Origin of the sequence: Cupriavidus sp. H18C2 (genome assembly GCF_049393795.1) — a bacterium.
Lineage (GTDB): Bacteria > Pseudomonadota > Gammaproteobacteria > Burkholderiales > Burkholderiaceae > Cupriavidus > Cupriavidus pauculus_C.
In genome coordinates this window covers 3,580,283-3,668,832 of sequence record NZ_CP186010.1, presented here as the reverse complement: position 1 = coordinate 3,668,832, position 88,550 = coordinate 3,580,283, and the positions used below count along the sequence as shown (strand labels likewise).

Sequence of the window (88,550 nt, the reverse complement as noted above, 5' to 3'; positions counted from 1 at the left end):
GTGTTCTTCTAAGTGACCGGACCATCGCTTCGATGGCCCGTCACGGGTGACGCAACGCGCGCGCCACGGGTCTGCTGCTGCCTCGCCATCCGCCCCAAGCGGAAGCAAAAGGCAAAACGCCGTCCCGAAGCCGGGCTACGAACGGCGGTCGATGCGAGTTCATCGCGGTATACATCTCGGTATACCAGGGCAGGCAGTCCCGGGTTGTGTGTGCGCCACGCGGCCCGTGTAGTGTTTGGACCGGGATTGTACCCCCCGCCCCAAGTTATCCACAAAGGATAACCCTGTGGACAAGTTGTGAAAAAACAGTGGATTTGTGTGCACAACCGGTGCGGGCCCCGGGCGGCGGGAGGGGCCTTTCCGACCGATAATCCATCGGAAACAAGCACTTGCCCTGCCCGGGTACCCTCTATAGGTGACCGGGAATACCCACAAAGTTACCCACCGCCCTTTGTGGACAATGGCGCACCAATGTTTACAGCGGCGCGCGGCGCACTTTGCAGCGCGACGCCGATATCGCCCGTCCGGCGCCTTGACAGCGGCGCGGAAAATCGGTTAAATGCCGGGTTCTGCGATGCGGCAGGGGATCACGTATGCGCATCGCCGGGTCTGGCCAGGACCGTATACGCACACAAGGCGTCTGCGGCATCGGGCAAGCGGCCTGATCCCCGCCAGTGCCTTCGTCCCCGACGGACAGGGCCAGCGGCGGCCGGCAGCAAGACAGAACCAGAATCGTCGGCATGGCCGCAGCAACCTCGCCTGAATACCAAGCGTCTGCATTGCGGCAGCCCCATGCGAACCATACGCGGCGGCCAAGGCACCCCGGCATCGGCCGGCGCCCGGAAAGCCCGGATCAACCAGAGAGTGCAACATGAAACGTACCTACCAACCTTCCGTTACCCGCCGCAAGCGTACCCATGGTTTCCGCGTGCGCATGAAGACCCGCGGCGGCCGTGCCGTGATCAACGCACGTCGCGCCAAGGGCCGCAAGCGCCTGGCGATCTGAGTGCCGGGCGGCCGGCCCGGATGGAGCGCAGCGTGACGGCCCGCCGTCTCGCCTGCCGCCGTCCGGCCCAGCGCCTCGCACCCAGGATGGCCAGCAGCGTTGCAGCCGAAGCCCGGCTTTCCCGCCAGCTTTGACCAGCGTGTCGGACCATGCCTTCCCCAAAGCCGCGAGGCTCACAAAGACGGATGAGTTTTCATCCGTTTTTGCTTTGCGGCCCCGCCGCCGCAGCACGCATTTCGTGCTGTACGTGCGGGCCAACGGCCAGCCGCAGGCCCGGCTGGGCATCGTGGTCGGCAAGAAGTTCGCACCGCGCGCCGCCGAGCGCAACCTCGTGAAGCGCATGGTGCGGGAACTGTTCCGGAGCCGGCAGGCCCAATTCGCGGGCCGGGACATCCTGCTGCGGCTGCAGGCGAAGTTTCCGCGTGCGGAATTCGCCAGCCGGGCGGCCATCCGGCGTGCCTGCCAGGCCGAACTCGTCGGCCTGCTCGACGTTGCCGCCAGGCCCCTGCCGCCCGCCCCGGCCGTGCCGCCCCCCGGCAGCCCGGCCGCGCCCGCCGCGCCAGCCTGACCATCACCATGAAGCGAATCCTGCTAGCCCTGCTGCGTATCTACAAGATCGCCCTGAGTCCCTACCTGGGCTCGCAGTGCCGCTTCCTGCCGACCTGTTCCGACTACGCCCGCGACGCCATCGTCAGTCATGGCCCGGCGCGCGGCACGTGGATGGCCGCGTGCAGACTCTGCCGTTGCCATCCTTTCGCAAAGGGCGGGTATGATCCCGTGCCCGAGCCCGCAGCAAGCGGAACGGCCGCCGCACCCGTGCCCGGCCGCCCGTCCGTCACGGTCCGGCTCCCCAGACCCTGATTCCCCAGACCATAGCGAGACATGGATATCAAACGCACCATCCTGTGGGTCATCTTCTCGATGTCCCTCGTGCTGCTCTACGACAACTGGCAGCGCGCCAACGGCCACGCGTCGATGTTCTTCCCGAGCGCCAACACGCAACAGCAGGCCGCTCCGGCCGGTGGTGCCAGCGGCGCGGCCGCCCAGGGTGACGTGCCCAAGGCCAGCGGGACGAGCGCCCCGGCGCCTGGCGCCGTGCCGGCGGCCCCGGCCACGGCGGCCCAGCCCGCGGGCGAGAAGGTCGTGGTCACCACTGACGAAGTGCGTGCCGAGATCGACACCGCCGGCGGCATCCTGTCGCGCCTGGAACTGCTCAACGAGCACGAGAAGGACGGCAAGCCCGTGGTGCTGTTCGAGCGCGATGCGCAGCGCACCTACCTGGCCCGCTCGGGCCTGATCGGCGGCGACCTGCCCAACCACACTACGGTCTTCACGGCTGCTCCGGGCCCGCGCGCGCTGGCCGCCGGCCAGGACAAGATCGACGTGGTGCTGACCGCCGAGAAGAACGGCGTGAAGCTGGTAAAGACCTACACGTTCCGCAAGGGCAGCTACGTGGTGGACGCCCGCTTCGACGTGACCAACGCGGGCACCGCTCCGGTCTCGCCCACGCTGTACCTGGAACTGGCGCGCGACGGCAGCAAGGTCGAGCAGTCGCAGTTCTACAGCACGTTCACGGGCCCGGCCATCTACACGAACGCCGACAAGTACCACAAGCTCAGCTTCGAGGACATCTCGAAGGGCAAGGCCACCGTGCCGGCCGCCACCGACAACGGCTGGGTGGCGATGGTGCAGCACTACTTCGCGTCGGCCTGGATTCCGCAGAACGGCAAGCAGCACAGCTTCTACGCCGAGCAGATCGACCCGAACCTGTACCGCGTGGGTGTCCAGCAGCCGCTGGGCCAGATCGCGCCGGGCGCCACGGTCAGCACCGACGCGCGCCTGTTTGCCGGCCCGCAGGAAGAGCACATGCTCGAACAGGTGACGCCGGGCCTGGAGCTGGTCAAGGACTATGGCTGGCTGACCATCCTGGCCAAGCCGCTGTTCTGGCTGCTGGAAAAGCTGCACGGCTTCCTGGGCAACTGGGGCTGGTCGATCATCGCCCTGACGGTGCTGATCAAGCTGGTGTTCTTCCCGCTGTCGGCCGCCAGCTACAAGTCGATGGGCAAGATGAAGGACCTGCAGCCGCGCATGACGGCCATCCGCGAGCGCTACAAGGGCGACCCGCAGAAGATGAACCAGGAGATGATGGCGCTGTACCGCACCGAGAAGGTCAACCCGCTCGGCGGCTGCCTGCCCATCGTGATCCAGATCCCGGTGTTCATCGCGCTGTACTGGGTGCTGCTGTCGTCGGTGGAAATGCGCGGCGCGCCGTGGCTGGGCTGGATCCATGACCTCTCGGTGCCGGACCCCTTCTACATCCTGCCGGTCGTGATGGCCGTGTCGATGTTCGTGCAGACCAAGCTGAACCCGACCCCGCCGGACCCCGTGCAGGCCAAGGTCATGATGATCATGCCGCTGGTGTTCTCGTTCATGTTCTTCTTCTTCCCGGCCGGCCTGGTGCTGTACTGGGTGGTGAACAACATCCTGTCTATCGCCCAGCAGTGGCAGATCAACCGCATGCTCAGCAAGGGCAAGGCGACCGCGGTGGCCAAGGGCTGACCGTCCCCCCGCCGCAGTACCGAGAAACCCGGCCCCGTGCCGGGTTTTTTGTTTCCGGCGTATGCTTCGAAGCCTGGGTCTTATATAAGACCTGCGCCGCACCGAAGCGCGCAAGATCGCACATTCGCCATATCGCCGGATCAAAGGGGAGACAGACCATGACGTGGTCGGCCAGCCAGTACGTGCAGTTCGAGGACGAACGCACCCGCCCCGTGCGGGACCTCGTCGCCGCCATTCCCACCGTCAGCGCCCGCCGCGTGGTGGACGTGGGCTGCGGCCCCGGCAATTCCACCGAGGTCCTGGCGGCGCGCTATGCGCAGGCGGAAGTCACCGGCCTGGACAGCGACGCCGACATGATCGCCGCCGCACGCAAGCGGCTGCCCGGCCTGCGCTTCGACATCGCCGAGGTTTCCCAGTGGACCGATGCCGGCCCCTGGGACGTCATCCTGGCCAACGCCGTCTTCCAGTGGGTGCCCGACCACGCGCGGCTGTTCCCGTCGCTGGTGGGCAAGCTGGCGCCCGGCGGCAGCCTGGCCGTGCAGATGCCCGACAACCTCAACGAACCGCCGCACCTGCTGATGCGCGAGACCGCGCTGCAGGGCCCGTGGGCGCCCAAGCTGGCGGCCGCGGCCGATGCCCGCACCGCGCTGGCGTCCGAGCGCTGGTACTACGAACTGCTGAAGCCGCACTGCGCGCGCGTGGATATCTGGCGCACGATCTACCAGCACCCGCTCAAGGGCGGCCCGGCAGCGGTGGTGGAATGGTTCAAGGGCAGCGGGCTGCGGCCGTTCCTGGCGCCGCTCGACGCCGCCGAGCAGGCCGACTACCTGGCACGCTACGAGGCGGCGCTGGCCAAGGTCTTCCCGCCGATGGCGGACGGCACCGTGCTGCTGCCGTTCCCGCGCGTGTTCATCGTCGCCACGCGATAGCCGGCCGACGCAGGGCGGCGGCAGCCTCGTGCGCCGTCGCCTACACTAGACGGACGCTGCGCAGTCACTCTCTTTGCCAACAGAGACACCGCCATGAGCCGTCCGCCCGAGCTGCACCGGAAGATGCGCCCCGCCGCCGCGTTCGTCGCGCTGGCCGATGCGGGCCTGCAGGCCGTGCACCATCACCTTGATGCCCTGCAACATCGCGACGAGGTCGAGGACGTGCACGACCTGCGCGTGGCCGTGCGCCACTTGCGGGCGGTGACATGGGCCTTTGGCCCGGTCCTGCCGGACAGCGTCAAGGCACGCTGGAAGCAGGCGCTGCACGACGTGGCCGACGCCGCCGGCGACGTACGCGACTGGGACGTCTTCATCGCCGAGACCCTGGCCCCGGCACTGGCGCAGCAGCCCGCCAACCCCGTGCTGGCGGCACTGATCGACACCGCGCAGGCCCGCCGAACCACCGCGCACGCGTCGATGATGACAAGATTGTCACGTTACCGGCAGGCGCCGCTGCCTACGCTGAAGCGTGACCTGGCGCATCTGGCGGCGCGCCCGTCGCGGGGCCGGATGCGGACGTTCGGCCCGCGCCGGATCCGCAAGGCACGCGCCGACGTGCGCGAGCGCTCCCGCATCGCGCGCGACGGCCGCACCGAACACGTCCATCAGCTGCGCATCGGCAACAAGCGGCTGCGCTACGCGATCGAGGCGCTGTCCGACGTGCTGCCGGGCCGCTACCGCAACAAGCTGCGCAAGAAACTGGTGGCGCGGCAGACCGAACTGGGCGCCGTGATCGACGGCGCCGTGGCGCGCCGGCTGATGTGCGAATGCCTGGGCGTCGACGACCCGCAAGCCTGAATGCCGCGGCCATCCCGGCCAAGGATCGATCTGCGACAATACCGCCCATGACTGCTACCCAGCTTCCCATTGCCGCCATCGCCACCGCACCGGGCCGCGGCGGCATCGGCGTCGTGCGTGTGTCGGGCCCCGACGTCGGCAGCGTCATGCGCGCCGTCTGCGGCCGCGCGCTGCAACCGCGCCACGCCACGTACCTGCCGTTCCTGGACGCGCACGGCAAGGTCATCGACCACGGCCTGGCGCTGTACTTCCCGGCGCCCAATTCCTACACCGGCGAGGAAGTGCTCGAACTCCAGGGCCATGGCGGCCCCGTGGTCATGCAGATGCTGCTGTCGCGCTGCCTGCAGGCCGGCCGCGACATCGGCCTGCGCGTGGCCGAGCCCGGCGAATTCACCCGGCGCGCGTTCCTGAACGACAAGCTGGACCTGGCCCAGGCCGAGGCCGTGGCGGACCTGATCGAAGCCAGCACCGAGGCCGCCGCCCGCTCCGCCGCGCGCTCGATGGAGGGCGAATTCTCGCGCGCCATCCACGCGCTGGTCGAAAAGGTCATCCACCTGCGCATGCTGGTGGAGGCGACGCTGGACTTTCCGGAGGAGGAGATCGACTTCCTGGAAGCCTCCGACGCGCGCGGCCAGCTTGCGCGCATCCGCACGGACCTGGCCGGCGTGCTGAAGCAGGCCCGGCAGGGATCGCTGCTGCGCGAGGGGCTGTCGGTGGTGCTGGCGGGCCAGCCGAACGTGGGCAAGTCGTCGCTGCTCAACGCGCTGGCCGGCGCCGAACTGGCCATCGTCACGCCCATCGCCGGCACCACGCGCGACCGCGTGCGCGAGACGATCCAGATCGACGGCATCCCCATCCACATCATCGACACGGCCGGCCTGCGCGACGACGCGGCCGACGAGGTGGAGCGCATCGGCATCGAACGCACCTGGGACGCCATCCGCCGCGCCGACATCGTGCTGCACCTGGTGGACGCGGCCGACTACCTGGAACACGGCATCTCCGAGGTCGACGACCATATCGACGACCGCCTCAGCGGCCAGCTCCCGCCCGGATCGCCCATCGTGCGCGTGGTCAACAAGATCGACCTGGCACCGGCGGCGGGCCAGATGGGCTTTGGCGGCAACCGCCCGCACGTGGTGGCCGCCAACGGCCCGAACCCGACCGAGATCTGGATCTCCGCGCGCACCGGCGCCGGCATCGACCTGATGCGCCGCGAACTGCTGCGCCTGATCGGCTGGCAATCGGGCAACGAAGGCACGTTCCTGGCCCGCGAACGCCACCTGACGGCGCTGCGCAGCGCCCAGTCCCACCTGGACTGCGCCGTCGAACGCGCCGAGCAGAACGCCCAGGCGCTGGACCTGTTCGCCGAGGAACTGCGCCTGGCGCAGGAGCACCTGAACAGCATCACCGGCGAGTTCACGAGCGACGACCTGCTCGGCACGATCTTCACGCGGTTTTGTATTGGGAAGTGAGGAACACTGTCCGGCGGGGTCTCTGCATTGACAGCCATATCGTGAGCCAGCCCCCCACCGCCCGCCTCCTCTCCCCCGGCGAACGCGCGCTCGCCCGGTCGATCTTTGCCGATACCATCGATTACACGCGCGTGCGTGTGCACCATCGCAACTACGTGTTCTGGCAGGGCGGGCACTACATCATCACGCCGAATGGCCAGATCTACCTTGGCCGCCGGCTGCGGGGGCTGACCGACTTCAGTGTGGCCAGCCTGGCGCTGCAGGGGCTGTTCATCCACGAGATGGCCCATGTCTGGCAGTACCAGCATGGGGTCAACGTGCTGCTGCGCGGGGCGGTCGAGCAGGTCAAGCACTTCCTGGGGTTCGACCAGTACCGCTACCGGCTCGACGCTGGCAAGCCGCTGGGCGCCTACAAGCTGGAGCAGCAGGGCGATATCCTGCGCGACTACTTTCTGGCGCGGCAGGGCCAGCGGGCGCCGTACGGGGCGGACGAGTACCTGGCCGCGCTCGGCGGGCCGGGCGCACACGACGGGCCGGGCGGGCACGACGGGCCGGGCGGCACGCTCGTGTGATGCGCGCATGGCGCGCGCCGGCGAGGGTTTCCTCCAAGGTGCCGCGTTGACTTGCGGGGCGATGTGGCGGACCATCGGCCACAACGCAAACCGGAGTTCAACATGCCCCGCGTATCGAAAGCGGAAGCGGAAAAGAACCGCGCCATCATCGAACAGGTGTCGTCACGGCTGTTCCGCGAGCAGGGCTTTCATGGCATCAGCGTGGCCGATCTGATGGGCGCCGCCGGGCTCACGCACGGCGGGTTCTATGGCCACTTCGAATCGAAGGACGCGCTCGCAGCCATCGCCTGCGCGCGGGCGTTCGAGGAGTCCGAAGCCCGCTGGCGCAAGCGCGTGGGCGAGGCGCCGGACCGGGCCGCCGCGCGGTCGGCACTGGTCGATGGCTACCTGTCCGCACGCAATCGCAACAATGCCGGCGCCGGGTGCCCGGTGGCCGCGCTGGCCAACGACGTGGCGCGCGAGTCCGACGACAAGCCCGTGCGCGGCGCCTTCCACGCGGGCGTGGAGCAGTTGCTGGACATCCTCGCCAGCGTCCAGCCCGGCGACGACGCCGCCGCGAACCGGCAGGCCGCGCTGGCGCAGATGGCGATGCTGGCCGGCGCGCTGACGCTGTCGCGCGCCACGCAGGGCACGCCGCTGTCGAACGAAATCCTGGCCGCCGCGCGCGCGGCGCTGCTGCCGGAAGGCTGAAAACCTGACGCCCGCGCCGGGCGCGCTACACTTGCGGACTTCGTCGTCCTGTCCGCCCGCCCCCGATGTTGAGCCGTACCAGACAAACCCTCGTCGCCGTCGTCGCCGTCTTCATCCTCTGCCTGCTCTGGTTCGTCGGCAACGAGAAGAACGATCCGGTGCCCGCCGACCCCGCGGCCGATACCGTGGCCGCCGCCTCCGACGCGCCCGCCAGCGTGCCGCGCGGCATCCCGCGCAACGGCACGCTCGACCCCATCAGCATCGACCCGAACCGCCCGGCCAACCTGCTGCCGCAGTATCCGGCCGACGCGCTGGCCGCCGACTACCGCAACGACGCCACCGCCGCGGACGAGCGCTATCGCGGCCAGTACTTCATCGTCGAAGGCGTGGCCAGCGGCATCCGGCGCGAGCAGGACAACGTCTTCCTGGAAATCCGCACCGACAACGCCAGCCAGGTCGTGCGCGCCGCGCTGCTGCGCCAGCAGATCTGCGGCCCGGCCGGGCGCACCTGCGAGGTGGAAGCGCGCGCCACGATGGTCCGGCGCGGCCAAAAGGTGGCCGTGGAATGTACCGGCGCGGGGCAGGGCGACGGCAACACGCCGCTGCTGGCCGACTGCCTGCTGCGGGGCGGCGCGAACTAGCCCGCACCAAGCGACGCGCGAATCACTTCGACGATTTGCGGCCCGGCTCCCCCGCTGTTCTTCGCTTTGACGCGCCGCCGGCACGCCTACATTACGCAGGCATGCTGCCGGCAATGCGTCCCTGAACCGCCCTTCGCGCGGCATCCGGGCGGCCGGCTTCCTAGCCGACGCGCTATCAGGATCCGAAATGAAGAGAGCAACGATTGCGGCCGCGCTGGCCTTGCTGGCCACGGGCTGTTCCACTTACCAGAGCGTGACGCCGGTCGACCGCACCGAGATCATCGACCCGATCGCCGGGTTCCAGAATGGCGCCTTCGGCGGCCCGGCCCAGTTCCGCGTCGACGGCAACCGCATGGTCGGCGCCGATGGCGCGCTGTTCTGCGTCATCACCAACCAGGTCAACGGCAACGCCTACGTCGACAGCTTCGCCAGTGCGCTGCGCGCGCGCAACTTCGAGGTCAAGATGCTGCCGCCGTATTCGTCGGTGGCGTCCTGCCCGATGACGGCCATGTACGTGGCCCAGCGGCAGACCTACCTCACGCCGTTCCTGGTGTCGGCCGACATCACGGTCTTCCGCAACGGCGAGCGCGTGGGCAAGGCCGTGTTCAACGCCAACCGCAGCGCGGGCGGCATCAACCTGAGCCATCTGATCCAGCCCGACACCAAGATCGAGGAACTGGTCGACCGGCTGTTCCCGGGCCTGAAACCGCAGCCCGTGCCGGCCCAGGCCGCGCCGGCCCCGGCTCCGGCACCCGAGCAGGCGCCGGCCGCCGTCCCGGCCGCCTGACAGTCACGCCGCCGCGCCCGATCCGGCCGGACCGGGCGGGGCAGGGTCGTCAGGCCATCAGGCCAGGCGGAACACTTCCACCGCCTGACGCAGTTCCTGCGCCTGGTGGTGCAGGCTTTCGGCGGCCGCGGCGGCCTCCTCGACCAGCGCCGCGTTCTGCTGCGTGACGCTGTCCATCTCGGCCACGGCACCGCTGACCTGCGCCAGCCCCTGCGACTGCTCGCGCGACGCCACGCTGATGTCGCCCATCAGCGCCGCAATGGCTTCCACGCGCCGCACCATGTCGTCGATGGCCGTTCCGGCCTGCTGCACGGCCTCGTTGCCGCTCTTGAGGTCCGTCACGGTCCGTTCGATCAACTGCTTGATCTCGCCGGCCGCGTTGGCGCTGCGCTGCGCCAGGCTGCGCACCTCGCCTGCCACCACGGCAAACCCGCGCCCGTGCTCGCCCGCGCGCGCCGCTTCCACGGCGGCGTTCAGCGCCAGGATGTTGGTCTGGAACGCGATGCCGTCGATCATGCCGATGATGTCCACCACCTGCTGCGCGTTGCGATGGATATCGGCCATCGTGTCGACCACGCGGCCCACCGTCGTGCCGCCCGCGCGGGCGGCCTCGGCGGCGCTGGCCACGGCCTGGTTGGCGTCGTGCGCGTTGTCGGCGTTCTGCTTCACCGTCGCGGACAGTTCCTCGATGCTGGCCACCGTGCGCTCCAGGCTGCCGGCCTGCGCGGCCGTGCGCGACGACAGGTCGGCATTGCCGCTGGCGATCTGGCTCGTGCTGCCCGCGATGGCGCCCACGCTGCCGCGCACCTTGTCGACGATGCCGGACAGGCCCTGGCCCACGCCGTCGATGGCGCGCATCAACTGGCCGATCTCGTCGTTGCGCGGCGTGTCCAGCCGTGCGGTCAGGTCGCCCGACGCCAGGCGCGCCGCGGCATCGGCGGCGGCGGCCAGCGGCTGGCTGACCATCCGGCGCAGCAGCCACCAGAACGCGGCCGACACCGCCAGCGCCGCCAGCAGGCCCCCGGCCAGGAAGCGGTTGCGGCTGGCTTCCAGTTCATCGCGCAGCGACGCCGTCGGCACGGAGCCGGCAATCGTCCACTGCCATTCCGGGTAGGTCACGAACGCGGTCAGCCGCTCGCGCGCCGCGTCGTTGCCGATGGCCACGGTGTTGGTCACGGCGCCCTCCCTGGCCGCGATCATGTCGCGGATCCACGGCTTGCCGGCGGCGTCCCTGGCGTCGATCTGCACCGTGCCCTCGGAGCCCGAGCGGTCGACGATGATCTTGCCCTGGTCGGCCCCGCCCTTGGCGTCGATGACGATGAACTGGCCGTCGTCGCCAATCTTCTTGCGTCGGATGCGGTTCTTCAGCGCCGCCAGCTCGGCCTCGACGTTCACGCCCACGTACAGCGCGCCGACGATCTTGCCGCCGGCGTCGCGCACGGGCTCGTACTTGCTCATGTAGGGCTTGCCGAACAGCCACGCCAGCGAGCGGTACGACTTGCCCGACGACACGGCCGCGTAGGCCGGGCTGGCGCGGTCCAGCAGCGTGCCGATGGCGCGCTGGCCGTCCTGCTTCTTGAGCGACGTGGTCACGCGGATGTAGTCGTCGCCGGTGCGGGCGAACACCGTGGCCACCACGCCGCCGGTGTTGGCAAAGAACTTGTCCGGCACCTCGAAGCTGTTGTTCAGCACCAGATCGCCGCTGCGGAAGGTCGGCGTGGCCTTGCCGGCCACCTCGACGGTCTGCGAGGGGTCCACCGTGTACGGGCCGGGCAGCACGGCGGCAAAGCTCAGCAGGAAGCGGTCGGCCTCCTGCAGCATGGTGTCGTCAAGCTGGGCCACCAGCTCGCGCAGCGTCTGGCTCTCGGCACTGATGGCGTCGCGGGCCTGCGCTTCGAGCTGGGTCATGCTGCTATGGGACAGGGCCAGCGAGAAGGCACCGAACGCAACAAGCTGGACGGCCAGCACGACCAGCGCAATGCGCGTGCCGATGCTCCAGCTGCCGGCAGCCGCGCGCACGCGGCCCGCCGCCGCCTGCTGCGGCAGGGTAAGGGAATAGGTAGAAGACAAGGGGCGCTCCGTGTAGATCGCCGTGCGCCGTCATGACGCACGGGCGACGTCCGCTCTGACGGCGGATCGTCACAACGGAGTTATCGGATGTGCAGACAATGCTCTTGAATTCAGGGAATGCTTAATCTAACCGTGGGGTGGATGTGTCACGGTGTGATGGGATGAAACCCGTTGCATACGCGGGGTGGACTCCCCTCTCCCGCGCGCGGGAGAGGGGTCGGGGAGAGGGCCAGCCGCGCTATTTGCGAGACGGTTGGCAAGCAGATCCTCGACGCCCTCTCCCCCAGCCCCTCTCCCGCAGGCGGGAGAGGGGAGCGCGGCCGAAGGCATCGCCAACGTCCTCAAACCTCCAGCCGCCCCAGCCTGACCACCGTCACCCCCGGCCGCAGTTGCCGCAGCGACGGCATCACGAGCACGCAGTTCGGGTACGGGGTGACCACCGGCTCGCCGTCGCGCCAGCCGATCACGGTGCCGGCGTCGTCGAACGTTTCCAGGCCGGTGTAGGGGCCCGCGAACCGGAAGTCCATGCTGCTGGCCACCACGGGCTCGGTCACGCGGACCACGCGCTGCGTGGCGGGCCGCGGTTGCAGCCAGCCGGCCGGCAGGTCGGCCTCGTCGACCACGCCCGCGTGGAGCAGGAAGCGGGCAGTGCTGTCGCGCGCCACGTCGACGGCCGAGGTTTCCCAGTGCTGGCCGCATTCGATCAGCAGCGCGTTGCGCGGGCTGGCCGGATCGCCAAACCCGGCGTAGTCGCGCATACGGCGGCCTTCGGGGTGGCCTTCGTCGACGATGATGTCGGCCGGCGCGCCCACGGCGCGCGACAGCGCGATGCCCTTGTCGAGCGGCCCGGAGACAATCAGCGGCCGGCTTTTCTCGTGCATCGAGTGCAGGTCCAGCAGCAGGTCGACCGTGTCGATCACCGGACGCATGGCGCGCGCGCGGCGCAGTTCGGACGAATCGCGCGACAGGTCGTCCAGCACCGCCGCGGTCCACACGCGGTTGAAATCCTGGTCGACGAAGCGCGAGGCATCGGGCCGGGCCGCGTCGAACGTGGCGTAGGCATCCACGTTGGCAAACGCCAGCGTCAGCCGGCCCCGGCGCGGCCGCAGGCCGTGGTCCAGCAGGCCGGCCACCGTGATCGCGCCGCAGACCTCGTTGCCGTGCGTCAGTGCGTTGATCATCACATGCGGGCCTGGCGCGCCACTGTCGAACGTGTGGACGTAGGCGATGCCCGTGTTGCCGTCGGCATAGGGGCGGATGTCCGGGAAGGCGACCTCGACCGGATAAGCGTCGAGCGGGGGCGTGGTTGGCGTCATCGGGCGGTCCTTACTGGCGGATGTCGGCGGTCTGGACGATCGTGCGGTACTTGGCCGTCTCGCGCTTCACGAACGCGGCGAACTGGGCGGGATTGGCCGGTGCCACCTCCACGCCGGCTTCGGCCAGCTTCTTGCGGACGTCCGGCATCGCCAGCACGGCCTGCATCTCGGTATTCAGCCTATCGATAATGGTGCGCGGCGTAGCACTAGGCGCCATCAATCCAAACCATACTCCCATGTCGACTCCCTTGAGCGCCGGGGTCTCGGCCAGTGCGGGCACGTTCGGCGCCACGCTGGCGCGCTTGTTCTCGGTCACGCCGTAGGCACGCACGCGGCCGGCCTGGATATGCGGCAGCGCCGACGACAGCACCATCACCGCCAGGTCGATCTGGCCGCCGAGCAGATCGGTCGCCATCGCCGACGCGCCCTTGTACGGCACGTGCGTGATGTTGACCTTGCCCTGCTGCTTGATCAGCTCGCCGGCCAGATTCAGCGGCGTGCCCACGCCCGACGACGCATACGACAGCGCGCCCGGCTTGGCCGCGGCCAGCGCGATCAGCTCGCCGGCATCCTTGGCGGGCAACTGAAGCTTGCCCACCAGCACCATCGGCTGCGTGCCGACGAAGGTAATCGGCGCCAGGTCCTTCTCGCCGTCGTAGCGCACCGCCGGATTGGTCAGCCGCGCGATCGACACCTCGCTGCCCGAACCCATCAGCAGCGTGTAGCCATCGGCCTCCGCCTTGACCACCTTCTGTGCGCCAATGGTGCCGCCCGCGCCGCCCAGGTTCTCGATCACCACGCTCTGGCCCAGCCGCTTGCCCAGCTCGGGCGCCACGGTGCGCGCCACCAGATCGACGCTGCCGCCGGCGGTGTAGCCCACCACCAGCGTGATCGGCTTGGTCGGATAGCCACCGGCCGCAGAGGCGCTGGCGGTGGCAAATGCACAACTGGCAACGGAAGCGGCGGCAAGCACGCGCAGCAGGGTCTTCATGATTTCTCCGGCAGGTCTGTAGATGTTGTCCGGCGATGGTAGAGAGCGCGCAACGGCGCAGGATGCGGCTTTGGCAACGGGGGTTGCCGTTTCGGCAATGGGCGGAAATGGTGCAGGACGGTGTTCCTGCTCACCCGCCTGCGGGAGGGCGTTGAGCATCTGCTTGCCGACTGGTCGCAATTTGCACTGGCCCTCTCCCCGGCTTCGCTCCCTCAACGCGGGAGAGGGGAGCAAACCAGGGGCTGCAAACAGACTAGCCCATCACCCCGCCGTGGCCGCCATCCAGAACGCTTCCGCCAGCGGGCGCATCGCCGAGCGGGGCCGGTACAGGCGGATGTCGAGCGCCAGGTCGGCCGTGTCGCCGCCGGGCAGGTCGGCGCGGACCAGACGGCCGGTGCGCAGGTCGTCGGCGATCAGGCGGGCGGGTAGCCAGGCCAGGCCCATTTTCTGGCGCACCATTTCGTGGACCGATTCCGCGAAGTCGCTGACGGCGATGACGTCGAGCCAGCTTGCGAGCTTGCGGCGGGCGATCTCCTGGTTGACCATGCGGCCCATCGTCAGCGTCTCGGCGTAGGCGATCATCGGCACGGGCGCGGGCCGGGCGCCTGCCTTGGGCGTCTGCAGCCGGAACTCGGGCCCGCCGCGCGCGTTGGCGGCCGACACGCAGACCAGCCGCTCCACGCCCACGGCGTGGAACTGGTAGCGCGCGTCGTCGAGCATCACGGGCAGGTCGTGCGGGCTGTAGCAGAGCAGGAAATCGGCGTCGCCCTCGGTAAAGCGTTCGAGCGCGTCGTGCGTGGAATGGGTGGACAGCCGCGTGCGAAAGCCGGCGCCGGCCGGGTCGTCGCGCATGGCATGGCGCAGGCCGGCCAGCCACGCGGGCACCATCGATCGGGCCAGCGTCTTGCCGGTGGCGATGGTGAGCGTGCGGGCATCGGCGCGATGGGCGGCGCGCAGCGCCATGCGGGTTTCGTCCAGCGTGCGCAGCGCGGTCTGCGCGGCTTCCAGGAACTGGCGGCCTTCGCGGGTCAGCCGCACCGGGTACGCGCTGCGGTCGATCAGCGGCGCCCCGGCCCAGACTTCCAGCGCCTGCATGCGGCGCCCGAACGCCGGCGGCGTGACGTTGCGCAGCTCGGCGGCACGCGCGAGGCTGCCGGCCTGCGCCAGGCACACGAAGTCTTCGAGCCAACGGATATGCATGGGGACGCCAGGAAGAGTTGGCGCATTGTAACGTCGCCGGCTCGGTTAGAATTTTCGCCATGCCCTCCCAACCGCGCGGCGCCCGGCCGTCCGCATCCGCCCCCGCCTTGCCCGATGCCAGCGCACCGGCGCGCACCCCATCCCCGGAATACACGATCGACGAACTCGCGCGTGCCGCCGGCACCACGGTGCGCAATATCCGCTCGTACCAGGACCGCGGCCTGATCGACCCGCCCGAGCGGCGCGGCCGCGTGGGCATCTACACGCAGACCCATCTGGGCCGGCTGCGGCTGATCCACCATCTGCTGGCGCGCGGCTACACGCTGGCCAACATCATGGAGCTGCTCAAGGCCATCGTGGAAGGGCACGACCTGCGTTCGATCCTGGGCCTGGAGACGGCCATCAGCAGCCCCTGGAACAGCGAGGCCCCGCGCCACTATTCGTACCTGGCGCTGGCGCGGCTGTTCGGGCGGGCGATCTCTCGCCCGGCGCTGGCCCGCGCGATCTCGCTGGGGCTGCTGGAGCCGGACGGCCTGGGCTACCTGGCGCGCAGTCCGCGCGCGCTGGCCGCCGGTGCCGAAATGGCGCGCGCCGGCTTTGCGCTGGAAGACGTGCTGGACATCATCGGCCATGCGCGCGAGCACTTCCAGGCCGTCTCGGACCGCATCGTCGCGATGGTGGTGCGGGAACTGGACAAGTTCGGCGAAGGCCAGCTCCCGCCGCCGGCAGAGGTGCCGCGCATTGTCGACGTGCTGTGGCGCATCCGCCCGCTCGCGCTGGTGGCGCTGGAGACCGAGATGATGCGGGCGCTGGAGCTGTCGGCCAACAAGTACCTGGGCGACCGCGTGGCCGCCATCCTTGAACATCTGCACGACGCGCCGGGGACGCCGCCCAGGGGCTGACCCAGCGCCCCGGCTACGCCGCGCCGCGGATCGGTGGCGCCTTGGTGCTGGCGCCGGCCCGCAGCGCCGTATCCTCGATCTCGGCGATCAGCGGCTGGATGCGATGCAGCGCCGCGCGGTTGTCGGCGTCCCACGGATGGAAGCCGGGCCGGAAGTAGTCGAACCATTCCGGAATCATCTTGCGCAGCACGCCGGGGGACCCCCACAGAAAGTTCACCACGCTGCCAAAGCCGGTGAGCTTGTTGCGGCAGGTGCGGTCCGCCATCACCAGCCGCACGTGGAACACGAACACCAGCGCCCAGAACGTCACCGTCGTGGTCAGCATCGTGAACGCCCGCAGCAGGTAGCGGTACGGGCCCGGCTTCATCACCAGGTTCCAGACGTCGTAGGCCACCGCCTTGTGCTCGGTTTCTTCCAGCGCGTGCCACGTCCACACCTGCCGGTAGCCGGGCTCGGAATTACCCATGTGGCGCGGATCAGCCAGCATCCCGCCGGCCAGCATCGCCGTGTAGTGTTCCAGCGCGATGGTGTGCGCCAGTTGCCACGACTTCGGCAGCACCTTGCGCAGCAGGTTCAGCAGCTTTGCCACGGCGTTGTCGAGCTTTGACGCGGGCAGGCCGGCATCGTCGAGCAGCCGGTTGTAGAGGATGTGCTCGCGCGTGTGCATGGCCTCCTGGCCGATGAAGCCGGCCACGGCCTGCTTGAGCTCGGGGTCGCTCACGCGGTCGCGGTAGTTGCGCACGCTGTCCATGAAAAAGCGCTCGCCGGCCGGAAAGAAGATCGACAGCGCGTTGATGAAATGGGTCACGTGCGGCCCGCGCTCGTGCCAGTCGCAGATGCGCGCCGGCGGAAGGTGGGGATGCACGTCACGGCGGACTGGCATCATGATGTGGACTCCTGTGCAAGGGCTGGCGCCGCGGGGGCGCGGTTCAGGAAACGCAGCAGGTCGGCCGCCACGCGCTGCGGGTCTTCCTCCATCGGCACGTGCCCCAGCCCCGCGTAGCGGCGCAGCGTCACGTCGGGCAGGCGGGCCGCGAAGGCGTCGGCATGCGCGGGCGGAATCCAGCGGTCGCGGTCGCCCCAGAGCACCAGCGTGGGCTGGCGCACGCCGCGCAGGCGTTCGGTGTCGATCTGGTCGAAATCGAGCTTCGGCACCATGCGGCCCACGGCCTCGCGGCTGCCGGCCGCGTAGAAGAAGTCGACGTAGCGGCGGAACGTGGCCTCCGGCACGCGCGTGGCGTCGCCGTAGACGTCGCGCGTGGCTGCGCGGATGATCCATTCGGGCAGCAGCCACGGCGCCGACCAGCGCACCGCGGCATGGCGGAACAGGTCGATATAGATCGGCAGCTTCATCGGAAAGCCGGCCGCGTCGATCAGCACCAGCCGGTTCACCATCGACGGCCGCCGCGCCGCCAGGTCCCACGCCACCAGCCCGCCCAGGGAATTGCCGACGAACGTGGCGCGCTGCAGCCCGATGGCGGCCAGGAAGGCGTCGATGAATGCGCGGTAGGCGTCGATATCCATCGTCACGATGCGTCCGCGTGCATCGCGCAGCGGGCCGGTCAGCCCGAACGGCGCCAGGTCCAGCCGGATCACGCGATGGTGCTGGCGCAGCGCCGGCAGCACGCCTTCCCAGGTATGGAGCGACGCGCCAAAGCCGTGGATCAGCACCAGCGGCTCGCCCTCGGGCGCGCCTTCGTCGGTGTAGTGGACCAGCGCGCCCATCACCTGCACCCAGCGCGACGCCGGCAGCGCGTAGCGGCGCGCCAGCGTATCGCGCGACAGGCTGCAGAGGCCCACGCGCCCCTGGCCGAACCAGCGCGTGAAGGTGCCCGGCGGCGATTGCAGCACCGCTTCACGTGGCAGCGCGGCGCGCGTCATGCGGCGTCTCCGGTGCGGGCCGGCGCGGCGGCGGCATCTGGCACGAGCTGCTTGCGCTTGCGGCGCGCCTCGCGCACCACCAGCGACTGGTAGGCGGCCGGCAGCAGCCGCGCCATGGCGTCGGCCGCGTAGGCATCGGGCCCGATCAGCACGCGGCGCTTGTTGGCCCGCACGCCGGCCAGGATCACGCGCGCGGCCTTGTCTGCCGACGTGATGAAGAATTTCTCGAACTCCTCGCGGCCCTGCTGGGCGTCGCGCACCAGCAGGCCGTTGACGCTGGGCGACACCCGGCTCGACCGCGCGATGTTGGTCTTGATGCCGCCCGGGTGCACGGTCGTGGCCGACACGCCGCACTGCATCAGGTCCAGCTCCTGGCGCAGCGATTCGGTAAAGCCACGCACCGCGTACTTGCTGGCGTTGTAGGCGCCCATGCCCGGCTGCGCGAACAGGCCGAAGACGCTGGACGTGTTGACCACGTGGCCTTCGCCGCTGGCCTTCAGGTACGGCAGGAACGCCTTGGTGCCGTGCACCACGCCCCAGAAGTTGATGCCGAGGATCCATTCCAGGTCGTCGTAGCCCATGCCCTCGACCGTGCTCGACAGCGCCACGCCAGCGTTGTTGAAGATCAGGTTCACGCGGCCGTGGTCGCGGGCCACCGCGTCGGCCCAGGCGTGCACGGCGGCGCGGTCGGCCACGTCCACGCAGGCGATGGTGGCGCGCACGTCGGGCGCCACGCGCCGCACGTCGGCCAGCGTCTGCGCCAGCCCGGCTTCGTCGCGGTCGCACATCGCCACGTGGCAGCCGGCCTGGGCCAATTGCACGGCCAGCGCGCGGCCCATGCCCGAGCCGGCGCCCGTGATGGCGGCTACCCGGTTGCGGAAATCCTTCATGCGTGTCTCCTCTGTCGTTGTGCGGATCGCCGCGTCAGGCGCGGACCGTTTCGGCATGCCCCGGCTCGGCGGCAGCGGCGTTGCCATGGCGCACCGGCCAGCGCTCGTAGTCGCCCATGCGGAACGTGGCCGTGGCGCGGCGGAACTGGAACGTGAAGCCGGGCCAGAGCGTCGTGTTCTTGTGGCTGCGCGGGTCGATGTACCAGCTCGCGCAGCCGCCGGCCGTCCAGATTGCATGGCCCAGCTTGCGCTGGATGCCCTGGTTGAAGTTCGCCTGCACGGTCGGGCGCACGTCCACGGCCTGCACGCCGTCGCGGCGCATCTGGCGCAGTGCGTCGAGCACGTAGTTCACCTGCGACTCGATCATGAACACCATCGAGCTGTGGCCCAGGCCCGTGTTTGGCCCGACGATCAGGAACAGGTTGGGAAATCCGGCCACGGTGGTGCCCAGGTACGCCTCGGCGCCGTCGCGCCAGGCATCGAGCAGGTCACGCCCGTCGCGGCCGACGATCACGCCGCGCGGCAGCGGATCGGTGGCATGAAAGCCGGTGCCCAGGATGATGGCGTCCGCGGGCCGGCGCGTGCCGTCGCGCAGCACCACGGCGTCGGGCTCCACGCGCGCGATGCCGGCGGTCACCACGTCGACGTTGTCGCGCATCAGCGCCGGGTAGTAATCGTTGGAGATCAGCACGCGCTTGCAGCCGATGGTGTAGTGGGGCGTCAGCGCCTGGCGCAGCGCGGGGTCGGGCACCTGCCGCTTCAGGTGGCGGCGCGCCACCTGCTCCACCGCCTTCATCAGCCGGGGATGGACCACAAAACCGAGCACGCGCGATTCCAGCATCCAGTACAGGCCCGTGCGGACCAGCGCCTGCGTGGCCGGCACATGGCGGAACAGCCAGCGCTCGGCCGCCGTGACCGTGCGGTCGGGCTTGGGCATGATCCACGGCGGCGTGCGCTGGTAAAGATCGAGCCGCGCCACCTGCGGCGCGATCTGCGGCACGAACTGGATGGCGCTGGCGCCCGTGCCGATCACGGCCACGCGCTTGCCGGCCAGCGGGTAGTCGTGGCGCCACTGCTGCGAGTGGAACAGCGTGCCGGCGAATGTGTCGAGGCCCGGGATATCGGGGATGGCCGGCCGGCTCAGGCCGCCCATGCCGGACACCAGCACGCGGGCGCGCACGCGCCGGCCATCGCGCATCCGCAGCCGCCAGAGCGCGGCGCCAGCGTCCCATTCGGCGCGCGCCAGCTCGTGGCCCAGCCGCAGGTGGCCGCGCAGGCCGAAGCGGTCGGTGCAGTGTTCGAGATAGCGGCGGATCTCCGGCTGGCGCGAGAACATGCGCGACCAGTCCGGATTCGGCGCGAACGAGAACGAGTAGAGATGCGATTGCACGTCGCAGGCGCAGCCGGGGTAGTGGTTGTCGCGCCAGGTGCCGCCCACCGAATCGGCCTTCTCGAAGATCAGGAAGTCGTCCACGCCCGACTGCTTGAGCCGGATGCCCATGCCGAGCCCGGCAAACCCGCTGCCGATGATGGCGATGTCGCACGCCTGTTCCGGCTCGGACGAGAGAAACGCTGGCAGCTCGGCGGGTGCATTCATGGGGGCGCTTTCCGGTCTGGTGCCACGTCGCGTCCGCCGGGGGTGGCGAGGGCTGCGAACACCGTTGATTGTGACATTGATCGATGTCATCGTAGGGTCCGCTGCCGGGTCGGTCAAATGCGGTGGATGGAAGGATTGCTCTATTTTTCGACGATTTCCAGCGCCGTTGGCGTCACATTAAACGGCGTTCGTGCCGAAAGACCGGCACGGCAGGCGCCAGTCGGTCGTGCGTTTGAAACCGTTGCACGGTCCAAAAAAGAAATGCGCCGCTTCGGCAGAATCGCAACGCCGCCCCAGTGCGGCCGCGCCAGCCCCCGGCGACGCGCAGAACAACATCCGGAGACACGATGACAAACCCTGCCGATCCCGCCGTCCCGCCCGACCCCTCGCGCCGGGTGTTCCTGAAGCTCGGCGCCGGGCTGTCAGCCGCCGTGGCCTGCTCGGCGCTGCTGCCGGGGCTGACGGGCTGTTCGCCGGCCGATACGCCGCCGCAGCCCGGCATGGCATGGCTGCGCCCGGCGGACGTGGCGCTGTTCCGCGCGGTGCTGCCGGCCGTGGCGAGCGAACTCGAAGGGCTTGACGCGGCAACCCGCGCGCGGCGCATCGACGCGGCCATGCGCAACATCGACGGCACCATTGCGGCGATGGACCTCAACGCACGCCACGAACTGCGCAAGCTGCTGGACCTGCTGGCCAGCGCGCCGCTGCGCTGGGTGCTGGCGGGCGTGCGCACGCCGTGGCACGCCGCCACGCCGGACCAGGTGCGCGCGTTCCTGGCGCGCTGGCGCGGCAGCCGGATCGGCGCGCTCAACGCCGGCGGCGTGGTGCTTGTGAAGCTGGCCAGCGTGAGCTACTTCGTCGCGCCGGACACCTGGGTCGCCAGCGGCTATCCCGGCCCCAATCCCGCCATCTACCGCGCCCTCCAGGGCTGACCGCCATGCCGATTCCCGATCTCTACAGCGCCGGCATCGCGTCCGGCTGGAAGGTGCTGGACGCCGCCACGTTCACCGCGCCGCGCACCATCGACGCCGACGTGGTCATCGTCGGCACCGGCGCGGGCGGCGGCATTGCCGCCGAGCTGCTCAGCGAGGCCGGGCTGAACGTGGTGATGCTGGAGGAGGGCGGCCTGCACACGTCCGACAGCTTCCGCGACATGGACGAGGCGCGCGCCTATCGCACCCTGTATCAGGAGGCCGCCGCGCGGGCCACGTCGGACGGCGCCATCTCGATCCTGCAGGGCCGCGCCGTGGGCGGCAGCACCACGGTGAACTGGTCGTCGAGCTTCCGCACCCCGCCGCGCACGCTGGCGCACTGGGCCGCGCACCACGCGGTGGCCGGCCACGGCGAGCCGGACATGGCGCCATGGTTCGCCCGGATCGAGGAACGGCTCAGCATGGCGCCGTGGGCGATGGATCCGAACCCTAACAACGCGGTGCTGCGGCGCGGGTGCGAAGCGCTCGGCTGGGAGTGGCACGTGATCCCGCGCAACGTGAAGGGCTGCTGGAATTCGGGCTACTGCGGCCTTGGCTGTCCGGTGAACGCCAAGCAGTCGATGCTGGTGTCGACGATCCCCGCCGCGCTGGCGCATGGCGCCACACTGGTCCACCGGCTGCGGGTACGGGCCATCGACCATGACGGCAAGGCCGTGCGGGGCGTGACGGGCGACGCGCTGGGCCATGACGGCTACTCGCCGACCGGCATCCGGGTCACCGTCCGCGCCCGCCATGTCATTGCCGCGGGCGGGGCCATCAACACGCCGGCGCTGCTGCTGCGATCCCGCGTGCCCGACCCGTACGAGCGGCTCGGCCAACGCACGTTTATTCATCCGGTGAATTTGAGTGTCGCCAAAATGCCGGAGAAAATCGATCCATACTATGGTGCGCCGCAGTCGATCGCGTCCGACCACTTCCAGTGGCGCGACGGCGCGACCGGGCCGATCGGCTACAAGCTCGAAGTCCCGCCGATGTTCCCTGGCATCAGCGCCGGCGTGCTGAACGGCATGGGCGACGACCTGCGGCGCGACATGGCCGCGCTGCCGCACGCCAACGCCATGCTGGCGCTGCTGCGCGACGGCTTTGTGCCCGAAAGCCCCGGCGGGCGGGTCCGGATTGCCGACGATGGCAGCCCGATCCTGGACTACGAAGTGAGCGACTACCTATGGGACGGGGTGCGCCGGGCCTACCTGAGCATGGCCGAGGCCCAGTTCGCGGCCGGGGCGCAGCGGGTGCGGCCGGCCCACCTGGATGCCACGTGGTACACAAGCTGGCCGCAGGCGCGCGACGCCATCGGCCAGTTGCCGCTCAAGCCGTTCCGCGTGCTCCTGTTCAGTGCGCACCTGATGGGCGGCTGCGCGATGAGCGAGGATCCGGCGCGCGGCGTGGTGAGCAGCGCGGGCCGCCATCACCAGTTGCCGAACCTGTACGTGCTCGACGGATCGGTATTTCCTACCAGCATCGGGGCCAATCCCCAGTTGTCAGTGCTGGCCCTGGCGGCGCAGAATGCCACGACGTTGCGCAAGACCATCACGGCGTGACTGAAATCGCCTGGCGGAATCGGCCACCACAGAAGGCTTGCAATTTAGAGCAAGTCTTCGAAAAATGGACTTGTGAAACGCTCGGAGCGCTGGATAGGCTCCCTACAACCGTTTGAAGCATCCGTATGCCGACAGAGCGCGGAGCGGGACGGTGGTGGATTGCGTGACATTTTTTTGCAGGGGTCCACAGCGGTTTTTCAGCGAGAGACGCCCCCATGAAGACCGGGAAAACCACGGCAGGAGATACGAAGGCCCGCATCCTCGATGCGACCGAGAAACTGTTCATCGAGGTAGGCTACGAGGCGACTTCGCTCAGGCAGGTGACTTCACGAGCGATCGTCAATCTGGCTGCCGTGAACTATCACTTCCGCAGCAAGGAAATCATGATGCAGTCGGTGCTGAGCCGCCGGCTGGATCCCCTCAACACGCGGCGCCTGGCGCTGCTGGACGCCTGCGAGGCCCGCTGGCCCGGCAACGCCATCCGCTGCGAGCACGTGATGGGCGCGCTGTTCGTGCCCGCGCTGCAGATGGCGCGCGAGCCGGAGATTGGCGGCCCGTCGTTCCTGCGCCTGCTCGGGCGCGTGTATTCCGATACCTCGCCATTCATCCAGTCCTGGCTGATGGGCCATTACGCGCCCGTCTTCGGACGCTTCTTCGAGGCGTTTGCGCGGGCGCTGCCCGACGTGCCGCGCCAGGAACTGGGCTGGCGCCTGCATTTCGCGCTCAAGGCGCTGGCCGGCGTGCTGGCTGGCGACGAACTGGGCAACCTGATGCCGGCCTTCACGCAGGGCAAGCGGATGAGCGACGCGCAGGTGCTGGCGCAACTGACGTCGATGGTGGTGGCGGCCCTGAAGGCGCCGTCGCCGGCCACGCAGGAACTGGGCGCCCTGCAGGAAGTGTTCGAGATCGGCGAGGCCCAGCACGCCGACGAACAGGCCCAGATGGCTGCGCAGGCCGCCACGGCCGAGACCGAAGCCCAGGAGCTGGCCGCCGCCACCGCCGCGGCGATGGGCCGGGCCCGGCGCAGCGCGCGGGCCGCACGCAGTGAAGGCGCATCGCGGCCACCCACCGCCAGCATGGCGGTACGCCGCGAGCATTGCGCCACCTTCCCCAGCAATCCGCTCGACGACTGGATGCGCACCCGCCCCAGGACATAGCGGCCCGCCGCCGCGGTCTCCACCGGGGCCGCGGCGCGCACCGCCACGAGCCGCGACGGCAACCGTCGCCTTCGAGAACGACCTGTTGATACGCCACGCCGACGGCGAGGCGTGACCCCCTGCGCGCCGCGCCTGCCGCACGCATGCACCTGCCGTGGCTGCCACGCGCGGGAGGGCCCCGTCTTGCCTGACGCCAGACCACACACTGGAGACACGCGATGAAGCAGATGGTCCCGATTGCCGCGATCGGCGGCATCCTGGGGTTCCTGGCCACGCAGCCGGGCACCCTGCTCCAGGCGCACGCGCAGGGCGCCCCGGCCGCGCCCGCCGCGGCCCGCCCCGCCACGCCCTACGACGGGTTGTCCACCGCCCAGCAGACCGCGCTGTTCGCCCGGCAGACGGCCAGCGGCGAACTGGCCGCGCTGCCGGACGCGCAGGTGCTGGCCGTGTTCGACGCGCTGCAGCCCGAGGCGCTGCTGACGTGGGCGCGCCAGGAGATCAACCGCTTTCCCGAGTACGAATACACGATGACGCGCCAGGAGCGGCTGAACGGCCAGTGGCAGGACAAGCCCGCGCGCATGTTCATCCGCTACCGCCACATGCCGCGCCAGCTTTATGCCAGGTGGCTGCCCAACGGCGCGCAGGCGGGGCAGGAGATCCTGTACGACGAAACCAAGCGCAAGGACGAGATGTACGGCCACCTGGGCGGCATCATGGGCTTCACGTCGATCTGGACGTCGATCGACGGCTCGCTGGCCAGGTCGCAGTCGAACCACACCGTGCGCGACCTGGGCTTCCAGTTCGTGCTGTCGATGCTGGAGCGCGACGCCAGGACGCTGCGCGCCGCCGGGCTGTCCGAGAAGTACAGCCGCGCCGAGATCGTGCAGGAGCACGGCACGCGCATGGTGGCGCTGACCTGGGAGCTGCCCGAGGGCGCGCCCAAGTACTACGCCAAGAAGGTCCAGCTGATGTTCGACCTCAAGCATCCGTGGCCGCGCGCGGAAACGGCCTGGGATGCCGACGGCAACATGGTCGAGAAGATCGTCTTCGAGAAGGCCGCGAAGAAGTCGTTCGATGCGTCCGCATTCGACCCCACCAACAGCGAATACAAGTTCTGAAGCGCGCCACGCCGGGCGTCACCCCCGTTTGAATGCGCGTGCCGGGCCACGCGCGGGCGGTTTGAACAGGCCACGTGATCGCTTGGCCAACAACGCCCCACGGCACGGCGGCGATGTTTGGAACGAGCGCTCTATTGCGCGCAGGCGCTTGAAACGCGAGATTCCGACCACCGTGCGACACCTTGGCCCATGCCGGTGCGCGCGCCATAAGAACGAGGAGACAACCATGCACCCGTCGATCCTTCGACGCACCACCTTTGCCGTTGCCGGGGTAAGCCTGACCATCGCGCTGGCCGCCTGCGGCGGCGGCGACGGCGACCCCGGCGGCACCACGCCGCAGGCCGCCGCGCAGCAATGCGCCACCAATGGGACGTGCACGCCGTCGGGCCCCACCCTCAATCATCCGGTGGCCGCCATCTGCCCGGCCACGCTGGACTACGGCACCACGTACACGGGCGGATCGGGGGCGGGCGAACTGCTGAAGATCCAGCTCGACAGCAAGCAGGGCACCTACCGCATCCAGGTGCTCGAATCGGCCGTGCCGCAGGTGCCGGGCGAGGTCAATCCCACCCGCGCCGGCGTGACGTTCACCGGCACCATGTCGCACCCGACCCGCCCGCTGCCCACGGCCGCGCAGAACAACTGCGCGTACGAGCTGAAGACCGCCGAGGCGTCCGACGGGCGCTCGCAGGCGCTGATCGATCCAGCCAATCCGCCGATCCTGTTCGTCGGCAACGGCGTGGTCGGCGGCGGCATCCCGGGCGCGACGATCAGCTTCGGCGGCATCTTCGGCATCGGCGTCATTCCGGCCAAGACGTTCCCGATGTACCCGGCGCTGGCGTTTGCCGAGACCGAGACCGATTTCAGCAAGGTGGCCGGACGCTACAACGTGCTGGGTTATCACCTGGTGCCGTCCGGCGGCAGCATCGTGGCCAGCGACCACTTCGTGGCCGGCACCTACAGCGGCACCGAAACGCTGCAGGCCGACGGGTCCTGCACGGGCCCGAACAACGCCGCCTGCCGCACGACGGGCACGCCGTGGACGCTGCGGGCCAATGGCGCGGGCTTCGACAGCGGCAACGCCGAGGCGTCCGGCGGCGCCCAGTATCCGATCTTCTACAGCCAGCGCGTACAGACCCGTGATTCGCGGGCCCGTGGCGTGCTGGTGGTCGGCAAGCTGGAAGGCCAGCGCGTGCCGCTGGTGGTGCGCGTGGGCTACGCCATCGCGGACCTGTCGACGTTCGACATCAACATCGACGACGAATCCGGCATCGCGCTGCTGGCGCCGGCCACCGCGGCCACGGCAGCCACGCTCAAGGGCGGCTACATCGGCTCGGGCAGCGATTTCCGCTACGTCGCATCGTCGCTGCACGACAAAGTGGGCGCGTGGCTCGATCCGCAGGACCCGTCGCTCACGCCCACGGGCGGCTTCCAGATGGATCTGACGCAGGCCACGCAGCCGGGGCTGGTGGGCACCGTGGACAACAGCGGCATCACCGGCTCGCTCATCACCACGGGCCCCGTGTACGCGCACCTGTTCGGCGACGCCGCCAACCCGACATTCCGCGTCAGCGCCGTGGCCAGCCGCTAGCCGCTGCCCGCACCCCAGTACCCTGCCTCGCCCATAAGAACGTACCAAGGAGACTCCACATGCAGCAGCATCCGATCCCACGCTGGACGCCGCGCCTGGCGCTGGCGCTCGTCACCACCACGTTGCTGGCCGCCTGCGGCGGCGGGGACGGCGGTGGCGGGGGCACGTCCACGCCGGCGTCGGTGACGCCACGGCTGTGTCCCGCATCGGTCGACTACTCGACGCCGTACATCGGCGGCACCGGCTCCGGCGAGCTGGTCAAGGTGCAGATCGACACGGCAAGGATGACGTGGGCCGTGACGTTCCTGGATTCGTCGGTGCCGCGTACGCCGGGCACGGTCTCGCCCACGCGCTCGGACCCCACCGACGGCAAGAACGTGATGACCGGCAAGCTGGCGCAGGAAACCACGCTGCCGACCCAGAAGCTGAACCAGTGCGCGTTTGTGCTGCAGGGCGCCAGCCTGGACCCGGCGCGCCCGGCCAAGCTGTTCCTGGGCGAGGGCGTGATGGGCGGCACCATCCCCGGCGCGCGCATCCAGTTCAACGGCCTGCTCGGCGCGGGCGCGGTGCCCGACACCACCTTCCCGTACTTCCAGTTCATCGGCTTTGCCCAGACCGAGACCGACCTGGGCAAGGTGGCCGGCGTCTACAACGGATCGGGCTTCCACGAGATCCCGTCGCAGGGCTTTGCGCAGGTGGCGCAGGACTACCGGATGTCGCTGGCGGCCGACGGCTCGTTCACGGTCTGCGACAACCGCAGCGGCGGCACCTGCAAGCAGAAGGGCAACAAGTTCGTGGCGCAGCCCACCGGCACGCTGATGTCCACCAACCACGAAGGCGAGCGCGCGCCGACGCTGGGCGCCGTGATGGGCCGCGCGTACCTGATCGTCGGCAAGCTGCGCGGCCAGCTGGTGCCGGTGATGATCCGCGTGGGCTACGCCAGCGCCGAGGCGCTGCCGCTGGGCGCCGACGACGAGATCGGCATCGGCATGATGGCGCCGGCCGTGGCGGCCACGCAGGGCACGATCAACGGCGAGTACGTGGGCGTGGACAGCGCGTTCGAGTACAAGACCACGGCGCTGGTGGGAGCCGACGCGGCCATGCTGGACCCGTTCCACGCATCGGATGCCACGCGGGCCATCGCGCTGAAGCTCGACTTCTCGCAGACCACGCCCGGCGTGATCACCACCACGCGCAAGGAAGGCACGCCCGGCATCACCGGCAAGCTGATGTTCACGGGCGGCGTGTTCGGCTTCCTGGAAAACCGCAACGGCAGCCCGTACTTCACGATCGGCGCCTTCGTCGAATAACAGGGGAGACCACGATGCAGAACAAGCGCCTCACCCTGGCATGCCGGCTGGCCGCCGCCGCCTTGCTGGCCGCCGGCCTGGCCGCGCCGGCCCACGCGCAGAAGGCTGGCGACAACGTCGTGTCGGCCGGCTGGTTCCATATCCAGACGTTCGGCACCAGCGGGCCGCTGACCACCAACGTCGTCGACGTGCCGATCAACTACCCGCTCGGGCTGCCGTCGTCGTTCACGGCGCCGGGCAGCGGGCTGTCGTCGTCGAACGCGGACACGCTGGGGCTGACCTTCAGCCACTTTGTCACCGACCACATCGCCATCACGGGCGTGGGCGGCATCCCGCCGACATTCAAGATCTACGGCCACGGCGAGCTGATCCCGCCCGGGCCCGCCGGCGCGCTGGGCCGCCAGAGCCTGGGCGACCCGTCGCTGAACCCGATCATCACGCGCGCGCGGCAGTGGAGCCCGGCCGCCATGGTGCAGTACCACTTCCGCTCGCCGGGGGTGTCGTTCCGGCCGTTCGTGGGCGTGGGGGTGTCGTACAACTTCTTCACCGACATCAAGGTCAACCCGGCCTTTGCCGAGTCCGTCAACAACAACCTCGGCGCCATCCTGGCCGCGGGGGCCGGCATCCCCGGCCCGACGTCGGTCAGCGCCGACGCGTCGTCGTCATGGGCGCCGATCTTCAACCTGGGCGCCACCTACAACTTCAACGAGCACTGGGGCGTGACCGGCGCGGTGACCTACATCCCGCTGAAATCGGAATCGACGATGACGATCAAGGCGTCCGACGGCACCGTGCTGTCCACGTCGAAGACCACGCTGCGGCCCAACCCGCTCGTGTTCTTCCTGGCGGCGACGTACAAGTTCTGACCGACGATCCCGGCGTTGTTGCTTCCCGCTCCCGCTCGCGGGAGAGGGGTCGGGGGAGAGGGCGGGCGCATCAGCATCCACCCCGTCATGCGCCAAAAGAAAAAGGGCGAAGCACCGAAGGCTTCGCCCTTTTTCATGGACAGTCGCGCTGCACGCGACGATTACTGCGTGGTCGTCGTCGCCGGGGCCGGCTGCGGGGCCGCCTGGGCCACCGCGCCGGTTTCGTTCAGCCCGCCGCCGAGCGCGCGGTACAGGTCGATCGCGTTGGTCAGCCGAAGCTGCCGCGCCTGCACCAGCGCCTGTTCGGCCGAGAACAGCTGGCGCTGGGCGTCCAGTTCGTCCAGGTAGCTCGCCACGCCGCTGCGGAAGCGCAGCCGCGACAGCTCGTAGCGCGCGGCCTCGGCGTTGCGCTGCTGCTCCTGGCCGGCCACCTGTTCCTCCAGCGTGCCGCGTGCCACCAGCGCGTCGGCCACCTCGGAAAACGCGGTCTGGATCGTCTTCTCGTAGTTGGCCACCTGGATGTTCTTGCGCACGTTGGCCAGGTCCAGGTTCGACAGGTTGCGGCCATAGTCGAAGATCGGCAGCACCAGTTGCGGCGAGAACGACCACACGCCCGCGCCGTTGTCGAACAGGTTCGTGAACGACGTGCTGATGTTGCCCGCGTTGGCCGTCATCGTGATGCGCGGGAAGAACGCCGCGCGCGCCGCGCCAATGTTGGCGTTGGCCGACAGCAGCGCCTGCTCGGCCTGGCGGATGTCCGGACGCTGCGTCAGCAGATCCGAGGGCAGGCCCTCGGGGATGTCGCTGATGATGCGCTCGTCAGACAGCCGCATCGGCGCCGGCAGGTTCGGAATCTCGGCGATGGGCTTGCCCACCAGCACTTCCAGCGCGTTCTGCGCCTGCGCGCGCTGACGCGCGAGCTGGGCGGCGGACACGCGGGCCTGGGCCACCAGAGACTCGTTGTCGCGCAGATCCAGCGCCGACGTGGCGCCGGCATCAAAGCGCTTCTTGGCCAGTTCGAACGTGCTCTGGCGCGCCTCCAGCGTCTCGCGCGCCAGATCGTACTGCTCGGCGGCGGCCCGCTCGGCCAGGTACGCCTTGGCCACCTCGGACACCAGCGAGATGTACGCGGCGCGGTGCGCCTCCTCGGTTGAGAAGTACTGCGCCAGCGCGGCGTTCGACAGGCTGCGCACGCGGCCGAAGAAGTCCAGCTCCCACTGCGTCACCGACAGGCCCACCTGGTAGATGTTGCCCGTGAACGACTGGTTCACGCCCGACGTGGCGCCCGAGAACCGCCCGCGCTGGAAGCTCGCGTTGCCGTTCACCGTCGGCAGCAGGTCGGCGCGCTGGATCTGGTACTGCGCGCGCGCTTCCTCGATCCGCAGCGCGGCCGTGCGCAGGTCGCGGTTGTTTTCCAGCGACGTGGCGATCAGCGTCTGCAGCCGCGGGTCGGTAAAGAACTCGCGCCAGCCGATATCGGCGGCCCGGCGCGTCTCGCCGCTCTTCACCTCGGCCGTGGCGTAGCCGTCCGGCGCGGCCGGGTAGCTGCCGGCCACGGGGGCGGCGGGGCGGTCGTAGCGCGGCGCCAGCGTGCAGCCGCTCATCACCCCGGCCACCAGCAGCAATGTGGTCAAAGTCTTGGTCATGGTCAGATTTCCTTCTGGCTGCTTTCCAGGCGCGCCTGTTCGCGTTCCTGCTGGGCCTTGCTGCCCTTGAAGCGGCTGCGCACCACCACGAAGAACACCGGCACCAGGAAGATCGCCAGCACCGTGGCCGTGATCATGCCGCCCATCACGCCGGTACCGATGGCGCGCTGGCTACCCGAGCCCGCGCCGGTGGAGATGGCCAGCGGCAGCACGCCCAGGATGAACGCCATCGACGTCATCAGGATCGGGCGGAACCGCAGGTGCACCGCTTCCAGCGTGGCGTCGATCAGGCTGCGGCCCTGCGCCTGCAGGTCCTTGGCGAACTCGACGATCAGGATGGCGTTCTTGGCCGACAGGCCGATCGTGGCGATCAGGCCCACCTTGAAGTACACGTCGTTGGGCATGCCGCGCAGCGTCACGCCCAGCAGCGCGCCGATCACGCCCAGCGGCACCACCAGCAGCACCGACACCGGGATCGACCAGCTCTCGTAGAGCGCGGCCAGGCACAGGAACACGATGATTAGCGACAGCGTGTAGAGGATCGGCTCCTGCGAGCCGGCCAGGCGCTCTTCATACGACTGGCCCGACCACTCGAAGCCAAACCCCGGCGGCAGCTTGGCGAAGTTTTCCTCCATCACGCGCATCGCCTCGCCCGTGGACTTGCCCGGCGCGGCCTGGCCGGCCAGCTTCACGGCCGGCATGCCGTTGTAGCGCTCCAGGCGCGGCGAGCCCATGATCCACTGCGACGTCGAAAAAGCCGAGAACGCCACCATGTCGCCGTTGCCGTTGCGCACGCGCAGCTTGCCCAGGTCGTCGGGCAGCAGGCGGTCCTGGCCTTCGGCCTGCACGATCACGCGGCGCACGCGGCCTTCGTAGATGAAGTCGTTCACGTACGACGAGCCAAAGGCGATCGACAGCGTCTGGTTGATCTCGGCCACCGATACGCCCAGCGCGCGGGCCTTCTCGCGGTCGATGTCGATGCGCAGCTGCGGCGCGTCTTCCTGGCCTTCCGGCCGCACGCCAACCAGCGCCTGCGACTGTGCGGCCATGCCGAGCATCATGTTGCGCGCCTCCATCAGCTTCGCGTGGCCTTGGCCGGTACGGTCCTGCAGGCGGAAGTCGAAGCCCGACGAATTGCCCAGCTCGGCAATGGCCGGCGGGTTCAGCGGGAAGATGATGGCGTCCTTGATGAACGACAGCGTGCCGAAGGCGCGGCCCACCAGCGCCTGCGCGGTCTGGTCCTCGCCCGGACGTTCCTTCCAGTCCTTCAGGCGCACGAACGCGATACCGCCGTTCTGGCCACGGCCGAAGAACGAGAAGCCGGCCTCCGTGATCATCTGGTCCACCACCTTCGATTCCTTCTGCAGGTAGTAGTCCTCGATCTGCTTGAGCACGCCGATGGTGCGCTCCTGCGTGGCGCCGGTCGGCAGCTGCACGACCGTGATCATGTAGCCCTGGTCCTCGTCGGGCAGGAACGACGACGGCAGGCGCTGGAACAGCACCACCACGCCGCCGATGATCAGCGCGTAGATGATCAGGTAGCGGCCCGAGCGCTTGAGGATGCGCGCCACGATGCCCTGGTAGCCCGTGGATGCCGTGGCGAACGTGCGGTTGAACCAGCCGAAGAAGCCCTTCTTCTCGTGGTGGTGGCCGGCTTCCACCGGCTTGAGCAGCGTGGCGCACAGCGCCGGCGTCAGCGTCAGCGCCAGCAGCGCCGAGAACGCCATCGACGAGATCAGCGACAGCGAGAACTGGCGGTAGATGTTGCCCACCGAGCCCGAGAAGAACGCCATCGGGATGAACACGGCCGTCAGCACCAGCGTGATGCCGATGATGGCGCCCGTGATCTGGCCCATGGCCTTGCGGGTGGCCTGGCGGGGCGACAGCCCTTCCTCGCTCATGATCCGCTCGACGTTCTCGACCACCACGATGGCGTCATCCACGAGGATACCGATCGCCAGCACCATGCCGAACATCGTCAGCACGTTGATCGAGAAGCCGAACGCCAGCATGGCGCCGAACGTGCCCAGCAGCGCCACCGGCACCACCAGCGTCGGGATCAGCGTGGCCCGGAAGTTCTGCAGGAACAGGTACATCACCAGGAACACCAGCACCACGGCTTCCAGCAGCGTCTTGACCACTTCCTCGATCGAGATCTTCACGAAGGCCGAGGTGTCGTACGGCACGCTGTACTCGTAGTCGGGCGGGAAGAAGCGCGACAGCTCTTCCATCTTGGCGCGTACCGCCTCGGCCGTGGCCAGCGCGTTGCCCGTGGGCGACAGCTTGATGGCGATGGCCGACGCCGGCTTGCCGTTGATGCGGGCCAGCGTCGAGTAGTCGGCGCCGCCCAGTTCCACGCGGCCCACGTCCTTGATGCGCACCGACGAGCCGTCCGGGTTCACGCGCAGCAGGATGTTGGCGAACTGCTCCGGCGTGGTCAGTCGGCTTTCGGTGCTGACCGTCGCGTTCAGTTCCGTGCCGCGCGGCGACGGCGTGCCGCCCAGTTCACCCACGGCCACCTGGATGTTCTGTTCCTCGACGGCGGCGGTCACGTCCAGCGGCGTCAGGTTGTAGCCCGTCAGCTTGGCCGGATCCAGCCAGATCCGCATTGCGTACTCGGTGCCGAACAGGTCGGCGGCGCCCACGCCCGGCACGCGGCGGACGGAGTCCACCACCTGCGCCGAGACGAAGTTGCCCAGCTCGATCGCGTCGGACTTGCCCGACTTCGACGAGACCGTGATGAACATCATGTAGTTGTTGTCGGCCTTGTCGACTCGCACCCCCTGCTGGCGCACTTCGGCCGGCAGGCGCGCTTCCACGCGCTTGAGGCGGTTCTGCACCTCGACGGAGTTCAGGTCGGCGTTGGAGCCCGGCGCGAACGAGATGTTGATCGTGGCCAGCCCCGACGACTCGCTCTGCGACTCGTAGTAGAGCAGGTTCGGTGCGCCGTTGAGCTCCTGCTCGATCGGCGTGACCACCGAGTCCTCGATCGTCTTGGCCGACGCGCCCGGGTACGTGGTGGTCACCGTGATGATCGGCGGCGCGATATTGGGGTACTGCGCGATCGGCAACTGCGTGATCGCCAGCATCCCGCCCAGCACGATGATCAGCGCGAGCACCCACGCGAACACCGGCCGGTCGATGAAAAACTTCGCCATGAATCTGGCTCCCTAAACGGATTCTCTGCGGATTCTCTGGATGGCTCGCCGCCTCAGCCCTGCTTGGCCGGGGTGGCCTGGCCGGCCTTGGCGTCCTTGCCGGCGGCGGGCTGCGCGCCCTGCGCGGCGGCGCCCGATGCCGGCGCGGCTTCCGCCGTCTTGGGCGCCTGGAACGGCACGGCCTTGGCCGGCGCCCCGGGGCGCACCTTCTGCAGGCCCTCCACGATCACCTTCTCGCCACCCTTCAGGCCCTCGGTCACGACCCAGCGGTCGCCGATGGCCTGCGGGGCCTTGACCGGCACGGCGGCCACGTTGCCGTCGGCGCCCACCACCATCACGCTGGCGCCCTGGGCGCTGCGGATCAGCGCGCGCTGCGGCACGGTCAGGGCGGCTTCGTCGATGCCCTGCTCGATCTTCACGCGCACGAAGGTGCCGGACAGCAGTTCACGCTTCGGATTCGGGAATTCGGCCCGCAGCGTGATGGCGCCGGTGGTCGGGTCCACGGTCATGTCGGTGAACAACAGCTTGCCGGTGGCGCTGTATTCCTTGTCGCCGGCTTCCGGGAACAGGTGCACCCTGGCGCCGCCGTTCACGCCCTTGACCTTGCCCGACTCGATGGCGGCCCGCAGGCGCGCCACTTCCGACGCCGGCTGGGTGAACGTGACCCAGATCGGATCGACCTGCTCGACGGTGGCCAGCTTGGTCGCCTCGCCCTTGCCGACCAGTGCGCCTTCCGTCACCAGCGCGCGGCCCACGCGGCCCGAGATCGGCGCAGTGACCGTGGTGTAGCCCAGGTTGATCTGGGCCGTGGTCACGGCCGCCTTGGCGGCGGCGATGTCGGCATTGGCCTGGCCGGCGGCGGCCACGGCATCGTCGTATTCCTGCTTGCTGACGGCGTTCACGGCCACCAGCGGCTTGTAGCGCTCGGCCTTCTGGCGGGCCGAGACCGCGTTGGCCTCCGCGCGTTCCAGCTGGGCCTTGGCCGATGCAAGCTGGGCCTGGTACGGGGCCGGATCGATGCGGAACAGCACCTGGCCCGCCTTGACCTCGCCGCCTTCGGTGTAGTTGCGCGACAGCACGATGCCTTCCACGCGCGCGCGCACTTCGGCCGTGCGCACGCCTTCCAGGCGGCCCGGCAATTCGTTGACGACGGCGACGGCGGACGGTGTGACGGTAACCACGCCCACTTCCGGCGGCGGCGGGGCGCCACCTTCGGCGGCCTTCTTGCCGCAGGCGGACAGCGCCACGGCAACGGCGATGGCGGCGGCAGCAACGGCTACGCCACGGACTGGTTGGGACTTCCTCATCGATAACCCCGTGATGGCAATTTGAGATCTGCCGCGCCGCTCCCGGCATGGCGCAGGAAGCAGTTGCGCCCCGGGGGCGGGGCGCGGCGGCTAAAAAGTGAAGTTTGAGTCAGACGGAATCGGCGGCGGGACTGGCGGGTCACCTGCACCCGCGAAAAAACGGCTTGGCCGAACTCCGGACAAGCGCGTAATATAGATACATTCGCGCATATATGTAAGTCCCGCTTACGAAATTAGCGGTGCCCGCAACACATGGCACCTGTTGTGTGCATTGGAATGTTCGGCCGCCGTGAGCACGATTGTTCCATTCACGGTACGATGCGGCCCGCCGCAACCATCGGGCGACTTGCAAGGCCAAAGCCCCTGGCCGCGACATCCGCGCAAGGGGTCAGAAGACCCGGACGGCAAGCCCTGGTCCTGGGAAAAGAGGAAATGGTCAGACGTACCAAGGAAGAAGCGCTAGAGACGCGCAACCGGATTCTTGACGCGGCGGAAGCCGTGTTCCACGCCCGCGGCGTGGCGCGCCCGTCGCTGGCGGACATCGCCGAGGCGGCCGGCGTCACGCGCGGCGCCATCTACTGGCACTTCAAGAACAAGAGCGACGTGTTCGCCGCCATGTGCGACCGCGTGAACCTGCCCGTCGAGGCGCTCTGCGCGCCCGAGCGGCTGGCGCTGCAGGAAGACCCGCTGGGCGGCATCCGCGACATCTGCGCGTTCGTGTTCCGCCAGACCGTGACCAATCCGCAATGGCGCCGGGTGTTCGAGATCATCTTCCACAAGTGCGAGATGGTGGAGGACAACGGCGCGATCTTCGAGCGCCAGCGCCAGTCCCACCAGGAAGGCACGGTCAAGATGCGCGAGCACCTGCGCCTGGCCATGGAACGCGGCCAGCTACCCGCCGACCTGGACCTCGAACTGGCCGTCAACGCGTTCCATGCCGCCATTGGCGGCGTGCTGGCCCACTGGCTGTTTTCCCCGACCGATTTCGAACTGAGCCGCGAGGCCGAGCGCCTGGCGGACGCCTTTGTCGACACGCTGCGCCTGTCTCCCGCGCTGCGCCTTGGCTATGTGCCGCGCCCGATGGCGCCGCTGGACGCCGAGATGGCCGCGCTCTGCGAGCGGCCGCAGACCGTCGTCGCCTGATTCCCCCGCTTCAGCCTTTCAGCGCCTCGCGCCAGCGCGCGAGGAAGGCCCGCTTGCGCAGCGCGTCCTGCGCGGCCAGCAGCCCGGGGCCGACGCTGATCGGCTTGAGCGCGTAGCCCAGCCGCTCGGCCAGCGCGTTGGCAGTGTGCTGGCTGTCGGTGTCGGTGCGGATGGTGTAGAGCTGCGACGTCGACCGGCTCAGCAGCGCCTGGCCTTCGCGCGACAGCAGGTAGTCCAGCCATAGCCGCGCCGCGTGCGGGCGCGGGGCGCGCCGGGCGATGAACGCCACGCGCGACATCACCAGCGTGTAGTCGCGCGGCGCAATCACGCCGATGCCGGCGCCGCGCTCCATCAGCGACAGCGCGTACGACCCCAGCAGGTTGTAACCCAGCACCAGTTCGCCGCTGGCGATCTGCTCGATCATGTCGGCCGTCGACGCCGACAGCCGCACCCCCGCCCGCCCCAGCGCCTGCGCCAGATACCAGAATTCGCTGCCCATGCGCGCGTCCTGCTGCGCCAGCAGGTAGCCCACGCCTGAGCGCTCCACGTCGTACGTCACTACCTTGCCGCGCCATTGCTGCACGTGTTCCTGCAGCAGCCGCGCCAGCCCGCTGCGGCTGCCGGGCACGTGCGCGCCCGCGAAATGCTGGCGGTTGTAGACGATCACGGCCGGCTCGAACGTGGTGCCCCAGGCCTCGTCGCGCCACACCGCCCAGCCGGGCAGCCCCCGGCGCTCGGGCGACTCGTAGCGCTGCGCGTGGCCGTCGTTAACGAGCTTGATTTGCAGGTCCATCGCCGTGCTCCACAGCACGTCGGCATACGCCGCGTCGCGGGCCGGCCGGCCGTCGCCCAGGCGCGCGGTCTCCGCCAGATAGCGCTCATGCAGATCCAGCGTATTCAGATCCTGATACTGGACCCGCACGCCCGGAAAGCGCGCCTGGAAGCCGTCGATCAGCGGCTGCACCGCCTCCAGGTCGGTCGATGCATAGACCGACACCGCGCCTTCCTGCTGCGCCCGTGCGATGGTCTCCGCGTAGTCGCCCGGATACCCGGCCGGCACGCGCGGCGCCGGCTGGGCGCCCGCGGGCAGGCCCAGCGCCATGGCCCCGCCCGCCAGCAGCAGATGGCGGCGCGTGGCGCGGAAGGCGTCGGGGTCGGCGGATTCGGAGGAAGGGGGCAGGCTCGGCGGCACGGGAATCGGAGGCGGGCGGACCGCTGGCGATGACGCGGCGGCCCGCGGACACCTGGGGGGCAGGGCGGAGGTATTATAGGCGCCCGCGGGGGCCCCGGAGCGGCCCCGCGCGACACGACGAGAGCGGGCAGAGGAGGTCCGGCATGCGCATCCTGCTGGTGGAAGACGAGGTGGAACTGGCCCGCTGGGTGGCCCGCGCGCTGGAGCAGGGCGGCTTTGTCATCGAGCACGTGGCCGACGGCCTGCAGGCCGAGGCCCGCCTGATGGCCGAGGAGTACGACGCCGTGGTGCTGGATCTGCGCCTGCCCGGCAAGGACGGCCTGGCGGTGCTCAAGTCGATGCGCGGCCGCGACGACCGCACGCCCGTGCTGATCCTGACCGCGCAGGACACGCTCGACGAGCGCGTGCGCGGCCTGAACCTGGGCGCCGACGACTACCTGCCCAAGCCGTTCGCCATCGCCGAACTGGAAGCCCGCATCCTGGCGCTGATCCGCCGCAGCCGGGGCCGCGCGCACCCGCGTCTGCAATGCGGCACGCTGGTCTTCGATGGCGAGACGCGCAGCTTCACGCTGGGCGGCGCGCCGCTGTCGCTCACGCCGCGCGAATCGACGCTGCTGGGCGCCCTGCTGGCCCGCAGCGGCCAGCCGCTGACCAAGGCGCAGTTGCTGGACAAGGTGTTCTCGCTCGACGCCGACGTCAGCCCCGACGCCATCGAGGTGCTGGTCTACCGCCTGCGCAAGAAGCTGAGCGGGCACGGCGTCACCATCGTCACGCTGCGCGGCTTCGGCTACCTGCTGGAACCGGAAGCCCCCGACGCCGGGGCCTGACGCCATGTGGCCGCGCCACCTGCGCCCGCGTGCGCGCCTGCCCGTGCGCCAGTGGCTGCGCGGCAGCCTGCGCCGGCAGTTGCTGATCCTGCTGGTACCGGCGCTGGCGCTGATGATGGCGGCCGACACGTGGTTCACCTACGGCACGCTGCGCGACGCCGCCAACACCGCCTACGACCGCTCGCTCTACGGCTCGGTGCGGGCCATCGACAACGCCATCGGCATGGCCGGCGAGAGCGTGCAGCTCACGCTGCCCGACGCCGCCATGGAAATGTTCGAGACCGCCGCGCAGACCCACGTGTTCTACCGCGTGTCGATGGAGCGCGGCGGCAGCGTCGAGACCGTGACCGGCTACGACGACCTGCCGCTGCCCCGGGGCGCGCTGGCCAACAACGTGCCGCGCTTCTACGACGCCACCTATCACGGCGACGCCGTGCGCATCGCCGCGCTGGCGCGGCCAATCTACCGCCCCGACGCCAATATGCGCGTCATCATCCAGGTGGCCGAAACCGCCGAGCCGCGCGCCGCGCTGATCGGCAACGTCTGGCGCAGCGCGCTGCTGCGCGACATCGCGCTGATCACGCTGTCGGCGCTGATCCTGGTGGGCGGCATCACCTACGTGCTCAAGCCGCTGCAACGGGTACGCGACGACGTGCGCGCGCGGTCGCCCGAGGACTTGACGCCGCTGCGGTTCGACATCGTGCCGGTGGAGGTGCGCCCGCTGGTCGACGCCGTGAACCTGCACGTGTCGCGCTCCGAGGCGATGGCGCAGTCGCAGGCCCAGTTCATTGCCGACGCCGCGCACCAGCTCCGCACGCCGCTGGCCATCCTCAAGACCCAGGCGGAATTCGCCCAGCGGCAACTTCAACTGCCGCACGACGCCCCGGCACGCGCGGCGGCATCCGAGGCGGTGGGCGGCATCGTCACCCAGCTCGAACAGGCGGCCCGGCTGACCAACCAGCTACTGGCGCTGGCCCGCGTGCGCCAGCCCGCGCGCGACGCCGCGGCGTCCGAGGAAGTGGCCGGCATCATCGACGCGGTGACGGTGGCCGAACAGGTGGCGCTGGACTACCTGCCGCTGGCACGTGGCAAGCAGCAGGACTTCGGCTGGGAACGCCCGGCCGGCCTGACCCTGCCCGTGCGCGCCGACGCCGCGCTGCTGCGCGAGGCGCTGGCCAACCTGGTCCACAACGCCATCCAGTACTCGGGCCGCGGCAGCCGTATCACGCTATCCGCCGCCCGCCGCGACGGCCACGCGCTGCTGACCGTGGAGGACGACGGCCCCGGCATCCCGCAAAACGAGCGCGAGAAGGTGTTCGCCCGCTTCTACCGCCGCGTGGAAAACACCGAACCGGGCTCCGGCCTGGGCCTGGCCATCACCCGCGAGATGGCCGCCCGCTTCGGCGGCAAGGTCACGCTGCGCGACGCGACACAGGGCAGGGGGCTGAGGGCGGAACTGGATTTCCTGCTGGCGGAGTAGGGCAGCGCCGCACGGCACCGCCCGCCGTCTTGCTCCGCTTTCCCGCCTGCGGGAGAGAGGTTGGGGGAGAGGGCCAGCGGTTCACAATGCGACACCCATCGGCAAGCAGATCCTCAACGCCCTCACCCCCGGCCCCTCTCCCATTGCATGGGAGAGGGGAGAAAAACTCGGCGCGCAGCGGCAGACCAAACCACGCCTCACCGCCCGCCGTCCTGCTCCCCTCTCCCGCCTGCGGGAGAGGGGGTTGGGGGTGAGGGCCAGCGGTTCAAAATGCGAGATCCGTCGGCAAGCGGACCCTCAACGCCCTCACCCCCGGCCCCTTTCCCATTGCATGGGAGATGGGAAAAAAACCGGCGCGCAGCGGCAGACCAAACCACGTATCACCGCCCGCCGTCTTGCTCCCCTCTCCCGCCTGCGGGAGAGGGGGTTGGGGGTGAGGGCCAGCGGTTCAAAATGCGAGACCCATCGGCAAGCAGACCCTCAACGCCCTCTCCCCGGCCCATCTCCCATTGCATGGGAGATGGGAAAAACCGGCGCGCAGCGGCAGACCAAACCACGCATCACCGCCCGCCGTCTTGCTCCCCTCTCCCGCCTGCGGGAGAGGGGTTGGGGGAGAGGGCCAGCGGTTCAAAATGCGAGACCCGTCGGCAAGCAGACCCTCAACGCCCTCTCCCCCGGCCCATCTCCCATTGCATGGGAGATGGGAAAAAACCGGCGCTCAGTGGCAGACCAAACCACGTATCACCGACCTCCGTCCTGCTCCCCTCTCCCGCCTGCGGGAGAGGGGTTGGGGGAGAGGGCCAGCGGTTCAAAATGCGAGACCCGTCGGCAAGCAGATCCTCAGAGGGGAGAACAACTGGCGAGGTGGCAGAACGGACCACGCACTACCGCGCCATCGGTTTTCCCATCACCGCGTCCTTGCACGGGTCCTCGCGTTGCTTGGCGGGTACGCGCACCACGGTGTCGAAGCCGGTGGGGGGCGAATCGGGTTCCAGGTAGCCGATGCTCAGCACGCCGTTGCCGGTATCGGGCAGCCAGCGGGGCACGCCGATGTCGCGGCGGACGTGGCCGTTGCCGGCGATCAGTACGGCGCCGCGGCTGGCGTAGGGACGCAGGGTCTGGGCCATGACGGCGTCGCGCGCGGCCTGGGCGTCGAGCATGCCGGGCAGCATCGCCTTGGGGAAATGGCCGCAGTGGCCGGCGTCGAGCGCGGCGGTCTGGGCGGCGGCGATGTCCGCCGGAAGCGCGCGGTCCAGGCCCAGCGCCGTCTGCTGGTCGCGGGCGAAGACGTCGCCCATGCCGCCGCGCACGATGCGCGATGCGTCGGCGCGCGACAGATTCGCGGCCAGCAGCGGCAGGTCGTACTGCAGCGCCAGCGCCACCACGGGCCGGTACAGCGTCCAGTCCCAGCCGCTCTTGCCGCCGGCCGCCTGCGCGATCAGGTAGTCGGCGTCGCGCGGCCGTTCGCGGCGGGCGCGGTCGATGTCGGGCTGGCGTTCGCGGTCGAACTGTTCCATCGCGATGGCCGGGCGCCAGCCGGCCGCCACCGCGCGCGTCAGCGCCTGCAGCCGCTGCTGCTGCCCGTCCGCGTTGTCGTGGACCTCGCCCAGCAGCACATAGGACTTGCCGGCGAACTGCCGGCTGGCGGCATCGGGCGACGGCTGCGTCGAGGCGCAGCCGGCCACCATTACCAGCGCCGCCACGGCGGCCGGGACGTTCAGGAATCGCATCATGGCCGCGCGGGCTCCGGTTGCGACGGCGCCCGGTCGGTGCCGCCTGTCTGGGTCACTTCGGGCACGTAGACCATCGACCCGTCCTTCATCCGATAGGCCACGCCCGCCTTGATGCCGTCGCCGGCGCCCGCCTGGCCGCTGGCCTGGTAGCGCACGATCTTCTCGCCCTGGCGCGACACGATTTCCATGTTCGGCTTGCCCGGGTTCGAAATCACGGTCACGTCCTGGTGCAGGAACGGGTTCAGCGGGTTCTGCGCCACGGTCACCAGCAGCGCGGCGATCACCACCAGGAACACGTCGATCAGGTTCACCACCGACAGGATCGGGTCGTCGGCCTCGCTTTCGTCCAGGAACTTCATGCCTCGGGCTCCCACTGCGGCGGCGTCTGGCCCAGCCACACCAGTTCCTCGGCCAGCCAGCGCCGGCGCACGTTGACCACCCAGAACGTGATGCTGGCCGCGATCAGCGCCAAAATCACCGCCGAGAACGCGATGGTCAGGTTCTCGCCGACGTTGGCCAGGTTGCCGCCCGACAGGCTCTTGAGCGCCGGTCCCATCGGAATCATCGTCGCGACCAGCCCCAGCATCGGCGCCACGCGCGTGGCGATGCGAGGGCGTTCCAGCAGCTTGTGCGCGGTCACGTCCAGCGCGTCGGGGTGGGTCACCTTGTGGCGCCGCGCCCAGGCCACCAGCGGGTAGCCGCGCCCGGTGCCAATCGCATGGCGGCTGCGCAGCCACGCCTGCATCGCAAAGTCGCCCAGGGCCCAGAAGGCGTAGAGGAACAGCAGGCCGATCAGCACCAGCGTGGGGTACAGGAAAAGCTGGCCCACGTCATACATCAGGGATTCGAGCAGCGAAGGGGTCATGATCGAAAGACGGCGCTAAATATTGATGCAATGGATGGATAACGCTGAATCAGATCCATCGACATTCATGCCAATGATAGCGACGACCGTGCAACGGGCGCGGTCGTCCGGCCAGCCAAGATAGCACCGGCAGCACGGCCGCGGCGGGCCAGGTGAGGGAAAAGGCGCGGCAGGCCGGGCGGCGGGCGCCCGGCCGCGCCGCTCAGTGCACGGGTTCCGCGCGGGCCTCGTCGGCCAGCGGGTTGCCTTCCGCGTCGATCTGCAGCGGGCCGCTGCCCGAATAGCGGTCCAGCGCCAGGTAGATCACCGGCGTGATGAACAGCGTGATGACCTGCGAGAACAGCAGGCCGCCCACCACGGCCAGGCCCAGCGGCTGGCGCAGCTCGGCGCCGGCACCCAGGCCCAGCGCCAGCGGCAGGGCGCCCATCACGGCCGCGAAGGTGGTCATCATGATCGGCCGGAAGCGCAGCAGGCAGGCCTGGCGGATGGCCCGGGCCGGCGCCATGCCCTGCTCGCGCTGCGCGGCCAGCGCGAAGTCGATCATCATGATGGCGTTCTTCTTGACGATGCCGATGAGCATCAGCACCCCGATGGTGGCAATCAGCGACAGCTCGACGTTGAACAGGAACAGCGTCAGCAGCGCGCCGATGGCCGCCGACGGCAGCCCGGCCAGGATGGTCAGCGGGTGGATGTAGCTCTCGTAGAGCACGCCCAGCAGCGTGTAGATCACCGCGATGGCCGCGATCAGCAGCACCACCTGCGTGGCCTGCGACGACTGGAACACGGCCGCGTCGCCGCCCCAGCTCGTGAAGATCGACGCCGGCATGTCGATTTCCTGCCGGTAGCGGTCCATCAGCTTCGACGCATCGCCCAGCGGCGCGCCCGGCGCCAGGTTGAACGACACCGTGACCGACGGCAACTGCCCCTGGTGGTTCACGGCAATCGGGCCCACGCGGCGCTCGGTGGTGGCGAATGCCGACACCGGCACCATCTGCCCGGTCTTGCTGCGCACGTAGAGCTTGGAGAACGCGGTCTCGTCCACGCGGTCGACGTCGGCGGCGGTCAGGATCACGTAGTAGTTGTCGATGGGCGTGTAGATCGTCGACACCTGCCGCTCGCCGAATGCCGTGTACAGCGCCGCGCGCACGTCCTGCATCTGCACGCCCATGGCGTTGGCCTTGTCGCGGTCGATGGTGAGCTGCGCCTCCAGGCCCGACTGCTGCGAATCGCTGGTCACGTCGCGGAAGATGGGCTCGGCGCGCATCTTGGCCATCAGCTTGTCGCTGTACTCCTGCAACTGGCCCGCCTTCACGCTCTGCAGCGTGTACTGGTAGCGGCTCTTGCTCTGCCGGCCGCCCAGCCGCAGGTTCTGCACCGGCGAGAAATAGACCTGCAGCCCCGGCACGCCGGCCACGTCCTTGCGCAGCGATTCCACCACCTGCGGCATCTTGGGGCGCTGGCCCAGCGGCTTGAGCTCGACGAACATCCGGCCCGTGTTGATGGCCGGCGAACTGCCGCCGCCAATCGACGCCACCACGCTCTTCACGGCCGGATTCGCGCGGATGCGCTCGGCCGCGTCGCGCAGGCGATCCGACATGGCATCGAACGAGATGTCCTGCGGCCCCTCGGCGTTGACCTGGATCTGGCCGATGTCTTCCTCGGGGAAGAAACCCTTGGGGATCTTGACGAACAGCACGGCCGTCAGCACGAACGTCAGCCCGGCTACGCCCAGCACCACGCGCCGGTGCGCCAGGCACCAGTCCAGCCCGCGCGCGTAGCGGTGCAGCGTCCACTCGAACAGGTCTTCGAACCACTGCGTGGCGCGCAGGCCGATGGTCTGCTTCTGCGCCGCGTGGTGGGCCGGCGCGCCGTGGGCGTGGTCGCCGTAGGCGTGCTGCGATTCGTCGACGGGCACGTTCTCGGCCGACAGGAAGCGCGCGCAGAGCATGGGGATCAGCGTCAGCGACACCAGCGCCGACACCAGGATCGACAACGACACCACGGCCGCGAACTCGTGGAACAGCAGCCCGATCACGCCCGGCATGAAGAAGATGGGGATGAACACGGCCACCAGCGAAATCGAGATCGACAGGATCGTGAAGCCCATCTCGCGCGAGCCCACCAGCGCGGCCTTCAGCGGCGGCACGCCTTCCTCGATGTGGCGCACGATGTTTTCCAGCATCACGATGGCGTCGTCCACCACCAGCCCCACGGCCAGCGTGATAGCCAGCAGCGACACGTTGTCCAGGCTGTAGCCGAACGCCTTCATTAGCGCCACGGTGCCGATCAGCGAGATGGGCAGCGACACCGTCGGGATCAGCGTGGCCGCCGCGCGGCGCAGGAACAGGAAGATCACCATCACCACCAGCGCCACGGTCAGCGCCAGCGTGAACTGCACGTCGTGGATCGATTCGCGGATCGAGTTCGAGCGGTCGTTCACCACGCTCACGTTGACCGACCCCGGCATCTGCTGGACCAGCCGGGGCAGGGCGTCCTTGATCGCGTCCACCACGGCCACGGTGTTGGCGTCGGGCTGGCGCAGCACGGCCAGCACGATCGAGCGCTCGTTGTTGAGCCAGCTGCCGGTCTTGATCGTCTCGACGCTGTCTTCCACGTCGGCCACGTCCGACAGCCGCACCACGGCGCCGCTGGGCTGGCTGGCCACGATGATGTTGCGGAACGCGTCGGCGTTGGTCATCTGGCGGTTGGCCTGGATGGTCAGCGTCTGGCGCGCGCCGTCGAGCGTGCCCACCGGCGTGTTGGCGTTGGCGCGGTTCAGCGCCGTGGCCAGCTCGTCCAGCGTCATGCCGCGCGCGGCCAGCGCGTCCGGGTGGGCGCGCACCCGCACCGAAAAGCGCTTCTGGCCGAAGATCTGCACCTGCGCCACGCCCGGCAGCGTGGCCAGCGTGGGCGAGATCAGGTTGTCGCCAAACGCGTTGAGTTCGCCCAGGCTCATCGACGGCGAGTTGATCGCCAGCAGGATCACCGGCGCATCGGCCGGGTTCACCTTGCGGTACGACGGCGGCACCGTCATCTCGATGGGCAGCGAGCGCTGGGCGCGGAACAGGGCCGCCTGCACGTCGACGGCCGCGTCATCGATGTCGCGGTCGCTGTTGAACTCGATCGTGATGCTGGAATTGCCAAGCGTGTTCGACGAGCTGATCACGGTCACGCCCGGGATCGTCGCGAACTGCTTCTCAAGCTGCGTGGCGACCGACGCCGCCATGGTCTCGGGGCTGGCCCCGGGCAGCGTGGCCGTGACCTGGATCACCGGCGAGTTGAAGCTGGGCAGCGCGGCGATCGGGATCGTCGGATACAGCACGATGCCCGTGACGATGACGGCCAGGCACAGCAGCACCGTCATGACGGGCCGGCGGATACAAAGCTCGGAAAGCGACATGGCCTCAGTGTCCGCCGTTGCCCACGCCCACGGCGGCGGGCGGTGCCGATGCGGCGCGCGGCGTGGCCTCGCGCACGAGGCTGCCCGGCCGCAGGTTCTGCGCGCCTTCGGTCACCACGCGCGCGCCGGGCTGCACGCCCTCGACCACGGCGGCGGCGGCCGTCGACACCAGCACCTTGACCGGCACGCGCGCCACCTTGCTGTCGGCGCCCACGGTATAGACAAAGCGGCCCTCGGGGCCGGTCACCACGGCCTGCGGCGGCACGCTCAGCGCGTTCTTCAGCACCTGCACCGTGGCGTTCACGTTGGCGTAGGTGCCCGGCCACAGCCGCTGTTCCTCGTTCGGGAACATGGCCTTGACGCGGATGCTGCCGTACTGCGGGTCGACGGTGTTGTCGACGAACGTGATCTTGCCAGTCACCGGCGCCGGGTTGCCGTCGTTGGGCTGGGCGGTCACGGTGACCGGGCCGGCCTGCAGCGCCTCGCGCAGCGCGGCAAGCTGGCGCTCGGGCAGCGTGAACATGACCGTGATCGGCGCGATCTGGGCGATGGTGACCATCGCCGTCGTGGTGGTGGTGTTGGTCGGCGTGACCAGCGAGCCCGGGAACACGTTGATGACGCCGGTGCGCCCGCCGATCGTCGCCCGGATCTGGCCGTAGCTGATGGCCACCTGGCTGGCCTCGATGGCGGCCTGGTCGGCGCGGATGGTGGCTTCGAAGCCGTCGACCTTGGCCTGCGCGGTGTCCACGGCGCTGCGCGAGATGAAATTGCGTTGCAGCAGTTCCTGGCTGCGGGCCAGCGTGCGGCGGGCATCGGCCAGATCGGCCTGATCCCGCATCAGCTGGGCGCGCGCCTTGGCCAGGTTGGCCTCGTCCATGCGGGTGTCCAGCGTGAACAGCAGGTCACCGGGCTTGACGGACTGGCCTTCCTTGATATGGACGGTGCGCACGGTGCTGGATACCTGCGGGCGCACGTCGACGGTCTGCATGGCCGTGACCGTGCCGTTGGCGGTGACCTCGACGGGCACGTCGCCCTGGCGCACCGGCGCGGTAGTCACCGTGGCCACGGCCGGGCCCTTGGGCGCCGGCTTGGCCGCGAACCACGTCTTCCAGCCGAACCACGCGGCCAGCGCCAGCACCAGCACGACCGCCACGGCGATCCAAGGCGAAGTGCGGCCGCGCCCCGTGGCGGCGGACGCGCTCCAGTTGCCATCGACGAAGCCTTTCGGCCGGTCGATCCCGTCAGTTTTCATGTGAGGACCCTCAAATCCCGCGTGGCGCGCTCCCCCGGTGGCGCCGGCTTCTTGGAGCCGGTTTGCGCCCGCGCAAATTGCTACTAGTACCGCATCGGCCCGGTCAGGCCAAGCGCGCGGTATTACAAGCCATTACAGCTTCGTCGGGGGAAAGGCTGCCCGGACCCGCGGGGGGTCGGTCGAATCGCTTGTATCAGATGTAAAACATTAGCAGAAAAGCGAGACGACTCAACTTGGGACTAACGCGCGGAGGCCTGGCGGTGGGCGGACTCGGCCAGACAGGCAATTGATACGCGGCGCGGGCCGGGGGTGAGGATCATGGTGTCGCCGGCCCGGATCACGCCAGACCGCACGACGCTCAGGTACACGCCCGAAAAGCCGCTGCGCGCCATGTCGCGCACGGCCTGGGCGTAGCCCATCACCGCGTTGAACTTGCAGCCCGGGCGGCGTGGCGATTCCACCACAAATTCGACCTCGCCGATGCGCAGGCGGTCGCCCACCCACAGCGCGGTCTCCACCAGCCCCTGCGTGGTCAGGTTCTCGCCCATCGCGCCAAAGGCCAGCGGGCGCTCGGCTTCCTCCACGCCGGCCTCGCGGCGGCGCGTGTTCCACCATGTGTAGTGCTCGATCGGATAGGCGTAGACGGCCCGGTTCGGCCCGCCGTGGACGCTGCGGTCCACCTGCTCGTCGCCGGCCAGGCCCAGCCGGTGCACGCCGACGGCGATCGGATGATGAAGCGTGCTCAGCGGGTGCTTGCGGACGGCCGACATCACCACCGCCTCGGTACCGGCACCGGCCACCACCAGCGGCAGCGCGGTGCCCACGTTGACCGCCAGGACACGGCCGGCGGCGGCACCGCCGGCGCCTGCGGGGTTGGGACGCGGATCGGATTCGGCCACGGGACGCCCTCCTTGCGTTTGCGGGCCTGCGCGCGATGCACCGGAGGCCCGGATGTCGCACGCTGACTGTTTGCACCGAGTGTACCGGCTCGTCCGCTCGTTTGAGGGCCGCCAATGTGGGCAAACAGACGCACGCCGGCCCGGCGCGCGCCGGGCCTGGCAGGGGGGGGGCGGGAAGCGCTCAGCGCGGCAGCGCTGGCGTGAGGGCCTTCGGATTGACGATGCTGTCGTGCTTGCCGCCCAGCACGTCCAGGATGTTCTGGAACGCCGTGCGGAAGTACAGCTCGTAGCTGTCGCGCTCCACGTAGCCCAGGTGCGGCGTGCAGATGCAGTTTTCCATGCGCAGCAGCGCGTGGCCCTGCAGGATCGGCTCCGACTCGAACACGTCCACCGCGGCCATGCCGGGGCGGCCCCGGTTCAGCGCGGCCACCAGCGCGTTTTCCTCGATCAGCTCGGCGCGGCTCGTGTTGACGAACAGTGCCGTGGGCTTCATGCGCTGCAGGTCGGCCAGCTTGACGATGCCGCGCGTCTCGTCGTTCAGGCGCAGGTGCAGCGACAGCACGTCGCTGTCCGTGAAAAGCTGCTCGACCGATTCGGCCACGTTCAGGCCGTCGTCGCGGGCAGCCTGTTGCGACGCCTCGCGGCCCCAGACCAGCACGTTCATGCCGAACGCCCGGCCGTAGCCGGCCAGCAGCTTGCCGATCTTGCCGTAGCCCCAGATCCCCAGCGTCTGGCCGCGCAGCACCTGGCCCAGGCCAAAGTTCGGCGGCATCGTCGTCGACTTCAGCCCCGACTGCTGCCACGCGCCGTGCTTGAGGCTGGCCACGTACTGGGGAATGCGCCGCTGCGCCGCCATGATCAGCGCCCAGGTCAGCTCCGCCGGCGCCACCGGCGAGCCCACGCCCTCCAGCACCACCACGCCGCGGTCGGTGCAGGCGTCCAGGTCCACGTGGTTACCCGCGCGGCCGGTCTGGCTGATGATCTTGAGCTTGGGCAGCTTTTCCAGCAGCTGGCGGGTCACGCGGGTGCGCTCGCGGATCAGGACCAGCGCCTCCACGTCGGACAGCCGCGCGGCCAGCTGGCCCACGCCCTTGACTGTGTTGTTGAAAACCTTGACGTCGTGCCCCTCCAGCAAGGAAAAGCACGGCAGCTTGCGTACGGCGTCCTGGTAATCGTCGAGAACGGCAATCTTCATGAGTGACTCGTTGGGGGCTTGGTGCGCGCGACCACAGAATCAGCGCGCGCCGGACAGTATTGTTAGCTTCCCTGACGCAACAATCGCAGCTGGCAAGCCGCGCGGTCCACGCCGCGCGACACGCACTGCGCGGTGGCGAACGGGCATTCTGACAGGGGAAACAATGCTGCGCAGCAAAAAACAGGGGCCCGGTACAGTGGTATTCTTGCCCGCTTCCCGCAGCGGACAGTGCGGTCGAGCCACGCTCCCGCCCCCTGTTTGCCGCCGGACAATGCCCGACCGGACCCTGGCGCCCGCCAAAAGCGGGCGAAGCGCAACTGTATCGCAGCCGCAGGGACCCCCGCGACCATTTGCGCGGATTTGGTCGTCGCCGAGTTGTAACGGGATGTGACGGTCAGCGAAGCGCATGCGCCACGCCCACTTTGCGGCAGGCCCGCTGCCCGCCTTTCCCCGTGATGCCGGCTGACGCCCCGGCCGGACAGGCCCCGAATTCCTTTTCGCTTTGGAGCATTCAAAAATGAACCACCCCACGATGCAAGGTACACCGGCGCTGAACGTGCCGGCCTGGGTCAAGAACCAGAAACTGGTCGCCTGGGTTGCGGAAATCGCCTCGCTGACCAAGCCGGACCAGATCTACTGGTGCGATGGGTCGCAGGAAGAGTACGACCGGCTGTGCGAGCAGATGGTGGCCGCGGGCACCATGCGCCGCCTGAACCCGGCCAGGCGCAAGAATTCGTTCCTGGCCCTGTCCGACCCGTCCGACGTGGCGCGCGTCGAGGACCGTACCTTCATCTGCACCGAGAAGAAGGAACAGGCCGGCCCGACCAACAACTGGACCGCCCCGGCCGAAATGCGCCAGACGCTGGCCGGGCTGTTCGACGGCTGCATGCGCGGCCGCACGCTCTACGTGGTGCCGTTCTCGATGGGCCCACTGGGCTCGCCCATCGCGCACATCGGCGTGGAGCTGTCCGATTCGCCGTACGTGGCCGTGAACATGCGGATCATGACGCGCATGGGCCGCGCCGTGTACGACGTGCTGGGCGCAGACGGCGAGTTCGTGCCGTGCGTGCACACCGTGGGCAAGCCGCTGGCCGCCGGCGAAAAGGACGTGCCGTGGCCGTGCAATCCCACCAAGTACATCGTCCACTTCCCCGAATCGCGCGAGATCTGGTCGTTCGGCTCCGGCTACGGCGGCAACGCGCTGCTGGGCAAGAAGTGCTTTGCGCTGCGGATTGCCTCGACCATGGGCCGCGACGAGGGCTGGCTGGCCGAACACATGCTGATCCTGGGCGTGACCTCGCCCGAGGGCAAGAGGTACCACGTGGCCGCCGCGTTCCCGTCGGCCTGCGGCAAGACCAACTTCGCCATGCTGATCCCGCCCAAGGGCTTCGACGGCTGGAAGGTCACCACGATCGGCGACGACATCGCCTGGATCAAGCCGGGCCAGGACGGCCGCCTATATGCGATCAACCCCGAAGCCGGCTACTTTGGCGTGGCGCCGGGCACGAGCGAGAAGACCAACTACAACGCCATGGCGACGCTCAAGGAGAACGTCATCTTCACCAACGTGGCGCTGACCGATGACGGCGACGTGTGGTGGGAAGGCATGACCAAGGAAGCCCCGGCGCACCTGATCGACTGGCAGGGCAAGGACTGGACGCCCGAGATCGCCCGCGAGACCGGCGCCAAGGCCGCCCACCCGAACGCCCGCTTCACCGCGCCGGCGTCGCAGTGCCCGTCGATCGACGAGAACTGGGACAACCCCGCCGGCGTGGCCATCGACGCATTCATCTTCGGCGGCCGCCGCAGCACCACGGTGCCGCTGGTGACCGAGGCCCGCAACTGGACCGAAGGCGTCTACATGGCCGCCACGATGGGCTCCGAAACCACCGCCGCGGCCGCCGGCCAGCAGGGCGTGGTGCGCCGCGACCCGTTCGCCATGCTGCCGTTCTGCGGCTACAACATGAGCGACTACTTCGGCCACTGGCTGGCGCTGGGCAAGAAGCTGGAGGCATCGGGCGCCAAGCTGCCGAAGTTCTACTGCGTCAACTGGTTCCGCAAGGACGCCGACGGCAACTTCGTGTGGCCGGGCTTTGGCGAGAACATGCGCGTGCTGTCGTGGATGATCGACCGCGTGGAAGGCCGCGGCCAGGGCCAGGAACACGTGTTCGGCACGTCGCCGCGCTACGCCGACCTGAACTGGGACGGCCTGGCCTTCACGGCCGAACAGTTCGACCAGGTCACCTCGATCGACCGCGACGCCTGGCAGCAGGAACTGGCACTGCACGACGAACTGTTCACGCAGCTCCAGCACAACCTGCCGCCCGCCCTGGTGGAAACCAAGGCAGCCCTGGCCAAGCGACTGGGCTGATTCGCTGGGTGGTGGAAGAAACGCCGGACGGCTGGTGGCCGTCCGGCGTTTTTTGTTTGGGGTCGGCGACGACGCTGAGGACTGCGCTGTCTTGGCTCCCCTCTCCCGCGCGCGGGAGAGGGGGTTGGGGGTGAGGGCGTCGAGGCTCTGCTTGCCGACCGCATCGCATCTTGCGCCGCCGGCCCTCTCCCCCGGCCCCTCTCCCGCCGTGCGGGAGAGGGGAGAAACCCGCCGGGTATTCACAATGCCGCTGTCTTGGCTCCCCTCTCCCGCGCGCGGGAGAGGGGTTGGGGGAGAGGGCGTCGAGGCTCTGCTTGCCGACCGCATCGCATCCTGCGCCGCCTGCCCTCTCCCCCGGCCCCTCTCCCGCCGTGCGGGAGAGGGGAGACCACAAGCGCAAGGCGGAAGCTCGCCTTGTCATCTCCCACAGCCTACCGATACAAAACCTGCGGCAGCCACAGCCCGATTTCCGGGAACACGTACAGCAGCGCCAGCGCCACCACCTGGATGGCCATGAACGGCAGCATGCCGGCGAAGATCTGGTTCAGCGTGACGTGGGGCGGGGCCACGCCCTTGAGGTAGAACGCGGCCATCGCCACCGGGGGCGACAGGAAGGCTGTCTGCAGGTTCAGCGCGACTAGCAGGCCGAAGAACAGCGGGTCGATGCCGAAGTTGTCCAGCAGCGGGATGAAGATCGGCATGAAGATGATGATGATCTCGGTCCATTCCAGCGGCCAGCCCAGCAGGAAGATGATGACCTGCGCCAGGATCATGAACTGCACGGGCGTGAGGTCCAGCGACAGCACCCATTCCTCGACCAGCGCCTGGCCGCCCAGCAGCGCGAACGCGGCCGAGAAGATCGACGAGCCGACGAACAGCCAGCACACCATCGCGCTGGTCTTGACCGTCAGGAATACCGAATCGCGCACCACGCCGTAGTTGAGCTGGCCGTACGCGGCCGCCAGCACCGCGCCGCCGAGCGAGCCCACGGCGGCGGCCTCGGTGGGCGTGGCCAGCCCGAACACGATCGAGCCGAGCACGGCCAGGATCATCACCGCCAGCGGAAAGAACGACGACAGCAGCAGCTTGAAGATTTCCAGCCGGGCGAAGTTGAAGAACCAGTAGAACAGCGCCAGCGCGGCGGCCACGACGGCCAGCGTGATCCAGAACCACGCCGGGGCAGGCCGGGACGGCGCATCGGCCGCCGGGGCAGCCGGCAGGGCCGTGGCCGGCGCGACGTCCTGCGCGGTGGCGGGCTTGGGCGTTACCGTGGCCGGGTCGGCGTTGAGCGGCGCGGGCGCGTCGCTGTCGGCCGGCGGGGCCTGCAGGTCGTCGAACGATTGCGGCGCGGCCTCGGTGGCGGCGCCCATCTCGACCAGGCCGCCCGACGCCTCCACGGCGCGCGGCGCGGTCACCGCCGCGTACATCAGGCTCATCGCCACGGCCACCACGAACGCGGGCATAAGCACCACGCCCAGTTGGCGCATCAGGTAGCCGGCCGGCACGTCGGCGTTGCGGCGTCCCTTGAAAGCCAGCAGCAGCGCGGGCAGCGCGCGATGGCTGAACTGGTCGTGCAGCGTGGCCGCGAAGCCGGACAGCGGAATGACCCGTTCCTCGCGCGACAGCGGCGGCGCCAGCGACGGCTTGAGCTTGGCGATGATGATCGCGTAGACGATGTAGAGCCCGGCCAGCATCAGCCCCGGGAAGAACGCGCCCGCATAGAGCTGCACGACCGACACGCCGGCCGTGGCGCCGTAGACGATCAGCAGCACCGACGGCGGGATCAGGATGCCCAGGCAGCCGCCGGCGGTGACCGCCCCGGCCGACAGCTGCGGGCTGTAGCCGGCGCGCAGCATCGCCGGGAATGCCAGCAGCCCCATCAGCGTCACCACGGCGCCGACGATGCCGGTGGCCGTGGCAAACACCGCGCAGGTAATCAGCGTGGCCACCGCCAGCGACCCCGGCAGCCACGCCAGCGCCAGGTGCAGGCTGCGGAACAGCTTCTCGATCAGGTTGGCGCGCTCGACCAGGTAGCCCATGAACACGAACAGCGGCACCGAAATCAGCACGTCATTGGTCATGACCGCATAGGCGCGCTGGACCATCAGGTCGAGCGTCTGTTCCACGGCGATGGCGGGGTTGGCGTGGCGGTACGCCAGCCACGCGAACAGCACGCCCATGCCCATCAGCGTGAATGCCGTGGGAAAGCCGAGCATGATCGCCACCACGATCAGCGCCAGCATCAGCAGGCCCAGGTGGCCGTTGGTCCAGTCCGCCGGGGACGGCATCAGGAAGATCACTGCGCCGATGATCAGCACCATCAGCGTCACGCCGAACCACAGTTCCTTTCTCATTGCGCGCGCTCCTCCACCTTGGGCACCGCGGCCGGCGCCACGCCGTGGGCAGCGTCCTGGCCCACCATCTGCTTGAGCTTGTCAACGTCCACCTCCTCGACGTCGTCCTCGCGCCGGGGCCAGTGGCCCGTGGACACGCACATCACGCAGCGCGCCACCTCGGCCACGCCCTGCAGCAGCAGCAGCGCGCCGGCAATCGGGATGACGGCCTTGAACGGGTAGATCGGCGGCCCGTCGGCGGCAATCGACGAGTGCTCGTTCTGCGCCAGCGACACCTCGAAGAAGTCGATGCCGGCCCAGGCCAGCGCGATCACGCCAGGGAAGAAGAACACCAGGTACAGCACCAGGTCGATGGTGGCCTGCGCGCGCGGCGCCAGGAAGCCGTAGAGGATGTCGCCGCGCACGTGGCCGCGCTTGGCCAGCGTGTAGGCGCCGCCCAGCATGAACAGTGCGCCGTAGAGCATGTTGCTGGCGTCGAACACCCAGGCGTGCGGCGTGCCCAGCGCGTAGCGCGAGAACACCTCGTAGCTGATCATCAGCGTCAGGCCGACGATCAGCCACGAGGCCGCCTGTCCCACGACCGTGCTGATCCGGTCGATACCCAGCAGCAGCTTTTGCATGCGGTGCTCCGTCAGGCGCGCAGGCGTGGCGGCCCCATCAGCCGCGTTTGGTCGAGAAGTAGTACGAGGCGGCCATCCGGTAGTCGACGTTGGTGTCGTTCTGCCAGCGCGTGCTGCGCTGGGCAAACGCCTTCATCGAGTCGTTGACCTTCTTGAACATCGGGTTCTCTTTTTCCTTGCGCGCGACGATCTCGTCCCAGATCTTCAACTGCGCCTGGAGCACCGAGTTGGGCGTGGCATAGAACTTCACGCCCTGTTCCTGCAGCGCCTGGTAGTCCTTCGCGTACCGGTCGATGGCCTTCATCGACATCTCGGCCGAGCTGGCGTCCACGGCATTGGCGATCAGCGCGCGCAGCTTGGGCGACAGCGCCTCGTAGCGCTTGCGGTTGAACAGGATCTCGAACTGCTCCGAGCACTGGTGGAAGCTGCGCAGCATGCAGACCTTGGAGACGTCCTGGAAGCCCAGCGCGCGGTCCGGGCTGGCGTTGTTGAACTCGGCGGCGTCCAGCAGCCCGCGGTCCATCGCCGGCACGATCTCCGCGCCCGGCAGCGCGTTCACCGCGGCGCCCAGCCCGGTGAAGATGTCGATCGACAGCCCGACCGTGCGGAATTTCAGCCCCTTGAAGTCCTCGGGCTTGGTGATCGGCTTCTTGAACCAGCCCAGCGGCTGCGTGGGCATCGGCCCGTACAGGAACGACACCACGTCCAGGTTCAGGCTCTTGTAGATCTCCTGCTGCAGTTCCTTGCCGCCGCCGTACTTGTGCCAGGCCAGCAGCATGTTCGGGTCCATGCCCCAGGCCGGGCCCGAGCCCCAGAGCGCCAGCGCCGAGTTCTTGCCGTACCAGTAGGCAATCACGCCGTGGCCGCCGTCGAGCGTGCCCTTGCTGACCGCGTCGATCAGGTCGAACGCCTTGACCACGGCGCCGGCCGGCAGCAGCTCGATCTTGATCTCGCCGCCCGACATGTCGTTGACCTTCTTGACGAAGTCGCCGGCGAACTCGTGGAAGATGTCCTTGGTCGGCCACGTGCTCTGCCAGCGCATGGTGACCGGCCCCTGGGCCTTGACGATGGCCGGAAAGCCCATCGTGGCCGCGCCGGCCGCCGCCGCGGTGGCGCCGCCGATGAAGCCGCGCCGCGAAACCTTCTCACCGGCACCGCCGGTGCCATCCTTGCGCCTTGCTGCCATGACCGTCTCCCCTTTCGTGTTGGACGAACCGACGAACGACAACTGCACACCCGCCCCCCGGCGCGCCGGCCATGGGGCCGGTGCCGCCGGAAGCGGGACAAAGGCAATAGGAAGGTTTCGGTGCGGGGGCTCGATGCGCCGTGGTCGGGGCGGCGTGCCGCGCGGCGGCCGGCATGGCGCGCGCAGGCAGACATTCGCAGACAGGTTCATGGCCCTTCAGTTGACTTGATCTTAGGCAGCGCTGATCACGTCAACAATGTAGGGATTACCCGATTCGGTGGCGCGCATCGCACGCGGGCCGGCCCGGCGCACGCCCGTGCGGCGCCCCGGCACCCGTGGCGGCTAGGCCGGGTCGCGGTCCAGGCCCAGCTGCTGCACCGCGTACTTGACCAGCTCCGCGCGGCCCTCGATGCCCAGCTTGCGCTTGAGGTTGAGCCGGTGTGTTTCCACCGTGCGCACCGACACCCCGAGCCGCGCGGCGATGTCCTTGTTCGACTGGCCCCGGCCGATGCCGTGCAGGATGTCGCGCTCGCGCGGCGTCAGCGCGTCCAGCGGGCTGATCGCCTGCTCGGCCATGCCGCGGGCAATGCGCGCGCTGTAGAACACCCGCCCGGCCAGCACGGCCTGGATGGCGGCCATCAGCTCGTCGGCCGGCGCATCCTTGAGCACGTAGCCGCGCGCGCCGGCCCGGATGGCCTGGCGCACGTATTCAAGGTTGTCGTGCATCGACACGATCAGCACGGCTACCTCCGGATACCGGTCGTGCAGCGCCCCGGCCAGCGCGATGCCGCCCATGCCGCGCATGCCGATGTCGGTAATCACCAGCTCGGGCACGCTGGCCGGGCCGGCGCCGGCCAGCCACGCCAACGCCGCCTCGCCGTCGTCGGCCTCGCCCACCACTTCCAGGCCCGGCTGCAGCGCCAGGTGCATGCGCATGCCGTCGCGCACCAGCGCGTGGTCGTCGATCAGCAGCACGCGGGCCGGGGCGTTCGAGGGCGGTGGGACGAGGTCTTCGTCGAGCAAAACGGTCATGACAGGGGGATATCGGTGGAAACGGGGGGCATGGGGGCCACGGCCGACGCGGCGGACGCCGGCAGCACCGCCACCAGCCGCGTGCCGGACGGCATCGACACGATGTCGAACTGTCCGCCCAGCGCGGCCATGCGCTCGCGCAGGTTGCGCAGGCCGATGCCGCGCTGCGGGTCGTGCTGCATGCGGGCGACGTCGAAGCCGGTGCCGTCGTCGCGCACGGTCAGGCGCGTGGCCGACGGCGAGAAATCGAGTTCGATGCGGACATGCCGCGCGTGCGCGTGGCGCTCCACGTTGGCCAGCGCCTCCTGCGCGATGCGGAACAGCGCCGTGGCCTGTTCGTCGGACAGCGTGCGCGGCTGGCCGGACTGCGCCACCTCCACGCTCAGCGTGCTGCCGGCCTGCATCTCGCGCGCCAGATGCTGCAGCGCCGCAAACAGGCCCAGGTCGTCCAGAAGGGCGGGGCGCAGGTTGCGGGCCACGCGCCGCACCTCGTTGAACGCCGAATCGAGCCGGTGCAGCGCCATGCCGAGGATGGGGGCCACCGCGGCGCCTTCGGCCGGGGCCGTGCGGATGCGGTTGGCGGCGGCTTCCAGCACCAGCTTGACCGACACCAGCAACTGGCCGATGCCGTCGTGCAGCTCGCGCGACAGCCGCGCGCGTTCCTCTTCCTGCGACTGCACCACGCGCTGCGCAAGCTGGCGCAGCTTGGCGTCGGCCTCGCGGTGTTCGCTGATGTTCAGCGCCAGCCCGCTGGCGGCCACCAGCAGGATGCTGATGCCGGCGATCACGCCGATCCAGGCCATGGTCTCGCGGATGTCGGTCTCGGCGCGCGCGTCGAGCTGGCGCAGCGTCCGCTCGACGTCGTCCAGGTAGATGCCGGTGCCGAGCATCCAGTTCCAGCCCGGCACGGCCACCACGTAGCCCAGCTTGGGCACGGTCTGCTTCGACGACGGCTTCTGCCACATGTAGCGCACGGACCCGCCGCCCGCCTTGGCGGCCGTCACCAGCTTCTGGATCGTCAGCGCGCCCTGCGGGTCGCGCATCAGCCACAGGTCCTGTCCCACCAGCTCGGGCTGGCGCGGATGCATCAGATTCCGACCCTGCAGGTCGTAGAGGAAGAAGTAGCCGTCCGGGCCGTAGTCCAGCCGGGCCAGTGCCTCCATGGCTGCCTGGCGCGTGGCGGCGTCGGTGCGGCCCGACTGCACCATCGGCGCGATGGCGCTCTGGGCCAGGTCGACGTAGTGGCGCAGCTCGGTTTCCTTGCTCTGCAGGTAGGCGGCTTCCACCAGCGCGCGCTCGTGGCGCGCCAGCGCGGTGGCCTGGTAGCGCACGGCAAAGGCGATGCCGAGCATCGCGACGGCCAGGGGCGCCACGGCCAGCAACAGGATCTTTTGGCGGAGTTTCATCTGAACCGGGGGTAAACACCGATGCCGGGGAGGCCGCCTGGCATCGTCGGTCTACGTACTACTACGCACCGGTGTTGCGTAGTTTCGCGCTTGTGCCGACATGGGCGGCTGTCAATACTACACGCCGGTTCGCGTCCGGGCTTGCCCCGCGCCGCAAACCGACGCAGTAGGTGCGCCGCGGCATGGCATTTCCGCCAGATCCGGGACGCACTGCCTGCCTGCACGGCAAGATCCGGGACCAGACGAGAACAGACCGGGCGCCGCAGACGTCCCAGGAGACCCCGTTTTCCGCGCGACACGTCCGCGTCCGCCATCCGGCACCGCCCCCGCTGCCCGCCTGTCTGCCGCCGCAGGTTCTTTCAGCCGGTCTGAGGAGACCCTTCAACATGAATCGCATCGGACAACACCTGTTGTGGCTGGCCGTCGCCGTGCTCGGCGCATTTGCCTTTGCCACTGTCGCGCTGTCGCGCGGTGAAGCCGTCAGCGCACTGTGGATCGTGGTTGCCGCGCTCTGCATCTACCTGATCGCCTACCGCTACTACAGCCGCTTCATCGCCGACAAGGTGATGCAGCTCGACCCCAAACGCATGACGCCCGCGTGGCGCCACAACGACGGCCTGGACTACGTGCCGACCAACAAGGCGGTGCTGTTCGGCCACCACTTCGCCGCCATTGCCGGCGCGGGGCCGCTGGTGGGCCCGGTGCTGGCCGCGCAGATGGGCTACCTGCCCGGCATGCTGTGGCTGCTGGCCGGCGTGGTGTTCGCCGGCGCGGTGCAGGACTTCATGGTGCTGTTCATCTCCACGCGCCGCGACGGCCGCTCGCTGGGCGACCTGGTCAAGTCCGAGATGGGTACCGTGCCCGGCATGATCGCGCTGTTCGGCTGCTTCATGATCATGATCATCATCCTGGCGGTGCTGGCGCTGATCGTGGTGAAGGCGCTGGCCGATTCGCCGTGGGGCACGTTCACCGTGGCCGTGACGATCCCGATCGCGATCTTCATGGGCATCTACACGCGCTACATCCGCCCGGGCCGCATCGGCGAGGTGTCGGTCATCGGCTTTGTGCTGCTGATGGCGGCCATCGTCGGCGGCCAGTACGTGCACGAGAGCGCCACGCTGGCGCCGCTGTTCACGTACGACGGCAAGGCGCTGACCTGGATGCTGATCGGCTACGGCTTCGTGGCCGCCGTGCTGCCCGTGTGGCTGCTGCTGGCGCCGCGCGACTACCTGTCCACGTTCCTCAAGATCGGCACGATCATCGCGCTGGCCATCGGCATCCTGATCGTCGCGCCAGAGCTGAAGATGCCCGCGCTGACACAGTTCGCGGCCGGCGGCGGTCCGGTGTGGTCGGGCAACCTGTTCCCGTTCCTGTTCATCACCATCGCCTGCGGCGCGGTGTCGGGCTTCCACGCGCTGATCTCGTCGGGCACCACGCCCAAGCTGCTGGAAAACGAGACGCACGCGCGCTTCATCGGCTACGGCGCGATGCTGGCCGAGTCGTTCGTCGCCATCATGGCCCTGGTGGCCGCGTCGGTGATCGAGCCGGGCGTCTACTTTGCGATGAACAGCCCGGCCGCCGTGATCGGCACGACGCCGGAGGCCGTGGCGGCCACGGTGTCGACCTGGGGCTTCGTCATCACGCCTGACGTGCTGATCCAGACCGCCAAGGATGTTGGCGAAAATACGATCATCTCGCGCGCCGGCGGCGCCCCGACGCTGGCGGTCGGCATCGCGCACATCCTGCACCAGGTGGTGGGCGGCCAAGCCATGATGGCGTTCTGGTACCACTTTGCCATCCTGTTCGAGGCGCTGTTCATCCTGACCGCCGTCGACGCGGGCACCCGCGCCGGCCGCTTCATGCTGCAGGACCTGCTGGGCAGCTTCGTGCCGGCGCTGAAGAAGACCGAGTCGCTGTCGGCCAACCTGATCGCCACCGGCCTGACCGTGGCGGCCTGGGGCTACTTCCTGTACCAGGGCGTGGTCGATCCGCTGGGCGGCATCAACACGCTGTGGCCGCTGTTCGGCATCTCGAACCAGATGCTGGCCGCCGTGGCGCTGGTGCTAGGCACGTGCGTGCTGGTCAAGATGAAGCGCGGCCAGTACGCCTGGGTGACGCTGGTGCCCACGGTCTGGCTGCTGATCTGCACGCTGACCGCTGGCTGGCAGAAGCTGTTCAGCGCCGACCCGAAGGTCAGCTTCCTGACGCACGCCGAGAAGTTCAGCGCCGCCATTGCCGAGGGCAAGGTGCTGGCGCCGGCCAAGTCGATGGAGCAGATGCACCGCATCGTCTTCAACGACTACCTGGACGCCGGCCTGTGCGCGCTGTTCATGTTCGTGGTGCTGTCGATCGTGTTCTACGGCTTCAAGACCGCGATGCAGGCCCGTGGCGCCACCCGCCGCACCGACAGCGAGACGCCGTTCGAACCGCTGCCGGCGCAGGCTTCGGCCGCGTCGCACTGACCCCGGAGGGCCACCGCCATGCTCGAACAGATCGGTACCATGGGCCGCTACCTGGGCCAGTCGCTGCGGCTGATGGTGGGCCTGCCCGACTACCAGACCTACGTGGCCCACATGGAAAGCACCCACCCGGACCGCGCGCCGATGACGTACGAGGAATTCTTCCGCGAGCGTCAGGAGGCCCGCTACGGCGGCGGCCAGGGCAAGTGCTGCTGACCTGACGGGGCGGGGCGCCGGCCTGCGGTTGCCCGCCCCGTCCCACCAGTCTGACGAAGGCGGCCCCCCCCCGGGCCGCTTTTTTTCGTCTGCGACTTTGTGACGTACTATTGCGCGCTGTTGCGCCGGAGCATCGGTTTTTAATGCTTCGAAACCGTTTCTGCAGCGGGTTACAGGGCTTCACAACTCGTTACAGCAAGGGCAGGGTTGCTTCTCTACACTCCGCTTCCAGATACACACCACATAAGGAAAATACGATGTCTCGCCAACCTCTTCGCAATCTGACTCTGGCTCTTGCCCTCTCGGCGGCTACGCTGCCGGCGTTTGCAGGGGGTGACCTGAACAACGCACTGGGCGGTGGCCTGGGCGGCGTGGCGGGTGCCGCGGTAGGCGGCGCCCTGGGTGGCAGCACCGGCGCCGTGATCGGCGGTGCGGTGGGCGGCGGCGCGGGTGGCGCGCTGACGTCGAACCGCCGCGAGCGCACCGGCGCCATCATCGGCGGCGCCCTGGGCGGCGGCGCCGGCACGGCAGCGGGCAACGCCATGGGCGGCCGCACTGGCGGCCTGGTGGGCGCGGGCCTGGGCGGCGCGGCAGGCGCGGCGCTGGGCGGCAACGTGTCGCGCAGCAATTCGTACGACGACGACCGCCGCTATTACAAGCGCAGCAAGCATCGCCGCCATCGTCATCACGACTGATGACAAACGACAACGGGCCCTGCGGGGCCCGTTTTGATTTTTGAGAATCGGCTGATGGCGGCCGGGGCTAAATCTGGCTACACTAGCTAAGTCTATTAGCTAAGCGCAGATGCCATGCTTACCGTCAACATGCACGATGCCAAGAGCCAGCTTTCCAAGCTTGTGGAAGCCTTGGAGACTGGCAACGAACAGGAAGTCATCATTGCGCGGAACGGCAAGCCTGCGGCCAGGCTCGTTCCTGTGCAGCTCGCGGTCTCGCAGCGGATCGGCGGGGGCAGGGCAATCTTTGCGGGCGCGCTGGAGGGCCTGTCTCTGGAGCTGATCAACGCCAGTGACGACGAAGTCGCGGCCATGTTCCAGGGAGGCACGGATTGAGACTGCTCCTGGATACGCACATTGCATTGTGGGCTGCCACGGCTGCGCCCCAGCTGTCGCAGGCAGCGGCGCGGCTCATCGACGATCCCGCGAACGAGATCCATGTATCGACGGTCAGCCTGTGGGAAATCGGCATCAAGGCCGGCCTGGGGAAGCTGCCTTTGACAGCCACCCAGGCCTCGGCCATGTTCGACCTCTGCGGATATCAGTCGCTGGCGCTCGCCAAGTCTCATGCGCGGACGCTGGATGGCCTGGCAATGAATGCCGACCACAAGGACCCCTTCGACCGGATGCTGGTGGCCCAGGCATTGACCGAAGGCATGACCTTGCTGACCGCCGACGCGAAGATGATGGCTTACAGGCCGACCGCCCGGCTGGTCTGACCCTCGCCGCCAAAACAAAAAAGCCCGTACCGGTTGGTACGGGCTTTTTGCGAATCCGGTGTAGCTTAGATGGCCGCGCCGTCGGTGTAGACGTCGAACGACTTGGCGCCGTCGGTAAAGCTGTCGAACTTGCCGGTCTTCGCGCCATCGGTGAACGGGTCGAACTTGCCAGCCTTGGCACCGTCCGTGTACGGGTCGAACTTCGTGGCCTTGGCGCCGTCGGTGAACGGGTCGAACTTGCCGGCCTTGGCGAAGGCGGGGGCAGCGGCCAGGGTGAGGGTCAGGGTGGCGATCAGGGCGAGTTGGCGCTTCATGGCGTATCCTTCACTTTTGCTTTGGATGCCGGGAAAACCTGTATTGCTGCGGCGCGGCATCTGATGACTGGATATTAGGCATTCCCCTGATATGAATAAATACATGCCTCCACAATGATTGATTGTGGTTTCAACAATAAACTGTGCGCGCCGTGTAAAAGTTCACGGCTTAGTCGGGGGACTATGTCATGGATCGGCTGCAATCGATGCGCGTCTTCGCCAAGGTGGTCGAACTTGGCAGCTTCGCCCGTGCGGCGCAGCAACTTGAAATGTCCAACGCCGTGGTCACGCGCTACGTGGCCGATCTGGAGAGCCACCTCGGCACCCGGCTGCTGAACCGCACCACGCGCAGCCTGTCGCTGACCGACGCCGGCGAGACCTACCTGCAGCGCTGTGCGCAGATCCTGGAGGACGTGGAGGAAGCCGAATCCATCGTCACGGCCCGGAGCCAATCACTATCCGGGACGCTGCGGCTGGTGGCGCCGGTCATGTTCGGGCTGCACCTGCTGCCGCAGACGCTGGAACGCTTCCACCAGATGTATCCCGACGTGGTGTTCGACGTGCAATTGTCCGACCGCATGGTCGATATCGTCGAGGAGGGGCGCGACGTCGGCGTGATGCTGTCCGATCTGGGGCTGGGATCCCATCTTGTGGCGCGCCCACTGATCTCGGCCGAGATCATCCTTTGCGCGTCGCCCGGCTATCTGCGCGAGCACCCGCCGCTGCGTACCGCCCATGACCTGTCCAGCCATCGCGCCATCGCGATGCGGCTGCCGACCGCCGAGCACGAGTGGACGCTGTCCGGCCCCGAAGGCGAGGTCACGGTGCCGATCCGGCCCGGCCTGCTGTGCAGCAACGCCGAGTTGGCGCACCAGGCGGCGCTGTCCAACATGGGCATCGCGATGCTGTCGTCGTACCTGGCGCGGCCCAATATCGAGGCCGGCCGGCTGGTACACATCCTGCCGCAGTATCAGTTGCCGCGCCGCGACGTGAGCGTGGTCTACCCGAGCCGCAAGTTCCTGCCGACCAAGGTGCGCGCGTTCATCGACTTCCTGCTGGAGGAAGGCAAGCAGCGCGCCGGCGAGAGCGTCGCCAAGGCCGTCGCCAAATAGAAAACGGCGAGGCATGCGCCTCGCCGTTCTGTTCTGCCTGCCGCGGACGTCTGCCGCCCGCGATTACTCTTCCGCTTCCGCTGTCTGCTTGGCCGCCGTGCGCGACTTCTTCGCAGCAGCGGTCTTGGCGGCCGTCTTGGTTGCCGCCTTCTTGGCCGGGGCCTTCTTGGCAGGCGCCTTCTTGGCCGCCACCTTCGCCGGCGCGGCCTCGGCGGCGTCATCGCCCTTGGCGGCGGTCTTTGCCGCGGTCTTGGCCGCCGTCTTCGCGCCCGGCTTGGCGCCGGCCTTGGGCTCGCGGGCCTCGAACTCGAAGCCGATCTTGCCGTCGGGCTGCTTGACCAGGAACGCCTTGAAGTTACGGCCCGTGCGCGACGACTTGAAGCCGGTCAGCAGGTCGGTCTTGCCGGCGGTCAGCAGCTTGCCGATCTGCTCGCGCGAGATTTCCTGCTGCAGGATGATCTTGCCGGTCGTGAAGTCGCAGGTCTTCTCGCTGCCGACGGCGTTCTCGCAGACGTACTTCATGCCGTGCTCGTACACCGACCCGTTGCACTTCGGGCAGTGGCCAACCGGCGTCTGCTCGCTGAAATCGACGGGCTCGTCGTCTTCGTCGTCGTTCTGGCCGAAGTCGAACTCCATCTTCCAGTGGCCCTCGTCGTCCTTGGCCAGCTTCAGGATTGCCGCGAACGGGCGCCCCATCTTGCTGCGGAAGCCCTGCAGCGGACCGATTTCCTTCTTCAGCAGCAGTTCCTCGACCTCGTCGATCTCGAACTGGCGGCCGCCCGGAATCTTGCTGATCGAGAAGTCGCAGGCCGTGCAGGCAAAGCGGCGGTAGTTTTCCTTGACCTGGCCGCCGCACTGCGGGCACGGCGTGTCCAGCGTCGCGTAGTCGCCGGGGATCGTGTCGCTGTCGTATTCCTTGGCGCGCTTGACGATCTGCTGCGTCATCTGCGCGATCTCGCGCATGAACTCGTCGCGCTTCAGGCGCCCGCGCTCGATCTGCGACAGCTTGTGCTCCCACTCGCCGGTCAGCTCGGCCTGCGTCAGTTCCAGCACGCCCAGCCCGCGCAGCAGCGTCATCAGCTGGAACGCCTTGGCGGTCGGAATCAGCTCGCGGCCCTCGCGCACCAGGTACTTCTCGGTCAGCAGCCCTTCGATGATGGCCGCGCGCGTGGCCGGCGTGCCCAGGCCCTTGCCGGCCATGGCCTCGCGCAGCGCGTCGTCGTCCACCAGCTTGCCGGCGCCTTCCATGGCCGACAGCAGCGTGGCTTCGTTGTAGCGGGCCGGCGGGCGCGTGGTCAGGCCGACGGCTTCCACCTTGTCGGTCTTGACCTTCTCGTCCTTCTGCACCGGCACGAGGTTGGCGTCCTTGTCGTCCTTGCCCTGGCCCTCGCGGCCGTAGATCACCAGCCAGCCCGGGTTGACCAGCACCTTGCCTTCGGTCTTGAAGTGATGGCCGGCCACCTCGGTGATGCGCGTGGTCACCTGGAACTCGGCCACCGGGAAGAACACGGCCAGGAAGCGGCGCACGACCAGGTCGTACAGCTTCTGCTCGGGCTCGGACAGGTTCTTCGGCGCCTGCAGCGTCGGGATGATGGCGAAGTGGTCGCTGATCTTGCTGTTGTCGAAGATCCGCTTGTTCGGCTTGACCCAGCCCTGCGCCAGGATCTTCTTGGCGTGGGGCAGGTAGTTCGGCGAGCTGTCGGCCAGCATGTCCATGGTCTGCTTGACCGTGTCCAGGTAGTCCTCGGGCAGCGCGCGGGCGTCGGTACGCGGGTACGTGAGCACCTTGTGCTTCTCGTACAGCGCCTGCGCCAGGCCCAGCGTGTTCTTGGCCGAGAAGCCGAAGCGCGAGTTGGCCTCGCGCTGCAGCGTGGTCAGGTCGAACAGGGCCGGCGACTGCTGCGTGGACGGCTTCGATTCCTCGGTGACCGTGCCCGGCTTGTCGCGGCACGCCGCCACGATGCTCTTGGCCTCGGCCTCGCTCCAGAGCCGCGACTCGCGCGCCTCGGGGTCGAACTCGTTCTTCTTGAACTTCGGGTCGTACCAGCGGCCTTCGTACAGGCCGGCGGCGGCGATGAACTCGGCGCGCACTTCCCAGTAGTCGCGCGGCACGAAGTGCTTGATCTTCTCTTCGCGCTCCACCACGATCGACAGCGTCGGCGTCTGCACGCGCCCGACGGTGGTCAGGAAGAAGCCGCCGCCCTTGCTGTTGAACGCCGTCATGGCGCGGGTGCCGTTGATGCCGACCAGCCAGTCGGCCTCGGACCGGCAGCGCGCGGCATCGGCCAGCGGCAGCATGTCCTCGTCCTCGCGCAGCGCGGCAAACCCGTCGCGGATCGCCTGCGGCGTCATCGACTGCAGCCACAGCCGGCGCACCGGCTGCTTGGCCTTCGCCTGCTGGGCAATCAGCCGGAAGATCAGTTCCCCCTCGCGCCCCGCGTCGCAGGCGTTGATCAGCGCGGTGACATCCTTGCGCTTGATGAGCCGGTTCAGCACCTTCAGGCGCGACTCGGTCTTGGGGATCGGGCGCAGGTCGAAGTGCGGCGGGATGACCGGGAGGTTGGTGAAGCTCCACTTGCCCCGCTTGACCTCGTATTCGTCAGGCGCGGCGATTTCCACCAGATGGCCAACGGCCGAGGACAGCACGTAGTCGTCGCTCTCGAAATACTCGTCGTGCTTGGTAAAGCCTCCGAGGGCGCGCGCGATATCGGCGGCGACCGAAGGCTTTTCCGCGATGATGAGGGCTTTAGACATTCAACGGGTCCTTGTGGCAACCACTGCCGGGAAGGGCAGTTCGCGCCTCTTGAAATTCACAGCAAACTATGTAAACACCACGCCTGGGCTTTGAGGCGCCAATAATAAGCGCGGTTTCGACGGCGGTGCAAGCAAACGCCGCCCGCCGGCCTGACGGCGCTCAACCGTTGCCGCCCACCTTGCCAAGTAGCCAGGGCAGCACTTTCGGCACGTCCGACGCCGGGGCGCCCATCGACGCGCCGCGCGCCAGCATCCGCTCCAGCACATCCAGATGTGGCAGCACAGTACCGTAGAACTGCGGCGCCCCGCCCGCGATGGGCTGAATCAATACAGTAGGAAAATTTTCGATGTCGATGTCCTCGCCCAGATAGTCCGAGTGGGTTTCGACGTCGATCCAGACGAAACAGTCGTCCGGATAACGTGCCGCCAACGCCGCAAAGCCAGGCTGGTATTCCTTGCACGTCCCGCACCAGTCCGCGCACAGGCACGCCACCAGCCGCCCCTGGGGGCGGGCCAGCAGCGCCTGGCGCACGGTTGCGGGGTCCTGCTCGGGAAAGTAAACGGCCATGGCAGTCGGGATGTGAGGCAAGGGCAATACCGCGGATCATGCCAGACGGCGGAAGCGGTTGCCCGGCAGCCGCTCGGCCGCGCCCGCCAGTTCCATCTGCAACAGCGCCGCCGAGGCCGCCTCCGCCGCCATGCCGGCGCGCGCGCACAACACGTCGAACGTGACAGGATCATAGGCGAGCGCCGGGCCGAAAGCGTCGCCGGCGGTGGCCGGGGCAGGCGCGGGCGGCGCCGGGGCCGGCGTCACGGTCGCGGCGGTTGGCGGCACCTGCGGCAGGTCGCCGAATTCCTCCAGCACGTCGGCCGCCGTCTCCACCAGCTTGGCGCCTTGCCGGATCAGCTTGTGGCAGCCGCGCGATAGCTCGGCGTGGATCGAGCCGGGAATCGCAAAGACCTCGCGCCCGATCTCCGACGCCAGCCGCGCCGTGATCAGCGACCCCGAGCGCTCGGCCGCCTCCACCACCAGCACCCCGCGCGCCAGCGCCGCGATGATGCGGTTGCGGCGCGGAAAGTGGTTCGGCAGGCCCGGCGTGCCGAGTGGGAATTCGCTGACGATGGCGCCGCCCGCATCGACGATCTGGTGCGCCAGCTTGTGATGCCGCGCCGGATAGACGATGTCGACACCCGTGCCGACCACGGCCACGGTGCCGCCCGGCCCGGCCAGCGCCGCGGCATGCGCGGCGGCGTCGATGCCGAGCGCCAGGCCCGACACCACGCTCAGGCCGGCCTCGGAAAACGCCGACGCGAACGCGCCCGCGTTGCACACGCCTTGGGCCGTCGCATGGCGGGCGCCGACGATGCCGAGCGACGGGCGGCCCAGGCAGCCCGCGTCACCATTGACATAGAGCACCAGCGGCGGATCGGCCAGATCGAGCAGGCGGGCAGGGTAGGCCGCGTCGGCCATCGTCACGAGATAGTGGCCGGGCTCGGCCAGCCACTGGATCATGCGGGCAATGCGTGCGGAGACGTCGGCGTCCGGCGGGGCCGCCAGCAAGCGGGCGACGGCGGGCTCGGCAGCCTCGCGCAGCCGGGCCGCGTCGAGGGCCAGCAGCGCCTGCGGCAGCCCGAAAGCGGCCAGCAGGCGCCGGCCGGCCTGCGCGGAAACCCCGGGGGTGGCCGTCAGGCGCACCCAGGCAGCCACTTCGGCCGGGTCGCGTGTCGTATCGGTCATCGGTCACACCGTGGCCCGCGCCATGCGCAGGCCAGCCGGTTACTGCGGCGTGGTGGCCAGGTCGCCCACCTTCATGACGTTGCTGGCATCGGTGACCAGCGCGTAGGCCAGGCCCGGGAAGACGCGATAGACGTAGGCCAGCCCGTAGCGGTCGTCCGGCAGCGTGATCGTACGGTTGTTGTCGGTCGGATCCTTGACCACGCCGCCCACGCGCGACAGCGCCAGCACGTGCCCCGGCTCCAGGCCGCCATTGGTGCCCATGTTCAGCACCACTACCTGCTTGGCGCCGCCGTACTGGACGCCGCCATAGACCGCCGCGATATGGGCCTGCACCGGGGTGTCCGGCGCGTGCGGCACGTAGCGCACCAGTTCGCGGGCCGGTTGCGGCAGCAGCAGCGATCCGGCACCCATTTCCTGCGGCGACTGCGTGGCTTCCACGGTCGACACGGCATCCGGGCCCTCGGGGCCGCGCAGCACGCGCACGCTGCCCTGGAACTGCGCTTCATAGCCGATCACGGCCTGCGTGACCGGGTCGCGCACCGGCTGCGCGGGCGTGAACGCCTGCCAGTCGCTGCCGACCGCCGCGTCCGCCGGCGCAATGCCGCGCACGAAGCCGGTATCGCCGCGGCCCATGTAGACGCGGGCATCGGGCAGGGCGACGATGCGCGCCGAGGTGTCGATCGTGCCCTTGTCGACCACCAGCGGGCGCCGCAGGAACGGTTCGATGTCGGACGCCGGGATGCTCAGGATGGCGTCGCCGTCCGGGCCTTCGCCCCGCACGCGCGGCGACAGGCGTGAATCGCCGCCGCTGGCGCCGCCCGGCCCGGTGGTGGACAGGTACGCGCGGCCATCGCGCTGGATCAGGTACAGGATCTGGCCGGGGTAGATCAGGTGCGGATTGCGGACCTGCTGCCGGTTCATGCCCCACAGCGCCGGCCAGCGCCACGGCTGGCGCAGGTACTGGCCCGAGATGCCCCACAGCGTGTCGCCCGCGCGCACGGTGTACTGGCTGGGCGCGTTGGGCGCGAGTTCGGAAACGGGGATACCCTGCTGGGCAGTGACGTCGGCCTCGGCCAGTTGCGCCGGGGAGACGCCAAGCTCCGCGGCCTGGACGGCCAGCGCGGCGCCGGCAGTGATGCCGGCAGCACATAGCATGCTGAGGGTGAACGCGTGCAGCCTGCGGCCCGACGCCGCCTGTTCTTTGGTAAGATCGCGCATTTTCCTGAACCGGTCGGGAGAACGACCGGATTGACCCTAGGTAGAGCGTGCCTGCTGCGGCGCGCCTTGAATTTTTGTACTAGCGCCCCGATTCTGCATGGAAACCCTGCACGCCGCAACGCCGGCCGGGCAGGCGACCGCAACCGGCGTTGCGCCCGAGCATCATGGCCAAACTCGACATCCTCACCTACCCCGATCCTCGCCTGCACAAGGTGGCCAAGCCCGTGGCGGTGGTGGACGACCGCATCCGCCAGCTCGTCCGCGACATGGCCGAAACCATGTACGACGCGCCCGGCATCGGCCTGGCCGCCACGCAGGTGGACGTGCATGAGCGCGTGATCACCATCGACATTTCCGAGACGCGCGACCAGCTCATGGTCTTCATCAACCCCGAGGTGGTCTGGGCCAGCGACAACCGCAAGGTCTGGGAAGAGGGCTGCCTGTCGGTGCCGGAAGTCTATGACCGCGTGGAGCGGCCGGACCGCGTCAAGGTGCGCGCGCTGAACGAGAAGGGCGAGACCTTCGAGATCGACGCCGACGACCTGCTGGCTGTATGTATACAGCACGAGATCGATCACCTGGACGGCAAGGTCTTCGTCGAATACCTGTCGCCGCTCAAGCTCAACCGCATCAGGAGCAAGCTCCAGAAGCGCGTGCGCGCCCGCATGTGAGGATGTAACAGGGGGCGGCCACCCGCGGTGGCGTCTGCTATCGTTACACCTTCCAACGCTTCATCCCGTACCGGCCGCCATGCGGCCGGTGTCGTTTCCACACGCGGATTTCTGTCATGACTCAAGCCCAGCCACTGCGCGTCGCGTTTGCCGGCACCCCCGAATTCGCGCGCGCGGCCCTTGAGGCCATCCACGCCGCCGGGTTTCCGGTGGTGGCCGTCCTGACCCAGCCGGACCGGCCCGCCGGGCGCGGCATGCAGTTGCAGGCCAGCCCGGTCAAGCAGTTTGCCATCGAGCAGGGCCTGGGCCCGGTGCTGCAGCCGCGCTCGCTGCGCCGCCACGGCAAGTACCCCGAGGAAGCCGGCGCCGCCGTCGACACGCTGGCCGACATCGCGCCCGACGTGATGGTGGTGGCCGCCTACGGCCTGATCCTGCCGGCCGAAGTCCTGGATCTGCCGCGCCATGGGTGCCTGAACATCCACGCCTCGCTGCTGCCGCGCTGGCGCGGCGCGGCGCCGATCCACCGTGCCATCGAGGCCGGCGATGCCGAGACCGGCATTACGCTGATGCAGATGGACGAGGGGCTCGACACCGGCGCGATGCTGTCGCGCGAGGCGGTGCCGATCGGCCCGCTGGACAGCACCGGCACGCTCCACGACACGCTGGCCGAACTGGGCGGGCGCATGATCGTCGACGCGCTGCGCCAGTTGGCCGCCGGCCAGCCGCTGGCCGCCACGCCGCAGCCCGAGGCGGGCGTGACCTACGCCGAGAAGATCGCCAAGGACGAGGCGCCGCTGGACCTGACCCGTCCGGCCGCCGCGCTGGCCAACCAGGTGCGCGCGTTCAATCCGTTCCCGGGCGCGACGATCCAGGTGGGCGACACGCTGATCAAGTGCTGGCAGGCGCTGCCGCTGGCCGCCGCGACGAGCCTGCCGCATCCGCCTGGCACCGTGCTGGCGGCCGACGCCGCCGGCGTGATCATCGCGTGCGGCGGGGGCAGCGCATTGCAGGTGACCGAACTCCAGAAACCGGGCGGCCGCCGCCAGCCGGCCCAGCAATTCCTGCAGGGCATGCCGCTGCCCCCCGGCACGCGCTGCCAAATCCCCGGCACGCCCGGCTGACCCGCAAGGCCCGGGGCGGCGCCTGAGACACTTCCCGCACCCCGCCCGCCCGGCGCACCCGCCGCCAAAACCCTGCCGCCGACATTGAATTTCCGCGGCCCGGACCCTATCTAACGGTCATCGCGTCCCGCAGGGGCGGGTACGCGCGTGATCGAAACGATCGTTCTGGAGAGCAAGCCATGTTCAACTGGGTCAAGACCTTCATGCTGATGGCCGCCATCACGGCGCTGTTCATCGTCATCGGCGGGATGATCGGCGGACGCAGCGGCATGATGTTCGCGCTGCTGATCGCGCTCGGCATGAACTTCTTTTCTTACTGGTTCTCGGACAAGATGGTCCTGCGCATGTACAACGCGCAGGAAGTGGATGCCAGCACCGCGCCGCAGTTCTACAACATGGTGCGGGACCTGGCGCAGCGCGCGCAGCTGCCCATGCCGCGCGTGTACCTGATCAACGAGGACGCGCCGAACGCGTTTGCCACGGGCCGCAACCCCGAGCACGCGGCGGTGGCCGCCACGACCGGCATCCTGCGCGTGCTGTCCGACCGCGAGCTGCGCGGCGTGATGGCGCACGAACTGGCGCACGTGAAGCACCGCGACATCCTGACGTCGACCATCGCCGCCACCATGGCCGGCGCCATCTCGGCCCTGGCCAACATGGCGATGTTCTTCGGCGGGCGCGACGAGAACGGCAACCGGAGCAACCCGATCGCCGGCATCGCCGTGGCCATCCTGGCGCCGCTGGCCGCTTCGCTGATCCAGATGGCGATCTCGCGGGCGCGCGAGTTCGAGGCCGACCGCGGCGGCGCCGAGATCAGCGGCGACCCGCAGGCGCTGGCCGCCGCGCTGGACAAGATCCACCGCTACGCGCAGGGCATCCCGTTCCAGGCGGCCGAGGCGCACCCGGCCACCGCGCAGATGATGATCATGAACCCGCTGTCGGGCGGGGCCGTGGCCAACCTGTTCTCGACCCACCCGGCCACCGAGGAACGCATTGCGCGCCTGATGCACATGGCCCAGACCGGCACGTATCCGGCCTGACGCCCCGCGACTCCGGGTAAACTGCCCGCTGAGTTCCCTCCGGAACCGGCGGGCATTTTTGTGCCCGCGCCATTCCCCGACGTTGCCTGACAGATTTTTCCCATGCGCCTGCCTCACGATTCCCTTGCCTTCCAGATGCTCGGTGCCGCCGCGGCCGTTCGCGGCGTGCACGAAGGCACGGCCCTGCCGCAGGCCCTCGAAGACGTAGCCACCCAGTTGCGGCTGGACCGCGTGCGCGACGCCGCCACGCGCGGCGCGATCCAGGACCTGGCCTACCGCTCGGTGCGCCTGTTCGGCACCACGCGCGCGCTGGTCACCGAACTGGTGACGCGCCCGCCCGGCGCCCTTGTCGATTCGCTGCTGGCCGTGGCGCTGGCGCTGCTGATCGAGGGCGAGGACGGCGACGGCAGCAAGGTGGGCCGTGGCGGCTATGCCGCGTTCACCGTCGTCGACCAGGCCGTCAGCGCGGCGGCGTCCGAGCCCAAGACCGCGCATGCGCGGGGGCTGGTCAACGCGGTGCTGCGTCGATTCCTGCGCGAGCGCCAGTCGCTGATGCCGAAGGTCATGGCCGATGACGAAGCGCGCTGGAACCTGCCCGCGTGGTGGCTGGCGCAACTGCGCGGCGCCTATCCGGACCAGTGGATGGCGCTGGCCGAGCGCGTCAACGCGCGGCCGCCAATGACGCTGCGCGTCAACACCCGGCGCATCTCGGTGGCCGATTACCTGCAGGCGCTGGCCAACGCCGGGCTGGCCGGCGTGGCCGTGGGCGACCAGGCCGTGCGGCTGGTGCGCGCGTTCCCGGTGACGCAGATCCCCGGCTTTGCCGAGGGCGACGTGTCGGTGCAGGACGCCGGCGCGCAACTGGCCGCGCCGCTGTGCGAGGTGGCCGATGGCATGCGCGTGCTCGACGCCTGCGCCGCGCCGGGCGGCAAGACCGGTCACCTGCTGGAGCTGGCCGACATCCACGTCACGGCCGTGGAAAGCGACGCCGACCGCGCCGCGCGCATCCACGACAACCTGGCCCGGCTGGGCCAGCGTGCCGACGTGATCGTCGGCGATGCGAGCCGTCCGAAGGACTGGTGGGACGGACAGCCGTTCGACCGCATCCTGGCCGACGTGCCGTGCTCCGCGTCGGGCATCGTGCGGCGCCATCCCGATATCCGCTGGCTGCGGCGCGAATCGGACGTGGCCAGGCTGATGACCGAGCAGCGGCGCATCGTCTCGCAGCTCTGGCCGCTGCTGAAGCCGGGCGGCATCCTGGTCTACGTGACCTGTTCTATTTTCCCAACGGAAGGCGAGGCGCAGGCGCGCTGGTTTGGTGCGCAGCTTCCAGATGCGATACGATTGCAGGCGCCGGGGCAACTGCTGCCCGGCATCGAGGCGCCTGAAACGGCCGGTCGCGGGATTGCCGGCCAGGCAAGCCTGCCATCGGACCACGATGGCTTCTACTACGCCCGCTTCCAGAAACGCGCCTGAACCCATCCACCCATGCCCAGCCTGCTGCGCCTGTTCGTCCTACGTGCCCCCGGCCGCGCGGTGCGCGGATGGCCGGCAGCACCGCTGGCCGGCGCGTGGGGGCTGTGCCGCGCGTGGTATGCCGTGGCGCTGCTGATGCTGGCGCTTCTGGTGCACGTGCCCCATGCCAGCGCGCAGCTGATCGAGACCACCGAGGCGCGCATCGACTACCAGGACGGCGGCTTCGAGCTCGCCGCGGCGTTCGACTTCGACCTGCCGCCGGCGCTGGAAGACGCGCTGCATAAAGGCATCTCGCTCTATTTCGTCGTCGACTTCCAGTTGTCGCGCGCGCGCTGGTACTGGTTCGACGAGAAGCCGGTCAACACGTCGCGCGCCGTGCGGCTGTCGTACCAGCCGCTGACGCGGCAGTACCGCGTCTCCACCGGCGGCCTGCAACTGCCGTTCAACCGCCTGAAGGGCGCGCTGCAGTTCATCCAGCAGGTGCGCGGCTGGCGCGTGTTCGAGCGCCGGGACGTCAAGCTGGGCGAGACCTATCACGCCGAGACACGCATGCGGCTGGACCTGTCGCAGCTGCCCAAGCCGTTCCAGATCAACGCGGTGAATACGCGCGACTGGAACCTGTCGTCGGACTGGAAGCGCTTCAACTACACGGTGCCGACGAATCTCGACGCGCCGCCACCCCCGCCGCCGCCCGCGCCCCCCGTGGCGCCACCCGCGCCGCCGGCCATGCCGGGATCGGCGCCCGCGCCCGCGTCGGCCCCGTCGGCCGAGGTGCGCACGCCGTTCGCGCAGACCGTGTCGAACGTGCTGTCGCCAAACCAACTGGTCCAGCCGGCCAGCCAGCCATGAACCGCAATCCATGGGATAGCAAGTTCCGCCGCGTGCTGTATCGCGTGGTGGTGGCGATCATCGTCTTCCTGGCGCTGGTGCTGGTGGGGCTGCTGGCCGGGGCATCGGCCAATACCGAGTTCTTCGACCGCTATTTCACGCTGCTCTTCAAGGTCAACCTGGTCGTTGGCGCGCTGCTGGTGCTGACGGTGGGCGCGCTGGCGCTGACGCTGTGGATCCGCTACCGGCGCGGCAAGTTCGGCACGCGCCTGATGAGCAAGCTGGCCGTGTTCTTTGGCGTGGTGGGCGTGCTGCCGGGCGTGCTGATCTACCTGGTGTCGCTGCAGTTCGTGTCGCGCAGCATCGAATCGTGGTTCGACGTGCGCGTGGAGAACGCGCTGGAGGCGGGCCTGAACCTGGGCCGCTCCACCATCGACAGCCAGCTTGCCGACCTGCAGGGCAAGGCCCGGCTGATGGCGGACCAGCTTACCGGCGCGTCGAGCATGGCCAGTTCGCTGCAGCTCAACCGGCTGCGCGAGCAGTACGGCATCCAGGAAGCGGCGATCTTCACCGGCAGCGGCCGCGTGCTGGCCACCGCGTCCAGCAGCTACGCCGCGCTGGTGCCGGACATCCCCTCGGGCGTGCTGGCCGAGCAGGCCCGCATGGCCGGCGGCTATGCGGCCGTGGAAGGCGGCACCGACCCCACGGGCGGTGACAAGCCGCCGGTCAACGTCGACAGCAGCCACCTGTACCGCATCCGCGTGATCATCCCGCTGGGCCCGGCGCCGGCCGCCACGCCCGACGATGCCGAGCAGGCCAGCGCCAACGCCGCCGCGGCCGCCGCGCGCGCCCGCAGCCGGCTGGTGCCGCCGGGCAGCCGCTGGGCCGGCTCGGGCCTGTCGATCGAACGCCGCCCGGAAGACGCGCCCGCCACCGGCTTCGGCCTGGTCGGCGACACCGTGCGCGAGGAACGCTACCTGCAGGTGGTGCACCCGGTGCCGGCCGTGCTGGCGCGCAATGCCGACGAAGTTCAGCGCGCGTACCAGGAATACCAGGAAAAGGCGCTGGGCCGCACGGGCCTGCGCAAGATGTACATCGGCACGCTGACGCTGACGCTGTTCCTGGCCGTGTTCATCGCCGTGATGCTGGCGCTGCTGCTGGGCGGCCAGCTTGCGCGGCCGCTGCTGATGCTGCTGCAGGGGACGAAGGAAGTGGCCGAGGGCGACCTGTCGCCCAAGCGCGAACTGAAAAGCCGCGACGAGCTGGGCCAGTTGACGCAGCAGTTCAACCAGATGACGCGCCAGCTTGCCGAGGCCCGCATGGCGGTGGAAGACAACCGCGTGGCGCTGGAGCAGTCGAAGGCGTACCTGGAAAGCGTGCTGCAGAATCTGACCGCCGGCGTGCTGGTCTTCGACCGCCGCTTCACGCTGATCACGGCCAACCCCGGCGCCGAGCGCATCTTCCGCCAGCCGCTGGGCGGCGTGCTGGGCCAGCCGGTGGAGCAGATTCCGGGCATGGGCGACTTCGCCGATATCGTGCGGCAGGCGTTTTCCGAGCAGACCACGCGCGAGGTGCTGGGCGGCGCGCAGCACTGGCAGAAGCAGATCGAACTGCCCCAGGGCGACGAGGAACAGCCGCTCACACTGCTGGTCCGCGGCGCCCACCTGCCGGGCGGCAGCCGCGACGAACCGGGCTACGTAGTGGTGTTCGACGATATTTCAGACGTGATCTCGGCCCAGCGCTCGGTGGCGTGGGGCGAGGTGGCGCGGCGGCTGGCCCACGAAATCAAGAATCCGCTGACGCCGATCCAGCTATCGGCCGAGCGCCTGCAGATGAAGCTGTCGCCCAAGCTGGAACAGTCCGACGCGGAAGTGCTCAAGCGCGGGGCCACCACGATCGTTAACCAGGTAGCGGCGATGAAACGCATGGTGGACGACTTCCGCGACTATGCGCGGACGCCGCCAGCGGTGATGCAGTCGCTGGCGCTGAACGGCCTGGTGGCGGAGGTGCTGCACCTGTACGGCATCGACGATCCGGCCGTGCACGAGCACCCGGTGATTCATGCGGCGCTGGGCCCCAGCCTGCCTGAAATCAAGGGCGATCCCACGCAACTGCGCCAGGTCATCCACAACCTGCTGCAGAATGCGCAGGATGCGGCGGCGGACAACGTCGCGGCCGGTAGGGCGGCGCCCCATATCACTCTGCACACCGAGACTGTAGAATACAAAGATTCCGCCGGCGAAGACCGGCAAGCCGTCAAGTTGTCCATTACGGACAATGGTCCCGGATTCGCACCGCGCATCCTGAGTCGAGCGTTCGAACCGTATGTGACCACGAAAGCCAAGGGTACGGGTCTCGGGCTGGCGATGGTGAAGAAGATCATTGACGAACATGGCGCGCGCATCGAACTGCGCAATCGCATGAACGGTAGCGAGATCACGGGTGCCCAGATCTCGATCCTGTTCGTTAAGCTGGCTTAGTCAATCTAGCGCACCGGCGCCTCCGGTCTGCGCTGCGGTGGGGTTAAGAGGGGAAGTATGGCAACGATCCTCGTAGTCGATGACGAAATGGGAATCCGGGAACTGCTCTCGGAGATCCTCAGTGACGAAGGACATGTGGTCGAGCTGGCGGAAAACGCCCAGAAGGCGCGCGAATTCCGCGCGCAGGCCACACCCGACCTGGTGCTGCTCGATATCTGGATGCCGGATACCGACGGCGTCACGCTGCTCAAGGAGTGGTCGGCGCAAGGCTATCTGACGATGCCGGTGATCATGATGTCCGGCCACGCCACGATCGATACCGCCGTGGAAGCGACCAAGATCGGCGCGCTGAACTTCCTGGAAAAGCCCATCGCGCTGCAGAAGCTGCTGTCGGCCGTGGAAGCCGGGCTGGCCCGCGGCGTCGAGCGCCCGCGCACCGCCCCCGTGGCCGCCGCCCCGATGACGCCGTCCGGCACGCCCGAAGCGCCCGGCACCGTCGCCGCGCCGGCCGAGACGCCCGCCGAGACCGCCACCAACGGCAACCCGTCGCGCGGCGTGCCCGAGGGCGAGATGCAGTTCTCGTTCGACATGCCGCTGCGCGAAGCACGCGACCTGTTCGAACGGGCCTACTTCGAATACCACCTGGTGCGCGAACACGGCAGCATGACGCGCGTGGCCGAGAAAACGGGCCTGGAGCGCACGCACCTCTACCGCAAGCTCAAGCAGCTTGGCGTGGAACTGGGCCGCAACAAGCCCGAGCCAACCGAGCAGTAAGCGCCGCTCAGAAAACGCTTGACGCGTCCGGTCCCGCCCGTTATAGTTTCGCTTCTTTGGCCCGGTAGCTCAGTCGGTAGAGCAGAGGATTGAAAATCCTTGTGTCGGCGGTTCGATTCCGTCCCAGGCCACCAGAATTCGCAAACGGACGCTTTGGCGTCCGTTTTTGTTTTGCTTCGCAGTTCCGTCGCGTGCTCTCGCACGAGAGCGACCATCCACGCCACATCTCCTGGCATTCAGCTAGACCCATCCCGCTGCACGAAGCCGAAGTCTTCGGCTCATCGCTCGCACGCCAAAAATCCTGCTGCCGTCAGCTCTGCTGACGAGTGTCAACGAACGGACCTGCCAGCCAGTAGTACGGTTCGAACGCTGCACGTCGGGTGTGCCTGGCGCAAGCGGCAAAACTAATATTCGTGCTGAAAAACTAATAAAAAACGTATAATAGGGTCTCCATGGAAAAGCCATTGGAAAACACGATCCTCTGGTCGGTGAAGGCTGCCAAGCAGTTACGCAAGCTGGACCCTCAGCATCAGAGGCCGATACGCGATGGAGTGGACGCATTGAGGGGCATGCCGGACTGCGCCAACGTCAAGCAGCTTAAAGGCGAGACGTCCGGCTACAGGCTGCGGATTGGAAACTATCGCGTGATATTCGATTTCGATGGGAAGGTGAGGATCGTGTCGATACAGGAAGTGAAACTTCGAAACGAACAGACCTACTGACAGACGGCCCGGAGCAAACCGGCCCCGCCGCACCCACGCATATCAACAGGGGCATCCCATGAACGCACCCAACAACTTCCAGATCATCCACGGCCCGGACGGCAAGCCGGAGTATGTGGTGGTCCCTTACGCCCAGTACATGGCTGAACGGCGCGCCGAGCGGCTGCGCGATCCCAACTACGTGCCGCACGAAGTGGTCAGCCGCGCTGTCGATGGCGCAACGCCGGTGAAGGCGTGGCGCGAACATCTGGGCTTCACACAGGCCCAGGTGGCAGCGAAGCTGGGCATCACGCAGGGCGCCTACGCCCAGCAGGAAAGCAGCGACAAGCTGCGCAAGTCGAGCCGCGAGAAGATCGCCGCCGCACTGGGCATCGCGCCCCAGCAGCTCGACTGGTGACAGATTCTCGCCCGGCTGGCGCTTGATCGAGCCAGCCCTGACGGCTACATCCTCACCAACCCCACCCCCACCATCTTCCCCGCCCGCCGCACGCCGATCTCCGCGGTTTTCGGGTCTTCCAGCCGTGCCTCGATCTGCGCGCTAGTCAGCGTTGCCGCGTCCGTCTTGTCGATCGTGACGATGACGTCGGCCTCGCGTGCGCCACTGCGGCCTAGTCGGCCTTCGGGGGTCAAGGCTTGCACGCGGATGCCGGCGTCGGTGCGGGTCAGGGCCGCGCCGAGCGTGGAGACGTGGCTGTCGCGCGCGTCGGGGGTCATGTCGAAGCAGAAGCGGTAGTGGCGGAAGTCGAGCTCGAAGCGGTCCATCCGGGCCAGGACGCCCAGGCCGATCTGGGGGCTGATGTCGCGGCGTTCCACGGACAGCTTCGGCAGCCGCTGGCGGCCGATCTGCATGCCGGCCAGCAGGCCCTCGCGTGCGAACGCAGGCTCGCCGGACAGGCCGTGGCCCCAGGTCCAGCCCAGGCCGTCGAATTCGCGGGCGTCGGCCATGCGGTCGAAATCGTCAGTCGGAATCGTCAGTTCGCCGTTCGAGCCGGTGTCGATGCCCAGGAAGCCGCCGCGGTCCGGCGGCAGGGCGTAGGGGATTACCGGCATGCGCTGCGACGTTTCCAGCGTCAGGAACGTGCACTGCTGCCAGTCGTGCGCGGGCGGGGTGTCGGCGTATGCGGTCAGGCGGCCTTCCACATGGTCGGCACGCCATGTCAACTGGCGCATGGCCTCGATGCCCAGGATGCCGTCGATGGGCCGGTTCGCGCGGGCGTTGAAGCCGTCGAGGTCGGACACCATCGCGAGCTGCCCGGCCGGGATGGACCAGTGCTGGATGCGCAGCGCCGGCGCCAGGCCCAGCGGCATCCATGTCGATCCGGTCGGCGTCTCCACTTCCAGTCCCGACGCATCGACGGGCCGCAGGATCGCTCCCTGCGCCAGCAGGCGGTCGCGGTCTGCCTGCGCGAGCGGCCGGGTGGCGACCGGGCCGTCGGCATCGAACAGCGCGAACGTGGTGCCGGTATCCAGCAGGATGCGCAGCGGGTGGCCGCTGGCGTCGGTGGCGTCGGCGATCCAGCGCTCGCCGCGTGCGATGGGCAGGGTCAACACGGCCGCGGAGGCCGCGCGCGGGGTGGGTGCGGGAGCGGCGGCGGGCTGGATGCCGCAGCCTTGCAGGACGGCGATGCCGAGCGGCAGCGCCGCGACGAGACGGAACGGTTTCATGGTCGAGGGGATACGCCAGGATGCTTTCTGGCGGCCACTCTAAGCACTCCCCGTCCCGTCGCCTAGCAATGCAACGGCGCTGTCACGCTTTGCGTAAATCGACGAATTCCGGCGTCCGAAGGCTCAGCCGAACAGTTCCTCGGCCACGCTCGGATGCAGCGGCATCGTCGTCTTCAGGTGCGACGCCTTGACGCCCAGCCGCAGCGCCAGCGCCATGGTCTGGACGATTTCCGGTGCCGCGCCGTCCATCAGATGCACGCCGAGCAGGCGGTCGTTGCGCGCGTTGAACACGAGCTTGAACACCGACGGCTGCGGCACGCCGCCGAAGCGGTTTTCCAGCGACACGAAGCGCCGGATCTCCGTGCGCACGCGGTCGGCCTTGCCGCCGGCTTCCTCGATGGCCTGCGCCTCGGTCAGCCCCACGGCGCCGATGGCCGGCTCGCAGAACACCGCCGTCGGCACGAAATCGAAGTCGACACGGTCGCCGCGCTTGCCGTACAGCCGGTCGGCAAGCCACCGGCCCTGCGCCACGGCCACCGGCGTCAGGTGCACGTTGTCGGCCATGCAGTCGCCGATGGCGTGGATGGCGCGCACGCTGCTGCGAAACTGGCGGTCGACGACGATGCCGCCCTTGCGGTCGAGCTTTACGCCCAGCGCTTCCAGCCCCAGCCCCGACACGTTCGGCTTGCGTCCGATGGCCGCCAGCGCCGCCTGCGCGCGCACCGTCTGCTGGCGGCCGGGGTTGTCGGCCTGCGTGTAGCACACCTCGAAGGCGCCGTTGGACTGCGACACCATCGACACCTCCGCGCGAAAGTGGACGCGGATACCCTTGGCGACCAGCGCCTCGGCCAGCGCGGCGGCGATGTCGTGGTCGAACTTCGGCAGCAGCCGGTCCTCGCGCACCAGCAGGTCCACCTTGACGCCATAGCGCGACAGAATCGACGCCATTTCCACCGCGATATACCCGCCGCCGATCACCACGATCGATGCCGGCACCGTCTGCCACGTGAACAGGTCGTCCGACGAGCTGACCAGTTCGCCGCCCGGCACGGGCAGGTCGATGGGGCTGGCGCCCGTGGCGATCAGCACCTTGCCGGCGCGCACCACCTCGTTGCCGACCAGCACGTCGCCCTGGTCGTTGAACGTGGCCGCGCCGTGCCAGATCTCGACGCCAGCCTCGTTGAGCCGCTGCTTGTACGAGGCATTGAGCCGCGCCACCTCGGCGTTCACGCGCACGATGGCGTCGCGCCAGTCTTCCTTGCCGCCGGTGTGCGACAGGCACGTGGACAGGATCGACGCCCACCCGGCGCCGTACGACAGCATCTTCTTCGGCACGCAGCCGCGGTTGACGCAGGTGCCGCCGATGGCGTCGCGTTCCACCAGGATCACGCGCGCGCCGAGCGATGCGGCACGCCGCGCGGCGGCCACGCCGCCCGAGCCGGCGCCGATGACCACGAGGTCTGCCTGGCGGGCCTTCGGTTTCGCGTCGCGCCGGCGCGGCACGCGCTCCACCACCGGTTCGGCGCTGGCCTCGCTGGCACGGCGGCGCGGCTTGGTGGCCGGTGCCGGGGTTGGGGTTTCGGTTGATGCCTGACGTCTTGCCATTCAATCCTCCTTGCCTGTCCGGCGTATCGCGCGAAAGGACGATACCGCCGCTTGCCAACCAATCGACCGGCGCCACCGGGGGCGCGTTCCCGCTATGTCGCCGGCAGCAGTTCCTTCTGGATGTCGGGCCACTCGCGCAGGAATGTCGCCGCGTCGCGCCGGCCCAGCTCGTAAGCGTGTGTCATGGCTTCGGGCCGCGTGTAGTCCCAGCTCGAAATCGGCACGCGCTGCGACGGCTGCAGGTACAGCCGCCGCTGGCCGCCGGTTTCGATGACGAAGCGGCGCGGGCGCGGATAGAGCCGCGTCACCAGCACCAGCACGTTGCCCGGCGTGGCGTCGAGCGCATCGACGGGTACGTTGTCCACCAGCCCGCCGTCCAGCACCGCGCGGCCGTTACGGCGCAGCACCGGCGTGAACGGCGGCGTCGATGCCGACTGCAGCAGCAGGTCCGCCAGCGCCTCGGGCGAGCGGCAATCCTGCGCCAGCACGAATTCGGGGTGGAATCCCAGCTTGCGGCCCAGCCGCGGATGCAGCGTCTTGAGCAGGTGCTTGTCGATGTTGTACGCCAGCAGCCCGGCCGCCACGGCCAGGCGCGGGCCGGTCCAGCGCGGGATATGCGCCACGCCGATGCGGATCTCGGGCGCCTGCTGCAGCCGCTGCAGCCGGTTGTCGCCGAACAGCGACAGCAGGGCATTGCGATAGATGCCGTAGTGCGGGAACACGCGCTCGCGCCGCAGCAGGTTGCCCCAGTACGCGTTACGCGCGTTGTTGGCCAGCACGTCGCGGTAGTAGGCCATGGTCTGGTGCGAATCGTGCGCATAGACCATGCAGGCCGTGGCGGCCCCGGCCGAGATGCCGGCGATCACGCGCGGCCGCAGGCCCAGTTCGGGCGCCACCGTGTCCCACCATCCGGCCTGCCACCAGCAGCGGTTGCCGCCGCCGGCAAAGACGATCTGGTCGAAGGGCTGGTGCGCGGACGTGGACATCGCGGGATTCAAAGCAGCGCGTAGGTGGTGGTGGCCTGCACGGCGAGCTTGCCGTCCTGGCCGGTCAGTTCGATCTCGCCGAACACGACCGTCTTGCCCAGGCGCAGCACGTTGGCCCGCACCTGCACGTCGCCGTCGATCACCGGACGCATGAAGTTGGTGGTCAGGCTGACCGTGGTCATCGGCCGGAACGCGCCGAGCGCGGCGGAGATGGCGACGATCATCGCCGTATCGGCCGCCGACATCAGCACCTGGCCGCACACCACGCCGCCGGCGTGGCGGAACGATTCCTGGAACGGCAGGCGCAGCGTCACGCCCTGCGCGTCCACGCCTTCGGCGCGCAGGCCAAGCTGGCGCACCCACGGGGCCAGCACGCGGTCGAGCGTGGCGTCGATGTCGGCAAGGGTGAAGGTGTTGGCAGGCACGTCCCGGTCTCCTCGGCGCGCGGATATGGTTTGCGCCAATGATACAGGGGCCGGACGCGCCCGCCCTCCGGGCGGCCATGCGGCCGGGGAGGGCGCCCGACGGGATCAGCCGGCGGCGGCCTACGCCGCGTTGTCGGCCGCGGCGCGCGCGGCCGTGCGGCCGGCGTGCCAGCGCAGCAGGCGCGGGATCACGACCACGCCGACGGTCATCGCCAGGATCGTGGCCGAGATCGGCTGCTTGACGAACAGGCTCCAGTCGCCCTGGCCAATCGACAGCGCGTTGCGAAGCTGCTTCTCGGCAATCGGCCCCAGGATCAGGCCGACGATAACCGGCGCGGTGGGAAAGTCAAAGCGGCGCATCGCCATGCCCAGCAGGCCGATCACGAACAGCAGCAGCAGGTCGAACCACGACTGGCGGATGCCGTACGCGCCCAGCCCCGCGAAGATCAGGATGCCGCCGTACAGCAGCGGCGTCGGCACGCGCAGCATGCGCACCCACAGGCCGATGGCCGGCAGGTTCAGCACCAGCAGCATCACGTTGCCGATGTACAGCGACGCCAGCAGGCCCCAGACCAGGTCGCCCGAGGTCTGGAACAGCATCGGCCCCGGCTGCAGGTTGTAGTTCTGGAACGCCGCCAGCAGGATGGCCGTGGTGTTCGACGTGGGGATGCCCAGCGTCAGCAGCGGCGCCAGCGTGGCGGTCACCGCCGCGTTGTTGGCCGCCTCCGGCCCGGCCACGCCCTCGATGGCGCCGACCTTGCCGAATTCGTCCTTGTGGTCGGACAGCTTCTTCTCGGCCGCATAGGACAGGAAGGTCGGGATCTCCGCGCCGCCGGCCGGGATCAACCCGAACGGAAAGCCGATGAACGTGCCGCGGATCCACGCCGGGATCGACCGCTTCCAGTCGGACTTGTTCATGTGCACCGAACTGAGCCGGTTGAACGTGCCGTCCGGCTGCGGGAAGAACGCGTTGAACAGCGCCTCGCCCACCGCGAACAGGCCCACGGCCACCACCACGATGTCCACCCCGTCGTACAGCTCCTGGATGTTCATCGAGTAGCGCGTCTGGCCCGACAGCGAGTCCATGCCGATCAGCCCGATGCCCAGGCCCAGGAACAGGCTGGTCATGCCGCGCAGCAGCGACGAGCCCAGCACGGCCGATACCGTCGTGAACGCCAGCAGCATGATCATGAAGTACTCGCCCGGCCCGAACTGCAGCGCCACGTCGGCCGCCACCGGCGCGAACATCGACAGCAGCACCGTGGCGATCGTGCCGGCCACGAACGACCCGATGGCGGCCGTGGCCAGCGCCGGGCCGGCGCGGCCGTTCTTGGCCATCAGGTTGCCTTCCATCGCCGTGACCATGGTCGACGACTCGCCCGGCGTGTTCATCAGGATCGACGTGGTCGAGCCGCCGTACATGGCGCCGTAGTAGATGCCGGCGAACATGATCAGCGCGGCGGTGGGTTCCACCTTGGCCGTGAGCGGCAGCAGCATGGCCACGGTCAGCGCCGGGCCGATGCCGGGCAGCACGCCGATGGCGGTGCCCAGGAAGCAGCCGACCAGCGCCCACATCAGGTTGATCGGCGTGATGGCCACGGCAAAGCCGTGCATGAGCTGGTTCAGGGTATCCATGTCAGGGTCCTCCCGTAGTTGCGGCGGCTCAGAAGCCGGCCACCGGCAGCAGCGGCAGGTTGATGCCGAGCAGGAAATCGAACAGCGCCCACATCGGCACCGTCAGCAGCAGGCCGATCAGCGCGTCGCGCACGATGCGGCGGCTGCCGTAGCCGCGCGCCACGCAGACCATCATCAGCGTCGACGAGAACACGAAGCCCAGCGTGCCGATCAGCGCCATGTTGGCCACCAGGCCGGCCGCCACCCACAGCAGCCCCTTGAAGTTGTGCGGGGCCGACGGCAGCTCGGCGTCTTCCTCGGGCATGTTGCGGAAGCCGCCGCGCACGCCCTGCCACAGCAGCAGCGCGCCGCACACGGCCAGGCCGATGGCCACCAGCGTGGGCACGAAGCGCGGCGACAGGCCGGCGTAGCCCTCGTCGCCCGAGATGCCCGGGATGCCGGCGAAGAAGAACACGGACAGCGCCAGGACGGCGACGCCGATGCAGACGTGGGATGGTTTCATGGTGGGACTCTTCAGGGCGCCCGTCGCCCGCGCGGGCCAGGCGGCGGCCGCGGGGCAGGGCGACAGGGTGATTCGGGCTTGGGGGGCGGCCGGCCGGCGCGGGCCGGCGGCCGGTCCCCCAGCCGGGCGCGATCGTTACTTGGCCACGCCCAGTTCGCGCAGCGTGGCGCCCAGGCGCGCGGACTCGGCGTCCACGAACTTGCCGAACTCGTCGCCGGTCAGCAGGAACGGCGTCCAGTCGTTCTTCTGCAGCGCGTCCTTCCAGACCTTGTTCTCGGTGCCCTTGACCACCGCGTCGATCAGGGCCTTGCGCTGGTCGGCGCTGATGCCGGGCGCGCCGTAGACGCCGCGCCAGTTGTAGATTTCCACGTTGACGCCCTGTTCCTTGAGCGTCGGGATGTCGGCGGTGCGGTCCTTCGACGTCACGGCCAGCGCGCGCATCTTGCCGGTCTTGATGAACGGCAGGAATTCGGACACGCCGGCGATGCCCACGGTCACGTGGCCGCCCAGGATCGACGCCGACGCCTCGCCGCCGCCCTGGAACGGCACGTAGTTGATCTTCTTCGGGTCCACGCCCACGTCCTTGGCGATCAGGCCGGCCAGGATGTGGTCGATCGAACCCTTCGAGCCGCCGCCCCAGCTCACGCTGCCCGGGTTGGCCTTGAGCTGCGTGGTCAGGTCCTTCATCGACTTGATGGGCGAGCTGGCCGGCACCGTGATGACCATCGTGTCGGCAAACAGGCGTGCGATGGGCGTGGCGTTCTTGAGCGTCACCGGCGGGCGGTTGGTCTCGATGGCACCCACCATCACCGCGCCGGTCACGATCAGCGCGTTGGGGTTGCCCTTGTCGGTGTTGACGAACTGGGTCAGGCCGATGGTGCCGCCCGCGCCGCCCTTGTTGTCGTAGGACGCCGTCTTGGCCGTGCCGGCCGCCACCATGGCCGCGCCGATGGAGCGGCCGGTCTGGTCATAGCCGCCGCCGGGGTTGGCGCCGATCATCACCTTGAGGTTGTCCACCGCGTAGGCCGGGGCGGCCGCCACGGCGGCGGCCAGCGCGGCCGATGCGGCGAGGGCGTGGGTCAAGCGGGCAAGCGTGCGGGGCATCGCGGTCTCCTGTCTGTTCTTGGAATGTTCGGTGGTTGCCGTGCGGACACAACGGCGGCCATGGCCCGGATTCTAGAAGCGCGAAACTGTCAAAACCCTGTCAAAACGGCCGTCCGGCGATCGGGGTTTACGTGGGGTAGCCGGCCGCCCTGTCGTTTTTTGGCATCGTCGCAGCGACCAAATCAGATCTGCACATCTTTGACTTGGCGCACGTCTGACATCTCACTACGATTGGTTTCAGTTGCCTGCCGCACCGACTTGCCGACCGGACAGTGCAACGCCATGACAAGGACCGGCGCACCACGAGGCGCTGGCCGTTTCGGGACCTGCCGGGAGACCGGCTTTCGGGTGCAGTCAAGAAAAAGACGTTTCAGGGGTCATTCAATGGATACCACCATCAAGCCCGCCGACGGCTGGCCGCCGGAGCTCGACGCCAACGCCGACCGCGGCCTGTGGAAGAGCACCATGGCCGCCGCCAGCCAGGCGCTGGAAGCCGCCAAGGGCATGCAGGCGGCCGTCGGGCAGACGCTCAAGCTGCAGCACAAGATCATGGCGCTGCGCGACGAGCTGCACCGCGCCGAAGCCGAGCGCGATCTCTACCGCGACCTGCACGCGCGTACCGTCGACGAACTCAACCACACGCTGGACCTGAGCCCCACCGAATGGCAGCGCCTGCGCGCCGACAACGAGACGCTGCAGATCCGCCACCGTGCCTACAAGCTGCTGGTGCAGCATTACGCGCGCAGCGGCACGCCGATCGACCCCGCCACGTTTGCCGAGCAGCGCAGCCGCGTGCAGCAACACATCCTGTTCCAGCGGCGCAAGGGCATCCCGGTGTCGGTCATCACGGCCGACGACATCGCGTTCCTGTTGCGTTGACCCCAGCCGAAGGAGTGGCCATGAACTGCCTCATCCCTGGACAGGCGGCACCGGTGCATTGCCGGCCGGCGCATCAGCCGCGCACACCCGGTTGCGGCCCGCTTGCTTGGCGGCATATAGACGGCGGTCGGCCGTCGCCAGCATGGCATCGAGTGTCGGGCACGCGTCGGTCCCGGCTTCTGCGACGCCTATCGACACAGTAAAGCGGATGCGGCCGTCACCGTCCGCCTGCGGCGGCGCGTCGGCGGCCGGTGCGACCACCGTGGCCTCCACCACGCGGCGCAGGCGCTCGGCCGTCTCGGTGGCCTGCGCCAGCGTGGTATCGGGCAGCAGCACCGCGAATTCCTCGCCGCCCAGCCGCGCGGGCAGGTCCGGCTCGCGCAGGTTCGCGCGCAGCGCGCCGGCCAGCGCCACCAGCACCAGGTCGCCGCTGGCATGGCCCCAGCGGTCGTTCACGCGCTTGAAGAAGTCGATGTCCAGCATCAGCATGGCCAGCGGCGAGCCGTCGCGCCGCCGCCGCGCCGCGGCCTTGCCGTACTGCTCGCTGTAGTGCCGGCGGTTGGCAAGCTGGGTGAGCGGATCGGTCTCGGCCAGCCGCTGCATCTTCTCGCCGGCGGCCAGGTAGTGGTTGAACAGCAGCGTCACCACGCGCAGCGTCACGAACATCAGCAGCGGCAGCGCCAGCCAGATCGCCAGCAGCGGCACGCTGATCCGCTGCATGACGGCGCGCGCGAGGTCGGCGTCGCTCAACGTTTCCAGCAGCATCCAGTTGCCCTGGTCGCCCACGGGCTGGTAGAGCAGGTACGCGTCGTCCGCGTGCCGCCGGCCGGCGCCCTTGTCGAACAGGTCCTGCGGCGGCACGCGGCGCCAGGCGGGGTCCACGTCTTCGGGCCAGCGCATGTCGACGCGCATGCTGTGCTGGCTGGCCGCGATGATCGCGCCGCGCCGGTCCATCAGCAGGCGCGACACCTGCGCCTCTTCGGGCGTGCCGATCAGCGCGCGCAGGCGCGGCAGCTTGACATCCACCGCCACCACGCCGCGAAAGCGGCCGGACACATAGACCGGGATGCTCAGCGTGGTGCGCAGCTCGGTGCTTTCGAACTGGGTGTACAGGCGCGTCCAGCGCAGGTCCTGCGAGGCATCGTGCGCGGGCAGCAGCTCGCGGTAGTAGGCGATGTTGCTGAAACGCTGGAACAGCGCCGGCGCCTTGTCGGGGCCGCGCGGCGGGTAGGTGACGTAGAGCCCGTTGCTGGAGATGAAGGTGACCGTGCCGTCGCGGTCCTCGGTGCTGTGCAGGCTCAGGCCCAGCACGTGGCTGAGCTGGCGGGCCGCGTAGAGGTCGGCGCGCAGGTCCGCGTCGCGGCGCTC

The 88,550-nt window shown here is 69.0% G+C and carries 76 protein-coding genes and 1 tRNA gene (1 of these 77 cut by a window edge); 40 read left to right on the top strand and 37 right to left on the bottom strand.

Translation table 11 applies throughout. From position 1 onward, the window contains the following. Positions 1-871 precede the first annotated feature (871 nt). The 11 genes from rpmH (at position 872) to EPAKOI_RS16610 (ending at position 9,517) form a co-directional block, all read left to right on the top strand. A complete protein-coding gene (gene rpmH, locus EPAKOI_RS16660) occupies positions 872-1,006 on the top strand; it encodes a 50S ribosomal protein L34 (RefSeq protein ID WP_008650850.1) in 135 nt (44 codons plus the stop codon). Between the two features lie 139 nt (positions 1,007-1,145). After that, complete coding sequence (gene rnpA / locus EPAKOI_RS16655) at positions 1,146-1,574, top strand: ribonuclease P protein component (protein ID WP_313837468.1); 429 nt, start codon at positions 1,146-1,148, stop codon at positions 1,572-1,574. An 8-nt stretch (positions 1,575-1,582) separates the two neighbouring features. After that, positions 1,583-1,867, top strand: coding sequence for a membrane protein insertion efficiency factor YidD (gene yidD / locus EPAKOI_RS16650; protein ID WP_124682794.1), 285 nt, complete (start codon positions 1,583-1,585; stop codon positions 1,865-1,867). A gap of 21 nt (positions 1,868-1,888) precedes the next feature. Beyond that, on the top strand, positions 1,889-3,565 hold the full coding sequence (gene yidC / locus EPAKOI_RS16645) for a membrane protein insertase YidC (RefSeq protein ID WP_124682795.1): 1,677 nt from the start codon (positions 1,889-1,891) through the stop codon (positions 3,563-3,565). Between the two features lie 158 nt (positions 3,566-3,723). Then, positions 3,724-4,494, top strand: coding sequence for a trans-aconitate 2-methyltransferase (tam, locus tag EPAKOI_RS16640; protein WP_423192661.1), 771 nt, complete (start codon positions 3,724-3,726; stop codon positions 4,492-4,494). 93 nt (positions 4,495-4,587) lie between these two features. Next, the gene (locus EPAKOI_RS16635; protein WP_423192660.1) at positions 4,588-5,352 is read left to right on the top strand and encodes a CHAD domain-containing protein; all 765 of its coding nucleotides are present in this window, start codon (positions 4,588-4,590) and stop codon (positions 5,350-5,352) included. Positions 5,353-5,399: 47 nt separating this feature from the next. Beyond that, a complete protein-coding gene (gene mnmE / locus EPAKOI_RS16630) occupies positions 5,400-6,827 on the top strand; it encodes a tRNA uridine-5-carboxymethylaminomethyl(34) synthesis GTPase MnmE (RefSeq protein ID WP_124682798.1) in 1,428 nt (475 codons plus the stop codon). 41 nt (positions 6,828-6,868) lie between these two features. Then, positions 6,869-7,399 (top strand): hypothetical protein, encoded by a 531-nt coding sequence (locus EPAKOI_RS16625; RefSeq protein WP_423192659.1) that lies wholly within the window; start codon positions 6,869-6,871, stop codon positions 7,397-7,399. 102 nt (positions 7,400-7,501) lie between these two features. Further along, positions 7,502-8,089 carry a TetR/AcrR family transcriptional regulator gene (locus EPAKOI_RS16620; RefSeq protein ID WP_313837416.1) on the top strand — a complete coding sequence of 196 codons (588 nt, stop codon included), beginning with the start codon at positions 7,502-7,504 and terminating at the stop codon, positions 8,087-8,089. 65 nt (positions 8,090-8,154) lie between these two features. Beyond that, a complete protein-coding gene (locus EPAKOI_RS16615) occupies positions 8,155-8,730 on the top strand; it encodes an OB-fold putative lipoprotein (RefSeq protein ID WP_313837414.1) in 576 nt (191 codons plus the stop codon). Between the two features lie 187 nt (positions 8,731-8,917). Beyond that, positions 8,918-9,517: an Sbal_3080 family lipoprotein gene (locus EPAKOI_RS16610; protein WP_423192658.1), complete on the top strand. Its 600-nt coding sequence runs from the start codon at positions 8,918-8,920 to the stop codon at positions 9,515-9,517. Positions 9,518-9,574: 57 nt separating this feature from the next. Here the strand turns inward: EPAKOI_RS16610 and EPAKOI_RS16605 are convergent, their stop codons facing one another. The 4 genes from EPAKOI_RS16605 to EPAKOI_RS16590 form a co-directional block, all read right to left on the bottom strand. Beyond that, entirely contained in the window at positions 9,575-11,587 is a 2,013-nt protein-coding gene (locus EPAKOI_RS16605) for a methyl-accepting chemotaxis protein (protein ID WP_423192657.1), read from the bottom strand. Positions 11,588-11,928: 341 nt separating this feature from the next. After that, the gene (locus EPAKOI_RS16600) at positions 11,929-12,903 is read right to left on the bottom strand and encodes a M14 family metallopeptidase (RefSeq protein ID WP_423192656.1); all 975 of its coding nucleotides are present in this window, start codon (positions 12,901-12,903) and stop codon (positions 11,929-11,931) included. A 10-nt stretch (positions 12,904-12,913) separates the two neighbouring features. Continuing rightward, positions 12,914-13,894: a Bug family tripartite tricarboxylate transporter substrate binding protein gene (locus tag EPAKOI_RS16595; RefSeq protein WP_423192655.1), complete on the bottom strand. Its 981-nt coding sequence runs from the start codon at positions 13,892-13,894 to the stop codon at positions 12,914-12,916. A gap of 261 nt (positions 13,895-14,155) precedes the next feature. Beyond that, positions 14,156-15,094 carry a LysR family transcriptional regulator gene (locus tag EPAKOI_RS16590; protein ID WP_423192654.1) on the bottom strand — a complete coding sequence of 313 codons (939 nt, stop codon included), beginning with the start codon at positions 15,092-15,094 and terminating at the stop codon, positions 14,156-14,158. A 59-nt stretch (positions 15,095-15,153) separates the two neighbouring features. On the opposite strand from EPAKOI_RS16590, the gene EPAKOI_RS16585 reads away from it, so the two are divergent. Then, complete coding sequence (locus EPAKOI_RS16585; protein WP_124682807.1) at positions 15,154-15,996, top strand: MerR family transcriptional regulator; 843 nt, start codon at positions 15,154-15,156, stop codon at positions 15,994-15,996. A 13-nt stretch (positions 15,997-16,009) separates the two neighbouring features. On the opposite strand, the gene EPAKOI_RS16580 is transcribed toward EPAKOI_RS16585, so the two are convergent. Genes EPAKOI_RS16580 through EPAKOI_RS16565 form a run of 4 tightly spaced genes read right to left on the bottom strand, consistent with a single transcriptional unit; the run spans position 16,010 to position 20,364 of the window. After that, positions 16,010-16,882 (bottom strand): metal-dependent hydrolase, encoded by an 873-nt coding sequence (locus tag EPAKOI_RS16580; protein ID WP_423192653.1) that lies wholly within the window; start codon positions 16,880-16,882, stop codon positions 16,010-16,012. Beyond that, complete coding sequence (locus EPAKOI_RS16575; RefSeq protein WP_423192652.1) at positions 16,879-17,877, bottom strand: alpha/beta fold hydrolase; 999 nt, start codon at positions 17,875-17,877, stop codon at positions 16,879-16,881. Before EPAKOI_RS16575 ends, EPAKOI_RS16580 begins: the two co-directional genes overlap by 4 nt. Further along, entirely contained in the window at positions 17,874-18,767 is an 894-nt protein-coding gene (locus EPAKOI_RS16570; protein ID WP_124682810.1) for an SDR family NAD(P)-dependent oxidoreductase, read from the bottom strand. The genes EPAKOI_RS16575 and EPAKOI_RS16570 overlap by 4 nt, the downstream gene beginning before the upstream one ends. Before the next feature lie 34 nt (positions 18,768-18,801). After that, entirely contained in the window at positions 18,802-20,364 is a 1,563-nt protein-coding gene (locus EPAKOI_RS16565) for a flavin-containing monooxygenase (protein WP_423192651.1), read from the bottom strand. A gap of 347 nt (positions 20,365-20,711) precedes the next feature. Between EPAKOI_RS16565 and EPAKOI_RS16560 the strand changes: the two genes are divergently transcribed. The 7 genes from EPAKOI_RS16560 (at position 20,712) to EPAKOI_RS16530 (ending at position 28,939) form a co-directional block, all read left to right on the top strand. Continuing rightward, positions 20,712-21,296, top strand: coding sequence for a hypothetical protein (locus EPAKOI_RS16560; RefSeq protein ID WP_423192650.1), 585 nt, complete (start codon positions 20,712-20,714; stop codon positions 21,294-21,296). 5 nt (positions 21,297-21,301) lie between these two features. Continuing rightward, complete coding sequence (locus EPAKOI_RS16555; protein WP_423192649.1) at positions 21,302-22,897, top strand: GMC family oxidoreductase N-terminal domain-containing protein; 1,596 nt, start codon at positions 21,302-21,304, stop codon at positions 22,895-22,897. A gap of 215 nt (positions 22,898-23,112) precedes the next feature. Then, complete coding sequence (locus EPAKOI_RS16550; protein WP_313837394.1) at positions 23,113-24,054, top strand: TetR/AcrR family transcriptional regulator; 942 nt, start codon at positions 23,113-23,115, stop codon at positions 24,052-24,054. Between the two features lie 218 nt (positions 24,055-24,272). Continuing rightward, complete coding sequence (locus tag EPAKOI_RS16545) at positions 24,273-25,172, top strand: DUF1571 domain-containing protein (RefSeq protein WP_423192648.1); 900 nt, start codon at positions 24,273-24,275, stop codon at positions 25,170-25,172. Positions 25,173-25,398: 226 nt separating this feature from the next. Continuing rightward, positions 25,399-26,763 (top strand): DUF2957 domain-containing protein, encoded by a 1,365-nt coding sequence (locus tag EPAKOI_RS16540; RefSeq protein ID WP_423192647.1) that lies wholly within the window; start codon positions 25,399-25,401, stop codon positions 26,761-26,763. Between the two features lie 59 nt (positions 26,764-26,822). Next, positions 26,823-28,073, top strand: coding sequence for a DUF2957 domain-containing protein (locus EPAKOI_RS16535; RefSeq protein WP_423192646.1), 1,251 nt, complete (start codon positions 26,823-26,825; stop codon positions 28,071-28,073). A gap of 14 nt (positions 28,074-28,087) precedes the next feature. Next, on the top strand, positions 28,088-28,939 hold the full coding sequence (locus EPAKOI_RS16530; RefSeq protein WP_423192645.1) for an OmpW/AlkL family protein: 852 nt from the start codon (positions 28,088-28,090) through the stop codon (positions 28,937-28,939). Between the two features lie 161 nt (positions 28,940-29,100). Here EPAKOI_RS16530 and EPAKOI_RS16525 read toward each other — a convergent pair whose 3' ends face one another. Genes EPAKOI_RS16525 through EPAKOI_RS16515 form a run of 3 tightly spaced genes read right to left on the bottom strand, consistent with a single transcriptional unit; the run spans position 29,101 to position 35,050 of the window. Beyond that, positions 29,101-30,585 (bottom strand): efflux transporter outer membrane subunit, encoded by a 1,485-nt coding sequence (locus EPAKOI_RS16525; RefSeq protein WP_124682819.1) that lies wholly within the window; start codon positions 30,583-30,585, stop codon positions 29,101-29,103. Positions 30,586-30,587: 2 nt separating this feature from the next. After that, positions 30,588-33,743 (bottom strand): efflux RND transporter permease subunit, encoded by a 3,156-nt coding sequence (locus EPAKOI_RS16520; RefSeq protein ID WP_423192644.1) that lies wholly within the window; start codon positions 33,741-33,743, stop codon positions 30,588-30,590. 53 nt (positions 33,744-33,796) lie between these two features. Further along, the gene (locus EPAKOI_RS16515; RefSeq protein WP_124682821.1) at positions 33,797-35,050 is read right to left on the bottom strand and encodes an efflux RND transporter periplasmic adaptor subunit; all 1,254 of its coding nucleotides are present in this window, start codon (positions 35,048-35,050) and stop codon (positions 33,797-33,799) included. A gap of 432 nt (positions 35,051-35,482) precedes the next feature. Here EPAKOI_RS16515 and EPAKOI_RS16510 point away from each other — a divergent pair, with 432 nt between their 5' ends. Then, positions 35,483-36,193: a TetR family transcriptional regulator gene (locus EPAKOI_RS16510; protein WP_124682822.1), complete on the top strand. Its 711-nt coding sequence runs from the start codon at positions 35,483-35,485 to the stop codon at positions 36,191-36,193. Between the two features lie 10 nt (positions 36,194-36,203). Here the strand turns inward: EPAKOI_RS16510 and EPAKOI_RS16505 are convergent, their stop codons facing one another. Beyond that, entirely contained in the window at positions 36,204-37,295 is a 1,092-nt protein-coding gene (locus tag EPAKOI_RS16505; protein ID WP_172966094.1) for an ABC transporter substrate-binding protein, read from the bottom strand. A gap of 233 nt (positions 37,296-37,528) precedes the next feature. Between EPAKOI_RS16505 and EPAKOI_RS16500 the strand changes: the two genes are divergently transcribed. Further along, positions 37,529-38,212: a response regulator gene (locus tag EPAKOI_RS16500; RefSeq protein WP_124682823.1), complete on the top strand. Its 684-nt coding sequence runs from the start codon at positions 37,529-37,531 to the stop codon at positions 38,210-38,212. 4 nt (positions 38,213-38,216) lie between these two features. Beyond that, positions 38,217-39,692, top strand: coding sequence for a sensor histidine kinase (locus EPAKOI_RS16495; protein ID WP_124682824.1), 1,476 nt, complete (start codon positions 38,217-38,219; stop codon positions 39,690-39,692). 884 nt (positions 39,693-40,576) lie between these two features. On the opposite strand, the gene EPAKOI_RS16490 is transcribed toward EPAKOI_RS16495, so the two are convergent. The 7 genes from EPAKOI_RS16490 to EPAKOI_RS16460 all read right to left on the bottom strand — a co-directional run bounded on the left by EPAKOI_RS16490 (position 40,577) and on the right by EPAKOI_RS16460 (position 49,036). Further along, a complete protein-coding gene (locus tag EPAKOI_RS16490) occupies positions 40,577-41,425 on the bottom strand; it encodes a ChaN family lipoprotein (RefSeq protein ID WP_423192643.1) in 849 nt (282 codons plus the stop codon). Further along, on the bottom strand, positions 41,422-41,784 hold the full coding sequence (locus EPAKOI_RS16485; protein ID WP_124682826.1) for a DUF2149 domain-containing protein: 363 nt from the start codon (positions 41,782-41,784) through the stop codon (positions 41,422-41,424). Before EPAKOI_RS16485 ends, EPAKOI_RS16490 begins: the two co-directional genes overlap by 4 nt. Then, complete coding sequence (locus EPAKOI_RS16480) at positions 41,781-42,290, bottom strand: MotA/TolQ/ExbB proton channel family protein (protein WP_253699989.1); 510 nt, start codon at positions 42,288-42,290, stop codon at positions 41,781-41,783. The genes EPAKOI_RS16485 and EPAKOI_RS16480 overlap by 4 nt, the downstream gene beginning before the upstream one ends. 202 nt (positions 42,291-42,492) lie before the next feature. Beyond that, on the bottom strand, positions 42,493-45,690 hold the full coding sequence (locus EPAKOI_RS16475) for an efflux RND transporter permease subunit (protein WP_423192642.1): 3,198 nt from the start codon (positions 45,688-45,690) through the stop codon (positions 42,493-42,495). A 4-nt stretch (positions 45,691-45,694) separates the two neighbouring features. Beyond that, the gene (locus EPAKOI_RS16470; protein ID WP_423192641.1) at positions 45,695-46,942 is read right to left on the bottom strand and encodes an efflux RND transporter periplasmic adaptor subunit; all 1,248 of its coding nucleotides are present in this window, start codon (positions 46,940-46,942) and stop codon (positions 45,695-45,697) included. 239 nt (positions 46,943-47,181) lie between these two features. Further along, entirely contained in the window at positions 47,182-47,841 is a 660-nt protein-coding gene (locus EPAKOI_RS16465) for an MOSC domain-containing protein (RefSeq protein WP_423192640.1), read from the bottom strand. 181 nt (positions 47,842-48,022) lie between these two features. Beyond that, a complete protein-coding gene (locus EPAKOI_RS16460) occupies positions 48,023-49,036 on the bottom strand; it encodes a D-2-hydroxyacid dehydrogenase family protein (protein ID WP_124682830.1) in 1,014 nt (337 codons plus the stop codon). A gap of 517 nt (positions 49,037-49,553) precedes the next feature. Between EPAKOI_RS16460 and EPAKOI_RS16455 the strand changes: the two genes are divergently transcribed. Beyond that, on the top strand, positions 49,554-51,407 hold the full coding sequence (locus EPAKOI_RS16455; protein ID WP_423192639.1) for a phosphoenolpyruvate carboxykinase (GTP): 1,854 nt from the start codon (positions 49,554-49,556) through the stop codon (positions 51,405-51,407). Between the two features lie 431 nt (positions 51,408-51,838). Here EPAKOI_RS16455 and EPAKOI_RS16450 read toward each other — a convergent pair whose 3' ends face one another. From EPAKOI_RS16450 to EPAKOI_RS16430, 5 genes are all read right to left on the bottom strand, one after another. After that, positions 51,839-53,761: a TRAP transporter large permease gene (locus EPAKOI_RS16450; RefSeq protein WP_423192638.1), complete on the bottom strand. Its 1,923-nt coding sequence runs from the start codon at positions 53,759-53,761 to the stop codon at positions 51,839-51,841. Then, positions 53,758-54,381 (bottom strand): TRAP transporter small permease subunit, encoded by a 624-nt coding sequence (locus EPAKOI_RS16445; protein WP_124682833.1) that lies wholly within the window; start codon positions 54,379-54,381, stop codon positions 53,758-53,760. The genes EPAKOI_RS16450 and EPAKOI_RS16445 overlap by 4 nt, the downstream gene beginning before the upstream one ends. A 37-nt stretch (positions 54,382-54,418) precedes the next feature. Further along, the gene (locus EPAKOI_RS16440) at positions 54,419-55,567 is read right to left on the bottom strand and encodes a TRAP transporter substrate-binding protein (protein WP_423192637.1); all 1,149 of its coding nucleotides are present in this window, start codon (positions 55,565-55,567) and stop codon (positions 54,419-54,421) included. A gap of 342 nt (positions 55,568-55,909) precedes the next feature. Continuing rightward, the gene (locus tag EPAKOI_RS16435) at positions 55,910-56,599 is read right to left on the bottom strand and encodes a response regulator (RefSeq protein ID WP_423192636.1); all 690 of its coding nucleotides are present in this window, start codon (positions 56,597-56,599) and stop codon (positions 55,910-55,912) included. Continuing rightward, complete coding sequence (locus EPAKOI_RS16430) at positions 56,596-58,005, bottom strand: cache domain-containing protein (protein WP_423192635.1); 1,410 nt, start codon at positions 58,003-58,005, stop codon at positions 56,596-56,598. Before EPAKOI_RS16430 ends, EPAKOI_RS16435 begins: the two co-directional genes overlap by 4 nt. 386 nt (positions 58,006-58,391) lie before the next feature. Between EPAKOI_RS16430 and EPAKOI_RS16425 the strand changes: the two genes are divergently transcribed. From EPAKOI_RS16425 to EPAKOI_RS16405, 5 genes are all read left to right on the top strand, one after another. After that, the gene (locus EPAKOI_RS16425; protein WP_124682837.1) at positions 58,392-60,467 is read left to right on the top strand and encodes a carbon starvation CstA family protein; all 2,076 of its coding nucleotides are present in this window, start codon (positions 58,392-58,394) and stop codon (positions 60,465-60,467) included. Positions 60,468-60,485: 18 nt separating this feature from the next. Further along, positions 60,486-60,680: a YbdD/YjiX family protein gene (locus EPAKOI_RS16420; protein WP_092138396.1), complete on the top strand. Its 195-nt coding sequence runs from the start codon at positions 60,486-60,488 to the stop codon at positions 60,678-60,680. A 257-nt stretch (positions 60,681-60,937) separates the two neighbouring features. Further along, positions 60,938-61,375, top strand: a complete 438-nt coding sequence (locus tag EPAKOI_RS16415) for a hypothetical protein (RefSeq protein WP_124682838.1) — start codon at positions 60,938-60,940, stop codon at positions 61,373-61,375. Between the two features lie 114 nt (positions 61,376-61,489). Then, entirely contained in the window at positions 61,490-61,750 is a 261-nt protein-coding gene (locus EPAKOI_RS16410; RefSeq protein ID WP_423192634.1) for a type II toxin-antitoxin system Phd/YefM family antitoxin, read from the top strand. After that, positions 61,747-62,133, top strand: a complete 387-nt coding sequence (locus tag EPAKOI_RS16405) for a type II toxin-antitoxin system VapC family toxin (RefSeq protein ID WP_124682840.1) — start codon at positions 61,747-61,749, stop codon at positions 62,131-62,133. Before EPAKOI_RS16410 ends, EPAKOI_RS16405 begins: the two co-directional genes overlap by 4 nt. A 65-nt stretch (positions 62,134-62,198) precedes the next feature. Here the strand turns inward: EPAKOI_RS16405 and EPAKOI_RS16400 are convergent, their stop codons facing one another. Continuing rightward, positions 62,199-62,447 carry a hypothetical protein gene (locus tag EPAKOI_RS16400; RefSeq protein WP_124682841.1) on the bottom strand — a complete coding sequence of 83 codons (249 nt, stop codon included), beginning with the start codon at positions 62,445-62,447 and terminating at the stop codon, positions 62,199-62,201. A 188-nt stretch (positions 62,448-62,635) separates the two neighbouring features. Here EPAKOI_RS16400 and EPAKOI_RS16395 point away from each other — a divergent pair, with 188 nt between their 5' ends. After that, a complete protein-coding gene (locus EPAKOI_RS16395; RefSeq protein ID WP_124682842.1) occupies positions 62,636-63,559 on the top strand; it encodes a LysR family transcriptional regulator in 924 nt (307 codons plus the stop codon). Between the two features lie 63 nt (positions 63,560-63,622). Here the strand turns inward: EPAKOI_RS16395 and EPAKOI_RS16390 are convergent, their stop codons facing one another. The 4 genes from EPAKOI_RS16390 to EPAKOI_RS16375 all read right to left on the bottom strand — a co-directional run bounded on the left by EPAKOI_RS16390 (position 63,623) and on the right by EPAKOI_RS16375 (position 69,269). Next, positions 63,623-66,313 carry a DNA topoisomerase III gene (locus EPAKOI_RS16390; RefSeq protein ID WP_124682843.1) on the bottom strand — a complete coding sequence of 897 codons (2,691 nt, stop codon included), beginning with the start codon at positions 66,311-66,313 and terminating at the stop codon, positions 63,623-63,625. A 160-nt stretch (positions 66,314-66,473) separates the two neighbouring features. Beyond that, positions 66,474-66,881: a thioredoxin family protein gene (locus EPAKOI_RS16385; protein ID WP_423192633.1), complete on the bottom strand. Its 408-nt coding sequence runs from the start codon at positions 66,879-66,881 to the stop codon at positions 66,474-66,476. Positions 66,882-66,917: 36 nt separating this feature from the next. After that, a complete protein-coding gene (gene dprA, locus EPAKOI_RS16380; RefSeq protein WP_423192632.1) occupies positions 66,918-68,051 on the bottom strand; it encodes a DNA-processing protein DprA in 1,134 nt (377 codons plus the stop codon). A 39-nt stretch (positions 68,052-68,090) separates the two neighbouring features. Then, positions 68,091-69,269 (bottom strand): LysM peptidoglycan-binding domain-containing protein, encoded by a 1,179-nt coding sequence (locus tag EPAKOI_RS16375; protein ID WP_423192631.1) that lies wholly within the window; start codon positions 69,267-69,269, stop codon positions 68,091-68,093. Positions 69,270-69,433: 164 nt separating this feature from the next. On the opposite strand from EPAKOI_RS16375, the gene def reads away from it, so the two are divergent. From def to EPAKOI_RS16325, 10 genes are all read left to right on the top strand, one after another. Then, positions 69,434-69,940 carry a peptide deformylase gene (gene def / locus EPAKOI_RS16370; RefSeq protein ID WP_124682847.1) on the top strand — a complete coding sequence of 169 codons (507 nt, stop codon included), beginning with the start codon at positions 69,434-69,436 and terminating at the stop codon, positions 69,938-69,940. Between the two features lie 116 nt (positions 69,941-70,056). Then, a complete protein-coding gene (gene fmt, locus EPAKOI_RS16365) occupies positions 70,057-71,061 on the top strand; it encodes a methionyl-tRNA formyltransferase (RefSeq protein WP_423192630.1) in 1,005 nt (334 codons plus the stop codon). A 179-nt stretch (positions 71,062-71,240) separates the two neighbouring features. Further along, positions 71,241-72,101 (top strand): zinc metalloprotease HtpX, encoded by an 861-nt coding sequence (htpX, locus tag EPAKOI_RS16360; protein WP_313837360.1) that lies wholly within the window; start codon positions 71,241-71,243, stop codon positions 72,099-72,101. 102 nt (positions 72,102-72,203) lie between these two features. Then, positions 72,204-73,577 (top strand): 16S rRNA (cytosine(967)-C(5))-methyltransferase RsmB, encoded by a 1,374-nt coding sequence (gene rsmB / locus EPAKOI_RS16355; RefSeq protein WP_124682850.1) that lies wholly within the window; start codon positions 72,204-72,206, stop codon positions 73,575-73,577. Between the two features lie 12 nt (positions 73,578-73,589). After that, positions 73,590-74,426, top strand: coding sequence for a DUF4390 domain-containing protein (locus EPAKOI_RS16350; protein WP_124682851.1), 837 nt, complete (start codon positions 73,590-73,592; stop codon positions 74,424-74,426). Then, positions 74,423-76,885 (top strand): sensor histidine kinase, encoded by a 2,463-nt coding sequence (locus EPAKOI_RS16345; protein WP_124682852.1) that lies wholly within the window; start codon positions 74,423-74,425, stop codon positions 76,883-76,885. The genes EPAKOI_RS16350 and EPAKOI_RS16345 overlap by 4 nt, the downstream gene beginning before the upstream one ends. Positions 76,886-76,942: 57 nt before the next feature. Next, entirely contained in the window at positions 76,943-77,659 is a 717-nt protein-coding gene (locus tag EPAKOI_RS16340; protein ID WP_124682853.1) for a response regulator, read from the top strand. A gap of 58 nt (positions 77,660-77,717) precedes the next feature. Then, positions 77,718-77,793 (top strand) — tRNA-Phe (locus EPAKOI_RS16335). A 330-nt stretch (positions 77,794-78,123) separates the two neighbouring features. Next, positions 78,124-78,381 (top strand): type II toxin-antitoxin system RelE family toxin, encoded by a 258-nt coding sequence (locus tag EPAKOI_RS16330; RefSeq protein ID WP_423192629.1) that lies wholly within the window; start codon positions 78,124-78,126, stop codon positions 78,379-78,381. A gap of 58 nt (positions 78,382-78,439) precedes the next feature. Further along, on the top strand, positions 78,440-78,778 hold the full coding sequence (locus tag EPAKOI_RS16325; protein WP_423192628.1) for a helix-turn-helix domain-containing protein: 339 nt from the start codon (positions 78,440-78,442) through the stop codon (positions 78,776-78,778). A gap of 44 nt (positions 78,779-78,822) precedes the next feature. On the opposite strand, the gene EPAKOI_RS16320 is transcribed toward EPAKOI_RS16325, so the two are convergent. The 7 genes from EPAKOI_RS16320 to EPAKOI_RS16290 all read right to left on the bottom strand — a co-directional run bounded on the left by EPAKOI_RS16320 (position 78,823) and on the right by EPAKOI_RS16290 (position 86,303). Then, a complete protein-coding gene (locus tag EPAKOI_RS16320) occupies positions 78,823-80,046 on the bottom strand; it encodes a hypothetical protein (protein WP_423192627.1) in 1,224 nt (407 codons plus the stop codon). Between the two features lie 123 nt (positions 80,047-80,169). After that, positions 80,170-81,651, bottom strand: coding sequence for a dihydrolipoyl dehydrogenase family protein (locus tag EPAKOI_RS16315; protein WP_313837318.1), 1,482 nt, complete (start codon positions 81,649-81,651; stop codon positions 80,170-80,172). Positions 81,652-81,743: 92 nt separating this feature from the next. After that, complete coding sequence (locus EPAKOI_RS16310; protein ID WP_313837316.1) at positions 81,744-82,637, bottom strand: patatin-like phospholipase family protein; 894 nt, start codon at positions 82,635-82,637, stop codon at positions 81,744-81,746. Between the two features lie 8 nt (positions 82,638-82,645). Further along, complete coding sequence (locus tag EPAKOI_RS16305; RefSeq protein ID WP_423192626.1) at positions 82,646-83,062, bottom strand: PaaI family thioesterase; 417 nt, start codon at positions 83,060-83,062, stop codon at positions 82,646-82,648. Between the two features lie 120 nt (positions 83,063-83,182). After that, positions 83,183-84,697, bottom strand: a complete 1,515-nt coding sequence (locus tag EPAKOI_RS16300) for a tripartite tricarboxylate transporter permease (RefSeq protein ID WP_124682860.1) — start codon at positions 84,695-84,697, stop codon at positions 83,183-83,185. Between the two features lie 28 nt (positions 84,698-84,725). Further along, positions 84,726-85,199, bottom strand: coding sequence for a tripartite tricarboxylate transporter TctB family protein (locus EPAKOI_RS16295; RefSeq protein ID WP_423192625.1), 474 nt, complete (start codon positions 85,197-85,199; stop codon positions 84,726-84,728). A 135-nt stretch (positions 85,200-85,334) separates the two neighbouring features. Next, positions 85,335-86,303, bottom strand: a complete 969-nt coding sequence (locus tag EPAKOI_RS16290; RefSeq protein WP_124682862.1) for a Bug family tripartite tricarboxylate transporter substrate binding protein — start codon at positions 86,301-86,303, stop codon at positions 85,335-85,337. 384 nt (positions 86,304-86,687) lie between these two features. On the opposite strand from EPAKOI_RS16290, the gene EPAKOI_RS16285 reads away from it, so the two are divergent. After that, on the top strand, positions 86,688-87,182 hold the full coding sequence (locus tag EPAKOI_RS16285) for a hypothetical protein (protein WP_423192624.1): 495 nt from the start codon (positions 86,688-86,690) through the stop codon (positions 87,180-87,182). Between the two features lie 30 nt (positions 87,183-87,212). On the opposite strand, the gene EPAKOI_RS16280 is transcribed toward EPAKOI_RS16285, so the two are convergent. Then, positions 87,213-88,550, bottom strand: partial view of a diguanylate cyclase gene (locus tag EPAKOI_RS16280; RefSeq protein ID WP_423192623.1) — the 3' portion only. The gene runs 417 nt beyond the window's last position; only the last 1,338 of its 1,755 coding nucleotides appear in the window; its start codon lies off the right edge, out of view — the gene reads right to left on this strand; its stop codon occupies positions 87,213-87,215.

Coding starts and splice junctions, on each gene's coding strand:
- EPAKOI_RS16635 (WP_423192660.1), top strand. CDS start 4,588: ATGAGCCGTCCGCCCGAGCTGCACCGGAAGATGCGCCCCGCCGCCGCG.
- def (WP_124682847.1), top strand. CDS start 69,434: ATGGCCAAACTCGACATCCTCACCTACCCCGATCCTCGCCTGCACAAG.
- EPAKOI_RS16320 (WP_423192627.1), bottom strand. CDS start 80,046: ATGAAACCGTTCCGTCTCGTCGCGGCGCTGCCGCTCGGCATCGCCGTC.
- EPAKOI_RS16600 (WP_423192656.1), bottom strand. CDS start 12,903: ATGACGCCAACCACGCCCCCGCTCGACGCTTATCCGGTCGAGGTCGCC.
- EPAKOI_RS16430 (WP_423192635.1), bottom strand. CDS start 58,005: ATGAAACTCCGCCAAAAGATCCTGTTGCTGGCCGTGGCGCCCCTGGCC.
- EPAKOI_RS16610 (WP_423192658.1), top strand. CDS start 8,918: ATGAAGAGAGCAACGATTGCGGCCGCGCTGGCCTTGCTGGCCACGGGC.
- rpmH (WP_008650850.1), top strand. CDS start 872: ATGAAACGTACCTACCAACCTTCCGTTACCCGCCGCAAGCGTACCCAT.
- EPAKOI_RS16535 (WP_423192646.1), top strand. CDS start 26,823: ATGCAGCAGCATCCGATCCCACGCTGGACGCCGCGCCTGGCGCTGGCG.
- EPAKOI_RS16300 (WP_124682860.1), bottom strand. CDS start 84,697: ATGGATACCCTGAACCAGCTCATGCACGGCTTTGCCGTGGCCATCACG.
- EPAKOI_RS16575 (WP_423192652.1), bottom strand. CDS start 17,877: ATGACGCGCGCCGCGCTGCCACGTGAAGCGGTGCTGCAATCGCCGCCG.
- EPAKOI_RS16505 (WP_172966094.1), bottom strand. CDS start 37,295: ATGGCGCTGGGCCTGCCCGCGGGCGCCCAGCCGGCGCCGCGCGTGCCG.
- EPAKOI_RS16440 (WP_423192637.1), bottom strand. CDS start 55,567: ATGGCAGCAAGGCGCAAGGATGGCACCGGCGGTGCCGGTGAGAAGGTT.
- EPAKOI_RS16470 (WP_423192641.1), bottom strand. CDS start 46,942: ATGAAAACTGACGGGATCGACCGGCCGAAAGGCTTCGTCGATGGCAAC.
- EPAKOI_RS16615 (WP_313837414.1), top strand. CDS start 8,155: ATGTTGAGCCGTACCAGACAAACCCTCGTCGCCGTCGTCGCCGTCTTC.
- EPAKOI_RS16560 (WP_423192650.1), top strand. CDS start 20,712: ATGACAAACCCTGCCGATCCCGCCGTCCCGCCCGACCCCTCGCGCCGG.
- EPAKOI_RS16400 (WP_124682841.1), bottom strand. CDS start 62,447: ATGAAGCGCCAACTCGCCCTGATCGCCACCCTGACCCTCACCCTGGCC.
- EPAKOI_RS16375 (WP_423192631.1), bottom strand. CDS start 69,269: ATGCGCGATCTTACCAAAGAACAGGCGGCGTCGGGCCGCAGGCTGCAC.
- EPAKOI_RS16570 (WP_124682810.1), bottom strand. CDS start 18,767: ATGAAGGATTTCCGCAACCGGGTAGCCGCCATCACGGGCGCCGGCTCG.
- EPAKOI_RS16395 (WP_124682842.1), top strand. CDS start 62,636: ATGGATCGGCTGCAATCGATGCGCGTCTTCGCCAAGGTGGTCGAACTT.
- EPAKOI_RS16285 (WP_423192624.1), top strand. CDS start 86,688: ATGGATACCACCATCAAGCCCGCCGACGGCTGGCCGCCGGAGCTCGAC.
- mnmE (WP_124682798.1), top strand. CDS start 5,400: ATGACTGCTACCCAGCTTCCCATTGCCGCCATCGCCACCGCACCGGGC.
- EPAKOI_RS16530 (WP_423192645.1), top strand. CDS start 28,088: ATGCAGAACAAGCGCCTCACCCTGGCATGCCGGCTGGCCGCCGCCGCC.
- EPAKOI_RS16310 (WP_313837316.1), bottom strand. CDS start 82,637: ATGTCCACGTCCGCGCACCAGCCCTTCGACCAGATCGTCTTTGCCGGC.
- EPAKOI_RS16550 (WP_313837394.1), top strand. CDS start 23,113: ATGAAGACCGGGAAAACCACGGCAGGAGATACGAAGGCCCGCATCCTC.
- EPAKOI_RS16580 (WP_423192653.1), bottom strand. CDS start 16,882: ATGATGCCAGTCCGCCGTGACGTGCATCCCCACCTTCCGCCGGCGCGC.
- EPAKOI_RS16450 (WP_423192638.1), bottom strand. CDS start 53,761: ATGAGAAAGGAACTGTGGTTCGGCGTGACGCTGATGGTGCTGATCATC.
- EPAKOI_RS16410 (WP_423192634.1), top strand. CDS start 61,490: ATGCTTACCGTCAACATGCACGATGCCAAGAGCCAGCTTTCCAAGCTT.
- EPAKOI_RS16435 (WP_423192636.1), bottom strand. CDS start 56,599: ATGACCGTTTTGCTCGACGAAGACCTCGTCCCACCGCCCTCGAACGCC.
- EPAKOI_RS16455 (WP_423192639.1), top strand. CDS start 49,554: ATGAACCACCCCACGATGCAAGGTACACCGGCGCTGAACGTGCCGGCC.
- EPAKOI_RS16325 (WP_423192628.1), top strand. CDS start 78,440: ATGAACGCACCCAACAACTTCCAGATCATCCACGGCCCGGACGGCAAG.
- EPAKOI_RS16595 (WP_423192655.1), bottom strand. CDS start 13,894: ATGAAGACCCTGCTGCGCGTGCTTGCCGCCGCTTCCGTTGCCAGTTGT.
- EPAKOI_RS16475 (WP_423192642.1), bottom strand. CDS start 45,690: ATGTCGCTTTCCGAGCTTTGTATCCGCCGGCCCGTCATGACGGTGCTG.
- EPAKOI_RS16390 (WP_124682843.1), bottom strand. CDS start 66,313: ATGTCTAAAGCCCTCATCATCGCGGAAAAGCCTTCGGTCGCCGCCGAT.
- EPAKOI_RS16510 (WP_124682822.1), top strand. CDS start 35,483: ATGGTCAGACGTACCAAGGAAGAAGCGCTAGAGACGCGCAACCGGATT.
- tam (WP_423192661.1), top strand. CDS start 3,724: ATGACGTGGTCGGCCAGCCAGTACGTGCAGTTCGAGGACGAACGCACC.
- EPAKOI_RS16515 (WP_124682821.1), bottom strand. CDS start 35,050: ATGAGGAAGTCCCAACCAGTCCGTGGCGTAGCCGTTGCTGCCGCCGCC.
- EPAKOI_RS16565 (WP_423192651.1), bottom strand. CDS start 20,364: ATGAATGCACCCGCCGAGCTGCCAGCGTTTCTCTCGTCCGAGCCGGAA.
- yidC (WP_124682795.1), top strand. CDS start 1,889: ATGGATATCAAACGCACCATCCTGTGGGTCATCTTCTCGATGTCCCTC.
- EPAKOI_RS16415 (WP_124682838.1), top strand. CDS start 60,938: ATGTCTCGCCAACCTCTTCGCAATCTGACTCTGGCTCTTGCCCTCTCG.
- EPAKOI_RS16385 (WP_423192633.1), bottom strand. CDS start 66,881: ATGGCCGTTTACTTTCCCGAGCAGGACCCCGCAACCGTGCGCCAGGCG.
- EPAKOI_RS16420 (WP_092138396.1), top strand. CDS start 60,486: ATGCTCGAACAGATCGGTACCATGGGCCGCTACCTGGGCCAGTCGCTG.
- EPAKOI_RS16585 (WP_124682807.1), top strand. CDS start 15,154: ATGCCCTCCCAACCGCGCGGCGCCCGGCCGTCCGCATCCGCCCCCGCC.
- rsmB (WP_124682850.1), top strand. CDS start 72,204: ATGCGCCTGCCTCACGATTCCCTTGCCTTCCAGATGCTCGGTGCCGCC.
- EPAKOI_RS16425 (WP_124682837.1), top strand. CDS start 58,392: ATGAATCGCATCGGACAACACCTGTTGTGGCTGGCCGTCGCCGTGCTC.
- EPAKOI_RS16445 (WP_124682833.1), bottom strand. CDS start 54,381: ATGCAAAAGCTGCTGCTGGGTATCGACCGGATCAGCACGGTCGTGGGA.
- EPAKOI_RS16315 (WP_313837318.1), bottom strand. CDS start 81,651: ATGGCAAGACGTCAGGCATCAACCGAAACCCCAACCCCGGCACCGGCC.
- EPAKOI_RS16480 (WP_253699989.1), bottom strand. CDS start 42,290: ATGACCCCTTCGCTGCTCGAATCCCTGATGTATGACGTGGGCCAGCTT.
- EPAKOI_RS16520 (WP_423192644.1), bottom strand. CDS start 33,743: ATGGCGAAGTTTTTCATCGACCGGCCGGTGTTCGCGTGGGTGCTCGCG.
- yidD (WP_124682794.1), top strand. CDS start 1,583: ATGAAGCGAATCCTGCTAGCCCTGCTGCGTATCTACAAGATCGCCCTG.
- EPAKOI_RS16590 (WP_423192654.1), bottom strand. CDS start 15,094: ATGCATATCCGTTGGCTCGAAGACTTCGTGTGCCTGGCGCAGGCCGGC.
- EPAKOI_RS16350 (WP_124682851.1), top strand. CDS start 73,590: ATGCCCAGCCTGCTGCGCCTGTTCGTCCTACGTGCCCCCGGCCGCGCG.
- EPAKOI_RS16460 (WP_124682830.1), bottom strand. CDS start 49,036: ATGAAGATTGCCGTTCTCGACGATTACCAGGACGCCGTACGCAAGCTG.
- EPAKOI_RS16345 (WP_124682852.1), top strand. CDS start 74,423: ATGAACCGCAATCCATGGGATAGCAAGTTCCGCCGCGTGCTGTATCGC.
- EPAKOI_RS16545 (WP_423192648.1), top strand. CDS start 24,273: ATGAAGCAGATGGTCCCGATTGCCGCGATCGGCGGCATCCTGGGGTTC.
- EPAKOI_RS16525 (WP_124682819.1), bottom strand. CDS start 30,585: ATGACCAAGACTTTGACCACATTGCTGCTGGTGGCCGGGGTGATGAGC.
- EPAKOI_RS16620 (WP_313837416.1), top strand. CDS start 7,502: ATGCCCCGCGTATCGAAAGCGGAAGCGGAAAAGAACCGCGCCATCATC.
- EPAKOI_RS16500 (WP_124682823.1), top strand. CDS start 37,529: ATGCGCATCCTGCTGGTGGAAGACGAGGTGGAACTGGCCCGCTGGGTG.
- htpX (WP_313837360.1), top strand. CDS start 71,241: ATGTTCAACTGGGTCAAGACCTTCATGCTGATGGCCGCCATCACGGCG.
- dprA (WP_423192632.1), bottom strand. CDS start 68,051: ATGACCGATACGACACGCGACCCGGCCGAAGTGGCTGCCTGGGTGCGC.
- EPAKOI_RS16555 (WP_423192649.1), top strand. CDS start 21,302: ATGCCGATTCCCGATCTCTACAGCGCCGGCATCGCGTCCGGCTGGAAG.
- EPAKOI_RS16295 (WP_423192625.1), bottom strand. CDS start 85,199: ATGAAACCATCCCACGTCTGCATCGGCGTCGCCGTCCTGGCGCTGTCC.
- EPAKOI_RS16495 (WP_124682824.1), top strand. CDS start 38,217: ATGTGGCCGCGCCACCTGCGCCCGCGTGCGCGCCTGCCCGTGCGCCAG.
- fmt (WP_423192630.1), top strand. CDS start 70,057: ATGACTCAAGCCCAGCCACTGCGCGTCGCGTTTGCCGGCACCCCCGAA.
- EPAKOI_RS16490 (WP_423192643.1), bottom strand. CDS start 41,425: ATGATGCGATTCCTGAACGTCCCGGCCGCCGTGGCGGCGCTGGTAATG.
- EPAKOI_RS16340 (WP_124682853.1), top strand. CDS start 76,943: ATGGCAACGATCCTCGTAGTCGATGACGAAATGGGAATCCGGGAACTG.
- EPAKOI_RS16485 (WP_124682826.1), bottom strand. CDS start 41,784: ATGAAGTTCCTGGACGAAAGCGAGGCCGACGACCCGATCCTGTCGGTG.
- EPAKOI_RS16290 (WP_124682862.1), bottom strand. CDS start 86,303: ATGCCCCGCACGCTTGCCCGCTTGACCCACGCCCTCGCCGCATCGGCC.
- EPAKOI_RS16540 (WP_423192647.1), top strand. CDS start 25,399: ATGCACCCGTCGATCCTTCGACGCACCACCTTTGCCGTTGCCGGGGTA.